The following is a 115,343-nucleotide window of genomic DNA, read 5'->3' on the forward strand; positions in this document are numbered from 1 at the left end:
GTCGTTCCGCCAGGCTCGACGCACGCTTGCAGCGTGCATGGGATGCCTATGCAGATACGTATCTGCTGAAAATCAACGCGGGCGAGGGGTCGCTTGATGTGCGAGGCGATCTGGTGTTCGATCGGGCGTATATCGCGGATGTGTGGGGCAATGTCAATCCTCTGATTGTGGAAATCGGTACCGGCCAGGGGGAAAACGTTGTTGCGGCCGCTGCTGAACACCCCGATATGAACTTCCTGGCGCTTGAGGTCTATGATCCGGGCGTGGCGCATACCATGCTGCTCGCAGGCAAGCAGGGCCTGACCAATCTGCGCATCGCGCAGGTCAACGCTCCTGAGCTCTTCAAAGCCGCGGCGGATGGATCGATCGCTGAAGTATGGACCTTCTTCCCTGATCCGTGGCCCAAGATGCGCCACCACAAGCGTCGTATCGTGCAGCCGGAGCTTGCCGGCGAGATTCATCGCACGTTGCGGGATGGGGGAGTGTGGCGTATCGCCACCGACATCGAAGACTATGCATTGCATGTGCATGAGGTGATGGATGGTCTTGAAGGATTCCATAATGACGGCATGCTTACGGTGAGTTTGCCGGTCGAGCATGTTGGCAAGGGAAATGCCGACGAAGCGGCCGGTCTGCGACACGCCGATTTCACCGAATCCGAGCGTTTTTCCGGACGAATTCTCACGAATTTTGAGAAAAAAGGACTTGCTGCCGGTCGTGTGATTCATGACCTCACCTATCGCTGCGTATAGTGCCGGTTGGTCTGTTGTTGAAGTGCTGAAATGGCTTGATTTCAACGATTTTCAGCACTTTGGCAACGGGTTGATGGCGATTTTGCGACGCTGCGACACGCCGAGATTTGCATGTTCTGAGGATTCGCGTATAGTTAAGCGAGTTGTCACGCGGAAACGCTGAAAGCGCCCCCTTCGTCTAACGGTTAGGACACCAGACTTTCAATCTGACAACGAGAGTTCGACTCTCTCAGGGGGTACTTACCTTGGTAACAAGGTGGCAATGGCCCCGTAGCTCAGTTGGTTAGAGCGCCGCCCTGTCACGGCGGAGGTCACCGGTTCAAGTCCGGCCGGGGTCGCTCGAACAGATTCCTGTTCATGGCTCTGTAGCTCAGTTGGTAGAGCGAACGACTGAAAATCGTTAGGTCAGCGGATCGATGCCGCTCGGAGCCACCATGGCTTTGAAACCTCGGAAACATCCGAGGTTTCTTTGTTTTTGCCCACACGTATGACGATTGCGGCCGTATGTCTAGCGCCAAGCCACTGATGCCGGCTGTTGGTTGAATACGCGCTCGCATTGCGGGTAATCCCCCTAAAATGGTCGACGCAAGTCATGTTGACTTGCGAGTTACTGAGAAATGACTAAGAAAACCTCCGTTAGAGGGGGAGTCTGTCTGCTGTTTGGCTACACTGGAACACCGTAAGGCAGTAACAATGGGGGTTTGTGGGCAGAGTTATGCCGTAACCCCGTTAAGGGAGTATTCGCTGGGGTGGCGGCATGGAAGTGCTTCTGGTCGGCAACACCGACTTCATTACCAAGCAGTGGATTCAGCATTCCTTTCCCCGAGACCATGTGGTGATAGCGGAACGAGAAGGCACCGTAGACGGCAATGACCGTCTCAGAATCGTCAACATGTCTGACGCCAACACCCTTGCCGAAACTCTTACCACATACGAATTCGATCGCATCGTATTCTTTTCCGAAGGCCTCACCCCGCGAAGTGAGCGTGACGGCGATCTCGGATATCTTCGCAGATTGCTGCACGCCATACGTAACAGATCCACGCAAATGCTGATGGTATGCGGACCGGAATCCGAATTCACCTATCCGGAAAACGCCGACGTACGTGATACCAGCAAAAGTCTGATGTCTCGAGCGTCGGAAGAACTCTGCCTGTATTACGCGCGCACCTACCGTCTGGAAGCGAAAATCATTCGCTGTCCATACTTGTATGCACCCGAGCGCAATGGAGCAACCGCATATTTCGGCAGACTGTTCGAACAGGCATCGGCAGGGTCGATCTCATTCTGCGAACGCAAACAGCAACAGACATGCTTTCTCTGCGCCGACGATCTTGCCGAACTGATCTACCGCATGTTCGACGATTGGACCGCCGAAAGCGAAATCTTCCATGTGCCCAACGTGTTCGACTTCACATACGGTGATTTGGCTGATGCGATCAGCGCGGCATTTCCCGGATTATCGGTGACTTTTGGCAAAGACAGACCCCAACATTACCCAGCAGACGATCATGTGCTGCGATTGCGCTATGGCTGGTCGCCGCGATATTCGCTCAAACAGGATCTTCCCCCTGTGCTTCAGCGCTGGAAAGAAGCGCGTGCTCAGGAACAATCCAAGAAGCACCCGGTCTGGGATTTTCTACGCAACCATTCAAAACCATGGATCGCAATCGAAATCTTCATCGCGTTCATATTGGAAGAACTGCTTCGCACCGCGGTACAAGGCAACAGCCAGTTGGGAACCGTGGATTTGCGCCTGTTTTTCGTGGTGATCGTCGGCACGATGCACGGACTGAACGCAGGCGTGTTCGCGGCCGCGCTCGCATGTGTCGGCATGGCGTTGTCGTATGCATCGAAGGGCGCTTCATTCGCTCCGCTGTTTTACGACACGTCGAACTGGCTTGCGTTTGTGGTGTATTTCGTTGCCGGCGCAGTATGCGGGTATGTGCAGCTGCGTAATCGCGAAAACCTGCGATTCATGCGTGACGAAAACAGTTTGCTGCGTGAACGACTTGCGTTCCTGCGTGACCTGTACCACGATGTGCTCGATGATCGTCGTATGCTGCGCGGGCAGATTATCGGCAGGCGTGACAGTTTCGGCAAAATGTATGCGATGACACGTGAATTGGACGAAGTGCAGCCGCAAAAGCTGTATCACACGACCATTCGCATTATGCAAGACACATTGGGCGGCGATAGTTTCGGTGTTTACCGCATTGACAGCGGCGGTCGATTCGCGCGTTTGATGGCTGCGAGTCCGCAAACCGAATCCCTGTTCAGCAAGTCGGCGCTGCTTGAGAATTATGCCAACATTATTACAGCTTTGGATCATGGTGGATTGTGGGTGAACCGCAATTTCGAACCGGACCTTCCGATGTATGCGGCAGGCGTGCATGCCGATGGCAAGCTGGCCGTGGTGATTGTGCTTGCCAAAGCGCAGCCCGACCAAATGAATCTGTACTTCCAGAACCTGTTCACCATCATGTGCGGCTTGGTGGAATCCGCGATGGTGCGTGCGTTCGACTATGAGAATGTGGCGCGTCAGGCGATGCTGGTGCCGGGCACCGAATTCCTGAACACTCGGGCGTTCCTGCCCAAAGTGCTTGCCGCCAACGAACTCAAGCACGACCATATGGGCGATCACCTGCTGCTGCGTGTGGATGATGCTTGGCAAGACAATGGCAGCCGTCTCATGGGGGCCATTCGTCAGACGGACGAGGCGGGTGTACTGCAAGACGGCAACGTGTATGTGTTGATGAACCAGGCCGGCAAGCATGAGCTGCCTATCATCAACAAGCGTTTGGCCCAAGCTGGATTGCATGTGACACGCGTTTCCGGGCAAGAGGAAGACGCGCTGCTGGATGAGGCTTCGGAACAAGTGGCCGCCGAATCGCACGAAGGCGGCACGGCATGAACACAACGGTAGTGACGATGCTGCTTATCGTCATACATGTGCTGGTATGCGTGCTGATGTGCGTATTGTCTCGTTTTGGCGTGCTTCGTGTGGAAGGGCGTCTGCTTCCTTTTATGCTGTTGGTGCCGCTGTGGGGGCCGTTATGCGTGCTCTTGCTGCATGTGCGTACGCTGATTCGTGCGGGCGAGCATACGGCTCCAGATCTCGAACAGATGCGCGTGGACGATGAGGAACGTCGAAGCATTCTCGTTGAGGAACGAGCCGATTTCGCCAATACCGTGCCGCTGGAAGAGGCGTTGATCGTCAACGATTCGAGTCAGCGTCGCAGTCTGGTGATGTCCATTCTCAACGACAATCCCAGCCATTATATCGATGTGCTGTCGCAGGCCCGACTGAATGAGGATGTGGAGGTCGTGCATTACGCGGCTACCGCCATGGCACAGATCAGTGCCAAGGAAGATCTTGCATTGCAGCGCTGCCGCAACGATTATCTGCAGCATCGAAATTCCGAAACGATGTTGGAACGCTATTGCGATGCGCTGGAACGATATATCAATTCCGGTATTGCGCAAGGATACGCATTGCAGTTGCAGAAGCAGCGATATGCCGAAGTATTGCAGGAACGACTTCGCCAACATGGCGATTATTACGTTGCGTGCCGTCTTGCGCAAATGCAAATCGATCTTGGACTCTTTGATGATGCCGCGCACACCATTGACGGCGCTATGGAACAGTGGCCGGATCAAGGCGATGTATGGCTGATGCGTCTACGACTCGATGCCGCACGCAATGATGGCGATGCGTTGCGCCACACTGTTCAGCAGATCGAAAGCAAGCATATTTATCTCGGTGGCCAAGGAAGACGTGTGCTGCGGTTCTGGACCGGAACCAAGGAGGCTGAACGCGCATGATCAGAGGATTCCTGTCAGACGTGTTGGCCAAGTGGAAACGATTCCGCTGGCAAGGTTTGGTCAAAGTGTGGGCCGTGTTCATGGCCATCGCATTGGTGTTGCTGGTGGAAAGCTTGGGCGTGCATTACGGTGTCACGCGGTTCGACATCACGTATTTGGATCGAAACAAAGCCATTCCTGCAGCCAATGCCATCGCTGGCGAAAAAGCTACGAATCTGTTGGTGGTCGACAGTTCGCAGGAGGGCGTCAGCGATGCCGAAGCCATGCTCGACCAGATTCTGCTTGATATGAAAGTCCCCACCACTACGGTTGACGTGGCTGACGAAAACGCTGAATTTCCAGCGTTGACTCACTACAGCACCATAGTGGTGGCCATGCCTAATCTCGACCGTCTGGGCGAGCATGTGCTGCAAATCATGCAATGGGCCAAAAAAGGCGGAGGAGTCATGTTTGCCATGACTCCCGAAAAAACCGGCTATTTGGATGTGATCGGCCCGCAGATCGGCATTGAATCGTCCGCATACGAATATGTGCTGACTAAGGGCATTACACCCTCCAAGGATTTCATGTTGGGCGGCGGCCAGACATACACGTTCAGCGATCCGTTTGAATCGTCGCTGAGTGTCGCATTGCATGATCGCGCACAGGTCAAGGCCGTCAGCAGTAATGGGCGCACACCGTTGATTTGGAGCACGTTCGTGAATTCAGGTTCGGCGGTGGTGTGCAATATCGGTATTTACGGCAAGGTGCTTCGAGGATTTTACGCTTCGGCGTTCAGCCTGCTCGGTTCTGCCACGGCCTATCCGGTGATCAACAGCGCGGCGTTCTACTTGGATGATTTTCCCTCTCCGGTACCGTCAGGCAATGGCAAATACATCAAACGTGACTACAACATGAGTATTGCTGAATTCTATTCTCAAGTATGGTGGCCGGATTTGGTGCGTCTTGCGGAACGGTACGGTATTCGTTTCACCGGTGTGATGATTGAGAATTACGGCGATGACACCAAGGATGATCCGGTACGGCAGACGGACGGCGCACAATTCGAGTATTACGGAGGATTGCTGCTGCGGCAAAACGGCGAAATCGGATATCACGGGTACAACCATCAGCCGTTGGTGTTGCCGAATACGGATTACGGTAAGGAATACGCGTATGTGCAGTGGCCGAATCGCAAAGCCATCGTCGATTCGTTGAACGAACTGATCGCATTCCAGAAAGACGTATTGCCTGCCGCAACATCGTCGGTATACGTGCCGCCGTCGAATATCCTCTCCCAAGAAGGACGGAAGATCATAGGCGAGGATGTGTCGCAGATTCGCGCCATCGCCAGTACGTATATGCCTTCCGACAGTTCCTTGACGTACGTGCAGGAGTTCGGTGTTGCGGCCGATGGCGTGGTGGAGGCTCCACGTATCGTGTCCGGCGGCATGGTGGGTGACATGTACATGCGTCTTGCCGCGGTTTCCGAACTGAACATGCACTATGTGAGCACGCACTTCATGCATCCCGACGATTTGCTTGATGAAGATCGTGGAGCGAAAGAAGGATGGAAGAAGTACTACCAGGGATTGGAAAACTATCTTGACTGGCTGGAATCGTCGGCACCGTCCATTCGTATGCGGACAGGCACGGAATGTGCCGCAGCCATCCAACGTTTTTCGGGATTGACCGTTTCGATGGAAACGTCCGACGATAGTTGGGATCTGAAACTTGGCAACCTCACCGATCAAGGGTGGCTCATGTTCCGTGCCAACAATGGCACGCCTGGCAGGGTTCGTGGCGGAAGCCTCACCAAGCTGACCGGCAACTTGTATCTGCTCAAAGCCACGAACGCCACGGTTCATATCGAACGCAAGACTGGGGGAGAGGCATGAGAATCTGCCTGGTTTTGGAAGGATGCTACCCGTACGTGCATGGTGGCGTGTCCACGTGGATGCACAGTTATATCGAAGCGATGAAAGAGCACGAGTTCGTATTGTGGGTGATCGGCGCCAAAGCCGAAGACCGCGGCAAATTCGTATATGACCTGCCCGACAATGTGGTGGAAGTGCATGAGGTGTTCCTCGACGACGCCTTGCGTCTGAGCGGTGAACGCGCGCAAGTGTCGTTCACCGAAGAGGAATTGCGGTCATTGCGCGAACTGGTGAATCTTGGCAGCCCGGATTGGGATGTGCTGTTCAACCTGTTCCACACCAGAGGCGTGCATCCGCTGTCGTTCCTGCAAAGCCGTGAATTCATCGACTTGTTTACGCAAATCTGCATGGAAGAATATCCGTATGTGGCCTATGCCGACGCTTTCCATACCGTGCGCTCCATGTTGCTGCCGGTGTTGTACTTGATGGGCTGCGAAGTGCCGGAAGCGCAGATCTACCATGCGATTTCCACTGGATATGGCGGATTGTTGGCTTGTTTTGGGGGGGGGGGTATCAACCATGCGCCGGTATTGCTTACGGAACATGGCATTTATACGCGTGAACGCGAAGAGGAAATCATTTCCGCCGAATGGGTGTCGCCAGCGTTCCGGCCGCGTTGGATCCGCTTCTTCTACATGCTTTCGGAACAGATCTACCATCGTGCGTGGCGCATCACCAGCTTGTTCGGTCGTGCCCGTCTTATCCAAATTGGCATGGGTGCGCCCGCCGATGCCTGCCAAGTGATTCCCAATGGCATTCAATACGAACGTTTCTGCGATATTCCCCTGAAGCCCGACGACGGTTGGGTTGATATCGGCGCGGTGGTGCGCATGGCGCCCATCAAAGATGTGAAAACCCTGATTCACGCGTTCCATGAGCTTTCCTCTCGCGTTGACAATGTGCGCTTGCATATTCTCGGCGGTGTTGACGATCAGGAGTATGCCGACGAATGCTATGAGCTTGTGGAACAGTTGGGTGTGCGCAATCTTGAGTTCACCGGCCGTGTGAACGTGGTCGAATACATGCGCAAGCTTGATTTCACCGTGTTGACCAGCATTTCCGAAGGCCAGCCGCTGTCGGTGCTGGAATCGTTCGCAGCCGCACGCCCCTGCGTGACCACTGACGTCGGCTGCTGCCGTGAGCTTTTGGAAGGCGAGGAAGGCGACGATTTCGGCACGGCAGGCTTCTACGTGCCCCCGATGTACCGCGAGGGCCTGAGCCGAGCCATGGAACGCATGTGTTCCAGTCGCACGCTGCGTGAGACCATGGGGCAGATTGGCCGTAACCGTGTGAACGCCTATTACCGGCATGAGCGCATGCTTGACGATTATCGCAAGCTGTATAGCGATACCGCGGATCAGTTCGGATTGAATCAGTTCGGATTGGAGCGCTGATATGGCCGGTATTGGATTTGAACTGAAGAAACTGTTCCACCGTAGAGGCTTGATGGCGATGCTGCGAGCCTACGGCTATGCCGGCGTGATTTGCGCTGGTCCGATGCTGTTGGGTGTACTCCTGCAGTTCGGCGTGCTGATCGTGAGCAGCTGGTGGCAGGTGGGCCGCCCCGACCGCGATCTGCTCGTATGCATGATCACCTACACGCTGCTTGCCTCGTTGGTGTTGACGAGTTTTCTGTCGATGCCGGTCACCCGTTTTCTGGCGGATATGTTGTTTGATCACGATGAGAAGATGATTCTGCCGTCGTTCTGGGGTTCTACTGGCATCATGCTGGTGGTGGGCGCGGTGTTGTACACGGTTTTCCTGCTGTTTTCCGGTGCCACGTTGATGCAGGGCGCGTTGTGTTTGTGGCTGTTTCTTGAAATGATCGTCAACTGGAATGCGATGAGCTATTTGACGGCCATCAAGGATTACAAAAGCATTCTGTATTCTTTCGTGGCTGCGGTGTTGGTGGCGTTCGTTACGTCATGCGTGTTGCTTGCGTTGGCCTGCCCTCCTGTGGAGTCGCTGTTGTTCGCAGTGGTGCTTGGCTATGGTGTGATGCTGGTGTGGGATGTGCTCTTGTTGCATCGTTATTTTCCGCAAAGTCGTAAGCATCCGTGGCTGTTTTTGCAGTGGGTCGATCAGTTTCTGCCGTTGGCGTTGACCGGATTGCTGACCACCATCGGCCTGTTCGCCCATTTGGTGATCACATGGTGCGGTCCGCTCGGCATCAAGGTGAAGGGCCTGTTTTATGGCGCGCCATATTACGATGTGCCCGCCATGCTGGCGTTTTTGACGATTCTGATCACCACGGTGAATTTTGTGGTGTCGGTGGAGGTCAATTTCTACCCAACATATCGGTCGTATTACAGTCTGTTGAATGATGGAGGCACGGTCAAAGACATTACCGTTGCCGAAAACGAAATGTTGGCTGTGCTCAATCGAGAATTGCATTACACGGCGTTGAAGCAATTGTTGGTGACCGCTGCCGTGATTTCATTGGAAAAAACAGTGCTGAACGCGCTTCCTTTAGGATTCAGCGATGTGATGCACGGATATTTCCGTGTGCTCTGCGTGGGGTATGCCCTTTATGCGGTCGGCAACACCGTGATGCTGATTCTGCTGTATTTTACCGATTATTCCGGTGCATTGACGGCGTCGGCATTGTTTGCGGGTTCGACGGTTGTGTTCACAGTAATCGGACAGTTCTTCACTACGTCGCTGTTCGGTTTCGGTTTTCTGATGGGGGCATCGCTGTTCGCCATATATGCGACATTCCGGCTCGCCTCATACACCGACAATCTGCCATACCGAGTGCTGGGGCAGCAGCCGATTGTGGCGCAAACGAAACGTGGACGTTTCACCGAACTGGGCATACTGCTTGAACATGGCGAACAGCGGGTCGACCAATCATTGCATCGCTCAGGGCATGCACGGTCTTCTGACAAGGCGAATATTGCAGAAACGGATGTCATAATCGGGAGGAATCGTAAATCATGACATGGTGGAACCGACGCAACACAAAAGCCATTACCATGCTTGTCAAGCAAATAGCGGCATTGACGGCAATGCTGACGGTGCTTTCCTGCGCCGGATGTGCGACTTCGTCACCCAACGATAATGAACAATCGCAATCATCGGATTCGTCACAGACGCATGAGCAAGTCAAGAAAAGCGCTGAACAAAGCATCGACGGCGCACACTTGCGCGACAACGAATCGTTATACAAGGTGTATGACGACAGCGGTGTCGAAACCATGTATTTGACGGTATCGCGCGGTAATTCGTCGGAAGGCACCGACCATAGCTGGAGCGAAATCAACCAGTATTCCGTTGATGACTATGCGGCCATGGGCGTTGACCGCTACAAGGTCAATGGTTTGCTGCAGGTCGGCGACGAACAAGGACCGGTTTCCGGGGAGCTTGGTTTTGGTGAAAGCGCGCCGAACGCCACCGTGCAGATACGTGGCCAGTCATCGAGTAAAAACGAGCAGAAGAACTACAAGATCGAGTTGAAAAGCGGCAAAGGCAAGTGGCGTGGGCAGCGTACCATCGCATTGAACAAGCATATGGGCGAAGGTCTGCGTTTCCGTAACAAAATGGCGTACGATCTCATCAAAGGCATCGACCAGATGATGGGACTGCGCACGCAATTCGTGCACTTGTACGTGAAAGACGAGACCAGCGGATCGGATTCCTTCGACGATTACGGTCTGTACACGCAAGTCGAACAGCTCAACAAAACCGCATTGCAGGTGCACGGACTCGATAAAAACGGACAGCTGTACAAAGTCAATTATTTCGAATTCTATCGAGACGAAGACGTGATCAAACTCGCCGATGATCCTGACTACGATCAAGCGAAATTCGAAGAAAAACTGGAAATCAAAGGCGACAACGACCATACCAAACTGATCGCCATGCTGAACGATCTCAATGATTATTCAGTGCCGATGGGCGAAATCCTCGGCAAATATTTCGATACCGAAAATCTCGCATATTGGATGGCATTCCAATTGCTGACCGGCAATATCGATACGCAAAGCCGCAATATGTACCTGTATAGTCCCACGAATTCGGATACGTTTTACCTGCTCGACTGGGATAACGATGGTATGCTCATGCGCAAGGAATACGAGATCAGGCAACGTTCCGAGGGCCAAAGCTGGGAGAACGGTGTCAGCAACTATTGGGGCAACATACTGTTCCGACGTTGTCTGCAAACCAAGTCGTTCCGAACCGCGCTCGGCAAGGCCGTGAAAGACGAATACAAGTATATGAGCGCCGATCGCATCAATTCCATGGTGCGGCGGTACCGTTCCATCGTTGAACCATACGTGCGGAAGATGCCCGACTGCATGCATGAGCCTCTGACGTCAAGCCAATACGACACGGTGGCAAACCAATTGCATAGCGAAATCGAACAGAACTACCAGACGTACCGAACCGGGTTCAATAAGCCCATGCCGTTCTATATCGGCAAGCCGACTCCTACCAACGGCAAGCTCAAACTCAGCTGGGATGTCTCCTATGATTTCAACGATGAGGATCTGCGCTATAGCGTTACCGTGGCCAAGGATTACGAAGGCAAAGACGTGGTGTTCACACAGAGCGACCTCGTATTGCCGGAAGCCGTGATGGATATGCCTGGTGAAGGCCAGTACTTCATCAAGGTGAGCGTGCGCAATGCATCAGGCGAGACGCAGGACGCGTTTGACTACTACGTCACCGACGGCAACAAGGTCTACGGCACCAAGTGTTTCTATGTGAAAGCCGACGGCAGCATTGTGGAGGATGCCAATGTGCAGTGATGGTGGCAATCGCGGAACGTCGCTGCTGCAACGTATCAAACATCGCGTCGGCGAGGAATTATCCGTTCCACCGCGCACAGCCAAGGAACGGTTCCGTCATGAGCTCAAATATCTGATCTCATACGCGCAAAAAGCCGACTTGAACGTGCGTATGGCGCCGCTGCTTGGCCTCGACAAGCATGCGAAAAACGGCGGCTATATGATTCGCAGCCTGTATTTCGACGATTATTGGAACACCGCATATCAGGAAAAAGTCGACGGTGTGCTGCTGCGTAGGAAATACCGTATTCGCATCTACGATTACAGCGATCGTGTGATCAAACTGGAACGCAAACGCAAAAGCGACAGTTGGATCTACAAGGAGGATGCACCGCTCACGCACGAGCAGTTCGACCGTATTCTTGCCGGCGATTATGAATTTCTGCGTGACAGCGAGTATCAGTTGTGCCGCGAGTTTTATGTGGAATGCATGTGCAATGTGATGCGCCCTCGCGTGATCGTCGATTATGAGCGCGAACCGTGGATTCTTGACGCCGGTACCGTGCGCGTCACCTTCGATATGAACGTGCGTGCGGCGGTTGGAGGATTCGATGTTTTCGACTCCACACTGCCGGTACTGCCCGTGCTTGAGCCGGGAAAACTGGTGATGGAGGTCAAATTCACCGAATTCCTGCCGCAAGTGGTGCGTGATCTGCTGCCCGGCAAGGCGCAGGAGTTGACATCGGCTTCGAAATACGTGCTCTGTTATGACAAAGCCTCGTATTTGCGGGGATTCGGCTACTGGCAGGAAGGTTGGAGCGTGCCGAGCCTGTAAAGCCAAGTCTGTAACCAGCTGGCATGTTGACTGGCATTCCAGCAAAAACAAACGTTACGAATCAAGGAAGCAGGAGAGAAAGAAACCATATGAGTGTCAATGACATGATCAAAAAGTCGGTGCTGAAATCCTTCGGCCAATACAATGTGCCCAAAATGGCGCTGGCGTTGCTGGTGGCGTTGATCGTCGGCATCGTCATTTACTGCGTGTACCGCCGTTTCTACACGGGTGTGGTGTATTCGCGCAGTTTTGCCGTTACGTTGGTGGGCATGTGCGTGCTCACCTGCATGGTCACGCTGGCCATCAGTACGAATATTGTGATTTCGCTTGGTATGGTCGGTGCATTATCGATTGTGCGCTACCGTACCGCGGTCAAGGATCCGATGGATCTGTTGTATTTGTTCTGGGCGATCACGTCTGGTATTGCGGCGGGCGCCGGCATGTATGTGCTGGTGATTGTTGCCGGATTGGTGATGATCGGCATGTTGGCGCTGTTCTACTCGCGTCAAGACAAGGGGCGCGTGTACATTGCGGTGATCCACTATGTGGGCGATGTAGTGGGAGATGAGATCACGCGCGCGTTCGGACGCACCAAATTCTTCGTCAAATCCAAAACCATGCGTGGCGAACGCACGGAAATGGCGGTTGAAGTATTCTGTGATGATAAGGACATGACGTTCGCGGAACGCGTTCGCGCCATTGAGGGTGTCGAAGACGTGACGCTGATACAGTACAACGGTGAGTATCATGGGTAATCAATTCGATGTTGCCGCAGGCGCGCGGCTGGAATCCACGGGCAGGGCGCCCAGCAACGACGAAATCGTACCCAGATTCTCTCTTGACGACATCAACCAGGCGTTTGACAACAACGAATTCTGCTTCTACCTGCAACCCAAATGCAATGCTGAAACCGGCGCAATCGTGGGTGCGGAGGCGTTGGTGCGTTGGAATCATCCGGAATATGGCTTGGTGTCTCCCGGCGAATTCATTCCTCTGCTTGAACGTGAGTCAATGGTCACGCGGTTCGATTTGTTCATCTGGCGTTCCGTGTGTGAAATGCTGTCGCGTTGGGATGGGGAGGGGCGCAATCTGGTGCCGGTGTCCGTCAACGTGTCGATGACGGATATCGAGGCGATCGATGTGGCGCGAGTGCTTGGCGACCTGCTCGATCGGTTCAGCATCGATGCTCGCCTGCTGCAGGTGGAGATCACAGAAAGTGCGATCGCACATAACATGGATGTGGTCGAAGAGACCATTCGGGACCTGCATGCGCGAGGCATTGCCGTGCTGATGGACGATTTTGGGTCGGCGTATTCGTCACTCAACATGTTGAAGGACATCAACGTCGATGCCATCAAACTCGACATGAAATTCGTTGACCTGAATGCTGACAATGCGGCGAAAGGTTTGAAAATCATCGAATCCGTGATCGACATGGCCTACCAGCTGAGACTGTCGATCATTGCGGAGGGTGCGCAGACCGCCGAACAGGTGAGCAAGCTGCGTGAGCTGGGATGCATGTACATCCAAGGATATTATTTCTACCGTCCGCTCACTGTGGGAAAGATGGAGGATTTGCTGGAACACCGCCCGGATGACCAGCATTTCTGGAATATCTCCAAAGATCTGATGCATCGCGACTACCGCATGTCGACGAACGGCCGCAGCATGCTCGAATCGTCGTCATTGTCGGCGCATATTTTTGAAATCCTTAACAAGGGCGTTGCGGAACTGTCCCGACTGAATCTCATCACGGGAGAATATCGCACCATCAAACGCGATCCGAAACTTCCGGACGTGTATGCGGATGATTTTCATGATTTCTGCCATGCATTGGTTTCAAAACGGATCATTCATCCAGATGATGCCGGAGAATTCCTGAAACACACGCGATTGTCTGATTTGCGCGACCAACTATTCAGTAAGAAAAAATCGGAATTCACGTATTTTAGAAGCGAGGTCGAGGCGAAAACCAGCGTGATCGCATTCGGTATGCTGGTACCCCCTGATTGCAGCGAGGCCAATCCGTGGGCCGTGGTGCTGATCGGATTCGACCTGTCGCTCGACCTAATCGCCAAGAACATGAAGGAAATCTATCGGCAGGACTCCTTGACGGGATTGCTCAACCGCAATGCATACGACAGCGATGTGGAGCAGCTGCGGAGCGCCGACATCGGGGCGGTGGTGTGCGTGTATGCGGATATGATCGGCCTGCACGAGGTGAACAACCATCTCGGGCATAAGCAGGGCAACCGCATGTTGTGTGAGTTCGCGGACGCGGCGCGCGCGTTCTTCGGCGATGACCGGTTGTATCGCATCGGCGGCGACGAATTCGTGATAATCAGTTCCGCGCATACGGAAGCGCAGACACGCAAGCAGCTGAACTACATGCGTGAGCGCTTGCATACGCAAGGCTGCGAGATATCAGTGGGCGTAGCGTCGAGCGAGTCGACTTCCGATCTGCCGAAAATCGTCGAACAGGCCGAAAACGAGATGCGCCGCGAAAAGAAGGAATACTACGTGCGAGGCGGCAGCAAACGCCAGCTGCGCGGGCTCAACAAAAAACTTGAGGACATTCTGGTGCGTAATCAGGATATGGAATCGTTGCTGCGGCATTTGAACGGACGCTATTCAATCGCATGCATGGTGAATCTGCGTACTGACTCACAGCGTGCGATCATGGTGCCCGACTATTTCCAGAAGATGCTTGACGCGCATGACGGTTCGTTCAAAAGCGCGCTGCATGACTATTGCGAACGATTGGTGGCGCCGTTCTGCAAAGACAGTTTCTCCCTGCTTATGGATTACGACTTCATTCATGCCCGCGTCGAGTCGGTCGGCGTGTTGCAGTACGGGTACACGCGAAACGACGGAGAGAAGTTCCTGCTTACGATTTTCGCCGATCGACGTTCCAAAGACGAGACCATGTGGGTGTTCTCCAAGGATGATCTGCCGCAGGTCGAGCTGGAATTATTCGAGTCATAAGGCCGTATTGTCTGGTTTTATGCGTTTTTGTGTGATGCGTTCGCATATTTTGTGAGAACGCTCACAGAAAAGGTTGTGTCGATTTCCAGCCGAATCGCAACATGGGGTCTATGATGAGAATCGTTGGTCATGGCAACGGTTGCTATGACACGGCGAACAAGCACAGTCGCTTAAAGGAGACATCTATGGTCTATCGCATGATTTTCAACCAGACTGCATACTTCGGTCGCGGCGCCATCAAGGAGATCCCGGGCGTTGCCAAGTCCCATGGCTTCACCAAGGCGTTCATCGTCACCGATCCGGTACTGCTGGAAACCGGCACCGTCAAGAAGGTCACCGATGTGCTTGATGAGGCAGGCATGCCGTACGAGGTCTTCGACAATGTCAAGCCGAACCCGCCGGTCGAATGCATTCAGGATGGCGTTGCCAAGTTCGCCGCATCCGGTGCTGATTTCCTGATCGGTCTGGGCGGCGGCTCCCCGCAAGACACCTGCAAGGGCATCGGCATCATCACCGCCAACCCGGAGTTTGCCGATGTGCTCTCCCTGGAAGGCGTTGCCGACACCAAGAACCCGTCCGTGCCGATCTTCGGCGTGCCGACCACCGCAGGCACCGCTTCGGAAACCACCATCAACTATGTGGTCACCGATACCGCCAACAAGCGTAAGTTCGTGGCCGTCGACCCGCACGACATTCCGATCGTCGCCTTCGTCGATCCTGATCTGACCGACTCCATGCCGCGCGGCCTCAAGGTCGCCACCGGTCTTGACGCCCTGACCCACGCCATTGAAGGCTACATCACTCCGGGCGCCTGGAGCCTGTCCGACTGCCTGAGCATGCAGACCATCCGCATGATTGCCAAGAACCTTGCCAAGAGCGCTGACGGCGACGTTCCTGCAGGCGAGCAGATGGCCTACGCCTCCTACATCACCGGCATGGCCTACTCCAACGTCGGCCTCGGTCTGGTGCATGGCATGGCCCACCCGCTGGGCGGCCGCCTCGGCGTTGCCCACGGCGTTGCCAACGGCATTCTGCTGGCACCGGTCATGGAATACAACAAGGACTTCACCGGCGAGAAGTATCGTGACATCGCCGACGCCTTCGGTGTCGAAGATGCCTACACCGGCGATCTCGAGACGGTTCGCGAAGAAGCCGTCCAGGCCGTGCACAAGCTCACCGTCGACCTGAAGAACCCGACCACCATCTCCGAAGTCGGCGCAACCGAAGCCGATCTGGAAGCACTGGCCCACGACGCCTTCAACGACGTGTGCACCCCGGGCAACCCGCGTCAGGCCACCGAAGAAGACATCCTCGCCATCTACAAGAGCCTGATGTAATGCGAAAACTCTCACGAATCGGCAATCGCATGCAGCGAATCTGCAGTGAAACCCGATTGTGAGAGAACATCGCTGAAAGCATTAAAAATCGTGGTGCGAAACTTCACAAAGCATTCGCACCACGATTTTTATATCTGCACATAAATTACGGATTAATCGAAATAATGTAAACAATAATCCGTGATTATCAATCGCAAGTATTGGAATTACTCGTGCTTTTCGCTCCACTCCTCATCGGTGGGAGTGTCATCGTACCATTCGCGGCCTTCCTGCTCGGCCAATTCCATCTGCTCGTTGATCCACGCCGCCTCCGCAGGATTGATATCGGCGGTGTCAAGCACCTTCTGCCATACCGGATACAGCAGATGCATCACCGGATATAGCGCGGTGAGCAGAATCTCCGGCTTATGCTTGCGCGAATGCTGTGGATGCGCGTCGAACGTGTTCTTGAAACGACGCATGTAATTGTTGAACGACGTGAGCGACGTGTCCATACGGCGGGCGCTGATGCCGGCGATCATACGCGGGCAGTACACGGTTTTCAGATCCTTGCCCAGCAGATGCAGCGAAATATCGATATCCTCATGCATCACATCGGCCTTGTCTCGGCACACTTCGTCAGAAATTTCGCGCCAAGCTGAAGCGCGGACCGCCATATTCGAGCCAAACAGCAACGGCTGGCCGCCATCGGCCTTGTAAATACGCTTGCGTGTGGAATTATCCCCACGCAAACCAAAATGGCGGCTCGGCAGATCGTAATACATCACCGGACCAGTGGCACCCATGGCCTCCGGGTCCTCAGTGAAAATGCCGGACACCACTTCGACCCAATCCGGGCGAATCATGCAATCGGCGTCGAAACGGCCCAGAATGTCGCCGGTGGCGTGGTTCAAACCATAATCGCGCGTCGGAATCAGCCCCTGCTCCTCATCCTGATGCAGCAGACGGATGGGTGCTTCCGGGTGGTCTTTGATGAACTGCTCCACCATGGCCACCGTCGAATCGGTGGAACGATTGTCGACAACGATCACTTCATGGGGCATCACGGTCTGCCTAGTGGCATTCAACAGGCAATCGTTGATACGCTCCTCTTCATTCCAAGCGGGGATGACAATTGAAACGTTCAGCATAACTACCACAATAGCTCAGCCTGTACACGACGCCTATCGCTACAATAGGGAGCCATGAGCGACAGCGAACAGCGAATGAACAATACGCAGAGCGAAAACGGTGCGAACACCAGCGAACAGCGATGGGACCTCGGCACCCTGTTTCCAGCCAAAGGAGATCCCCGAAAACCACCGGAATGGCTGGGACGTGCGCTGCTATACATCGCCATAGCCATTGTGGGGTTTACTTTCTGCTGGCGCAGCTGGGGCAAAATCGAATACCTGGTGATCGACATCATCGTCTCGCTGTTCATCGCGCTCGCGGTGGAGCCGGTGGTGGTGCCGCTGGTCAAGCATGGCTGGAAACGTTCGTTCGCGTCGCTGTTCTCGCTGCTGATGCTGGCCGTGATGCTCGGCGTGCTGTTCACACTGTTCGGCAACCTGTTCGTGCAGCAGATGATCGCCTTGGTGAACGGTCTGCCCGACCTGTATGAGCAGATGTGCCAGTTCGCCAGTCAGTACGCGAATTTCCAGCTTCCTGAGATCAATAATCTCGGCAATGAGATTCTGAAGAACATTCAGACGTCGTGGGTCACTGATTTCGCGGGTACCGCGCTGAATACGGTGTCGGGATTGTTTTCGTTCCTGATTAACCTCATGACGATAATCATGACCACGTATTACATTTCAGCGGCTGGTCCGAAACTGCGTCGTGCCGCATGCCAGTGGATGGCTCCGGCGGCTCAGCGGCGATTCCTGTTCGTATGGACGGTGAGCCAGAGCCAGATCTCGTCGTTCCTGTTCTCCCGCGCCATTCTCGCGTTGCTGAACGCGTTCTTCACAGGAATCTGTCTGATGCTGCTGCACGTGCCCTATTGGCTACCGTTGGCGCTGTTCTGCGGTGTGGTTTCGCAGTTCATTCCTATGTTGGGTACGTATATCGGCGGCGCGTTGCCAGTGCTGTTCGCATGGGGTAGCTGCGGATTGTGGCAGGCCGTGGCGGTGCTGGTGTTTATCTGCGTGTATCAGCAGATCGAGAATCTGATTTTCGCGCCGAAGATCTCCCAGCGCACCATGGATGTGAACGATGCCGTGGCGTTCCTCGCGGTGCTGGCGTTCACCTCGCTGTTCGGCGCGTTGGGCGCGTTCCTCGCATTGCCGGTGGTCGCATCCGTGCAGACGATCTTCCGCACCTATACAAAGCGGTACGAGCTGGTCGATTCCCCGCTGATGGACGATCCGGTGCCTGAAAAGAAGTCGAAGCTGGTGGAAGGTGCCGAAGTACTCAGCGAGCATCTGCACAATATGCCTCGCGCGGTGCAGGGATCCAGTGCGCATGTGCCTATTCCCGACGAAGTGCGGCAGTTGCAGGAGCAGGCGTACAATATCACCCGTTCCGAGGAATCGCTGGAATCGGACGAAACCGTCGCCATCCCGAAGCACGTGTTGGACAAAACGGAACGCAAGCCATTGCAGGGTCTTGAGAGTGAAAACACATCTCAGGAATCCAACGAAAATCCGGAATCCGGCAATGAACGGAAGAACGGCGAGTCGCGGGAAGCTGAAGGAAGTACGAAAAACGCGGATGACAATCCAAGAAGTAGGTGGCGTTAATGGTACTGCTGAGCGTACTTGACATTCTGCTGGTCATCGTCGGTGGCGCAGGGGTGGTCTATCAGGCGGTGTGCATTCTCATCTCCCTGTTCACCAAGCCGATCAAATTTCCCGACGCGCCGATGGACAAGCGTTACGCGGTGCTGATTTCCGCACGAAACGAGGCGAACGTCATCGGCAACCTCATTACCTGCATCCAAACGCAGACCTACCCGACCGAACTGGTCGACATTTGGCTTGTCGCCGACAATTGCACCGACAATACCGCCGAAGTGGCGCGCAATATGGGCTGCCATGTGATCGAACGCTTCAACAAGGAGCTTGTGGGCAAAGGCTACGCGCTGACGTATCTGCTCGATCAGATGAACGATTCCGGTGCATCCGACCCGTACGATGCGTTCTTCGTGTTCGACGCCGACAACAAGCTCGACAAGCATTACGTCGAAGAGATGAACAAGGCGTTCCAGTCGGGATTCAAGATTCTCACCAGCTACCGCAATTCCGTGAATTTGTCTGACAATTGGGTCTCTTCCGGTTCTGCATTGTGGTTCATTCGTGAATCTCGATTCCTGTCGGCCTCGCGCATGTGGCTCGGCAACAGCTGCCATGTAGGGGGTACTGGCTTCATGTTCTCGCGGGAGATCATGCGTCGCAATAATGGTTGGAAATTCCATTTGCTGACTGAGGATTTGGAATTCACCATGGATTCCTTGCTGCACGGTGACCGCATCGGCTACTGCGGTACTGCGGTTCTGTATGACGAGCAGCCTGTCACCTTCGCGCAGAGCTGGCGTCAGCGTTTGCGTTGGAGCAAGGGCTTCCTGCAAGTGTTCCGTTATTACGGGCCGGCTTTGATCAAACGTGCCATCAGGGAACGTGATTTCTCCGCCGTTGATTTCACGCTGTTGTTGTGTCCGTTCACGGTGATCGGTATTGTGCGCATTCTACTTGGTTTGCTGTTTGCCGCATGCGGATTCGTTACATGGCAGAGCCAGTTGAGCTCGTTGGCCGGTTGGACGTCCGGCATTGTGACGTCGGTGATCGGCATGATGGCGTTGGCCGCGTTGACGATCATTGTGGAACGCGATCAGATTGGTGCCACCAACAAGGAGCTGTTCGCGTACGTGCTGAGCTTCCCGATCTACATGTTCAGCTATGTGCCGATCTCGTTCCAGGCGATGTTCGCCAAGTCAGAATGGAAGCCAATCGAGCATAAAGGATGACGTTCTTTCGCTGGCTTTCGCGTTTCCTGCTTTTTCGTTTTCATTTCGATTTCTGCTTATGACTGGAGTGTTGCTGTTCCATGGATGATTCGGCTGAATACCGGCATGTGAAACGTCGTCGATACATCACGGTGGCGCTTTCCGTGGCGCTCACTACGGTATTGTGCGTTGGTTATGTCGTGGCCGACATTTTCGACAAGCTGCCGGGTGTTCTTACCCTGCAGGAGGTCGAACACATCACCGCCAAGACGCCGGGCAACGCCGTTCCTGCGGCAACGGTGATCGGAGGGCTTGACGCTTCAAAGACCGTGGACGCAGCTGCGGCGAAGGCGCTGATCAGCCAATTCGAAACGGCCGCCTCCGACTTCGGTGACGAATATGCCATCGCCATCGCCGATGCGGCCGGCAATGTGGTCGCCGAGCATGCTCTCGACAAGTCGTATACGCCGGCATCCACCATGAAAACGTTGACGGCATATGCGGTGGCGACCACGCTTGACATGGGCGAGACTCTGGACACGCAAACCTATCTGGAACAGCGCGAGGACGGCACTTCGCGATTGGTGCTCAAAGGCAATGGCGACATGCTGCTCGGTGCCGGTGCGTCCGATTCGTCGCATATCAATGGGCGTGCTGGATTGGGAACGCTTGCCGCGAACACGGCCCAAGCGTTACGTCAGCGGGGCATCACTTCCGTGACGCTTGTCTACGATGATTCCCTGTTCGGTAACGACCGTTGGCCAAGCGGCATCGCCGAACTCGATTCAAACCACGTGTACTACGCGCCGACCTCGTCCATGGCGGTGGACGGCGGGCGCAATTGGAACGGTGCCGATCCCGCCGATCCCGATATGTTCAGCACATATCCAGCTTTGAGCACGCAGCCAGCCCGCGAGGCCGCACAGGTGTTCGCGCAACGCTTGGCTGAACACGGCATTGCCGTGAACTCTTCCGTGGAACAGGGAACGGTCCCCGAGGGCACCAGTCCCATCGCGGCCGTGCGTTCCGCATCGCTGAATGAGATCATGGCGTTCATGCTTCGGCATTCCGACAATTCCTTGGCTGAGGAATTCGGCAGACTGCTGGCTTTGCATCTCGGCGCCGACAATTCGCCGACCGGGGCTGTGCGGTCAGTCGAACAGGTGCTGGTTCAGCAGGGAATCTCCACCGAAGGTCTCATCATGCTCAACTGTTCGGGTCTGTCCGAGGAGTCCAAACTCACCGCGCGTACCCTGCTTGAAGTGCAGCAACGCAACCTAACGAGCGGTGCCGGAGCTGCCGCTGCCGAAGGACTGTCGGTCGTGGGGTTCGTGGGCACTGCCGCGAATCGTTTGAACGATGACAACGAGGCTGGTCTCATCCGTGTCAAAACCGGCAGTTTGGGAGATGTGACCTCCATGACCGGCAATGTGTCGCGTCACAACGGAGGCGCGTTGAGCTTTGCCGTGATTGTCAATAATCCCGATGATTTCGAGGCCGCGAAATCCGCTATCGACACTTTTGTGGCCGCGCTGCCGAAGCTGTGATGCCATGGTGTATTCGTCTCGTTTGCGTAAGGGTGTCGGTGAGTTGCGGGCCGCGCTGAAATCGGCCGGATTTGGATTGCAGGATGCCCGATTCGCCCGCCATGGCGAGCACACGCCCGATGCGGACGCTCCTCTGATTATGGTGGCCTGTTCCGGTGGCCGCGATTCGATGGCGTTGGCTGCGGTTGCTGCGAAAACATGCGCTTCATTGGGATTGCGATGCGGGACGATTATCATCGACCATCAGTTGCAGCAAGGCTCTGCCGGGGTCGCGCAAACAACCGCCGATCGTTGTGTTGCGTTGGGTCTTGACCCAGTTCGTGTTCGTGCGATTGACGTACCCGACTCCCGCGGCATCGGTGTTGAGGCAGCGGCGCGTGAAGCACGCTACCATGCGATTGTCGACGCATGTTCCGACGCTTCGGCCGTGCTGCTGGCTCATACGAAAAACGATCAGGCGGAAACCGTGATCATCGGTTTGTTGCGTTCCTCGGGCCTCGATGCGGTTTGCGGTATGAACGGTTCCTTCATACGAGACGGGGTGCGTTTTCTACGCCCGTGGCTGAATATGACCCGCGAAGAAACCACCGGCATCTGCGAGGATCTGCGGCTTGCCTGGTGGGACGATCCCACAAATGGGCCGGATGTGGGGAATTCGGGCGGAAACGAGCCTCTTCCCGCGAACTATCCGCTGCGATCCCGAATACGGCACGATCTCATGCCATATCTTGAATCATTTGCGGGAAGCGACGTTGTGTCGAAACTTGCGCTTGGAGCGAGGCTTGCCGAAGACGATCGCGCATATCTTGACGGTGTGGCGCAACGCGTGTGCGAACAGGGCGTAACCGTGAACAACGGCGAGATAATCATCGACGCGCGTGCGTTGCAATCGCAAGACATTGCCATCAGAAGACGGGTGATTGTACGCTCGCTTGCAGAAGCAGGCATTTCGTGCATGGCACGGCAGGTTGAAGGAATCGACAGGCTGATCTGCGACTGGCACGGCCAGAAAGGTGTGAATCTTCCCAGCGGATATTCAGCATATCGCCAGAAACACGTCATTCGCGTGTGCCAAGATGGTGGGCATGCGAATCGCTGACGTACAAGAAGATATTGATCACGAGCTGATCAGCAAAGAAGAGATTGCCGACATCATCAACCATGCTGCTGCTCAGGCCAGTGAAGACTACCGTGGCAAGAACCCGCTGCTGGTTTGCGTGCTCAAGGGTGCAGTGAACACGCTTGCGGCGTTCTCACAGGCCATGAGCATCCAGGCGGAGATGGATTTCATGAGCTTGTCGAGCTACGGTTCCGGCACTCAATCGAGCGGCAAGATCACCGTGCGGCAGGATCTGTCCACCGATGTTCGCGGTCGTCACGTGCTTATTGTGGAAGACATTATCGATTCGGGCGTCACGTTGGCGTGGCTCGTCGATGAACTCAAGAGCCGCGGTGCCGCTTCCGTGGAGATTTTTGCGCTGTTGGAAAAGCCGGCGCGCCGTAAGGTGGATGTTCCTGTGAAATATAAGGGACGTGAGATTCCCGATGAATTCGTGGTCGGTTTCGGCTTGGATTATGACGAGCGATACCGCAACCTTGATTCGATCGCGGTGCTGAAGCCGGAAGTGTATGAAGGAGGTCAGGCATGAGTTTTCCTGGTCCGGGACAGTCGCCGAATAACAACGGCGGCGGCAATAACCCGTTCACCAATCCGTTTGGACGCAACAATAATGCCGGCAATGGCAAAGATTCCAACGGCAACGGCGATAAGTCCAACGGCAACGGATCCAATGGCGGTCCGCGTCCGTTCTGGCAGTCCCCATGGCTGTGGGTTGTGGTTGTGGCATTGCTTGCCGTGACCATGTTCCAGATTTTCGCCGGAACCGGTTCCCAGACCATCGACACCAAGGATGGTCTGCAGATCCTCAACGGCAACAATGTTGAATACGCGCAGATCGTAGACAACACCCAGCAGGTCAAGCTCAAGCTTAAGAGCGACTACTCCGCTACCAACCCTGATACCGGGCGTATGAAGAACTACGGCAAAAACGTGCAGTTCTACTACACGTACGCGCAGTCCGCGACCGTGGTCAAGGCCGTGCAGAAGGCTGATCCGGTCAAGGGCTGGACGGCGACCATGCAGCAGAGCAGCATTTGGACGTATCTGCTGACCTCGCTACTGCCGTTCCTCATTATCTTTGGTCTGTTCTGGTTCATGATGAGCCGTATGGGCGGTGCCGGCGGCATGTTCGGTATGGGCGGTAAGAAGAACAGCGGCAAGCTGCTCGAAGGCCAGACTCCGACCACCAAGTTCGCCGACGTGGCCGGCGAAGAGGCTGCCGTACAGGAAGTCGAAGAAATCAAGGACTTCCTGAAGGATCCGTCTCGTTACAAGGCTTTGGGCGCCCGTATTCCGCGTGGCGTGCTGTTGTATGGTCCTCCAGGTACCGGTAAGACGCTGCTGGCACGAGCCATCGCGGGCGAGGCCGGCGTGCCTTTCTATTCCATGGCAGGCTCCGACTTCGTGGAAATGTTCGTGGGCCTTGGCGCATCCCGTGTGCGCGACCTGTTCGATGAGGCCAAGAAGAACGCTCCGGCCATCATCTTCATCGATGAGATCGATGCCGTCGGTCGTAAGCGTGGCGGTTCCGGTATGAGCGGTGGCCACGACGAACGTGAGCAGACGCTGAACCAGCTGCTAGTTGAGATGGACGGCTTCAATAACGATACCAATCTGATCATCATCGCCGCGACCAACCGCCCCGACGTGCTTGATCCGGCACTGCTTCGTCCGGGCCGTTTCGACCGTCAGGTGGCCGTCGAAGCGCCTGATTTGGAAGGCCGCGAGGCTATTTTGAAGGTGCATGCCAAGGGCAAGCCGTTCGTGCCTGACGTCGATCTGCATATGATTGCCGTGCGTACGCCGGGCTTCACCGGCGCCGATCTGGCCAATGTGCTGAACGAAGCTGCATTGTTGTGCGCCCGCGCCGGTGCGCAGCTGATCGACAATCGTGCCATCGATGAGGCCATCGACCGCGTGCAGGCGGGCCCGAAGCGCCGTTCCAAGGGCATGGCGCTCGACGAACTGCGCAACACCGCATACCACGAGGGCGGTCACGCGCTGGTGGCAGCCGCCATGAACGATACCGATCCGGTCACCAAGGTCACCATTCTGCCGCGTGGCCGTGCGCTTGGCTACACCGCGGTAATGCCTACCGAAGATCGTTATTCCATGTCGCGCAACCAGCTGCTCGACCAGATGGCGTACGCTATGGGCGGTCGTACCGCGGAAGAGGTCGTGTTCCACGATCCGACCACCGGTGCTTCCAACGACATCGAAAAGGCGACGAACATCGCACGTCAGATGGTGCTTGACTACGGTTTCTCCGACAAACTGGGTGCCATCAAGTGGTCTGATGACGAGCAGAGCGACCTTGGATCGCTGAACCACAAGTATTCCGCACGCACCGCCGAAATCATCGACGAAGAAGTGCTCAAACTGGTGGAAACCGCGCATACCGAAGCGTGGAACGTCATCAACGAGAATCGTGAGATTCTTGACGAGCTTGTACGTCAGCTGCTCGTCAAGGAAACACTCAACGAAAAGGAGCTCGCGGAAATCTTCGCTAATGTCAAGAAGGCACCGAAGCGTGAAGTGTGGCTGAGTGACAGCAAGCGCCCGGATTCCGACATTCCGCCGGTTCCGATTCCCGAATCCCTGAAGAAAAGCGCAGGATTGACCAACTGATGAGTGATACCGAAGCATTCGATACCCTCTTCGATGACAAGGCCCGTGCCGCCCATACGGCCGGGCCTGTCGGCTATGACGAGGAAGGCGTGCGCCAGGCGGTACGTCTGTTTTTAAAATCCATTGGCGAAGATCCGGACCGTGAAGGCCTGCTCGACACCCCAGACCGTATCGGGCGTGCTTGCAAGGAGCTGTTCGCAGGCCTTGGCCACGGCCCCGAGGAAGTGCTCAAAACCAAGTTCAAAGTCGATACTGACGAAATGGTGCTGGTACGCGATATTGAACTCTTCTCGGTATGCGAACACCACCTGCTGCCGTTCCATGGCGTGGCCCATGTCGGCTATATTCCGTCAAACGGCCAAGTGGCGGGCTTAAGCAAGCTTGCCCGACTGGTGGAACTGTATGCCCGACGTCCGCAAGTGCAGGAACGCCTCACCCAACAGGTGGCCGACGCGCTGATGGAAGGCATCGAAGCACGTGGCGTGATCGTGGTCACCGAATGCGACCACATGTGCATGGCCATGCGTGGCGTAAAGAAGGCGCAATCGCGCACGGTCACGTCGGCGGTGCGCGGCTGCATGCGAGACGCGACGACGCGAGCCGAAGCCATGAGCCTGATCCTGTCGCAGCATTCGTGATCGACGCGGCCGCAGCAAGTCGAATCGTAAATAACAATAACCGGATATAGGAGGGGAAACCGGATGACCATTGATATGAAAGCGATTCATGATAGTGACCGTACTCTGGTGATGGGCGTGCTCAACATTACGGAGGATTCGTTCTCCGATGGAGGGCTGTGGCTCGATCCCGCGAATGCGAAAGCGCACGGCGAGGCGATGATGAAGGATGGGGCTGACATCATCGACATCGGTGCCGAATCCACTCGCCCCGGAGCCAAACGCGTCAGTGAGGAAGATGAGCAAACCCGCGTGCTAGGTGCCGTGGATACGTTGATTCCGGAAGGTACGGTGCTGTCAATCGACACCACACGCGCATCGGTGGCTCGCATGGCGTTGGAGCATGGTGCGCAAATCATCAACGATGTGTCCGGCGGTCGGCTGGACCGCGAAGTGCCCCATGTGGTGGCCGAGCATTCGGAAAGCCTTTACATTGTGCAGCATTGGCGCGGCTGGCTTGCCGGCTCCGCAGGCGACGTGCCTGACGCTGATACGTCCGTGTACGCCAATGGCGTGGTGGATGACGTGTATGACGAACTCATGAAGCAGGTCGACGACGTGCTTCAGGCAGGCGTCTCACCGTCACAAATCATCATCGATCCGGGTCTTGGATTCTCCAAACCGAGCGTCGAGCATAACTTCCCGCTGATGACGGCATTGGAGAGGTTCAATACTACCGGGTATCCGGTGCTGATTGGAGCCTCGCGCAAACGATTCGTCGGCGCGGCGCTTGCCGATGCTGGTATTGACAAGCCAAACATGGATAGCAAAGACAATGCGACCGCCGCCATCAGCGCCCTATGTGCCGAACATGGAGCGTGGGCCGTGCGCGTGCATGACGTGAAGAAAAGCCGCGATGCGGTGGCGATCGGCAACGCGTGGCGTGCCTTCGCTAACGACTGATGCACGGTGCTCGCATACGTCGTGCGTTCCCGACAGCGTAGGTGCGGCAACGCATTTCCACCATTAAACCTTGAGATATGCAAAGAAAGGCTGGCATGGATCAGATTCGATTGACTGGCGTTCGCGCGGTCGGCAAACACGGAGTGCTTGATTTCGAACATGAGCGTGCGCAAACGTTCGTTGTCGACGCCACGTTGTTTCTTGATCTTGCGCCAGCCGGGTATTCCGACGACCTGCGGGACACCGTCGATTACGGTGCCATCGCCAAAGGAATAGTCGCCATCATCGAAGGCGAACATGTCGATCTCATTGAAAAACTCGCTGATCGCATCGCCAGCATGATTCTTGAATATCCTGCCGTGGCACAGACGCAGGTGACCGTGCACAAGCCGAGCGCGCCAATCGTCGTACCATTCGACGACGTGAGCGTAACCGTGGAACGTTCCCGTGAAACAACTTCGGCTGCATCGCAAGTGCATCATGCCATTATTGCCATGGGTGGTAACCAAGGCGATGTGGCGGCCACCTTGCGTGACGCGGTGCGTTCGATCGACGGACTGGCATCCACTCAGGTTACGGGCGTTTCGCCGCTGTACCGTACTGATGCGTGGGGTATGCCCGATGGTACCCCCGATTTTTACAATGCGGTTGTTTCTGTGACCACTAAACTGTCGGCAATGGAACTGCTGCGAGGACTGCAGCGCATCGAAGTCGAACATGGTCGAGTGCGTACTGACCATTGGACTTCGCGCACACTTGATCTGGATATCATCGATTTTGACGGGCAGAGCAACGATGATCCGGATCTGACGCTGCCTCACCCCCGTGCATGGCAGCGTGCGTTTGTGCTGGGGCCGTGGCTGGCACTCGAGCCGGACGCTGAATTGTCGGGTGAACATGCCGGTTCCGTGGCCCAGCTATTGCACGAGGCATCCGACCGCGACCATATCGACGAAATCGCTGATGATTGGATGGTGGGAAGCCCGACCGGCTACGGTATCGACGACCTTGCCTGCGATGCCAATAATGCGGGCGATGCGGATGATATGGACGAAGCGTATGGTGCGATCGATTCCAGCGATCTGCCGGAAGGAACCGCCGCAGCCAAAGCGGCGGCACTTGCTTCTGCACAGCTAGAACCCGCATCGAAACGTGCGGTGATCTCACTCGATAGCCCAGCAACCGATGCCGAACAGCAGTTCCGCATGGCCATCGTCACGTTGGACGGCATTCCCGGCAACCAAGTCGAGGGCATCTCACCCCTCTACCATGTGAGCCAACTCGACGGACTCCCCGACAAAATGGCTGCGGTAATCCAGATTTCCACGCGCATGGGCGCCCATGATCTGATCGAAGCATTAGGCAATGTGGAAGCCTCCATTGGCGAAGACCTTGATCTCGACCTGATCGACATGGAAGGCGTGGAATGCGACGAACCCGACTGCAAGGTGCCGTGGCCCACCGCACGCAATCATGCCGCAGTGCTTGCGCCATGGCTCGACATGGATCCCGATGCACGACTGGGTAAGGATCCGGTATCATTCCTGCTAGCCATGGCCCCCGATGCCGCGCAGGTGGGACTGCTGACCGACAATTGGATTATCGGAGGTACGCTATGAAAGCGCGCAGAACCCCTTGGTGGTGCTACGTTCTCGCTGCCGCATTAGGATTGCTTGCCGGAATAGGATTGGCGAAATATGGCGAGATTTCAGGTTTTCCATTGGTCGGCGCTCCATGGATTGTGCCCGTGGTGTTGGCGATTCTGGGATTCGTCGTGCTTTATATGGCATTGCAGATCCACAAATACACCACCACAGATCCCGAAAAACGCGCGCAGCTGAAACCTTTGGACCCGCAGAAGGCGTTCGCCACACTGGTGTCGTGCAAAGCGTTGGGCGTGGCAGGAGCGTCGTTAGCCGGCTGGTATGGTGGGCAGCTCATCATGAGCCTGCCGCATGGTGAGGCAGCGTTCTACAGCCAAGCCATCCTCGAATGCGCGATCGCGGCAATCGTATGCATAATCGATATGATCATTGGCATTGTGGGGGAGTGGCTGTGCCAAATCCCACCAATCGACGGCCCGGAAAGTCCGAAAATGAAAACGGCCACGCAACGCAATCGTTACGCGGCCGCGGCTACCAAATCAGCGACACAATCGAAAGTCTGATTACCTCACTTCTTCAGATCCTCTTCGGGAACGCGAAGCATCACCTCCTGTGTCATGCAGGCAACAAGCTCACCATCCTGCGTATACACCTTCGCCTGACCCAAGCCACGGCCGTGAGCTGCAGTAGGCGTATCCTGCACATACAAATGCCACTGAGTGATATCAATATCGCGATACCACCACATCGAATGATCGATCGAAGCGAACGAAATACCAGGCGTGGCAATACTCAACCCAGCGCGACGTAACACCGGCTCCAACATCACCTGATCGCAGCCCATCGCCAACATCGCACGATGCATAACCTGCGGAACATCAACCGTGCCGTCAGCCTTCATCCACACCATCTGTTTACCGGAATCATTGCTGGCGCTCTTCTTATCGGCACCCAACATAATCGTGCGCGTCACATGACGAATGTCGAACGGCGACTTTTCCGCATAATATTTGGCAAACGAAGACTTCTCGGCAAATGGTTCCATAAGCTGCTTCGCGCTGGTCAACGCTTCCGGCTCCGGCACACCCTCCGGCATCGGATCAGCGAACTCAACACCCTCCTGACCCTGCTCCTGAAAACTGGCGATGGCGGTAAGAATCGAACCCTGAGCCTGCGTGACATTTACACGACGAGCTGAAAACGAGCGGCCATCACGCAGATTCTCCACATCAAACAGCAAATCCTGACGAATATCACCGGCAGAAATGAAATAGCCATGAATCGAATTCGGCAGGCGAGACGGCGACACCGTTTTGGATGCGGCCATCATAGCCTGCGCAATCACCTGACCGCCATACACGCGGCCAGTGGGGAAATACAGGCTTTCACCATTCACATACATATGATTGCGGTACATGGACGGCGTGCCCAGTTGAAGCACCTTTGCTAACCGTTGCAATGGTGTGATTGCCGTTTCTGTCATGACACTCCTCGATTCTTTTGAGTCGTATAGGTAACGCTTCGTTCCGGATTCGAGTCTACGCAAGGGCGGTAAATTTCGCCGGATTGTTTTGTAACGAATGCGTGAGAAGCGTGAACGGCAGGTAATCGTCAAACGATTCGCATACGGCAAAGCGCCGCACTTCGTAACGAAGCACGGCGCTTTACTGAAATATGGGGTTAACCGGCCCTGCAATTATGGCCTTGCTTTGCAAGGCTCATTGTTACCCTCGTTCGGTTCTCGCCTCACTCAGGTTGACCCTACGAACAGTCCACTGGACTGTTCGCTTAACAGGTCAGCCTGTGGCCCTGCAATTACGGTCTTGCTTCGCAAGGCTCATTGTTGCCTTCGTTCGGCTGTCGCCTCACTCAGACTAAGCCTACAGACAGTCCATAGGACTGTCTGCTTAACGGCTTAGCGGGTCAGCTTGCGATGGAGACGGTGGGGGCGAGCCGCGTCTTCGCCAAGACGAGCGATACGGTTCTCCTGATAGGCCTGGAAGTTGCCTTCGAACCAGTACCACTTGGCCGGATTCTCATCATCGCCTTCCCACGCGAGAATATGCGTGGCCACACGGTCGAGGAACCAACGGTCGTGAGAGATCACCACAGCGCAGCCCGGGAAGCCGAGCAGTGCGTTTTCAAGCGATTCAAGGGTTTCAACATCAAGATCGTTGGTCGGTTCGTCGAGCAGCAGCAGGTTGCCGCCCTGCTTCAGAGTCAAAGCAAGATTCAGACGATTGCGTTCACCACCGGACAGCACGCCGGTGAGCTTCTGCTGGTCGGAACCCTTGAAACCGAAGGACGCCACATACGCGCGGGTCGGCACTTCAACGCCGGCAACCTCGATGAAGTCAAGACCGTCAGACACGGCCTCCCACAGGTTTTTATTCGGGTCAAGACCAGCACGATTCTGATCGACATAGCTGATCTGCACGGTCTCACCGATCTTCAGTGAGCCAGACGTCAACGGTTCAAGGCCGACAATGGTCTTGAACAGGGTGGACTTACCCACGCCGTTCGGGCCGATCACGCCGACAATGCCGTTACGCGGCAGCGTGAAGCTCAAATCGTCGATGAGCACGCGGTCGCCGAACGCCTTGTGAATATGCTCGGCTTCCAGCACAGTAGAGCCCAGACGCGGACCAGCCGGAATCTGAATCTCGGAGAAGTCAAGCTTCTTATTGTTACGAGCCTCCTGCTCCATCTGGTCGTAACGTTCCAGACGAGCCTTGTTCTTAGCCTGACGGGCCTTCGGCGAAGAACGCACCCAATCAAGTTCGCTCTTCAAGCGCTTGGCGAGCTTGGCGTCCTTGGCGCCCTGGATCTCCATACGCTTGGCCTTCGTCTCCAAGTACGTGGTGTAGTTGCCCTTATACGGGTACAGCTGACCACGGTCGACCTCGCAGATCCACTCAGCCACGTTATCCATGAAGTAACGATCGTGGGTAACGGCGATGACGGCACCCTTGTACTGGTGCAGGAACTGCTCCAACCACAGAATCGACTCGGCATCAAGATGGTTGGTAGGCTCGTCAAGCAGCAGCAGATCAGGAGCTTCCAGCAGCAGCTTGCACAATGCCACACGACGGCGTTCGCCACCGGAGCACACCGTCACCGGAGTATCCGGATCCGGGCACTGCAGAGCATCCATAGCCTGCTCAAGCTGAGAATCAAGATCCCAACCGTTTGCGGCATCGATATCGTTCTGCAGCTTGCCCATCTCATCCATCAAAGCATCGAAATCGGCATCCGGATTGGCCATCTCTTCGCCAATCTGATTGAAACGAGCCACCTTTTCAGCGATCTCACCGAACGCCATCTTGATGTTCTCGCCAACAGTCTTGGTGTCATCCAGCGGCGGTTCCTGCTGCAGAATGCCGACGGTATAACCCGGAGTCAAAGAAGCTTCGCCATTAGACACGGTGTCGAGTCCGGCCATGATCTTCAGCAGCGTGGACTTACCCATGCCGTTCGGGCCAACAACGCCAATCTTCGCGCCTGGCAGGAAGCTCAAAGTCACGTCATCGAGAATCACACGGTCGCCGAAGGCCTTGCGGGCCTTGATCATCTGGTAAATGAATTCAGCCAATGTTGTGTTCCATCCTTAAGAAACGTTGGAATTCCAGCGTGTTGCATGAGCGGTCAACGGAAACTCAATCAAGGATTCCGGAACGCAACCCACGCACAATACCGTGCATAATTATCCCATACCCCATCTACACGGCGGTATGGGCGAAAGTCGTGCGCTCAGGCAGTAAGCGGAAGCAGCAGATGCTCATGCAAAGCAGGACGAACGATATTGTCGAAATCGCCAGATTCCGGGCATTGAATCGCAACAACCAAACCCTGCTTCGGCAAAACCGTAGTGATCTGACCGTACGCACCATCCGCACGATATGCCTCCTCATAAGGCGACATCCAGAACTGATAGCCATAACCGCACGTCCAAATATTGCTGTACGGAGTGTCGATCTGCTTGCCGGAAGCCTGCTTGACCCACGATTCGCTGACAATGCGCGTGCCATGCCAAGTGCCATCATTCAAATAGACCTGGCCAAGTTTCAACATATTTGCAAGCGACATGTAGATCCCGCCGCCTGCAATCGGATGACCTTGCGGGTCACATTCCCAAACAGGCCAACCCTGATCCAACTTGGAAAAAATCATGCCATACAAATACTCGCCAAGACGCATGCCGGCAGCCTGCTCCAACATGCGGCCCGCTAAATCAGAATCCGCAGACGAATAGCAGAACGTGCTGCCGGGCTCCGCCTCAACCCTGCGAGAGAACATGTACCGTAAATAATCAGGCGCACCAACACCACTGCGCCGGTCAGGGTTCATCAAATACGCATGATTGAAACCGCTCGACATAGTCAGCAAGTGCCTCAGCGTGATCTGACCCAACTCCAGTTGCGCATCGGAGGGAACATACTCGGGGAACGAGTCGACCAATCGCGAATCGAGCGACAGCAAGCCATCTTCAATCGCAATGCCGATAGCCGTCGAAACATAACTTTTCGTATGGGAATAAATATTACGATCCTGGTCGGGAACGAAATGACGTTCCGCGATAATGGCGTCGCCATCCGCAATCGCAACGGCTTCGACGGGCAGGGACTCGCTTTCAATGAGTTTGACGAAATCGTTGAACATATTGATGGCACCCATGAAATCTCCTTTGACACTGCCTTACGGTGCATTACGGAAACTGTAACGTAAGGCGGTTACGTACGATTGTTACATCAAACGATTTTTCCTAAGCCTGTCGCTAGATGGAGCGCCCGAAAAACCGCTAGGTGCCATGCCTGAAAAAGTCGTTAAATGATAATGCCTTCGCAATGATCGATCTCGTGCTGGATGATTTGCGCGGTGAAACCAGTGAATGTGGCATGACGCTCGCGGAACTTGCGATCCGCATACGAGACCTCAATGCGCTGGAAGCGGACCGTGCGGCGCTCGCCTTTGAGGGACAGACAGCCTTCGGAGGCGTCGTAGGCGCCGTCTTTCGCAGTGATCGTCGGGTTGAACATTACGAAGATGCGATCGCCGAAATCCTCGTCCACGAATGCAATGATGCGCTTCGAGACGCCGATCATGTTTGCGGCCATGCCGACGCAGCCGTTGCGGTGTGCATCGAGAGTGTCTTTGAGATCCTGCGCGACGGCAAGATCCTCGGGCGTATTGAGCGCCTCCGCCGACGGCTGGCTCAAAAACGGAATGGACGTCATGATTTCGCGCTGCATGTGATGTTTCCTCTCGCTGGTTCCTTTGCTGGTCTGCCAACATTGTATGGCGTTATTGTGCGACGCCGTACGGCGATGGGACGGATGGCCGGTTCGCGCCTATCCTTTTACGGAATGTCTCGTGGCGATTTTGAAATGTGGGACCGCAATCGACGCAATATGCTTGGAACCATGGATGACATGCCTCAATATCGGAAATACATGACGCAGGCGCTGGAACTGGCCCATAAGGGAGCCGGTTGGGTGAATCCGAATCCGTTGGTCGGCACGGTGGTGGTCCGCGACGGCGAGATTCTCGCAGCCGGATACCACGACCGCTACCGCGGACCGCATGCGGAACGCATGGCCTTCGACTACGCCGACGAGCATGGTGCCGACATGCATGGAGCCACGGTCATCGACACTCTCGAACCTTGCTGCCATGTCGGATCGCAGCCGGCATGCACCGATCTAATTCTTTCGCACGGCATAACGCGCGTCGTGGTCGGTTCGATCGATCCGAATCCCATCGTGGCCGGCAAAGGACTTCGCATTCTTGAGGAAAACGGTGTGGAAGTGGTATATGACGTGATGCGGGCTGAATGCGACGCCATCAATCGCCATTTCTTCCACTACATCACCACAGGAATGGGGGTGCGGACGAAATGTTGATAAATCAACGTTTTTTAGACCCTTTTTCCTATTTGACAAATGATTTAACTATAGCTATTATGTGCTTCGTAAACAGAAGACATAAATTTCGAAAGGAGGATGATTCGTCAAGTGCAGTGGTTCCGCAGGACGGAACCCAGGTTTTCTGTTTGTGGGCAACAACGATGTGCCGTTTATTTCTCGCATCGGCATTCGTCGGTGCGGGAGTTCACCGATGAAAGGGAATGATCAATGAAGATGAAAAGATTCGTGGCCGCGGCCATTGCTGCAGTCTCGTGCCTGAGCTTTGCCGCATGTGGTTCTGACACCGCCAGCAAGGACGAGAATGTGATTCACATCATGTCCTCGGGCGATTCCTCCGCGAATATGGAGCGGGCGCTGGTCGACGAATACAACAAGACCGCCGATGTCAAGGCTGTCCTTGATCTGGTGACAAGCGCGGATTATCAGAACAAGCTGCAGACGGTCATGTCGAACCCGAAGTCCGATTCGGCTCCCGACATTTTCTTCAATTGGGCGGATGCTTTGATGATCCAGTACGCTCGCGCCGATGTGAGCGCCCCGCTTGATGAGTATATGGAGAAGGATCCGGAACTCAAGGACAACTTCCTGCCGTCCATTCTTGACGCCGCCAAGGTCGATGGCAAGTATTACGGCATTCCGGTGCGCGGAGTCCAGCCCATTGTGTTGTTCTACAACAAGAAGGTGCTCTCTGACAACGGCATCGAAGCCCCGACCACCTTCGACGAGTTCTGCGATGCATGCGAGAAGCTGAAGTCCGCAGGCCTGACGCCGATCGCGCTGGGCGGCGGCGACCAGTGGCCGACGCTGAACTGGTATTCGGTCATCTATCAGCAGGTGATGGGCAATGACGACGTCCAGAAGATGATGGACGGCGGCGTGGACGAGTGGAGCTCGCCCAAGAGCAAGAAGGCGCTGGAGATTATCCGCGACATGGTCGAAAAGGGATACTTCGGCACTACGTACGATTCGGTCAAGCACACCGATGGTGCCGCCCCGGCTCTGCTGGAGCAGGGGAAGGCCGGCTTCGAGCTGATGGGCTCGTTCGGCTATTCGGGCCACAAGGCCGCGGCCCCTGAATTCACCAATGATGATCTCGGCTATATGGTCTTCCCGCCCATCGATGGGGTGAAGGGCGACGCCAAGGATCTCGTCGGCAACCCGTGCAACTACTTCAGCATGAACAAGTACACCAAGCATCCTGAAGCCTGCGTCGAGTTCCTCAAGATGCTGTATTCCGATAAGTGCGTGGAGGATCAGCTGAAGGCCGGCAACCTGCCCGCAACGACCAACGCCAGCGAGATGGTGGAGAAGGTCGTGGACAATGCCTCCGACGGGGCTTTCCTCGAGTGGGAGTCTCAGGCGCTGACCGATGCTCCTCACTTCATGATCACTTGGACTCCGAACCATGTGTCCTCGTCGTCTCAGCCGATGCTCGACGGCATGCAGCAGTATTTCAATGGCTCCATCGACATGGGCACCTTCATCGACGAGATGAAGGCCCTGCCGACCGAGTGATTTCACGATAGGACAGACCATGGCAAAGCGTAACTCATCTGAGATGCAGACGGGGAACGCCGAGGGTCAGGTTCGTCGCCCAAAGAAGGGCGCCTCCTTTGTCGGAGGCGCCCGGCCTTCGGGCCTCTGGGCCGTGCCTGCGGCGGTGTTCTTCTTTATCTTCGGCATCCTGCCGCTGTTTATTGTGGTGGGGTTGTCATTCTTCAAATGGAATGGCTTGGGCACGCCCCAGTTCGCTGGAGGGCAGTACTGGGCCCAGTTCATTCATGATCCCAAAGTCATGAAAAGCGTCGGCGTCACGCTTACGCTGACGATTCTGGGCATCGTGACGCAAACGCCGCTCTCACTGTTGCTTGGCGCCTGGGCGGCGGGCCGGCAGCGGTATCGTGCGGTGTATACCGCCATCTACTTCATTCCATATCTGTTGTCCGGCACGGCCATTGCCGTTGCCTGGCGCGCCATGCTCGATCCGAACTTCGGCATGCCGTCGAAGATGCGTTGGCTGTTCGGGGACGGCAATATCTTCGGCAACGCCTCCTCGGCCATCGCGGTGCTGGTGTTCGTCAGCCTGTGGCAGTTCACTCCCTTCCATGCACTGCTGTATCAGGGGGCTGTCCGTGCCATTCCGAAGACTTTGTATGAGGCCGCTTCCATCGATGGCGCCGGTAGGATTCGTCAGTTCTTCTGTATCACCATCCCCCAAGTCAGGAACACGCTGATTACCTCGCTGCTGTTCCAGGTCGTGGGCGGCTTGACCGCATTTGACGCGATTCTGGTGTTGACCAAGGGCGGTCCCGGCACTGATACGCAGAATACCGCGTATTACATGTATTCGACGGCGTTCAAGGCGTACAACTATGGCTATTCGAGTGTCATCGCCGTGGTGCTGATCGTGATAGCGACCATCCTGTCCCTGGTGATGGTGAAGGTGTCCGGATATGACAAGATGCGTAGCGAATTGGAGGGTATCTGATGGCCACGAAACATGAAACGGGCGCGGTGAAAATTCCGAAGCGCCGTTCGCTCGAACGTCCAAACTGGGCTGCCGGTGTTTTGTCAACCCTATGGCTGCTGGTGGTCGTCGTACCGCTGTACATCATGGTCAAGGCGTCGATTGAGGACAAGCCTCATTATTCCGAAGAGGGGCCATTGTCGTTGCCGACGATGTTCACCTTAGACAACTACACCAATGCGTTGGATCAGGGATTCCTGCAGGCATTCATCAACACGGCGATCGTCACCGTTTCGGTTGTGGCCATCGTGCTGATCGTGGTGCCGCCGTTGGCCTTCGCCATCGTCCGCAGCCGAAGCAAATTCGTGAATGGCGTGTTCCAGATCATGCTGCTGGGCATTGCGATCCCCGTGCAGGCCATCATCGTTCCGCTGTTCTTTATGATTCGCTCCGTTGGCTTGTACGACAACCTGATCAGCGTGATTGTGGCGTCTGCCGCATTCTCGATTCCGATGTGCACCATCGTTCTGACGGCGTCGATGCGTCAGATCACCAATGAGTTGTATGAGGCCATGTCGGTCGACGGCGCGTCGGTGGTGAGGATTTTCTTCCAGCTGACCCTTCCCATGTCGAAATCGGGACTGGCGACCGTGATCATCTACTCCGCGATGGGCGCATGGAACAACTTCATGTTCCCGCTTATCTTGACGCAGTCCGATTCCAACCGCGTGCTGACGCTGAACCTGTACCAGTATCAGAGCCAGTTCGGTATCGACATCCCCGGCATGATGGCCGCGGTCATCCTGTCCGTGCTGCCGATCTTGGTGGTGTACTTCATCGGACGTCGCTCGCTCGTCGACGGCATGATGGGCATGGGCGGCAAGTGAGTATGGTGCCGGGGACGCCATAATGAGGGGTGTCCCCGGCATCGTCTCCGTCCAAATCAACGTCTTCGATCCGCACATGGAGGTGCGGACGAATGGTGAAAGGGTAAATTGTAATGCAGTACCATGTTTCTCCCGAAGGTTCTGATACCGCCCAGGGTGGGCCGGATAATCCGTTCCGGACGATAGGGCATGCCGCGCAGGTCGCGATGCCCGGCGATATCGTCATCGTTCATGACGGCGTGTATCGGGAATGGGTCGATCCGAGACGCGGCGGGACCTGCGAGGCCGATAGAATCGTCTACCGCGCCGCCGACGGGGAAAAGCCCGTGATCAAGGGGTCCGAGATCATCTGCGGGTGGAGCCGATACAAGGATGACGTCTGGCGCGTGACGTTGGACGACGCCATGTTCGGCGATTACAATCCGTACAGGCAGCCGCTGTTCGGCGATTGGCTCGCGATGCCGTCGCGTGGCGAGGACCCCGACAAACATCCGGGCATGGTGTTCCTCAACGGCAGGGCGTTGTATGAGGTGACCTCGCTCGAGGATACTTTTGCGCCGCGGTACCGTGACCATGTCAAGGACTATGTCACGGATGTCGCATGTGCGATCGACGATCCCGAGATGACCCAATGCGTATGGTACGCCCGGGTCGAGGACGACCGTACGGTGCTGTACGCGAATTTCCATGGCGCCGATCCCAATGAGGAATGCGTGGAAATTGCGGTGCGTCGGTCCTGTTTCTTCCCCAGACGCCATCACGTGAACTACATCACGGTCAGCGGGTTCGAACTGTGTCAGGCCGCCACGCAATGGGCGCCGCCCACCTCGCATCAGGTTGGCGCCATCGGACCGAACTGGGCCACCGGATGGATTATCGAGCGCAACCTCGTCCATGACGTCAAATGCTCGGGCATCAGCCTGGGCACCAGCGAGGAAACAGGCGACAACGAATGGTATCGGACCGAGCGCAAGACCGGTCACCAGTACCAGCTCGAAGCGGTGTTCAAGGGGCTGCGTATCGGATGGAAGAAGGGATTCGTCGGCTCGCATATCGTGCGCGACAACGTGATTCATGATTGCGGGCAGAACGCGATCGTCGGCCATATGGGCGGAGCGTTCAGCACCATCGAACATAACCATATCTACCGCATTGGTGCCCGGCGCGAGTTCTTCGGCTGGGAGGTGGCCGGCATCAAGCTTCACGCGGCGCTCGACGCCCGCATCCTGGACAACTGCGTGCATGACTGTTCATTGGGGATGTGGCTTGACTGGCAGGCCCAAGGGGTGCGTATCAGCCGCAACGTGTTCTACGACAATGCCTGCGATCTGGAGATCGAGGTCACGCATGGTCCGTGTCTGATCGACAACAATGCGTTCTGTTCGGCGATGACATACGACAACTATGCTCAGGGGACGGCGTTCGTCAACAATCTGATCGGCGGCACCATCTCAAACAACAGCGTGTTGGATCGTTTCACTCCGTATCATTACCCGCATTCCACGGAGGTGGCCGGCAACGCATTCGTCTATGGTGGCGACGACCGATACGCGTCCAACATCTTCCTCGACGGCGCCGGGACCTTCGGGTCCACGGGACTATCCGCATACCGCGGATACCCGTCCACGATGGCGGAGTATCTGCAAAGCGTCCACGACATCTTCGCGTCCGGGGTCACGAATGGGCACGATCCGCAGCCCGTGCAGATGCTGTACAGCTGGGACAACGCCTACGTCGGCGAGGCCGAAGGCCCCGAAGGGGAGCAGGGGACCACGCATGTGGCGTCGCCCGTCAACGTCCGTTGCGAGTTCAAGGGGGATGACCTGTACCTGCTGTTCGATTGCCCGACGGAGCTTGCGGACAAGAAGGCGGCCGTCGTGGGCACGGCTGATCTGGGCGTGCCGCGCATCGTGGATGAACGGTATGAGGAGACGGATGGATCCGATATCGTGATCGACACCGACATCGTTGGGCGCCGGCGCGCGGAACTGAGTTCCGTGGGGCCATTCGCTGAGCTTCATCCGGGATCCAACCGTCAGCTGGCCTGGTGTGGCGCGGTCCGGACGACGCACGACGCCTGCCCCTCCTGCGGCGTCAAGGAATGGTGAGACCATGAAGATCACCAATCCGGTGCTCACCGGCTTCCATGCGGATCCTTCGATGATTCGCGTCAGAGACACCTATTACATCGCGAACTCCACATTCGAGTGGTTCCCCGGCATCCGCCTGCACGAGTCCAAAGACATGGTGCATTGGAACACGTTGCCGTACCCCTTGGGCGCCGAACAGCTTGACATGCGCGGCGATCCGGCGTCCGGCGGCGTATGGGCGCCCGACTTGTCCTATGCGGACGGAAGGTTCTGGATCGTCTATTCCGATGTTCATATCGTCAACGGCGCGTTCAAGGACGTCGTCAACTACCTGACGACCGCCGAGGACATCCGCGGGCCGTGGTCGAAGCCGCTTCGTCTGAACGGCGTCGGATTCGACGCCAGCCTGTTCCACGACGACGACGGCCGCAAATATCTGGTGCAGCAGACGTGGGACCATCGTGAATACAAGCATCAGTTCCACGGCATCACGCTGACCGAGTTCGACACGGCGACGATGCGGCTGAAGCCGGAGACGGCCCGCACGATCTGGATGGGCGACGATGTCAAGCTCGTCGAGGGGCCGCATCTGTATAAGATCAACGGCTGGTACTATCTGTTCTGCGCCGAGGGCGGAACGGTATGGACTCATCAGGAATCCGTGGCCCGCTCCCGCACGCTCGACGAGCTGTCGTTCGAGGCCTCGCCCACGAACCCGTTCATCACGAACTTCGACATCCCAGGCAGCTACCTGCAGAAGCAGGGCCACGGCGCGCTGGTGGACACCCCGTCCGGCGAATGGTACTACGCGTCGCTGTGCGGCCGCCCGTGGCATCACGAGACAGAGTCGTTCACCGACCCGCGCGGCTGGTGCACGCTGGGTCGTGAGACCTCAATCCAGAAGGTCGAGTGGGCTGAGGATGGTTGGCCGTACATCGTCGGCGGTCATGGCGGCGAACGTTATGTGGAGGCGCCGAAGGACGCGATCGAGACAGTCGCGCCCGCAAGCCGCGATCAGCACGACGAGTTCGACGCCGACGTGCTCGGTCTCGACTGGAACACGTTGCGTGTGCCGTTCGACGAGAAGATGGGCTCGGTCGGCGGCGGCAGCCTGAAGCTGATCGGCCAGGGCTCGCTGTGCAACACGTTCGACCTGTCGCTGGTGGCCCGCCGCTGGCAGGCGTTCGATTTCGACGCCGAGACCTGCGTGGCGTTCGATCCGAAGACCTACCAGGCGATGGCCGGTCTGACGAACTACTACAACGACCAGCATTGGTCGTGGGCGTTTGTCACGTACGACGAGGACCGCAAGTGCCGCGTGATCGAGGTGGCGCAGAACGACCGCAACAATTACACCTCGTTCTTGCGCGAGAACGCCGTAGTGGTGCCCGAGGGCGTCGATCGCGTATGGCTGCGTGCCAAGGTGCGCACCCAGTGGTACGCCTACGAATACTCGTTCGACGGTGAGACCTGGACCGAATTGCCGGTCAGGCTCGACGCGAGGATCCTCTCCGACGACTACGTGAACCAGACGTACGGCGGCTTCTTCACCGGTGCCTTCGTGGGTCTGGCCGCGGTCGACTATTCCGGCTACGGCGAAGTGGCCACCTTTGACCACTTCGACTACCGGGAAATTTCTGGGATGGAAGACTGATAGATGGTCGTTTCGCGGGATGTCTTCCCGCGAAACGACCATATCAATAATCAGTATTGTTTTGGCGCATGATGGCAACGTTTTGCGAAGATATGAGAACGATATGAGCAGTGAAGTATGCAATGAGGTAGGAATGGCTCTGGAATGTTCCGCCCGACGAGCCGACGGCGCGGGACGGTATGTGCGTCTTGATGAATGCGGTCTTGCCGTCGAAGTCGACTGGCACGGAGGAAACGGGTCCCCCGCCGATCCGTGGCGTTGCACGGTAACGGTGCGCAATGACGGCTCCGTTGCGTTCGAAGGGGTCGTTCGCATCGATATCCCGATTCGGGCTGACGGTGAACCGCGGTTCTTCCTGCCAGGGTTCATGTATGGGCGTAATCGTGGAGAGGCGCCGCTGCGAACCGCGACGAAATTTCCCCGGCTTCGTGAACGGAGCGAACTGCCAGCCTCATCATGGTGGATGATTCGAGGAGACAGGCTGTCCAATCCATGTGCATTGGCCGTGACCCGTTCCCGTGTCGTCGGTGTGGTGTCCAGCCCCTATCTGGTTGACCGCGGTGATGGGATGTTGGTCGGACATGAGGCATGTGATGAACTGCCTTTCGTCCAGTATGCGGGATTCAGCTGCATGTTGCCGACGCCTGGAATCGTGCCCTGCGACGACCACGCCTCGGTGGGCGTGACTATCGGCTATGAGAACGCGCCCTGGTTGTTCGTCAGCTCGACGGATATCCGCGAACGTCCTGACTCGGCGGAAGGGCCGATTACACTGGCGCCTGGAGGCGCGGCGATTATGCGCTTGGACGTCGTCGACGCTCCCGCCCGGGATGAACGGGCTATCATACCGGTGCTGGAAACCGTATACCGTCGTTTTCATGAACCGCCGCGTCAGGTCGGCGCTCCCGCTCGGGCTATACGCGACATTGCAGTCGCCGTTGATAGAGACGCGTGGCTGGAGGACGAACACATGTACGCGGGGTTTGTCTTCGACCATCATAGTCCGGGAGATGAGATCATCGAAGGTAAGCCGTATATGTACCGCCGGTTGGGATCGAGTAGTTGGACCAACGGCATGGCCTCCGCGGTACCGATGTTGGCGTCGGCTTGGCGGTTGGGGGACGATGCTATGCGTCGTCACGCCCTCGACGGCATCGAGCATATCATCCAACATTGCATCAACCCGACGAACGGATTGCCCTACACGGCGGTGGAACATGAGCGGTGGAGCAACCGCGGTTGGTGGTTCGACGGACTGTCCAATCCCGGACACAGCGGGTACCTTGTCGGGCAGACGATGTACTCGGCGTTGCGGGCGTGGCAGATCGAACGGCGGTTCGGCGGAATCGATCACTCGGACTGGCTGAAGATCATCGGGAACGTCATTCCCCGATTGGCGGCAGGGCGCAATGCGGTTGGCGAATACCCATTCGTGTTCGATGAGATGGACGGCTCAGGAGCCGAGTACGAATCGTTCGGCGGTGTGTGGTGTCTGGCCGCATCCGCGTATTGGGCTTTGCTGACCGGCGACCACTCGGATCTGGATGGGATGCTCCTATCCGAACGTCATTATCATAACCGGTACGTGGCGCATATGGAATGCTATGGTGCGCCGCTGGATACATCGAAAGCCGTGGATTCCGAAGGTATATTGGGGTATATCAAGGCGGTCGGATGCCTATACGCCATTACCGGAGACGCTATGTATCTTGACCGGATGCGAGAGGCGTTCGCCTATGAATGCAGTTTCCGTTTTTGCTGGAATTCGCCCGTTGGCGTACCGCCTCTGAACGAAGTCGGCTGGTCGAGTTGCGGAGGCAGCGTCACTTCGACCAGTAACGCCCATATCCATCCGATGTCAAGTGTGGCCATCGAGGATATGGTTTATTACCTCCGATATCGGAACGACACATATATCGCGTCGCGTTTGTGCGATGCGGTCGGCTGGAGCTGCCAGACATATAACCTCAAGGATGGTGAGTACGGATATGGGCGGGTCGGCTGGATGTCGGAACGGTTTTGTCACTGCCAGGGGTTTTTGGACGAGAGGTACCCGGATGGAAGCCTGTGCAGCACGTGGCGTTGTCTGATGCCTTGGGCGGCGGGAGCGATCTTGGACGGTCTGACGGGTCTGTACTGGGACGTCATGCCGCATGATGAGTTGCCAACCGTCACCATGGTATCGCGGGCGATGGGTTGCGTCCATGATGAGAAAGGATGAAACAATGGGTGCGGGAGCCATGGGTCATATGGAGACCAGCATGTTCGAACAGTGCGGGTACGGCCGCGAGGCCATCCAGGCCCGGCTGGAACGCAACTGGACCGAGATGTTCGAAGGTCCGGACAAGATCTACTGGGAGAACGACGAGGGCCTTGGCTACGTGATGGACACCGGCAACCACGACGTGCGCACCGAAGGCATGAGCTATGCGATGATGATCGCCGTGCAGTACGACCGCAAGGACGTGTTCGACAAGCTGTGGGGCTGGGTCATGAAGTACATGTTCATGACCGAGGGCTTGCACAAGGGCTACTTCGCCTGGTCCGTGGACCTCAGCGGCGTGCCGAACGCCGACGGCCCGGCCCCCGACGGCGAGGAGTACTTCGCGATGGCGCTGTTCCTGGCCTCCGGGCGCTGGGGCGATGGCGAGGGCGTGTACGAGTACTCCCGCCACGCCCGCTCGATCCTGCATACCTGCGTGCACCGGGGCGAGGATGGCGAGGGCTACCCGATGTGGAATCCGGAGAACCATCTGATCAAGTTCATCCCGGAAACCGAATGGACCGACCCGTCCTACCATTTGCCGCACTTCTATGAGGTATTCGCACAGCGTGCCGACGAGGCCGACCGCCCGTTCTGGCGCGAGGCCGCTGCCGCCAGCCGTCGGTATCTGGTCACCGCCTGCCATCCGGAAACCGGTATGAACCCCGAATACTCAAACTATGATGGCACGCCGCATGTCGACGAGCGCGACCACTGGCACTTCTATTCCGACGCCTACCGCACCGCCGGCAACATCGGGCTGGACTGCCTGTGGAACGGCGTCGTGCCCGAGCTGTGCGATGCGAATGCGCGTCTGCAGCGTTTCTTCCTCGAACACGACCGCACCTGCGTCTACGCGGTCGACGGCACGCCGGTGGACGAGACCGTGCTGCACCCGGTCGGCTTCATCGCCGCCACCGCCGAGGGCTCGCTCGCCGCGATGCACTCGCAGGAGCCGGACGCGCTCGATAATGCGATCCGCTGGGTGCGCCTGCTGTGGGACACGCCGATCCGCACCGGCACGCGCCGCTACTACGACAACTTCCTCTACGCGTTCGCGTTCCTCGCGCTCGCGGGCGAATACCGCGTGTGGTGAATATGGCTGAAACAAGGAGTTGGACACAATGAAATCGACATTGCATATCAATCCGTTGTTCGGTGAAGGATGCGTGCTGCAATCTGGCATGCCGGTGAGGATCTGGGGTGGTGGCCGCCCCGGTTCCACGATCGAGGTCTCGGTCGCGGAACGGCGTGCCGATGCCATCGTCGACGCCGATGGCGCGTGGACGGTCACGCTCGAACCGTTGGACGCTGGTGGTCCCTATCGCATGACGGTCAGTGAAACGTCGGAAGCGGCGACGCGGGAATCATTGAGCCATGACGTTTATGCGGGCGAGGTGTTCATTTGCGCCGGACAGTCGAATATGGAATATCAGATGGAATTTCTGCACTGGCGTTATCCGTCCGAATTCACGCGTGAAGCCGACTCGCTGCTGCGACATTGCAAAGTGCCGGTCAGATTCGATTTCCACGGGCCGCGTCATGAATTCGATGAACCGGTACAATGGGTTGGCGCTGCATCGGATACCCTTGATGAGTTCACTGGAATCGGCTACTTTTTTGGACGTATGATTCGGGAATCGTTCGGTGTGCCGGTCGGTCTGCTTAATATCACGCTCGGCGGCTCACCGATCGAATCATGGATGGATGAGGAGACACTCGCTGCATGGCCGAGGATGCTCACTGATCTGGCACCATACCGGAATGATGATGAAGCCCGTGTGCGCAATGAGTCTAGCATTGAGGCCCGCACCCGGTGGCATGAAGATCTGCGTGTGCGAGAAGTCAACCGATGGAATGAGGATGCGGAAACCGGAACCGTGAACCTGCCCGCATTCCTGTCGGATGCCGATCCTCGTCTAGCTGGGTTCCGCGGTGTGATCCGCTTGCGGCGTACGGTTATGTTGCCGACGTATGCGGTTGGACGGCCTGCTGTGCTGCACTTGGGGGCGATGGTTGATTCGGACATCACCTATGTGAATGGTGTTGAAGTGGGGCGGTCCGAGCACCAGTATTTCTCCCGTGACTACGTTGTCCCGGAGAATGTGCTGAAGGCCGGCCCCAACGATGTAGAAGTACGGCTGGTGTGCGAACGCGGCACGGGCCGGTTCACTCCCGGTAAGCGCATGCATCTGGATGTGGGCGATGACTCGTTCGATCTGAGCGGAGCTTGGCGGTACATGATCGGTGCCGAAATCGATGAGGATTGTCCGACGGAAGATTCCCTGCAGTGGAAGCCATTAGGCCTGTACAACGGCATGACCGCGACCTGCGCCGGGTACGGCGCCCGTGCGGTGCTCTGGTATCAGGGTGAATCCAATACTGGTGATGTGGCCGATGAGTATGGGCATATGCTTACGGCGATGATCGGCTGCTGGCGACATGCTTGGGATCAAGAACGATTGCCGTTCCTGATTGTGCAGTTGCCGGTATTTTCAATCGACAATGTCGAGGATGGTGGATGGGCCTTGGTGCGGCAGCATGAATGGCAGGTGTCGAAGACCGTTGATGATGGGGCAACAGTGGTTGCGCTCGACGCCGGTGAATGGAACGACCTGCATCCGTGGAACAAGCGTGTGGTCGCCGAGCGGTTGTTCCATGCGGCCTGCGGTCTTGTCTATGGTAAAAATGACGCACCGAAATCACCTGAGCCGAAGTCCGCGGTGTTGACAGACGGTGAGCTCGTCATCGACTTTGCAGGTGGTCCGTTATACACCTTGGACGGGGACGAACCGCGCGAATTCGAGCTTGTTTGGGAGGACGGCTCCGTGCATGCCGTCTCCGGGCGCGTTGAAGGCGACAAGGTCGTCATTCGTGTGCCCTGGCGTAAGCCGACATCCATCCGATATGCGTGGAGTAATGCGCCCGGTCGTGGTCTACTGTGTTCGGGGAAGGGTATGCCTGTGCCACCGTTCGCCATGCCGATTGAGTAGAGAAGACGCGCCGAAACCGGATGTTCGCCGTTCGACCAAGTCGGGACGTGGCCGAACGACGAACTTGCTATCGGATGTCTTGAGCAATTCCAAGAGGTAGCGGAGCGTATAGAAGTCTGTTGGGCAGAATGATCGGTTCGACGATTTCGCCGTTCGCCGAATCCATTGCGTAACCGAGCCGTTCATGAAAGGAATGAACATATGAGAAACTTCATCTTCCACAATCCCGTCAAGATCTATTTCGGAGAAGGTCAGGTCTCGCATGTGGCCGAGGAGGCCAGGTCTCGCCCCGGTGCCGCGTGCTGCTGGTCTACGGCGGCGGCTCGATCAAGCGCAACGGTGCCTATGACGATGTGACGGCCGCGCTGCGCGAGGCCGGCAACGAGGTCATCGAACTCTCCGGCGTGACCCCGAACCCGCGACTCGACAAGGTCTTCGAAGGCGTGAACCTGGTTCGGGAGCACGGGGTGAACCTGATCCTGGCTGTCGGCGGCGGCTCGGTCATCGACTGCGCCAAGTTCATCTCGCTGGGTTCCGGCCTGGGCGAGGACGAGGACCTCTGGTACGACTACGTCGAAACCGGCAAGCCCGCCCCCGAAAACCTTGTGCCGCTCGGCGTGGTGCTGACCACCGCCGTCACCGGCTCCGAGATGGGCGGCGTGGCTGTGCTCACCAACTGGGCCCGCAACCGCAAGCTCGGCTACACATCCTTCCCGCTGACGCCGAAGTTCTCGGTACTCGACCCGACCTATCTGCTCACCCTGCCGGCTGAACAGACCACCTACGGATTCGTGGACATGTTCTGCCACACCTGCGAACAATATTTCTCGCTACCCAGCGACGACAATCTCTCCGACGAGATGGCCGAGGCCATCCAACGGCATATCCTGCGCTCCTGGCGCGCCTGCCGTCGCCATCCGCGCAGTTATGAGGCCCGTAGCAACGCGATGTGGGATTCCACGTTCGCGCTCAACCGCGTCATCTCGCGTGGCAAGGAGGAGGATTGGGTCACGCACGGCATCGAGCATGCGCTCTCCGCCTACTTCGACATCTCGCACGGCGCCGGCCTGGCCGTGGTCCATCCGCACTGGATGAAGTACGTCTACACCTCACGCCCCGAAGCCACCGCACGCTTCGCCCGCTGGGCGGTGAACGTGTGGGGCGTGGACTCGACCGGCAAATCCGAGCGCGAGGTGGCCGAGGAGGGCATCGAGCACTACGTCGACTTTCTGCGTCTGGTCGGTGCCCCGCTCACCCTGTCCGAGGTCGGCATTCCAGCCGATCCGGCCACGCTGGACAAGCTCGCCGACCATGCCGGCGACGTCGGCGGCTCCTACCGCCGCATCACCCGCGACGATGCGCGCGCCATCCTCGCCTTGTGCGTGACACCGGTCGTGTTCTGAGGATGTATCAAGGTGTATCGAGGGATGGAGGCGCCGAAGACTTGATATCCACACCTGCCGTATACACGTCTATGACCACACATTTTGCCCTCCACCTGTACATCGATACGCAGCCGCCACGGTGTACGGGGAGGGCAAGCCGTACATGGATGTGCGATGAAAGGCGGCATCTCCGCTTCGGTGGCGGGGCAGGCTTTCATCGCCACCGAAGCCGTTGCCGGTCACATGATTCGGCATATGCCAATGTCGAGCGGCCTTATTACCCCGCTCTCGGCGGGGTGCGGAAGTCCTTGAAGCGTTGGATTGCGCTTCCATACCATTCCGCGGCGGAATCGGACTTGGCATAACGGTTTGGTTTCGCCGTTTTGCTATGGTATCTCGGCTGTGGCATGGTACGGGGCACCGTTATCAGGTGCTATGGTGTTCCGTATCGGGATCGGGTGGTACGGAACACCAATCGCCGAGTGTTGCAGAACCTGTACCGCAAAGGGGCGGCCTTCCGGTTGTGATTTCGATCGTGAACAGCCTTGTCGCCCCGATGGGAGGCGTCACCGTTGGTGGCCGCATATTATCGGGGCGTCAACCGCGTGCGAACAGCGTCAACTTGGCGAAGAGGTCCTCGAGAATGAATCGACTGTCAATGCTGTCGTAGATGCGTATCGTTGGGCGAGACGGTATGAAAGCAGTGGAGCTGTCCGGCTTGACCAATGGTGCCGGCGCGTAATGGAATTCGCCGCAATCATGCTTCATCGCCAAGCCGACGGCGGGCGAATCTCCCAATGACCAGCTTTCTCCCGAAGTCCAGAACGCGAAATCACTGTCATTGTATTTCACGAGATTGTCGAACAGGAACTCGCCGATAGCGCCCGCATCGGCAAGCTTACATTGTAGTTCGGCAATGCTCACATTCATCGTACGGTAGACCTGATAAGGCACCAGCCAGAGATTCGCACCACTGGTCAGCACCAGATTGGCGCCTTCCACGTCGTTGCCGGAGTTGAATTCGCGAATGGCTTCCTCATCGTTGCCGGGAAGCTGCGTGCCGATCCAGATGATGGTCATCCGGCTGACGATTTCCGGGTGCAGCTTGATGGCGGCGGCCACGTTGGTGATGGCGCCGAGGCACAGTACGAACAGCGGATGGGTATCAGCGCTCAGAGCTTCGTCGAGAATCGCACGCGAAGCGGGGGAGAGGTCCTCATCAGAGGCGAGGTGCAGCCCCGCCAGCGGCGTGCGGGCGCCTTCGAGTACCGGTACATCGGAGTTCAGCAGTTGAACAACCGTGGACGCGGTGCGGAAGCTGCGTTCCATACTGCCCGCTTCGTTGAAATGCTCGGCGCAAATCGCCTTGACCATGAACTTCGGTGTCAGCAACGCCTGAGCGATAGCGAACGGGTCGTCGGCCTCGCAATCGGCGTCGGTGTCGATGATGACACGAATCTGCTTATCATCACGGACTGTGAAATGAAAAGTCATCAATGTTCCTTTCCTGATGGTGATATGCGATGAGGCTGCTGGCCCTCGTCGTTCCGACAACCTCATCGTGTGACTTCATCAACCGCGCCAGCGCACGTACTGCTCGTACACCTGCGGGGTTGGTTCGCCGGTCAGTGTGGTCTCGACTTTGACCGGCCACGTCGGCGGTTCGGTCTCGCCGGACAGCACCCAGGCGGCCTGACGGGCCGCGCCGATCGCCACGTACTCGTCGGTTTCTGGCAGTTCGACGTCCATGCCGAGGATCGCGGGGGCCAGCGCGCGCACGGCCGCGAACTTGGTTCCGCCGCCGATCAGCAGGATGCGCTTGACGTCCACGCCCAGACCCTTGACCAGTTCAAGGCAGTCGCGCTGCGAGCACAGCAGACCCTCCACGAACGCGCGGGCGATGTTCTCTCGCCTGGTGTTCGCCAACGTCATGCCGTACAGCGCCGCCGTGGCGTCCGGACGGTTCGGGGTGCGCTCGCCGTCGAAGTGCGGCACCAGCGTGATGCCGCCGGCACCCGGTTCCGCGGCCGCGGCCAGTTCGGCCAGTTCGTCGTAGTCCACGCCGAGTGCGGCGCGTCCGGCATCGGAGATGCGCGAACCGTTGATCGTGCAGGCCAGCGGCAGCCAATGTCCGGTGCAGTCGGCGAATCCGGTCACCGAAGCGGTCATGTCGTAGGCGGGCACGGGGGAGATGGCCGCGGCCACGCCCGAGGTGCCCAGCGAGATGCTCACGTCGCCCACACCCATGCTCAGGCCCAGCGACGCCATGGCGTTGTCGCCGCCGCCGGGGCCGATCGGGCAGCCGCCCTCCACGTCCTTGCCGGCGATGGCCGGATCGGCCACGTCGCCGGTCTCGGTCGGGCCGAGCACGCGCGGCAGCACGATGCCGGCGATATCCTCTTCGCCGCGTCCCAGCGCCATCGCGAGCAGGTCACGGCGGTATTCGTTGGCGGTCGCATCGAAGTACGCGGTGCCGGAGGCGTCGGAACGGTCGGTGAACAGCGCATCCAGGTTCGCCTTCATCTCCTCGGCGGTCGCGTCCTCGCCCAGAGGGCCGTGGCCGGCGATGCGCCAGCTCAGCCAGTCGTGCGGCAGGCAGATCGCGGCGATGCGTGCGGCGTTCTCCGGTTCATTCGCGGCGACCCACGCCACCTTGGTGATCGTCAACGAGGCGACCAGCGAGGAGCCGACGGCCTTGACCCAGCGCTGGCGGCCGCGCATCGCCGGATCGTCGGACAGGTCGTCCTCGCTGCCGTCGGCGGCCTTCTCGGCCTCGCCCAGACAGGCGATGAGCACGTCGGCGTTCGTGGCGGAACGGGTGTCGTTCCACAGCAGTGCGTCACGGATCACGCGGCCATGGTCGTCGAGCAGTACCATGCCGTGTTGCTGGCCGCCGACCGCCAGCGCGGCCACGTCGTCGAGCCCGCCGGCCTGTTCCGCGGCCTCCTGGAACGCCTGCCACCAGGCATCGGGGTTCACGCTGGTGCCGTCGGGGTGCTTGGCCTGCCCGAAACGGACCATCTCGCCGGTCTCGGCGTCGGTGACGCGCACCTTGGTCGACTGGGTGGACGTGTCCACGCCGGCCACCAGAACTCTGCTCATTGTGCCTCCTTGCAACATGCCGCCAAAAACGTCGGGCTGATGGCGTTTGGCCGAATACGGTCGCCATTATACGCAAATAGTTTGACGAATGAACTATACTGGTGTGTGTACCATTTTCACAATGTTGTGGGAGGCACGCCGGAGGCGATGAAGCACCAGAACACATAGAGGAGAGCTACGTCATGACTACGCTGCGCAGAATCAATCAGGACGATCTACGCAACCACAATCTTTCGGTGGTCATCAGCACACTGCTGCGCGCCGCCGAACCGATGAGCCGCGCCGAACTGGCCAAACAGACGGGACTGACCAAGGCGACCATGTCCCTGCTGGTTTCCATGCTTGTCGACAACGGCGTCGTGCGCGAGGGGACGCCGAGCGTACAATCCTCCTATGGGCGCCCCAGCACGCCGCTGCTCATCGTCGGAGGCCGATACTGCGGCATCGGTCTGCAGGTGAATACGGACGGCTACGGCACCATCGTGCTCGACTTGGACGGCACGGTGGTCGCGGAACGCTGGGTCGATGCGGATATGTCCGACGTGGACGCCGACGACATCTTCTCCGAACTGAACGCCCTGTCACTTGAGCAGGAACGGCTGCTGGCTGACCGCGGATACACCGTGACGGGTACCGGACTGGCATTGCCCGGTCTGGTCACGGATGACATGAGGCTCCTCATGGCCCGCAACCTGGGATGGGAACAGTTGGATCTCAAGCGGTTCGACGTGGTGCGGCGGCTGGATGCGACTGCGGGCAACGAGGCGAATATGGCGGCGCTCGCGCAGATTCCCGGATACGCTATGCACCGTGAGGACGACGGCATCGTGGAACCCAACGCCTCATTCATCTACCTGTCCACGGACGTCGGCATCGGCGGCGCGGTGGTCCGTGGCGGACATGTGGAGATCGGCGACCATGGATTCGGCGGGGAACTCGGCCACGTGTCGGTGGAGCTGCGGGGGCCGGTGTGCCGGTGTGGGCGGCGGGGGTGCCTGGAGACCTATGCCGGCCGCAGGGCGATGGTGGAGTCCGCAGGCATCGCCAGCGGGTCGGCGGCCGCGCGGCGCGAGTCGATCAACGAGCTGATCGAACGGTGGCGTGACGGGGACGTCAAGGCCGCGGCGGTGGTGGACAAGGCCATCGAGGCCATGGTCTCCGCCATCGCGTCGGCGATCAACATCTGCGACGTCGATACGGTGATGCTGGGCGGCGTATGGTCGCAGTTCGGGCCGGAGATCGCCTCGCATATGCAGGGCATGATGCGGCGCCAGGTGCTTGGATACCCCGAGGTGCGCGCCAAGGTGCTGATGGCCGACGTGACGTCCAAACCGGCGTTGATCGGTTCGGCCGCCATCGGTCTGCGCCGCTTCATCGACAATCCGATGCGGTTCGTCTCGACCGACTGACGGTCCGCACACGGATGCACGCGTGTTCCAACCTAGGCCTATAACGTCGGGGGCGCGGCAAGAGGAGCTGCCTGATACAGTGGCACGTGGCGATTCCGCCCGGGCTGCGCAGGTCAAGGATCGTCCGCGGGTCTCCCCGTGTTCATGCCGTGCGCAGTCAACAGGGAACAGGAGCATCCCATAGCCGAACATCCTCAACAACCGAATCATCATACCATGCCCGCCGTAGGGAAAACGTCGGACATGGCCGACATGTCGGCACGGAGGGATGCCTCCGGTCCCGCCGGATTGTCGTCCCCATCCTCCGGCGGCCGGGCCGCGGACCGTCGTTGGCGCTGGAGGATGGGGACGACATCGCCGTGGGCGCCGCGTTGGGCGTGGCCTGCGGACTGGTGTTCTGGCTGTTCAACTTCGCCTACGCATGACTGTCCCCGATCATCGGCGGCATCCTGCCCGGACTGGCCAGCATCCTGTACCCGCTGTGGTATTTCTCCGGCACGTTGGCCGTCATCATCCTGCGTAAGCCCGGAGCCGCGGTCTATGTGAACCTGGTGGGCAGCGCGGCCGAGATGCTGCTGGGCAACCAGTTCTCGTTCGGGTTCGCGTCCGCGGCGCTGCAGGGCGTGTTCGCCGAACTGCCGTTCGCACTCACCCGGTACCGCGTGTTCAACCTGCCGATCTCCATGACGTCCGGCGCCTTGGTGGCCTTGGAATACGGCGTGTACCTGATGCTGTTCCGGTATCAGGGCGTATCGTTCCTCAGCCCCCGCGGCGTCATCCATATGATCAGTGAATTGGTCGGCGGCGTGCTGATCGCCGGCGTGATGAGCTGGTATCTGTACAGGGCCATCGCCGCCACCGGGGCGTTGGATCGTTTCGCTTCCGGACGGGCGCGGCGCGACGATGCCGACCGTCGCGGGTGACCGCTGTCTCCGGTCGGCGGTTGTCAGGATGCCGCCCGTTGACGAGCATCCGGGCAAACGCCCAGCGGTTTGCTAGACTATAGGGCCGGCCACGAACCGGCGTGGGGCTGTAGCTCAGTCGGTTAGAGCATCGGACTCATAATCCGCCGGTCACTTGTCCGATCAGCACCACCAGCACCACCAGCACCGTCAGCCCGGTGCCGAGTTGCGGCGACAGCCAGGAGGTCATCAGCACCACAACGGCGCCGAGCAGGCCCCCGATCCACATCCACGGCGGATTATGCCCGCGGATCGTCTTACCGAGATCGAGGCCATGGTCACGGAACACGACCACGGCGCACAGCAGCACAAATCCCAGGATGAACGAGACGACCGACGCCTTGATCGGCGATCCGAGCGCCGTACCCAGTCGTCCCAGCATGGCGGCTTGCACCGCCAACGACATGCCGCAGAGTATGCCCAGTCCACGCCATAGCCAGATGCTTGGCGAGCGGGTTCGGTTCGTGGAGCGGCCGTCCGCAGGGGGTCGCAACGTGTCCGCGGACAGCATTGCGGGGGGTGCGCGCCGCTCCGTGCCGCGAGCCGAACGGGTTCGGACCGCCGAACAGCGTCTTGGCGTCGGCGGCGGCGACCGCCAGCAGCACGCCGAGGACTGCCAGCACCAGTCCGGCTGCGCGTGCCATGGTCATCGGATGACGAGGGTTGCCCAGCCAGCCGAACTGGTCGATGAGCAGTCCCATCGTGATTTGCCCCAGCACCGGCATGAGCACGGTCTGCAGACTGCCGAGCCTGGGCAGCAGCAGGATGTTCCCGGTCATGAAGATCACGCCGAAGAGCCCGGCGAACCACATCCACCAGGGGCCGTGGAGCGCCGACTCAGGTACCAGCGGGTACGGTCCGAGCAGCAGTGCCGCAATCGTTGTGGCTGCCAATCCCACGGTGAATGACACCAGCGACGCGCGGAACGGTGTGCCCAACGTTCCGCGCAGTCGCGCGTTGACGACGGTCTGCAACGGCGTGACGATTCCGGTGAGCACTCCCAGCGCGGCAAGCAGCATATGATCCCCTTTCGTCTCGGCGACATTGTACTCACGACGCCGATTTCGGGGGTCCAGCTGTGCGCTGGGACGCGGCGGTTCGGATTGGGAGGGAAGGCATGCATGGCTTCGCGGGTGATGCGGGAAGATGCAGGAAGATGCAGGAAGATGCGGGAAAAGCGGGGGATACGAGCAAATATTAAGCAATTGATGTCCGGGTGTCCGGTTTGTCGAGACGTCTGTTTTTCATAGGTTCCCGGCCTGGCCCCGCCTGGGGGTGGACAGTGCCGCAAAACGCAGGCACCAAGATACGGAAGAGGAGGAGTCGTACCATATGAACAACATGCCGCAGCGTTTGGTGTTCTTCGCCCTGGGCGTCGTCATCAACTCGTTCGGTGTGGCACTGATCACGTTGGGCAATCTGGGCACCTCGGCCATCTCCAGCGTGCCGTACGTGTGCAGCCTGCAGTTCCCCATGTTCAGCTTCGGCGTGACCACATTCATCTGGAACATCCTGCTGATTCTGGTTCAGGTCGTGCTGCTGCGCCGCGACTTCAATCCCTCCCAGTTCCTGCAGATCATGGTCAACGTGCTGTTCAGCGCCATGATCGACGTAAGCATGGCCATCCTCGGTGTTCTGCACCCCACCATGCTGTGGGGGCAGTTCCTGTGCATCGGCTTAGGCTGCGTGGCGTTGGCCTTCGGCATCGTCATCGAGCTGGCGCCGAACGTGGTGGTGGTGCCCGGCGAAGGCGTGGTCCGTGCCATCGCCAAGGTCAGCGGCGTGCGCGTGGGCACGGTGAAGGCCGTATTCGACATCACGCTGATCATCATCGCCGCGGTGCTGTCATTGATCTTCTTCCACGGGTTGCGCGGCGTCGGCATCGGCACGGTGATTTCCGCGGTGTTGGTTGGGCCAATCATCAACATCGTCAATCGCGTCTTCACCTTCCAGCACCGCATCCAGGCGCTGGCCTTGTCCCGCAACGGGCGTTGACGCCTGACCGTCCGGTCGCCACAGGGCCGGGAATGGTGACGCGGAACCGATCGAGCGAATTGTCGATGCGCACCGGTTCGCGCGCCTCGTTCCTTAGCGCGGCGCCGATGCGCAGGTATCCGGTGCCGTCGTCGCGCAGCACGGTGCCGCCGTCCGGATACGGGGTGGACCGCAGCAGCGAGAACAGGAATGCGTTGCGCGTGGACGTTGACGCCTCATGGGTGAGCCGCTGTTTGGAGACCGCGCCGAACAGGCCGCCCAGGTTCGAGACCTCGATTCGGTCGGTGAACACGTCCACATGCACGGGCGTGCCGAGCGCGTCCGGGGAGTAGTCGCGGTGGGTCAACGCGTTGGCGATGGCCTCGCGCAGCACCAGTTGCGGATACATCGGCGGCTGTGGCGACTGTGATGGTTGCGCGCCGGAATCGGCGCCGCCTGGGCCGGACGTCCATGCCATCAGCGAGGCGACCGCGTCATCGATCATGATCGGGATCGGGCCGGTGATGGTTTCGGAGGCGACGAGCCGTGCGTCGCCGGTGAACACGTCGTCGCGTGAGGTACCGGGGTAGACGGCGATGGTGACGTTGAGCCGGGGAAAGAACTTCTGCGGATACCGGCCGACGGCCAACAGTCCCGCAAGCGTGGGGCGCGGCACGGATGCGATCCGGGTCTCCTCGTCCGTGTCGGTGTCCGCGCCGATATCCGTGTCGTCTTCCCTGGACGCGGTTCCCGCCGGGTCGCAATCCGCGGCATGTTTCACGGTGTCGTCCGCGGGGTGGCCGGTTGGCATGCGTCTCAGGATGCGCAGGTCCAGCATCATGTCCATGTCGGAACGCTCCGCAAAGACATGCGGATGGCGGTCGCGCTCGCATTCGAGCAGCGCGTGGACGAGCGTGGGATTCAAGTCGTCGAGCGTGGCCTCTGGCACGACCGCGATGTCGTGCTCCGGCTGGCGTTGCTCATCAAGCAGACGATCGACCTCGTAGGCGGTCATCTTGCGGTCGCCGTCGCCGGTGCGGATGTAGGAGCCGCCGTGCGGGCCGACCGAGGAGACGAAGCAGGGCTTCTCCCGCGGCAGCATCTCGTCGATGACGGCGAACACCAAATTCGCGCCCTCGAACGGGCAGGTCACGATCACGGGCCGGACCACGGGCGTGAGCTTCTCGCAGGCCTGGCTCAACGCCTCCTGCATGGCGCGGGCGTCGAAGCCCTCGACCGGCGTGAACCCCGCCTTCTCGCTCAGCCCCAGGATGATGTACCCGCCGTTGCCGTTGGAGAACGCGGACAGCGTCTCGGTGATGGTCGAGCTGATTCTGCGTTTGCACTCCTTAACCTCGCATTGCTGCGTGTCGTTGCCAATGACGCGCAGCAGTTCGATGAGCTCGGTCATCTTGGCCGTGTAGTCGTCGTTGTCCATCGCGCCTCCGGGAGTGTGCCGTTGCCACCTGGTGACGTCTGTACTCCGGCCGCCGCGGGCTCCTGCCACTATCCTATGCCGGCGGCGGCATATGCGTGGCGATGACTTGCACGGGATCGGTGCCGTCCGCGAGTCGGATATGGTGGGGCCCGCGACGGGATCGTTCCCCGTCGCGGGCCCCACCGTTACCGTATGGTCGCGTGGTTCGCGGGAATCAGAGCACCGCGTCCATCGCCTGCTTGAGATCGGCGATGATGTCGTCGGCGTTCTCGATGCCGCAGCTCAGACGCACCAGATCGATGCCGACGCCGGCCTCCTCCAGCTGCTCCTCGGTCAGCTGGCGGTGTGTGGTACCGGCCGGGTATAGCGCGCAGCTGCGGGCGTCGGCCACATGCGTGGCGATCGAGATCATCCGGAAATGATCGAGCAGCGCGGAGACCTTGTCGCGTCCACCGGACACGCCGAAGGAGATCACGCCGCAGGTGCCGTTCGGCATGTACTTCCTGGCGGTCTCGTAGTACTTGTCTCCGGGTAGATCGGGGAACTGCACCCAGCTGACGCGCGGGTCGGCGCTCAGCCACTGCGCCACCTTGAGCGCGTTCGCGCAATGGCGCTCCATACGCACGGCCAGCGATTCCAGATGCATGCCCATGATCCAGGAGTTCATCGGCGCCGGCGTGGAGCCGAAGTCGCGCATCAGCTGCGCGGTGGCCTTGGTGATGAACGCGCCCTTGCCGAAGTCCTTCGCGTAGGTCACCCCGTGGTAGGAGTCGTCCGGCGTGGTCAGGCCGGGGAACTTGTCCGCCTGGGCCATCCAGTCGAAGTTGCCGGAATCCACGATCGCGCCGCCCACGCAGGAGCCGTGGCCGTCCATGTACTTGGTGGTTGCGTGCGTGACGATGTCCACGCCATACTGGAACGGCTTGCAGTTGACTGGTGTGGGGAACGTGTTATCGACGATCAGCGGCACGCCGTGACGATGCGCCGCGTTCGCGAACTTTTCGAAATCAAGCACGATGAGCGCCGGATTGGAGATGGATTCGCCGAAGACCGCCTTGGTGTTCGGCTGGAATGCCGCTTCGAGTTCTTCCTCGGTGCAGTCCGGGCTTACGAACGTGCATTCGATGCCCATTTTGCGCATGGTCACGTTGATGAGGTTGAACGTGCCGCCGTAGATTGCGGAGGATGCAACGATGTGGTCACCGTTGTTGCAGATGTTGAAGAGCGCGAAAAAGTTCGCCGCCTGGCCGGATGAGGTCAGCATTGCGGCCGCGCCGCCTTCCATTTCACAGATTTTCGCTGCGATGGTGTCGTTGGTTGGGTTCTGCAGTCGGGTGTAGAAGTATCCGGATTCGGATAGGTCGAACAGTCGGCTCATCTGTTCGCTTGACTTGTATTTGAAGGTTGTCGCCTGAATGATCGGGGGTGTGCGGGATTCACCGTTTCCGGGCTGGTAACCTCCCTGCACGCAGGTGGTGTCGACGTTTTCGCTCATGGATTTCCTTCTTTCGATTGGGCGCTGCGGTGCAACAAACATGCTCACCTTATCACTGAGTTGACAATTGACTATTTTTCAATGGAAACGCCGAATAGTTCACTGAATTGACAAACTTAGGAAGTTGATTTTATTATGTACATCAAGACAGGCGGGAATCCGCTTGACGGGAAAACAATGTCTTACGAAAGTAAAATCAATAGCAAAGGAGCAACCCATGGGTCTGTGGGATATTGAAAAGATTCCGTATGTCGGTCGTGAAAAGGGACCGCAGGAGGGTCTGGCTTTCCATTACTACGATGCCGACAAGGTTGTTGCCGGCAAGAAGATGAAGGATTGGCTGCGTTTTGGCGTCGCTTGGTGGCACACGTTCGATCAGGAGCTGGTCGATCCGTTCGGCACCGGCACCGCCCAGCGTCCGTGGTACGGCAAGTACTCCAATGCTGAGGATGAGGCTCTGGCCAAGGTCGACTATGCCTTCGAGTTCTTCCAGAAGCTCGGCGTCGAGTACTTCTGCTTCCATGATCGTGATATCGCTCCGGAAGGCGATACCCTGCGCGAGACCGACAAGAACCTGGACAAGGTCGTCGACAAGATCGAAGAGAACATGAAGTCCACCGGCATCAAGCTGCTGTGGAACACCTCCTCCCTGTTCACCAACCCGCGCTTCGTGTCCGGTGCTTCCACCTCCCCGTTCGCCGACATCTACGCTTACGCCGGTGGCCAGCTGAAGCATTCCCTGGAGATTGCCAAGCGCCTGGGAGCCGAGAACTACGTGTTCTGGGGTGGACGTGAAGGCTACGAGAACCTGTGGAACACGCAGATGAAGCGCGAACAGGCGCACATGGCCAAGTTCTTCCACATGTGCCACGAGTATGCTCAGGAGATCGGCCTGGACGCTCAGTTCCTGATCGAGCCGAAGGCCAAGGAGCCGACGATGCACCAGTATGACTTCGATGCATCCACAGCCATCGCCTTCCTTAAGACCTACGACATCGACTTCATGAAGCTGAACCTCGAAGGCAACCACGCCAACCTGGCCGGTCATACCTATCAGCACGAGATCCGCACCGCCCGCGAGGCCGGTGTGCTCGGCTCCCTCGATGCCAACCAGGGCGACAAGCTCATCGGCTGGGATATGGATGAGTTCCCGACCGACCTGTACGAGACTTCCACCGTCATGTGGGAGGTCCTCGCCGAGGGTCAGATCGGCCCTCACGGCGGCCTGAACTTCGATGCCAAGCCGCGCCGCACCTCCTTCGCCGCCGAGGATCTGTTCCGCTCCCACATCGCAGGTATGGATGCATTCGCTGCAGGTCTCTTGGTCGCTGCCAAGATGCACGAGGACAAGGTCATCGAGAACCTGCAGGCCGAGCGCTACAGCTCCTTCGATTCCGGCATCGGCGCGACCGTCGAGAACGGCACCGCCTCCCTGGCTTCCCTCGAAGAGTATGCTCTGGATATTCCGCAGTCCAAGCTCATCGAAGCCACCAAGTCCGATCACCTCGAGTCCGTCAAGGCCACGATCAACAACTACATGATCGACGCCCTGGCCGAGGCGTGAGCCGAATAGGGAGTTTCCGTTAGGGCTCCTGATTCATCGCTGGATCAAGCAGTGAGGCTCGGCTGTGACAGAGCCGGATGTGGTGTGCCGAAGCGTCGGCGTTCCGGCACACCACTCATCTTTCCTTCCTTCTTCCTAGAATTTCCTTCGCAGGCAAGTCGTCTGCCGGTTATGTCGCCGGTGTACGGCTTGTTTGCGTTTTTGGGCCAAACGAAAGTTTCGATTGTTCGCAATGATGCGATGCTCACGAACGTTTCTGAATAAGGTGTATTTATGACCGCGACTATTACCATTACCAATCCCATTCTTCGTGGAATGAATCCTGATCCGAGTTGGATTTGGGATGATGAGTTCCAGCGAATTGTGTTGGTGACTTCTACTTTTGAGCTTGTCCCAGGTCTTCCCATTTACGTTTCCGAGGATATGACGTGCTGGAAGCATGTGTCGAATGTGGTAGATGCTGACCTGGCAAGGCGCCTGCTTATTCCTTTCGTGGATGATTCGGGCGGTGTCTATGCGCCGACGCTGCGCAGGATTCATGGCAAATATGTGATTGCATGCACCATTGCCCGTCTTGATGATCGCCGTGCTATGGAAGGTGGTTGCACAGAAAGCGAGCTGATGCGGTTCCACGCCGCGGAGGGCAATTTTATCCTTGAAGCGGAGTCTATCGAAGGGCCATGGCATGGCCCGTTCTGGATTGAGGGCGCTGAAGGCATCGATCCAGACATATTCGAGGACGGGGATGGCAACGTGTACTGGACTCAGACCCGTCCTGCGGTCAATCCGCAATGGGAAGGCCAGACCGAGGTCTGGACCCAACGCATTAATCCGGAGACTTGGACTTTTGTCGATGACGGTCTTCCTGCGGGATCGGGCAAGACGGTAATATGGCGCGGATACGGTATGGAATCGGTGTGGGCTGAGGCGCCGCATCTCTATCGCGTGGGTGATTATGTGTATCTGATGACCGCTGAGGGGGGCACCAGTTTCGAACATAGCGAAATGGCCATGCGCATCTATGCGCCGCATGGACTGCTTCGGGCGTTCGAAGCTTACGAACGGGAAGTATCCGAATTGGGTGAGTGCATTCCGCAGGTTCGTGACGGGGAACGCTGCTATCTTGGCGCCGCAATCCGTGCCTTCCACGCGGATAAGAAGAATCCGATTCTCACCCACCGACATCTGGGTTTGTCGGAACCGCTGCAATGCGTGGGACATGCGGACCTGTTGCTTCATCCGAAACTGGGATGGTGGCTGGTGTGTCTCGGCGTGAGGGAGACACGGGGAAAGCGTGACGGCGAATTATTGAGCTACTTGGGAAGGGAGAGCTTTGTCGCTCCGGTATCCTGGGAACATAATCCGGCCGATTGGAAGCTGGACGGCAACGGTGCACCATATACGCATGAGGGTGACCCCGGATGGCCGGTGACTTGCGCTGGTCTTGGCCGCTTGGCCGACGAGATCACGGTTACTACTGAAGACGATGGAATCGCCATCGAGCCTAGGGTGAAATCCTCGCTCGCCGGTGACGTGGAACCCGCGCTGGTGGATGTGGCTGATGGCTCGACGAACGATGTGGTGGTGCGCGATGAGCGTGATGTCAGCTACCGCAGAATAGCGAAACTGCCGACGCTCATGCCGATTCCCATGTCCGGTTCTTTAGTGATCCGGCAGAATTCCACACATTACGCGGTGTTTTCGATGCATGGCACGGATGTGCGTTACGAGATGGTGAATGGAGACGATTCGCAAGCTGGGTCTGTTGTCGTACAGGCTGACGGAGTGCGTCCGGCGGTACTTTTCGACGACAACCGCTTGTCGGTCATCGTGACTGGCATGCATGGTCTGGTTGATTCTGCGACGTTCGTGCGTCAGGGGCAGGTCCTGCTGAGTGTCGATGCTCGTTTCCTCAGCACCGAATGGGCCGGTGGGTTCGTCGGTTGCATGGCCGGCTTCATGGCATAGTTTCTACGGAATTTCAGGATGGTTCACTGCTGGTGTTCCGACGGGCCGTCTTAGAACGAGTTGAAAACGGGTCGAAAGGCTAGGAGCGCTGTGTTCTCCCCCCGGTTGTGCCTGTGAGGTTTGCCCCGCTGATTAACCTTCGAGTTGCTGTGTGCTGTTGCGTACCACTAGCGATGTCGGCATGATGATGTGCGGTTGGATCACGTCGGTGGACAGCGCTTCGACCAGCATGCGTACGGCGGCCCTTGCCATGTCTTGGAGCGGCTGTCGTACGGTGGTCAGCGCCGGGCCAAGGAATGCGGCAGTCTGCACATCGTCGAATCCGACCACGGATAAATCCTCGGGAATACGTAATCCCAGCTGCCTTGCCGCCTCGTAGACGCCCATGGCCTGCAGATCGCTGCCGGCGAAGATTGCGGTCGGACGATTCGGTCGTTTCAACAGGGAGATGGACTGTGCGTAACCGCCGGAAGTGGTGAAATCGCCTTCGGTGATAAGTTCGGGATCGGCTTCGATTCCATGTTCCGCGAGCGCTGATGTATATCCGTCCAGACGTGCTTTGGAACACATCATCTCCTCCGGTCCGGTGATGATGCCTATGCGGGTATGTCCGAGTGCGAGTAGATGCCTGGTGGCGATTACGCCTCCGGTCCAGTTGTCCGCTTGCACCGACAGCGTGTCTGGATCTGGATTACCGAATGGATCGAACAAGACGAAGGGAATACCTCTGGAATGCAGTTTGTTCCGCTCGATACGTGTCAGACTGGAGAAGACAAGAATGGCGCCATCCGTCTGCCGACGCAGCATGTTGTCAATCCAGGATGAGTCCGGGTGCTGGCGATTGCCGCCTTCGGTGGTGATGACGTTCAAATCATGCAACTTGGCTTCGCGAATGGCGCCACGGAGTACTTCAAGGGCCCAAACATTATCGAAATCTTGGAACACGATTTCGATAATTCGTTGGCTTTTTGCACCCGTCGCTTTACGGGAATACCCATACCGTTTCAACACCGCGTTGATGGTTTGCCGCGTCTCTTCGGAAACGTCGGCTCTGCCGTTGAGCGCCTTGGATACGGTGGAAAGGGAATAACCGGTCTCTTTAGCTATGTCAGAGAGTCGTACCGTAGCTTTCTTTGTCGTATTGCGCATGAGTCACTCCTTCTTCTTTTCATCATATCCGAAAATGCGAACGAAAGTTTCGGTTTACGTTTTTCGAAACTTTCGATATGTTGGCAATGCTTAAAAACGTTGTAAAATCAACGAAAAATAGTTAGTTTTCTGATTTTACAAAAAACTTGACTTTGTGTGATTTGTTTCGGTAGTCTGTAGGTACAACGAAAACGAAATGGAGACTTTCGAAGGGAGTCAAAGGCTGATTCTCTGTCTGCTAGGGGAGCTGCAGCAGCATTCGTTGCGGTCATGCTTCCCGATTCGACCCACTCGAGAGAAGTCGTTCCTGTCGTTGCCATCATTTTGTCGATGATGATTTGGTCAATAAGGAGAAGACAATGAAGTTCAAAACCATTGCAGCTGCCACTCTTGCGGTGGCGACCATGTTGGGCATGGGTGCCTGCGGCTCCAGCGCTGGCGCCAAAGACGATAAGACCATTACGTTCTGGCATAACGCCACAGCTGGTGACGGCAAGCAGTATTGGGAGGATCTGGCCAAAGCGTTTGAGAAGAAGACCGGTGTCAAGGTTCAGATTCAGGCCATCCAGAACGAGGATTTCGAAGGCAAGCTGACCACCGCTATGCAGGATCCCGCCTCCGGCCCGGATGTGTACATGACCCTTGGTGGTGCCAAGACCAAGGACATGGTTGATGCCGGTCAGGTAATGGATATTACTGATAAGATTAGCGATACCGTCAAAAAGCAAATGTCTTCCTCATTGGATTCCATGTCTTATGATGGCAAGGTCTATGGTGTTCCGGTCGCTGCCCAGCCTGGTGGCATCTGGTATTCCAAGGATTTGTTCAAGCAGGCTGGCATCGATGCCGAGCCGACCACTTTCAGCGAGCTGAAGACCGATGTGCAGAAGCTTCGCAGCGCTGGCATCGATCCGATCGCACTCGGCGGCAAGGATGCTTGGCCGGTCGGTCACTGGTACTACTGGTTGTCCATGCGCGAATGCTCTCCGAAGGCCTACGCCAAGGGCGTTAATGACAAGGACTTCTCCGACTCTTGCTGGGTCAAAGCCGGAGATGATCTGAAGGATTTGTTGGATGCGAATGCTTTTAACGAAGGATTCCTCACCACGACGGCCCAGCAGGGCGCCAGCTCGTCCGCAGGTCTGCTGGCCAATCATAAGGCTGCGATGGAGCTCATGGGCACATGGGAGCCTGGAGTTCTCAAGGACCTGACTCCGGACAAGAAGCCAATGGCTGACCTTGGCTTCTTCGCCTTCCCGACCGTGGACGGAGGAAAAGGCGAGGAAGGTGCTTTGATGGGCGCTGTGACCGGTTTCGCTGTCAATCCCGAGGCTCCGGACGCTGCTGTTGATTTCGTCAATTTCATGGCTGAGAAATCAAATCAGGAGAAATACGCCACTGCGTTCAGCACCATTCCGGCTTCCGCCGAAGCTTACGATGCGGTTACCGATGAAAATCTTAAGGCTATCCTCGAAGCTATGAAAAAGTCTGATGGCATGCAGCTGTGGATGGATACCGCTCTCGGCGGAAATATTGGCAACGCTCTTAATTCCGGAGTGGTGAATCTGCTTTCCGGACAGGGGACTTCGGCTGACATCGTCAAGGCGATGAAGGACGCAGCGTCCAAGGGCTGATAGTGAACATGGCTGGTTGACGGCCAAAGGAGGGTGGATAGACAGATCTTCATCTGCCCTCCTTCCTATTCGAGAAACGTATCTGGTAGTGGAGAAAACCATGTCAAGTACAAGCAAAGACGCGGTGACGCTGCGCGCTAAGCGGTCCAAGAAACCGTCCGATGGCAAAATGCGTCGTAATGTTGAGATTTTCGTACTGTCCGCACCTGCGATTCTTCTGTTCGTCTGCTTTGTGATTCTGCCTATCGTCTTGGGTGCTTATTACGGCTTCTATCAGTGGAAGGGCTACGGGCTTCCCTCCAAGACAGGTAAATTCGTTGGTCTCCAGAACTACATCACAGCGCTTAAGGATCCCGCGTTCCAGGCGGCGATTCTGCATACCTTCGAGGTCGTGATCGGCTCGTTGGTCATCCAGGCTCCGCTCGCCATCCTGTTCGCATTGCTGCTGAACCAGAAGTTCAAGGGGCGTGGTCTCATCCGCACCCTCATCTTCGTGCCGTATGTCGTTTCCGAGGTCATCGTCGGCACAGGATGGAGCCTGTTGCTACAGAAGAAGGGCGCCATCAATGAGATTCTGGCCAACTTCGGCATCAATGGTCCTGATTGGCTGGCCGACCCGAAAATCGCTATTTGGACGCTGCTGTTGCTGATCAGCTGGAAATACGTCGGTTTCGCCGTAATTCTGATGCTCGCCGGCATGCAATCCATTCCCGATGAACTGTATGAAGCAGCCAAAGTGGATGGGGCGAGTTTTTGGCAGATGCAGAAAAGCATCACGTTGCCGTTGCTTGCTCCGACGTTGCGGATCTGGGTGTTCCTTTCCATGATTGGCTCTCTGCAGCTTTTCGATCTGGTCTATATCGTGTGGGGCAAGTATGTGTCGACCACCGCTGGTGTGTCCACCATGGCCACCTACATGGTGCGTGAAGGTCGTGGAGCCGGCAACTATGGCTATGGTTCCGCCGTTGCTCTGATCATCTTCGTGATCTCTTTGATCATCGCACTCGTCTATCAGAAGTTCGTGCTGAACCGTGACTTGGACGGTGCTGTTACTGAGCAGAAAGAAGCCGAGAAGCGTGCCAGGAAGCGCGCAAAGGAAGTGCAGCATCGTGAGGTTGCTGCCCTGGCAAGTGAGGTGAAGTGATGACTGCCGCAACAATCGCAGGACATTCCAACAAAAGCGAGTACAGCAAGAAGAATGGTTACCGTAAGTCATCCAAGACGCCATGGGGCAACCCAATCGTCTACTTCTTCTCCCTGGTGCTTGTGGCCATCTGTATCACTCCGGTGTTGTACATTATCTTCGGCGGTTTCCGTACCAATTCGCAGATCACCAACCATCCGTCCGGGATGCCGAACCCATGGATCCCCGACAACTACAAGACGGTCGTCGAAAGTGATATTTTCTGGACGGAACTGAAGAATTCTACCATCGTGGGTATCGCCACCATGGTAGGCGTCGTGGTGCTTAGCATCATGGTGAGCTTTGTCATCGCCCGATACAAATTCCGCTATGCGCCGCTTATGTACGCGTTGTTCTCTGCTGGTCTCATGTTCCCGATGACCGTTGGCATTACACCTTTGTATCTGCTGATTCGCAATCTGGGTCTGGCCAACTCCCTGTGGGGTCTGATCCTTCCGCAAATTGCCTTCGGACTTCCTCAGACCATCATCATCTTGGTGCCGTTCCTACAGTCGATTCCTAATGAGCTTGAGGAGGCCTGTCTTCTCGATGGATGCTCCCGCCTTGGCTTCTTCTGGCGCATGGTCATTCCGCTGTCCATGCCTGGCGTGGCCACCACTGGAATCCTTACCTTCGTGGGAAGCTGGAATGCCTACATGCTGCCGCTGTTCGTGCTCAGTGATGCCAGCAAGTACACATTGCCACTTGGCGTACAGATGTTCAGCTCCGAACACTCCGTTGACACCGCACAGGTGTTGGCCTTCACCTCTCTGGCTATGATTCCGGCCCTGATCTGTTTCACCATCTTCCAGAAGAAGATCGTCGGCGGCCTGACAGGTGCGGTCAAGGGCTGACGGAATGTGACAACCCACGCCCGGAAGATGTTCCTTTCCGTCTTCCGGGCTTCATCTCTTATGCAAGAGGTACATTATGAAGATTTCCAACCCGGTGCTCACCGGTTTTCATGCCGATCCTTCAATGATTCGCGTCGGTGACACTTATTACATTGCCAATTCCACGTTCGAATGGTTCCCAGGCGTTCGCCTGCATGAGTCCAAGGACCTGGTGCATTGGAACATTCTTCCAAGCCCGTTGAGCCGGTCCAGCCAGCTTGATATGAGAGGAAACCCCTCTTCGGGAGGCATCTGGGCTCCTGACCTAAGCTATGCGGATGGCAGATTCTGGTTGATCTACACTGATGTCAAGGTGGTCAATGGTGCATTCAAGGATTGCACTAATTATTTGGTCACCGCCGAGGACATCCACGGGCCATGGAGCGAGCCGATTCGCATCAACGGGGTCGGTTTTGACGCCAGCCTGTTCCATGACGACGACGGCCGCAAATACTTGGTGCAGCAGACATGGGATTTCCGTGAATACCACCACCAGTTCGACGGTATCACATTGACGGAATTCGACGTCGACACCATGAAGCTCAAGCCAGAAACGGCCCGCACCATCTGGGATGGCACTGCGGTGAAGATCACCGAAGGTCCCCACCTATACAAGAAGGATGGTTGGTACTACCTGTTTGCCGCAGAAGGCGGCACGGTGTATGAACATCAGGAATCTGTGGCGCGTTCCCATACCCTTGACGAGTACTCCTTCGAAGTTATGCCGAATGGCCCGTTCATCGGTAACTTCGACACTCCTGACACCTATTTGCAGAAGCAGGGCCATGGAGCGTTGGTGGACACCCCGTCCGGCGAGTGGTATTACGCCTCCCTATGTGGTCGTCCGTGGCGTCATGATACCGAACCGGCCCATGGCACCCGCGGATGGTGCACACTCGGACGCGAGACCTCCATCCAGAAAGTCGAATGGGATGAGGACGGTTGGCCGCGCGTGATCGGAGGTCACGGCGGACAGCGTTACGTTGATGCTCCGAAAGATGCCATCGAGACTTTGGCCCCAACGACGCGTGACGAACATGATGAGTTCGATTCCGGCGAGCTCGGTCCGAATTGGAACACGCTACGCGTCCCGTTCACCGACGCCATGGGCACGGTGGGTGGTGGCAAACTGGCATTGCGTGGTCAGGGCTCGCTGTGCAACCTGTTTGACTTGTCTCTTGTGGCTCGTCGCTGGCAGGCATTTGATTTCGACGCCGAAACCAAGGTGCGTTTCGATCCGAAGAATTACATGCAGATGGCAGGCCTGACCAACTATTACGATGACCTATGCTGGTCATGGGCGTTTATCACTTGGGATGAGAAACGTCACGCAAGGGTCATCGAAGTGGCTCAGAACGATTTCAACCAATATACGTCGTTCCTCAAGGATGACGCCATCGTAGTGCCCGAAGAGGCTGAGGCGGTATGGCTGCGCACCAAGGTCCGCACGGAATACTATTCCTACGAATATTCCTTTGACGGAGAACATTTCACCGAGATTCCGGTCAGGCTCGATGCGAAGATCCTGTCCGACGATTACGTGAACCAACGTTACGGCGGCTTCTTCACCGGCGCGTTCGTGGGACTTGCCTGCGTCGATCTGTCCGGCTACGACGCGCAGGCCGAATTCGACTACTTCGACTATCGGGAGCTTTCCGATAACCAGTAGACAGTGCCGGCTGGCGACAGAGCGTCCGCCGTCAGCCGGCATACTCGACGGGATTGAATTCTATGGGCAATGAGGAGCGGACGAGCATGGTTTTGCAATTGCCGAAACTGCTTGACGACGGTTGCGTGCTGCAGGCCGGTGCGACCATACATATCTGGGGCGCCGGCGACCCTGGACGCGGCGTGCTGGTACGCCTCGATGGCAAGGACCGGACTACGCGGGTGGGGGACGACGGCTCATGGAGCGTGCCGTACGGTCCGATCAAAGCAGGCGGACCGTACGATTTGACGGTGCGTTATGAGGACGGAACCGAATGCATCTCGCGCCAATGCTATGCGGGAGAAGTGTTCCTGTGTTCGGGACAGTCGAACATGGAACTGCCCATGGCTTGGGTGCGTGCGGACTATCCGCTGGAGTGGGATCGTGAGCCTGACCCATTGCTGCGGCAATACAAAGCGATTCCCGATTGTGACTTCAACGGTCCTCGCAGCGATCATGACCATGCGTTCTGGCAGGGGTGCGATGCGGAAACCCTTGGAGATTTCTCCGCGCTCGCCTATTTCTTCGGACGCAGAATCCGTCAGTGGCTGAATGTGCCCGTCGGCCTGTTGAACGTTTCATTGGGCGGATCTCCGATTGAATCCTGGATGGATGCCGACGCATTGCGGGCGTTCCCCGAAGCGCTCGCTGACCTTGAGCCATATCTTGGCGATGGCGTGGCGTCGAAGAAAAGCCGCGATTCCGTTGCCGAGCGGGACCGGTGGTACCAGGCGCTTGGATACGAGGCTGTGGCCGATGCCCACCATGAATGGCTGCCATTGATCGCGTGGGACTGTCCGGAATCCAAGAACATCGAGCCGCGCGACGTGGCATGGCATGACATACGCCTGCCTGGATGGTATAAGGATCGCGGACTTGCCGGTTTCCGCGGCGAGATTACCATGAGAAAAACCGTGTTCCTGCCTCCGTCGGATGCGGGGAAGCCCGCCCTACTGCGTCTGGGCACCATGAATGATGCCGACCATACGTGGGTCAATGGTGTGTTGGTTGGTGGGCGAAGCAATGTGTATGAGCCGCGGGACTATCCGGTCGCAGCCGGCGTGTTGCGCGCCGGCGCGAACGAAATCCGCATGCGTCTGGTCGTTGAACGGCCCGGCGGCCGTGTGACGCCCGGCAAACGGATGACACTGACCATCGGAGACGATATCTTCGACCTGTCCGGCATTTGGCAGTATGCCGTGACCGCCGAAGCTGACCGCGATTGCCCATTCGAGGATTTCGTCAGATGGAAGCCGACCGGCCTGTACAACGCCATGCTCGCCCCGTGTTTTCCATATGCGGTGCGGGCTGTGCTGTGGTATCAGGGCGAATCGAATACCGGCGATCGCGCTATGCAATATGGTGACGAGCTGAAGGCCATGATTCAATTGTGGCGCGTCAAATGGCATCAGCCGGATATGCCGTTTCTGATCGTCCAGCTTCCAAAATTCGACATCGACGCCATTGAGGATGGAGGCTGGCCACTCGTCCGCGAACAGGAGTGGAACGTCGCAAACGAACTTGAAAACGTTGCGACGGTGGTGACGCTTGACGCAGGCGAGGGCAACGATCTGCATCCGTATGACAAGAAGCTCGTCGCGGATCGAGTGTTCAATGCCGCGATGGATTTGGTATACGGTCGCCAGGCTCAGCCTCAACCGGCCGTGGAAACCATCGAGGTCTGCGGAGATCTGTTGCGGATGCACTGTGTGTGGCGGAGTCGCTCGGACGAGCGGATCCGATCGGAGAGCCGCCGGCTGATGACGTTGGACGGTGACGCTCCCCAGGAAATCGAATTTCTATGGCGCGACTGCGCCACATCCGCGCGGGCCGAGGCATGGTTGGACGGCTGTGATATCGTGGTGCGCATGACGGCGCGCAGGCCAGATGAGGTGCGGTACGCGTGGAGCAACAATCCGGAATCCGGACTCATCTGCGACGGCGACGGCATGCTGATTCCGCCGTTCCGCCTGACATTGCCCACGGACGATGATAAGGGGATTCATGCGTAGACAGGTCGCGCTTCGACAAGGACTCGTCGATGGATTCTCCGATACGGACTCTGTAATTACCGTGTTTCGTGGCATCCCCTATGCCAAGCCTTCCCGTTGGCGCATTACGATTTGTCTCGTGTCATGATTCGGTATTGGACGAATTTCGCGGCGACGGGCGATCCGAACGGTTCCGGATTGCCCGAATGTCCGGCGTGCGGACCCAATGGCCAACGATACATGCTGCTCGGCGGATGCCACGATACATCGGATAGTATGTCGTATGCCAGGTCAAGTAGATGAATATAGTATAGTGTGAGCGTTCACTATAGCGTGGTGGAAATCGTGACGAAGGAGACGGGCATGACGAAGGAGACGGAGACGCAGATCGCGTCCGACGAGGATCTGACTAGGCTGTTCGCCGGCAAGCCGACGCAATACCGCAAATCGAAGTCGCTGCCGAAGTTTACTGGCGAGGCCATGCGTACCTGCGCCACGATCAACCGCATCTTCTTCGATGATCCCGACGAGGCCTACCGCCTGTTCCACGAGCTCGTTCCCGACGCGGGGGAAGGCGTACAATTCACGCCGCCGTTCAATGTGGATTATGGCATCGGCCTGACCATTGGCCGCGGCACGTTCTTGAACAAGGATTTCATGGTGTGCGGCGGCGGATATGTAACGCTTGGCGAGGATTGCCTGATCGGCCCGCGTTGTACCATTGCCACGCCGAATCATGCCTTGGATGCGGCAACGCGACTGGCTGGCTGGGAACATGCTTCGCCGGTGACGATTGGTGACAACGTGTGGTTTGGTGCGAACGTTACGGTCACGCCTGGCGTCACGATTGGCTCGAATTCCATTATCGGCGCGGGTTCTGTGGTTACACGAGACATTCCCGCCAATTCGATCGCAGTCGGCAATCCGGCGCATGTAATCCGCGAGATACCCGAACGCGATCCCGCCTTCGCCGATGTCGAGGGTATCGTCTGACGTTGGGTTACGGTGTTCCCTCAGAGCGAATTCGCGTGTTGCCCTACTGCTAGACGTGTTGTCGCACGATTTCAGTTTTGACCTCACGATTTGATCGGAATATCGCACGATTTTGTTTGAGACGAAAATGGGTGCCGTTGCGGTTGGTTGTGACGGCACCCATTTTGCGTTGTTTTAGTGCGATTTATGCTGATTGATCAGCCGCGGGCCTTTGCATAGGCCTCGTACACGGCTTCAGTCGGTTCGCCGGTTTCCACGCCGTCGATGGTGAGCGGCCATGCGGGCGGTTCCGTTTCGCCGGACAGCACCCAGGCGGCCTGACGGGCGGCGCCGATGGCAACATACTCGTCGGTGGTCGGGCGGGTCACGTCCATGCCGAACACGCTCGGCGCGAGCGTGCGGATTGCCTTGGACTTCGCGCCGCCGCCGATAAGCAGAATGCGGGAAATCTCAGCGCCAAGCGAACGGATAAGCTCTAGGCAGTCGCGCTGGGAGCACAGCAAGCCCTCGACGAACGCGCGGGCCATGTTCTCGCGTGTGGTGTTGGCCAGCGTCATGCCGGAAAGGGTTGCGGTCGCGTCCGGACGGTTCGGCGTGCGTTCGCCGTCGAAATACGGCACCAGCGTAATACCGCCGGCGCCCGGTTCGGAAGCGAATGCCAGGGATGCGAGTTCGTCGTAGTCGACGCCGAGGGCTGCACGGCCGGCGTCAAGAATGCGCGATCCGTTGATGGTGCAGGCCAGTGGCAGGTAGTGGCCGGTGCAGTCGGCGAAGCCGGAAACGGCACCGGTCAAATCGTAGGTCGGATTTTCGGAAATGGCTGCTGCCACGCCGGAAGTGCCCAATGAAACGGAAACGTCACCCACGCTCATGCCAAGTCCGAGGGACGCCATGGCGTTGTCGCCGCCGCCCGGTGCGATGATGCAACCACCCTCAACGTTCTTGCCGGCGATTTCCGGGCTTGCCTTGACTGCGGCGGCATCGTGCGGTCCAAGCACGGTCGGCAGCATGATTGCGTCGGCATGCTCGCGTGCCGCTTCGGCACCTTCCGCTGGCTCAAGCACCATGGCGATCAGATCGCGGCGGTATTCGTTGGAAGCGGCATCGTAATAGATGGTGCCGGAAGCGTCGGAACGGTCGGTGAACAGCGCTTCCAAGTGTGCGTCCTCGCCTTCTGCGACCGGGCCGTAGCCGGCGATACGCCAGCTCAGCCAATCGTGCGGCAGGCAGATCGCGGCGATCTTCTTGGCGTTTTCCGGTTCGTTTTCAGCCACCCACGCCACCTTGGTTAGCGTGAAGGAAGCAACGGGGGAGGAGCCAACGGCCTTGACCCAACGCTGCTTACCACGTGCAATCACATCTTCCGGTTCGCCTTCTTCGGCGGGAGCCTCGCCCATCTTTTCGATGAGGGCCGCGGCCTGCGGCGCCGAGCTTATATCGTTCCACAGCATGGCGTCGCGAATCACGTTGCCTTGCTGGTCGAGAATCACCATGCCGTGCTGCTGACCGCCAACGGCCAGTGCCTCAACGTCGTCAAGTCCGCCGGCCTGCTGGGCTGCCTCGAGGAACGCGTCCCACCAGAATTTCGGGTCAATAGACGTGCCATTGGGGTGTTTGGCCTGGCCAAAGCGCACCATTTCACCGGTTTCGGCGTCGGTCACGCGCACTTTGCAGGACTGGGTCGAGGTGTCGACGCCGGCCACGAGAGTTCGAGTCATTGTGTCTCCTTGCAGTGAGCTGGCGCAACAAAGTGCAAGGAATTCGCACGGTCCGCCACCTCATTTAGTTAGATGAATGAACTATAATGTCTAGTGTACCATCATAAAGTGATTTGACTATAGAGACGGTGCGCTTTTTCGGCAAAGACGCGTCAAAGAGGAGGGAACCATGGCTTCACTGCGGAGTATCAATCAAGACGATTTGCGAAACCATAATCTTTCCGTGGTGCTCGACTCGCTGTTGCGTGCCACCGAACCAATGAGTCGCGCCGATCTTGCCAAGAAAACCGGATTGACCAAAGCGGCCATGTCGGTATTGGTGTCGTTGATGCTCGACAATGAGATTCTGGTGGAAGGCGCGCCTTCCGGCCAATCGCTGTATGGGCGCCCCAGCATTCCGCTTGAAATCAAAGGTGGACGCCTGTGCGGCATGGGATTGCAGGCCAACACCGACGGTTATGGCGTGGTGGTGCTCGATCTTGACGGTTCCGTTGTGGGGGAGCAGTGGGTCGACGCCGACATGGCCAACGCCGACGAGCGGGCGATTTTCGCCCGTCTCGACGAACTGGCTTTGCAGCAGGAAGAAGCGCTTGCCAAGAAAGGTTATGTGCTTGCCGGTACCGGTTTGGCATTGCCGGGTCTCGTCACCGATGATATGCGATTGCTTGGCGCGCGCAATCTCGGTTGGGAACGTTTGGATCTCAAGCAGTTCGATGTGGTCAAGCGACTTGATCCTGTTGCCTGCAACGAGGCCAATGCCGCCGCGTTGGCACAGGTTCCCGGCTATGCCACGCAGCGTAAGGATTCTGGGCGGATCAAGCCGACGGATTCGTTTCTTTACATGTCGACCGACGTGGGTATCGGCGGTGCAGTGATCCGCGAAGGGCGTGTGGTGAGCGGTGATCACGGTTTCGGTGGCGAATTGGGCCATGTTTCCGTCGACATGCGCGGTCCCGTCTGCCGTTGCGGCCGTCGCGGCTGCCTTGAAGTGTATGCGGGCAGGCGTTCCATGGTGAGCGCGGCCGGAATCGCCAGCAGCGATGCCGCCGCGACCCGCAGCGCCATCGACGAATTGATCGACCGCTGGCACCAGCGCGATGCGCAGACCGTGGCCGTTGTGGAAAAAGCATTGGAGGCCATGGCTTCCGTAATCGCATCGACCATCAATGTCTGTGACGTCGACGTGGTGATGCTCGGCGGCTTGTGGGCGCGTTTCGAACCTGAACTGATTCGCAGAATCGAACGCATGGTACGCCCGCAAGTGCTGGCGTATCCGGAAGTCGAGGCAAGCGTGCTTGTGGCGGATATCGTCGATCGTCCGGCCTTGATGGGCGCTGCGGAAATCGGTTTGCGACGCTTTATCGACAATCCGCTGCGTTTCATGAAGCAAAACTAGTCCACCCATTTGCTAAACTTGCCAAGTTGGCATGTTCGCATGTTGCAACGTGGGGCGTTAGCTCAGTCGGTTAGAGCATCGGACTCATAATCCGCCGGTCCACGGTTCAAGCCCGTGACGCCCCACTCTTTCACAAAGTCAAGGCTTCTGATATACTCTGCAAGGTTATCCGGTTCACGCTCTGCCATAGGGGCTCAGCGACCCGGGTCCCCCGAATCTCTAGGAGACAAACTATGAAGCAGGGTATCCATCCTGATTACCACGCAGTGCAGGTCACCTGCTCTTGCGGCAACACCTTCGTCACCCGTTCCACCTACAGCGGCGATCACATGACCGTCGACGTGTGCTCCAGCTGCCACCCGTTCTACACCGGCAAGCAGAAGATCCTCGACACCGGTGGTCGCGTGGCACGCTTCGAGAAGCGTTACGGCAAGAAGGCCAAGTGAGTCTTATTGCTTAGGCAATGAAAAACGCCAGTCCGATTATGGGCTGGCGTTTTTCATTATGCGACGGATGCGCATGCGCCGGCGTGCATGCGATCGGGATATTCGTAAGATGCGTGGGATGCCTGCGAAATACCGCGCTTCGGCAGCGTTTCCAAGGCACCTTATATGATGGACAGGTTGAGTGGAGTTCAGCGAAGCGTTCACGCTGAAGCGCAGATTTATAAGCAGATAGAAAAGGCGTACATTGGCAGACGAGCAGTTCCCCGCGGCAGTTACCGCACTTGAGGAATATCATAATATCGAACAGCAGATGGCCGAGCCGGAAGTCGCGTCGGATCCGGATAAGATGCGTAAGCTGGGACGTCGTCACGCCGAGTTGGGCGTTATCGTTTCCGCATACACCGCATACAAGCAGGTGAAAGACGATCTGGAGGCAGCCAAGGAAATGGCTTCCGAAGATCCGGATTTCGCGGAAGAAGCGAAACGTTTGGAGAGCGAGCTTCCGGCAGTTGAGGAGAAACTGCGCACCGCGTTGATTCCGCGCGATCCCGATGATGCGCGCGATACGATCATGGAAATCAAGGCGGGCACCGGCGGCGAGGAAGCCGCGTTGTTCGCCGGCGATCTGCTACGCATGTACATGCGATATGCGGAAAAGCGCGGTTGGACCGTCACCCTGCAAAGCGAAAACACCACCGAACTGGGCGGCGTCAAAGACGTGCAGCTCGCCATCCGAGCCAAGGGCACTCCCGCTCCGGAAGACGGCGTATGGGCATCCCTCAAATACGAGGGTGGCGTGCATCGCGTGCAGCGTATCCCCGTCACCGAATCACAGGGCCGTATTCAGACGTCCGCAGCGGGCGTCATTGTATTCCCGGAAGCCGATGAAGATGACGATGAGATCGAAATCGATCAGAAAGATCTGAAAATCGACATCTTCATGAGCTCTGGCCCGGGCGGCCAGTCCGTGAATACCACATATTCCGCAGTTCGTATGACCCACATTCCGACTGGCATCGTGGTGAGCATGCAGGATGAGAAGAGCCAGATCCAGAATCGTGCGGCCGCACTGCGCGTGTTGAAGAGCCGCCTGCTCGCCATGAAGCACGAGGAGGAAGCCGCACAGGCCGCAGACATGCGTCACTCCCAGGTGCGTTCGCTGGATCGTTCCGAACGAATCCGCACCTACAATTTCCCGGAGAACCGTATCGTCGATCATCGCACGAACTACAAGGCGTACAACCTTGACGCCGTGCTTGACGGCGATCTGCAGGCTGTGATCGACAGCGACATTCAGGCTGACGAAGCCGATCGCTTGGCCCATCAGAAGTAAAGGCGGCCGATGGCTACCGTATTCGAACTCGTGCGATCCGCTTCGGCCATGTTGCGTGCGTCCGGTGTTGACACTCCGGAGCACGATGCCAAATTATTGGCCGCCGAAGTATTCGGCGTCGACCTGCAGACCGTCGACAAGGCCATGCTGATGGGAAGCGAAACATCCGAACTGGCGAAGCAAGGCGCGAAGCAGAGCGGTGAAGACGCTGCGTTGAAGCGATTCCACACCATGGTGGATCGCAGGTCCAAGCGTGAACCGCTGCAACATATCACCGGCCACGCGCCCTTCCGCTACCTCGATCTGAAGGTTGGTCCGGGCGTGTTCATTCCGCGTCAGGAAACCGAACTCGTGGTGCAGGAAGGTGTCGACTGGATCACCAAGCACGGCATGTATTCGGCGAAAGTGGTCGATCTGTGCGCGGGAAGCGGCGCAATCGGCCTGTCATTCGTGACGGAAGTGCCCGGCAGCGAGGTGTGGGCGGTCGAAAAAAGCGAGCAAACCGCGCAATGGACCCGCGTCAATCTCAACGAAACCGCAAAAAAGTACCCCAGCATCGCCAGCAACTATCATCTGGAAATCGCTGATGCCACGCAAACGCCGACGCTGAACCAGCTGGACGGCACGATCGATATCGTGCTCACCAATCCTCCGTATGTGCCTCTTGCGGATATTCCGCAGCAACCGGAAGTACGCGACTACGATCCCGATCTTGCGCTATACGGCGGTTCCGCAGATGGCACGCTTATTCCGGAACGCATTATCGCCCGTGCCGCAAAACTGCTGAAAAACGGCGGTTTGCTGGTAATGGAACACGATATTACGCAAGGTGAACGATTGTCTGCATTCGCGCTGTCATATGGATTCAGCAATGTGATGGTGCATAACGATTACACAGGTCGCCCGCGATACATGACCGCGAAAAAGCAGTGATGCAACGCGTCTCAGAATAAGAGATTTTTCCAGGGGAACGTGGTTTTTCTGTTGCAATAGAGTTCCAGTTGGAAGTCCGACCATTGCATTAGACCAGTTCAGCGGTAAGCATACCGGTTGCGGAAGCATCCACAAGATGAGGCGTCCGGTTGCGCTGACAGGAAGAGAAGGAACGGCAGTGAAAATCAAGAATGCCGAAAAACTGGCCGCACTCTGTCTTGCGGCGGTTATGGGAGTGAGTGTTACAGCCTGTTCGGGCGGCAACATGTACGCCACCAGTAATGAGAGCGCCACCATCGCGGATAACGATGTGATCACCATCGGCTCGGTCACCACCAATTCCGGTGCAGCCGCAGCCTATGGCGAAGCCGAAGTGAACGGGTTCAAACTGGCGGTCAAGGAAATCAACGCCGATGGGGGAATCTTCGGCAAACAGATCAAACTGGAATCCATGGACGACAAGGGTGATGTGATCGAGGCGTCCAACGCCTTTAACCGTCTGGCCGGCGACAAGAACGTGATCGCCGTGCTCGGACCGACCATTTCGTCAACCTCCGGTGCCGTCGCGCCGCTCGCCGACCAGAACCAGATGCCGACCATCGCTCCGGCCGCAACCGCCGATTCCGTGGAAACGGGCGGATACCTGTTCCGCACCTGCTTCAAGGACTCCTACCAGGGCGAGATCGCCGCCAAGTATGCGGCCGAAACATTGAAGGTCAAGAAAGTGGCCGTGCTGTATGGCACGGGCGATCCGTATTCGTCTGGTGTGGGCAAGGCTTTTGTTGCGGCGGCGAAGAAGAACGGACTCGACGTGGTGGCGGAAGAGAATTCCTCTAGCGCCGACGATACCGAATACTCGTCGCAGCTGCAGAAAATCGAAGCTTCTGGTGCGGAATTCCTATATGCGCCGTACTACTATTCCACGGTTGGCCCGTACATTGTGCCACAGGCGCGAGCGGTCGGCTATGAGGGCTACATCATGGGCCCCGACGGCTACGACGGCCTCAAAACCACGGGAAACAAAGCGAACTACAACAAGGTGCTGTACACCACGCATTATTCGCCGGATGACAAGTCCAACACGAAGGTGCAGCAGTTCATCACCTCATACAAGAAGGCCAATAACGGCGAATCGCCGAACACCTTCACCGCGCTCGGTTACGATTCCGTCTACATGTTCAAGCGGGCCATCGAACAAGCCGGTGAAAACGCCACTCGTGCCGATATTCGCAACGCCATCGCAGGTATGAGCTTCTCCGGCGTGACCGGCGCATTCACGCTCGACAAGCATGGTTCTCCGAAGAAATCGGTGATTGTGCTGGAAATGAGCGACGGCGAACCGACATACAAAGACACCATCCAGCCGGCGAAATAGCGAAAAAACGCGAGGAATCAAGAAAAACAAGACTTCAACTGACGAAACAACAAGAAAGGAGGGATGATGAGCGATTCGGTCATTATGTTCATCGGTCAGATCTTCAACGGTCTGAAAATCGGCAGCGTGTATTCGCTTGTGGCCCTCGGCTACACCATGGTGTACGGCATCATCCGACTGATCAATTTCGCGCACGGCGACTTCATCATGGTCGGCTCCTACGCGCTGATGCTTACCATTCCGTTCATTATCGCCTGCGGTCTGCCCGCATGGTTCGCCGTGATTCCGGCGGTGCTTGTGTGCGTGGCGGTGGGTATTATCGTGGAAAGGGCCGCGTACAAGCCGGTGCGTGAAAAAGGCAATAATATGACGGCGCTGATCACTGCGATCGCCATGAGCCTGCTGCTTGAAAACGGCTCCCAGGCGCTGTTCGGCGCTGATTATCAGACCGTGCCAACCATCGTTGAAATTCCAACGCTGGTGCTTGGCAAACTCAAAATCGACGGAGCGACCATCATAACGGTGCTGCTCGGCATCGCCATCATGGTCGCGTTGCAGCTGTTCGTCTCCCTCACCAAGCAGGGCAAGGCCATGCGTGCGGTGTCCGAAGACAAGGAAGCGTCGATTCTGATGGGCATCAACGTGAACTCCACCATCACGTTGACCTTCGCCATCGGCTCCGGCCTGGCTGCGGTGGCGGCGCTTATGTACTGCATTTCCTACCCGCAGGTCTCTCCGATGATGGGTGCCATGCTGGGCTTGAAAGCGTTCGTCGCCGCGGTGCTTGGCGGCATCGGTTCCATTCCGGGCGCTATGGTCGGTGGCTTGCTGATCGGCGTGGCCGAGAGTCTTACCAAGGCGTATATCGGTACGATTACGGCCGGTGTGATCACGTCGGCGTTCTCCGACGCCATTGTGTTCGGCATTCTCATCATCGTGCTGCTGGTCAAGCCGTCCGGTCTGATGGGCGAGCCGGAAAGCGAGAAGGTGTGATTATGAAGAAATCAATGCTTTCCACGAAGCAATCGTATGCATTGTGTGCCATTGGCGTGCTTGTGCTGTTCGGCATTCTTGTTGCGGTATGTGAAACGGGCGCTATTTCCCTGTATGTCAAGGGTATTCTCATGACTTGCTGCATTGCGGTGATCATGACCACGTCGTTGAATCTGACGATCGGTGTGCTCGGACAGCTTACGCTCGGCTGCTGCGGTTTCGAGGCGATCGGCGCATATTCCGCCGCGTTGATGAGCAAGCTGCTGGTTGCCAACGGCGTTCAGATGGATGATACGGTGCGTTTCCTGCTGGTCACGTTCGTCGGCGGTGTGGTGGCATGTGTGTTCGGTGTGCTTGTCGGCATTCCGGCATTGCGTTTGCACGGCGATTATCTTGCGATTATCACGCTTGGTTTCGGTGAGATCATTCGTGTGATCATCCAGAATCTGAAAGTGGCCGGCGGCAAGGGACTTGCGGACGGCCAGCAGGGGCAGGCACTGATCGGCATCGACCGTCTCGCCAATCTGTATGTGGTGTTCTGTATCACCGTCGTGACCGTGGTGCTGTTGTTCATGTTCGCGCGTTCCCGTTATGGTCGTGCGGTCAAGGCGATTCGTGATGATGAGATCGCGGCTGGCGCTTCCGGCATCAACATCACCTATATGAAAGTGCTCGTTTTTGCGATTTCCGCGTTCTTCGCGGGTATTGCGGGTGGTATTTTCGCGCAATATATCGGTGCGCTCACGCCAAGCATGGCCGGTTGGCTGCAGTCGATCAATTACGTGATCATGGTGGTGTTCGGCGGTATGGGTTCGCTGACGGGTTCCATTGTCGCCGCGGTTGGTCTGACGATTTTGCCGGAATTGCTGCGTGCGTTCTCCGCATACCGCATGCTCGTGTATTCGGTGGTGCTGGTGATCATCATGGTGTTCCGTCCGCAGGGATTGTTCGGCAATTGGGAGTTCTCGCTGCCGAAATTCGTCAACACGTGGTTCTATCCGGTACGCGTGAAGATGCACGGCAAATCGGGTGCGTCTCAATCGGCATCTAAGAAAACCAAGGAAACCGGCGAGACTACCGCATCTAGCGAAATCAACACATCCAGCGAAGACAAGGAGGTGCAGGCATGAGCGAGCCGATTCTGAAGGCCGAGCATCTCGGCATCACCTTCGGAGGCCTCAAAGCCGTATCCGACTTCAACATGACCATCAATGCGGGCGAGCTTGTCGGTCTGATCGGGCCGAACGGCGCAGGCAAGACCACTGTGTTCAACCTGCTGACCGGCGTTTACCAGCCCACGGAAGGTGAGTTCTTCCTCGACGGCAAACGCATGAACGGCAAGAAAACGTATCAGGTCGTGCGTGCGGGAATCGCAAGAACCTTCCAAAACATTCGACTGTTCGATCAAATGACGGTCGAAGAGAACGTGCTTGTGGCGTTCAACGAATCCTTCACCTACCGGCTGGGCGGTGCGATCTTCCGCACGCCGACCTTCTGGAAGCAGGAACGCGACATGCATGCCAAAGCCATAGACCTGCTGCGTATTTTCGGACTGGAAGGATTGGCCGAAACCGAAGCCGCGAATCTGCCGTATGGAGCGCAACGTAAGCTGGAAATCGCACGAGCGTTGGCGACCGGCATGAAACTGCTGTTGCTTGACGAGCCTGCGGCAGGCATGAATCCTACGGAAACCGAGGATCTGCTGAACTGCATCAACACGATCCGCGACCGTTTCGGCATCGCCATTCTGCTGATCGAACATGATATGAGCCTGGTGATGAACGTGTGCCAGCGTATTCAAGTGCTTGATTACGGGCGTACCATCGCCTCCGGAACGCCAGAGGAAATCGCCAACAATCCGCAGGTCATCTCCGCATATCTTGGTACGGACGATGCTGAAAACAATGCCGTCGAAACGTCTGAAACGACCGAAAGGAAGGACGCCTGATGCTGCAGATCAAGAATCTTTCCGTTTCCTACGGTGCCATCGAAGCGGTCAAAAACATCAGTCTGACGGTGAACGACGGCGAGATCGTGTCGCTGATCGGTGCGAACGGTGCTGGCAAAACCACGACATTGCATACCATCACAGGTCTTACTCCGGCGGTTTCCGGCGAGGTGCTGTTCAACGGCGTGGACCTGCTGAAAACGCCGAACAATAAGATCATGACCCTCGGCATGGCGCATATTCCCGAAGGACGCCACGTGTTCACGCGCATGAGCGTGCAGGAAAACCTTGAAATGGGCGCGTTCAGTCTCAAAGACCGGTCTCACATGGCGGACGATCTTGCCATGGTGTTCGACATGTTCCCACGCCTGAAGGAACGCCGCAACCAGAAGGCGGGCACGCTTTCCGGAGGCGAACAGCAGATGCTGGCAATGGGCCGCGCCCTGATGAGCCACCCGAACACGATTCTTATGGACGAGCCGTCGATGGGTCTGTCTCCGAAACTCGTCAAAGAGATCTTCGCCATTATTCGCAAGCTGCATGATCAGGGCATTACCGTACTGCTGGTCGAACAGAACGCGAATATGGCCCTGTCGATCGCCGATCGTGCGTATGTGCTCGAAACCGGGCGCATCACCATGGAAGGCGACGCCAAGGAGCTGATGGACAACGAGCAGGTGCGCAAGGCGTATCTGGGCGCATAAGGTCAGTTTCAACGCAGTTGAAGAATCCTGCCTTACAATGGTGGGGTCAGCAAGCCGAAAAGGGAGGTGTCATGAGCGAGATTCGCACTATTTCAGACGAATCCCTTGCCCAGGCTGTCGAAATCGTACGTGACGGCGGATTGATTGTGATTCCTACGGACACGGTCTACGGCGTTGCGTGCGATCCGCGCAACATTGAGGCGATCCGCAAGGTGTTCGCGGCGAAGCAACGCCCGAAATACAAGTCGTTGCAAGTGCTATTGCCGTCTATTGAAAGCATGGAGAAGCTGCATTTGGATCTGCCGGTGCCGCTGAACCGCCTGTCCGCCATGTTCATGCCGGGCGCGTTCTCTCCGATCGCCGTGGCCGATGACGATTGCACGCTCGCCACGGTACGTACCGATCCCGCCACCGGCAAGGTCACGCAGGGCGTGCGCATTCCGAATTCCACGGCCGCCTTGCGTGTGCTGCGCGCTACCGGACCGTTGGCCGCCACCAGTGCCAACCGTTCCGGCGATGAAAGCGCGCAAACCGTTGACGAGGCCGTGCAGGCGCTTGGCGATGCGGTTGATTTGTATTTGGACGGGGGAGCGACTCCCGGTCATGTGGCTTCCACGGTTGTGGCGGCTGACCCTCATGGGCGTGATGGCATTGCGATTCTTCGAGAGGGAGTGATTCACGAGCCGGTTATCCGAAAGGCCTTGACGTTGAATGGCGGTGCTTTGGGCGTATGAGAATCTATCTGTTCATTGCTGCGATTGCTGGCGGCGTCACCTATTTGATCACGCCGTTGATTCGCCATATCGCCATTGAGATCGGCGCCGTCGGCGAAGTGCGTGCGCGAGACGTGCATACCATTCCGACACCGCGACTGGGTGGTTTGGGCATGCTGATCGGTTTCACCGTGTCGATGCTGTTCGCATCCCGCATTCCGTTCATTCAAGGATTGTTCGCGCAATCGCAACAGGCGTGGGTGATTCTCGCCGGCGCCATTATGATCAGTCTGCTTGGCATGGCCGACGACTTGTGGGATCTTGATTGGATGCTCAAGCTTGCCGGTCAGCTGTTGATTTCCGTGTTCGTGGCATGGGGCGGTCTGCAGATCATTTCGCTTCCGCTTGGCTCGTTGGTGACGGCGTCGCCGAGCCTGTCGATGGCCATCACCGCGTTTTTGATCGTCGCGTCCATCAATGCGGTCAATTTCGTGGATGGGTTGGACGGTCTGTCGTCGGGCATTGTGGCGATCGGCGGCATCGCATTCGCCATTTATTCATACATCATCGCCCGCAACTCGCCTTCGTACGCTTCGATGGCGACATTGATCGACATTGCCATGGTCGGCATGTGCGTGGGCTTTTTGATGCACAACTGGCATCCGGCGAAGCTGTTCATGGGAGACTCCGGTTCCATGCTGCTCGGCTATTTGATCACGTGCGCGTCGATTGTGATGACGGGCCGCCTTGACCCGGCCAGTATTCATGCCAGCATTTACTTGCCGGTGTTCATGCCGATTCTGCTGCCGATTCTGGTATTGTTCCTGCCGATTCTCGACATGTGTCTTGCGATTGTGCGCCGCTTGCGCAAGGGACAGTCTCCGATGCATCCGGACCGCATGCACTTGCATCATCGCATGCTGCGCATCGGCCATTCCGTGCAGGGGGCTGTGCTGATTCTGTGGGGTTGGGCGGCACTGATCGCCTTCGGCTCGATTATGACGCTGTTTTTCAAGGCCCAATACGTGCTTGTTGGATTCCTGATTGCGGCCGTGGTGCTGACCGTCGCCACCATGTATCCGTATGTGAAGCATAGGATTCCCGAGATGCTGGAGGAGGACGCTGCGGATGGCGGCAGACATGCGTCGGTGCGGTCGTCGAAGCGTCGGAAAAACTGATTAAACGCTTTGCCTAGCGGTATCAGTTAACTTTCGTAACACCCTTGTTTGCCGCTTGTTCTGCCGTGTCGCGGTAAGTCAGCCCGCGTTCATATAGTGGGTCTATGGCTACAATTCCTGATATGAATGCAGATTCCACGTACGCTCCGCTTCCTCCGATTTTCGCACAGCTTGGCCTCGCCTATGACGATGTGCTGCTGCTGCCGAACGAGACGGATGTCATTCCGTCCGAAGTGGACACCACCACCCATCTGACCCGCAACATCACGATGAAGGTCCCGGCGATCTCCGCCGCAATGGACACCGTCACCGAGTCCGACATGGCCATTGCCATGGCTCGTAATGGCGGCATCGGCGTGCTGCACCGCAATCTTTCCATCGATGACCAAGCCGCTCAGGTTGACATCGTCAAGCGCTCCGAATCCGGTATGATCAACGATCCGTTGACCGTCAGCCCGGATGTGACGCTGGCTGATCTCGACAAGCTGTGCGGCCGTTTCCATATCTCCGGCCTGCCGGTCGTTGACAACGACAACAAGCTCGTCGGCATCATCACCAACCGCGACATGCGTTTCATCGCCTCCGAGGATTACGACCGGCTCAAGGTTTCCGAGGTCATGACCCGCGAGAACCTCATCACCGGCCCGTCCAACATCTCCAAGGAAGACGCCCACGACCTGCTGGCCAAGCACAAGGTCGAGAAGCTGCCGCTGGTTGACGATGAAGGCCACCTCACCGGCTTGATCACCGTGAAGGACTTCGTGAAGACCGAGCAGTATCCGGACGCCACCAAGGACGAACAGGGTCGTCTGCGCGTTGCCGCCGGCATCGGCTTCCTGGGTGACGCCTACAACCGTGCTTCCGCTCTGATGGAAGCCGGCGTGGACGTGCTCGTGGTCGACACCGCCAACGGTGAGGCCAAGCTGGCTCTCGACATGATTCGCCGCCTGAAGTCCGATTCCGCGTTCAAGGGCGTTGACATCATCGGCGGTAACGTGGCCACCCGTCAGGGCGCTCAGGCCATGATCGACGCCGGTGTTGACGCAGTCAAGGTTGGCGTGGGCCCAGGCTCCATCTGCACCACCCGCGTGGTGGCCGGTGTCGGTGTGCCGCAGCTCACCGCAGTGTACGAGGCCGCTCAGGCCTGCCGTGCCGCTGGCGTGCCGTGCATCGCCGACGGTGGCATTCACTACTCCGGCGACATCGCCAAGGCTCTGGTTGCCGGTGCCTCCACCGTCATGCTCGGCGGCACCCTCGCAGGCTGCGAGGAAGCTCCGGGTGAGAAGGTGCTGCTGCACGGCAAGCAGTACAAGCTGTACCGTGGCATGGGCTCCCTCGGCGCCATGGCTCCGCGTGGCAAGAAGTCCTACTCCAAGGATCGCTACTTCCAGGCCGACGTCACCTCTAACGACAAGGTCGTTCCGGAAGGCGTTGAAGGCGAAGTGCCGTACCGCGGACCGCTGAACGCAGTGCTGTACCAGATGATCGGTGGCCTGCACCAGTCCATGTTCTACATCGGCGCTCACAACATCGCCGAAATGCCGGAACGTGGCCGTTTCATCCGTATCACCGACGCTGGCTTGCGCGAATCCCATCCGCATGACATCGTCATGACCGCCGAAGCTCCGAACTACTCCGGCCGCCAGTGATTGCTGAATTCCAGTAATCAAAATCGGTAAAAGCCTCTTACTTCTCGGAAAAGACCGAAAGTAAGAGGCTTTACTCGTATCTGCAACGTGAATATTTATAACCGAACGTCGCCCTATCGCCAAGTAGCGGTATTGATTACGAAGCAAATCGCGAAAAACAAACGTGACTTCCCAGTGCGTGGGCCTTCCAATCTCCCTACCTCGCGGTATCTTCGAATGTTCAGCTGAAGCGTGCCAAGCGGCACGCGCACACGCAAAGGAAACGAGGCAAGATGGTTGACGCACATGACGGCGAAACGTATACAGCGAAAGATTCGCGACTGATTTGGATCGATTGCGAAATGACCGGCTTGGATATTTTCCACGATGAACTGTGCGAGATCTCCGTGGTACCGACGGACTTCGACCTCAACGTGCTTGACGAGGGTATTGATTTCGTGATCAAGCCGTCTAATGCGGCCGTTGCCAATATGAACGATTTCGTGCGTGCCATGCACACCCGTTCCGGACTCATCAACGAATGGGAGAACGGCCTGAGCGTCGAAGAGGCCGAACGGAAAGTCACCGAATACGTGGCCCGCTTCACCCCGGACGGCGTCAAGCCGCTGCTCGCAGGCAACTCCATCGGATCAGACAAAAAATTCCTCGACCGTTACATGCCGAATCTCATGGAACACCTGCACTACCGTGTAATCGACGTGAGCACGTTCAAAGAGCTTGCCCGCCGCTGGTATCCTGCCGTATACAACAACCGGCCGCCGAAGAACGGCGGACATCGCGCGCTCGCCGACATCATCGAATCCCTGGACGAACTGCGCTACTACCGTAAGGCGTTCATGGCAGCGGCGCCCGGTCCTGACGCAGCCGAAGCCAAGGCGATCGCCGATCAGATCGTGGCAACCAGCATTTTGAACAACAACTGATTCCGCATATCGCACAATCGTTGGAAAATCTGATATTCCAACGAAAACATGGAAAGGACTCCAGTGAGCGCAGCCGATTGGACCAGCATCGAAATCCCGCAAGACATTCGCTTGGTGGTTGCCGATATGGACGGCACCCTGCTTGATGAGCATAGCGAGATTCCGCAAGGTTTCTGGCCGATGCTTGCCCGGTTGCGCTCACGAGGCGTTGAATTCGTGCCGGCGTCCGGACGCCAGTACGCTACCTTGCGTGCCATGTTCGCCGATAAGGCGGCGCAGGTGCTTGACGGCGGCGAACTTTCGTATATCGCGGAAAACGGCAATGTCGTGGCCATTGACGGTAATATCGCCGAAGTGCACGGCGTCGATACCGATGTGACCCGCTGGACCATCGACACGGTGAACGCTTCTGCCGCGGCTGGCGAATACGATATGGGATTGGTGCTTTGTGGCCTGCGCACGGCATACGTGCAGCGCACGGACAAGCCGTTCCTTGACGAAGTCGGCAAATATTATGCGGCACTGGAGATTGTGGACGATCTGCATAGCGTGCTTGAAGATGTGATCGCATCAAACGGCGAAAGCGACACCATGCTCAAACTGGCGATTCTCGATTTCGACGATGCCGAAGCGATGGCCGCGGAAAAGCTGACGCCACTGAAGAACGATTATCAGGTGGTGGTTTCCGGCAAACTGTGGGTCGACATCATGAATGCTACAACCAATAAGAAACAGGGCGTCGAAGCGTTGCAGCGCGTGCTTGGCGTCACTGCGGCCCAAACGGCGGTATTTGGCGATTATCTCAACGATTTGCAGATGCTTTCGGCAGGGCAGTGGTCGTTCGCCATGGGCAATGCGCACCCCGCGTTGAAACAAGCCGCGCATTTTGTGGCTCCATCCAATGCCGATCACGGGGTGCTTCAGGTTGTCGACAAGCTGATTGCGTAAGGAAGCCGTTTCTTCGAAATTGATGGTCGATTGAACAGGAAAGGCGGTGCGGCATGCGGCAGGCTGAGGCATTGGCGATTCTGCAAAGTGGCGCGAGCGTCTTCCTGACGGGTGCGCCGGGTGCTGGCAAGACCTACGTGCTCAATGAGTTCGTGCGTCAGGCCCGTGCCGAAGGTGCGGCGGTGTCGGTGACGGCGTCCACCGGTATCGCGGCCACGCATATCAACGGGCAGACCATTCATTCATGGAGCGGTGTCGGACTTGCCAACGCGCTCACCGACAATCTGATCAAAACCATACGTACCCGACGCAAACGTAAGCTGCAGGGCGCTGACATTCTCATCATCGACGAGGTTTCCATGTTGCATGCGTGGCTGTTCGACATGGTCGATCAGGTGTGCCGCATCATTCGACGTGACCAACGCCCGTTCGGAGGGCTTCAAGTGGTGCTGTCCGGCGATTTCTTCCAGCTTCCGCCAGTGAGTGTGGGTGGGCGCAACCACGATTTGGTCACACCAAGCCCGGAATTCGTGGCTTCCCGCGAACGATATGCGAAAGCGGGACTCAATCCAGATGGTTTCGTCACCGAATCATTGGTATGGCGGGAATTGAATCCCGCAATCTGTTACCTGACCGAACAGCATCGTCAGGATGACGGCAGTCTGCTCACCGTATTGACCGATATTCGCAACGGTTGCGTGAACGACGACGATCGCAATGTGCTCCTCACCAGACTGGGCACAATCCCCGAACCTGGTCAACAGGCCGTCAATCTGTTTCCCGTCAACAAGCAGGCGGACACGCTCAACGACATGCGCCTGTTCGAAATCAACGAGGAGCCGCACGAATATTTCGCCGAAGCCGCAGGACCAGTCAATCTGGTGGAACGTTTGAAGAAAAACATGCTTGCCCCCGAACGTTTGCAGCTCAAAACCGGGGCTGCGGTGATGGCCGTACGCAACGACACCGACCACCAATTCGTGAACGGATCATTGGGTACCGTGCGCGGATTTGCCGCCGAAAACAAGGGCGGATGGCCGATCGTTGAATTTGAAAACGGCAATATCGTTACCATGAAGCCGAATTGCTGGGAAATGATGGACGGCGACACAGTGCTCGCCAGCGTCAACCAAGTGCCGTTGCGCTGCGCGTGGGCGATCACCATCCACAAATCGCAAGGTATGACGCTCGAGCGTGCGGTGATGGATTTGCGGCGCACCTTCGCGCCTGGCATGGGGTATGTGGCGCTGTCTCGCGTGGAAGGCCTGCAAGGCCTGTATTTGAACGGTGTGAACGAACGCATGTTCTTGGTTTCGCCCGATGCGGTGCGATTGGATGGTGAGTTGCGTCTCGCCTCGGCGCAGGCATCCGATATGTTGGCTCATGATGGCATCGCCGCGTTCCGGCAGAACATTGCCGTTCCCGACGGTGACGAGTTCGCGCAGGACGCGCTGTTCTAGTATGGCGATTGCCTTGTTTGACATGTATGATGATTTTTGGGATTCGACGGATATGACTGTTGTGTTCCGTCCGTGCGTTGCCATACGTCGGTGAACGGGTGGTTGGATTGGGCTTACGTCCCCTTGCCTGAGTAGTTTTGGGCATATGACTAAAGCACTTCGTATGTCCACCATGTTCCTGCGCACTCTGCGTGAGGATCCCGCCGATGCCGATGTCGTATCGGATAAGCTTCTGCAGCGCGCCTGCTACCTGCGCAAGGCCGCTCCGGGTATTTGGACCTGGCTGCCGCTGGGCCTGAATGTTCTGAACAAGATCGAAAACATCATCCGTGAGGAAATGGCTTCGATCGACGCCCAGGAAGTTCACTTCTCCGGTCTGCTGCCGCGTGAACCGTATGAGGCCACCCATCGTTGGGAAGAGTATGGCGACAACATCTTCCGTTTGAAGGATCGCCATGAGGCCGACTACCTGCTGGCGCCGACCCATGAGGAAATGTTCACCCTGCTGGTCAAGGACCTGTACTCCTCCTACAAGGATCTGCCGGTTACCCTCTACCAGATTCAGACCAAGTATCGTGACGAATTCCGTCCGCGTGCAGGCCTGATTCGTGGCCGTGAATTCATCATGAAGGATGCCTACTCCTTCACGCTTGACAAGGAAGGCCTTGTCAAGGCATATATGGACGAGCGTGGCGCCTACGAGCGTATTTTCAACCGTCTCGATTTGAAGTATGTGCCGGTGCACGCCATGGCAGGTCCGATGGGCGGTTTCGAATCCGAAGAGTTCCTTGCCCCGATGGAAATCGGTGAAGATACCTTCGCACAGTCGCCGAGCGGCAAGGCTTGGAATGTTGAGGCGCTGACCACTCCGGAACCGGAAGCCATCGACTTCAGCAACACTCCGGCCGCTGAAAAGCGTCCGACGCCGAATGCTGAAACCATCGATCAGATGGTTGAATTTGCCAACGCCAACCATCCGCGTTCCGATGGCCGCGCGTGGGAGGCCTCCGACATTCTGAAGAACGTGGTGATCGCCGTGATGCATCCGCAGGATGACGAGCATGACGAGCCGTGGCGCGAACTGGTGGTCGTCGGCGTGCCTGGCGATCGTACCGTTGACATGAAGCGTCTTGAAGCGCAGTTCACTCCGGCTGAAATCGAAGAGGCCACCGACGAGGATCTGAAGAAGCATCCGGAACTCGTCAAGGGCTATATTGGCCCGATGGCGTTTGGCCCGCAGGCTCGCGGCGGTGAAAAGGCTGAAAACGCCAACGAAACCGGCGAAGCGTTGCGTTACCTCATTGACGCGCATATCGCCCGCGGTTCCGCATGGTTCACCGGTGCCGATGAAGCCGGAGTCGACTACTACGATCTCGTGTACGGTCGTGACTTCGAAGCCGACGGCGTGGTGGAAGCCGTGCAGGTTCGCCACGGAGACATGAGCCCGGACGGTTCCGGCCCGCTGAGCTTCGAACGCGGTGTGGAAATCGGCCAGGTGTTCCAGCTTGGCTTGAAGTATTCCAACGCGCTCGGCCTGAAGGTGCTCGACCAGAACGGCAAGACCGTGCCGGTGTGGATGGGCTCCTACGGCATTGGCGTGTCTCGTGTGATGGCTTGTATCGCTGAAACCCACCATGACGAGAAGGGCTTGGCATGGCCGGCCATCATCGCTCCCGCCCAGGTGCATGTGGTAGCCACCGGCAAGGATGCGGCTGCATTCGAAGCCGCCGAGCAACTGATCGCCGATCTGGAAGCCAAGGGCATCGAAGTGATCTTCGATGACCGTAAGAAGGTTTCCCCGGGCGTCAAGTTCAAGGATGCCGAGCTTATCGGCGTGCCGCTGATCGCCGTCGCAGGCCGCGACACTGTCAACAATGGCACCATTGAAGTGCGTGACCGCAATGGCGAGAACGCCGAAGCCGTGCCTGTCGCCGACGCAGCCCGGGTGATTGCCGATCGTGTCGCCGCGCTGCTGAAGTAATAATCGTAAACCATTTCGATTATTCCAAGGATTACACGGAAGATTATGGATGCACCATAGTCTTCCGTTTTTTTTTTAAAAAAAAAGTGATCGAAGAATTGCAGAAAATATTCATTGGGAAATCAGACGAAATCCTACACACCTATCGACGGTGCATTGCTGTGGATAAGTGAAAAGATATCCACCTACTATCCACGACTCGCCCGAAATGACGTCCTCTATCCACATTCGTCAGTCGAGCTGGTGCAAGCAAAGCCGATTCGGCGATAGTGATGGTACCGCGGAAACGCAAGGAAGCGGAAAGGCGTGCAGAACCCCTCTCTCGCAACCCATTTCTCCGACTGCGCGTTGCTTTCGCACCTTCATCGGTGCTTTCCGCGGCCCCTTTATTACCAATGCGACAGAAAGGGCCGATCATGGCACAACAGCAAGCTCTCATCACCATCACCGGATATGTGGGCGCCAATCCCACGCAATTCAACAAGGATGGCATGCCCCATGCCAGTTCGTTCAGAATGGCGAGCACCAGACGGTATTTCGACAATCGCACACAGCAATGGAAGGATCTTCCCACCACATGGATCACGGTGAAAGCGTACCGGAACCTATCCGAGAACATCTGCCAATCTCTGAAGAAAGGCGAGCCGGTTATCGTGATGGGCGCGCTCGCCACGGAAACGTGGGCCGATCAGAACGGCAAACCGCAGTCACGCATAGTGCTGGAAGCCAGCGCCGCAGGGCACGACCTTAACCGGGGAGTCACCACGTTGCGTAAGTTCGTCAAGCCGAACGACCAGCACCAGCCGGAAGCGAAAGGAACGGAACCGCGTGTGGGAGCCGATCCGTTCGTCAGGCAGGGCAGTGTGGCGCCGGTCGAAATCGTGGTTCCCGAAGATGACGAAGCCGCCGAATTCTCGGGAGATACCGGGGAATTCGACGGCGACATATATTAGGCGGCACCGATGCCTTGCATGCTTGGCTCCGATTGCCAGCCGATGATGTGGTTTGTTACCAGATGCGCACGCGCTGATCGGGATCGAGCCACATGCCGTCCTCCGGCTTCACGTCGAACGCCTTGTAGAACAGATCCACGTTGCGTGCGATGCCGTTCGTGCGGCATTCGGCGGGGGAGTGCGGGTCGATCTGCAGATACTGCTCCGCCAGCTCGTCACGATTCTTGGTGCGCCAGATGGACGCGTAGCTGAGGAAGAAACGCTGCAAACCGGTGAAACCATCGATTTCCGGCGCTTCAGACAGCGAAGCTTCAATGGACTCCGTGGAACCGTTCTTCTCACGGCCTGCCGCCTCGTCAAGAGCGAACGCATATGCTTTGAGCGCAATGTTCACGCCACTCAGGTCGCCGATGTTCTCGCCGATGGTCAAAGCGCCGTTCACATGTGGAGCCTGAGCTGGATCGTCGGCGTATTTTTCGGCAAGCTGCGTTGGCACGAACGCGTTGTACTGGTCGATGAGTTTCTGCGTGAGCTGCTCGAAATTGGCCTTGTCTTCTTCGGTCCACCAGTCGTTGAGCTTGCCGTCGCCGTCGTACTGGGCACCCTGATCGTCGAAGCCGTGGCCGATCTCATGGCCGATCACCGCTCCGATACCGCCATAGTTCGCGGCGTCTTCGGCGTTCGGATCGAAGAACGGCGGCTGCAGAATGGCGGCCGGGAACACGATCACGTTCATGGTCGGCTCATAATAGGCGTTCACCGTCTGCGGATTCATCAGCCATTCGTCCTTGTCGACGCTCTTGCCGACTTTGGCCAGCTGATAGCCGGTCTCATACAAGTTGGCGGCACGCATGTTCTCGGCAAAACCGGCATTCTCATGTACGTCAAGCGCGGAATAGTCACGCCAATGGTTCGTATAGCCGATCTTCGGCACGAACTTGGAGAGCTTCTCCAACGCCTTCTGCTTGGTTTCTTCGCCAAGCCAGGCGGAGTTGGAAATGGACACGCGGTAGGCGTCGATCAGATTGCCGACCAGCTGTTCCATACGCTGCTTCGACGACTCGGGGAAGTGCCTCTTCACATATTCGCGGCCCACATCCTCGCCGCAAATGCCGTTGACCAGCGAAACGCCGCGCTTCCAACGCACGCGCTGCTGCTTCTGACCAGACAACGTCTTGCCATAGAACTCGAAATTCGTCTCATCGAATTCGTGCGGCAACTCCAAGGTGGAGCCGATGATCACATGCACGCGTGCCCACAGCTTGAGATCGTCGAGATCCGCGGCCTTCCAGAATGCGTTAAGACCGGTGAGGAAGCTGGGCTCATGCACCACCACATGGTTGAAAATGCCTCGGAAATCAAGCGGCTGCACCTGAGCGGCGGAAGTCTGATCATATGCGGACTGCCAGGATTCGATCCATGTGTCGAGATCATAATCGGCGAGCATTCCGCTCAATTCCGCATAATCGGTGGGATTATAGGTCTTCACCGAATCACGGGTTGCCACATTGTCCCAATGGTTCGCGGCGATACGTGTCTCCACGTCGAGGAAACGCTGGGCTTGAGCTTCGGCCTGCTCGTCATCGGCGGCGAGCTTCGCGTTCTTCAACTGCTTGGCCACCATATCGACGTATGCTTCACGAATCGGCGCATAATGGTCTTCACGGTAATACGCCTCATCGGGCAGTCCCAAGCCAGACTGTTCAATATGGATGATGTTGGTTTCGGGAGCGCCCGGATCGCCATACACGGCAATGCCGATCAGGTCAGGGCCGCCAGCCGGGTTCATCGCGCCCAAAGAGCGGGTGAGTTCAGCCTTGTCGGCAGCGACGTCAATAGCCTTCAACTGGTCTTCAATGGCCGCGAGTCCGGAAGCGTTGATGGCGTCGACGTCAAGGAAACTCGCATACAGGGCGTGGGACTTCTCGGCAGGGCAGTCGTCGTCTTCGAGAATCTCACGAATCTGGTTTTCGGCATCTTCAGCGAGCTTATCGAACGAACCATAACGGGAACGATCATCAGGAAGACGATACATGTCGATCCATGGGCCGTTGACATAGCGGAACAGATCTTGCGCAGGGCCGGTCACGGCGGAGAACGATGCCGGATCGATACCCGAATTCAAAGTGGTACTCATGGCTTCACACTATCCATCTTTGGTGACAAAACAGTGTATCTGAAACGAATAATCATCATTCCGCAACGGCATGCATAAGGTGAGATTTGCATAATCGTAAGAAAAGCCAGGGAGAGCCGAGCACTGTAGGGCGTACGAAGTAGGGTTAGAGGCATGATTGAACTGAAAACACCGAAAGAGATCGAAGAGATGAAGCCTGCCGGCCGTTTTGTCGGCGGCATTCTGCGCGATCTCAAGGAATTTACCAAAGTTGGTACCAATCTGCTGGAAATCGATGAATTCGTGCACAAGCGCATCGTCGATCGCAAGGGTGCCGAATCCTGCTATGTCGACTATGCTCCGGATTTCGGTACCGGCCCGTTCGCGCACTATATTTGCGTTTCCGTGAACGATGCCGTACTGCACGGCGTTCCGTTCGATTACAACCTGAAGGACGGCGATTTGGTCAGCCTCGATCTGGCGATCAACGTCGATGGCTGGGTTGCCGATTCCGCCATCAGCTTCGTGGTCGGCGAGCATAAGGATCCTGAGGATCTGCGCCTGATCAAGTGCACCGAAGAGGCGCTCGCGGCCGGTATTGCCGCTGCGCAGCCGGGCAACCGTTTGGGTGATGTTTCCGCGGCAGTCGGCGATGTGGCCCGCGAATACGGCTATCCGATCAATCTTGAATTCGGCGGCCATGGCGTCGGACGTATTATGCACGGCGATCCGCATGTGCCGAACGATGGCCGCGCGCACCACGGCTACAAGCTGCGTCCGGGCCTGGTCATCGCCATCGAACCGTGGTTCCTCAAGACCACCGACGAAATCTACCAGGATCCGAAAGATGGTTGGACGCTGAAGAGCTCCGACGGTTCCCGTGGCGCGCATAGCGAACACACCATCGCCATCACCGACAACGGTCCGGTGATCCTCACCGTTCGCGACAAGTGATCAGACGGTAGCGTAAAACGCGGCAAAGCTCCAATACGACGGAGCGAAGCGTACGAAAAGAAGGCCGATGCCCACGATTATTCAGGCATCGGCCTTTTATATGCGTAATTTCGCGCGGAAATAGTCGAATTATTTGCCTTGCAGGAATGAAGTATCGGATGTCAATCGATTGATTTTGAGACGAAACCATGCTTGGAAACGCGCATGCCATATAGTGTTCGATACTTTCGAACGGTTAAGGAGCGTGCAAGTATGGCCACAGCCAATCTGAGTGTGGAATCCAAAGACTTCACCCTGCCGGTGGTCGAAGCCACGGCGGGTGCGGACGGCATCGTGGTGTCCACGCTGCGCAACGACGGCTGGGTCACACTCGACCCTGGTTTCCTGACGACTGCGCAATGCGAATCGAAAATCACGTACATCGACGGCAAGAACTCGATCCTGCGCTACCGCGGGTACCCGATCGAGCAGTTGTGTGAGCAATCCGATTTCCTTGAGGTCGCCTGGTTGCTGCGTCATGGCGAACTGCCGAATCAGGAGCAGTACGACCGGTTCATTTCCGACATCAACCATCGCACGATGGTGGGTGAGGATTTCCGTACCTTCATGGGTTCTTTCCCACGCACCGCGCATCCGATGAGCGTGATGGCATCCGCGGTCAACGCGCTCGCCACCTTCTATCCGGACACTACTGATATCAATGATTCCGACCAGCTTGACGAGGCTGCGACCATCATTATGGCAAAGGCACGAACCATCGTCAGCTACATTTTCCGCCGTCGCCGCGATGAGCCGATGCTGTATCCGGATTATTCGCGCGGCTATGTCGACGATTTCCTGCGCATGTGCTTTGCGGTGCCGTACGAGCCGTTCGATTCCGACCCGCTGTACGTGCATGCGCTCGGACGCCTGCTGATCATTCATGCCGATCATGAGCAGAACTGCTCCACTTCCGTGGTACGTATCGCCGGTTCCGCCCACGCCAACCTGTATTCCGCGGTTGCGGCGGGCATCAACGCGCTGTCGGGCCCATTGCATGGTGGTGCGAATGAAGCGGTGCTCCGTCAGCTCAAAGCCATTCGCGATTCAGGCAAAACCGTCAAGGAATTCGTGGAAGACGCCAAAACCAGCGGTCAGCGTATTTCCGGACTCGGCCACCGCGTGTACAAGTCGTACGATCCGCGTGCCGCGATCGCCAAGAAGTATCTGCAGAAGATCATGGAACGCGCGGACACGTTGAAATTGCCTGCCGACGAGCGTGCGCTGTTCGACGTCGCCACGGAATTGGAGAAAATCGCGCTGAACGACGAGTATTTCGTGTCGCGTCACCTGTATCCGAATGTCGACTTCTACACGGGATTGATCTATCGCGCAATCGGGTTCGATCCGTCCATGTTCACCACATTGTTTGCATTGGGGCGTATTCCCGGTTGGATCGCGCAGTATCGTGAGATGCTTGCCGATCCGAACACCAAGATCGGTCGTCCGCGTCAGGTGTACACCGGTTATACCGAACGTGATTACACTCCGATCGACCGTCGATAGTTGCTTTTTCGCTGTTTCATGGACTTGTGATGCTGTTCGCCAAGCCCTGCGGCTAAAGTATTGCACGGAAACATGCAAGTAATGCAATCACTGTTGTGAAGGAGCGAAGAATGACCGATCAGCGCACTGCGTGGGGTTGGGGTCTGTCCAGCGTGGATGCGGCCGGCAACACTTTGGACGTATGGTACCCGGAACTGAAGCTTGGCGAGGCTCCGGAGGAGGTGGCACGCCCGAACCATAATTTTGGCAATCTCGCCCATGAGGGCGTCGATGCGCGTGGCGTGCGCCGCATTCCGGTGTTCACGGTGTCGAAGCTTGACGAACCGATCGAAGACGCAGCCGACGCATACCTGCGTCTGCATCTGCTGAGCATGCGTCTCGCCAAGCCGAACACCCTGAATCTGGACGGCATTTTCGCAGCCCTCAACAATGTGGTATGGACCAATTATGGCCCGTTCGCGGTCGAGGATTTCGCGCTGCGCAAGCTTGATGTGATGGCCGCGGCCAACCAGTGCGTTCCGGGACTGCCGAAGGTTGACGTGAACGTGCTGTCGATCGACAAGTTCCCGTGCATGGTCGACTATGTGGTGCCGACCGGCGTGCGTATCGGCGACGCCGACCGCGTGCGTTTGGGTGCCCACCTTTCCGAAGGCACCACCGTCATGCATGCCGGCTTCGTGAACTTCAACGCCGGCACGCTCGGCGTTTCCATGGTGGAAGGCCGTGTTTCCCAGGGTGTTGTGGTCGGCAACGGTTCCGATATCGGCGGCGGCGCATCCATCATGGGCACCCTGTCCGGTGGCGGCAAGCTTAAGAACTCCATCGGCGAGCACTCCCTGCTTGGCGCGAACGCGGGCATCGGCATCTCCCTCGGCGACAACTGCGTGGTTGAAGCCGGTCTGTATGTGACCGCCGGCACCAAGGTGACCATCTACGACAAGGCCAAGGTCGCGGCGGGCGAACCGCTCGAAACCGTCAAGGGCGCCGATCTTTCCGGCAAAGACAACATCCTGTTCATCCGTAATTCCGTGTCCGGCCGTATCGAAGCGCGCTATCGCAAGACCGGCATCGAACTGAACGAAAAACTGCACAAGAACTAAATATCAAATATGAAAATCTCCCTCATTACCGTCGGCAAAGTCAAGGAACAATATCTGCGCGACGCCATCGCCGAATATTCGAAACGACTCAGCCGATACTGCAAGCTTGACATCGTCGAAGTGGCCGACGAGAAAACACCCGAGCATGCCAGTGAGGGAGTGGAACGGCAAATCAAAGCCAAGGAAGGCGAACGCATCGCCAAGCATATTCGCGACGATGCGTTCGTCATCGCGCTCGCCATCGAAGGCCAGCAGCTGACCAGTGAAGAACTTGCGCAGAAAATCGACGGTCTTGGAGTGCATGGCACCAGCCATATCCAACTCATCATCGGCGGATCGCTCGGACTTGACCCAACGATTGTGAAACGGGCCGACTACCTGCTGAGTTTTTCCAAAATGACTTTTCCTCATCAATTAATGCGCGTTATTCTGCTTGAACAGCTGTATCGTGCATGCAAAATCAATGCCGGCGAACCGTATCATAAATGACGTGCAATCAATGTCGCGTAATGCGTACACAGGTTCGCGAGTATGATATGGCAGGATTGCGATGCGGCAAAATATGGTGAGATCGCCGAAAGATAATAAGTAGAAGGCCTTGCCTATACTAGTACCCCGTGAGTGACTACAGAAGCGAACGCGAGCAGCGAGAACGCCGTCGCCGCACCATGGTGCGGGCGGTGTGCATCGTCATCGCTGCGGCGATGCTGCTGAGTCTGGTTATTCCTGCTATCTACGCAGGTCTTTGACGCCTTTGGTCCGGTATGATCCTCCCCGGACCTGCAATCCCATACGTAACGAGACTGGTTCGCGGCTCGGCAGGATGGGAACGAGTATGTGGGTACGTGGAAGAAGCTGAGGATTGTGCGAAAGCCGTATGAGGCTCCATGACAGAATATAAAGAACGCATAAAGAAATGTATGGTGTAAACGATGGCAGAATTTGATTTTTCCCAGGCAATCGGCGAGGCGCGCGCCAAATACGAGTCGATTTCCAAGGCGCTTGACGTCGACCGACTGACCGCGCAGGCCAAAGATCTTGAAGTTCAGGCGGCCGAACCGGGATTGTGGGACAATCCCGAAAACGCGCAGAAAGTGACCAGCAAACTGTCGGCAGTGCAGTCCCAGCTGAAGCGTCTCGCTTCCGCAAGCCAGCGCATCGACGACGTCGAAACGTTGGTGGAATTGGGTCAGGAGGAAGAAGACGCCGACACGTTGGCGGAAGCGCAGTCCGAAGTCGAAAGCATTCAGAACGATCTGGCCGACATGGAAATCCAGACCCTGCTCGACGGCGAATATGACGAACGTTCCGCAGTGGTGACCATCCGCTCCGGCGCGGGCGGTGTGGATGCCGCCGACTTCGCTCAGATGCTGCTGCGCATGTACCTGCGTTGGGCGGAGCGCAATGGGTATAAGGCCAAGGTCATGGACACCTCCTACGCCGAAGAGGCGGGCATCAAGTCCGCCACCTTCCAGGTGGATGCCCCTTATGCGTATGGTCGCATGAGCGTGGAAGGCGGCACACACCGTTTGGTGCGTATCTCCCCGTTCGACAACCAAGGCCGTCGCCAAACTAGCTTCGCGGCAGTGGAAGTGGTGCCGCTCGTTGAGGCGACCGATCACATCGACGTGCCCGATTCCGAAATCCGCGTTGACACCTACTGCTCCTCCGGCCCTGGCGGTCAGGGCGTGAACACCACGTATTCCGCGGTGCGTATCACCCACATTCCGACCGGCATCGTGGTGACCATGCAGGACGAGCGCTCGCAGATCCAGAACCGTGCCGCTGCCATGGCCGTGCTGCAGTCCCGACTGTTGGTGCTGCGCCACGAAGAGGAAGCCAAGAAGAAGAAGGAGCTCGCCGGCGATATCAAGGCCAGCTGGGGTGACCAGATGCGTTCCTACGTGCTGCATCCGTACCAGATGGTCAAGGATCTGCGCACCGGCTATGAGACTTCGCAGACCCAGGCCGTGTTCGACGGCGATATCGACGCGTTCATTGAGGCCGGCATCCGTTGGCGTCATGAGCAGCGTCGCGCGGCGGCCGAAGAGGCGGACGCCTAAAAACCACGATTACCGTAATCAGAACAGCACATAGTGGAGGGGTACGACGATGGCGCTGATTTCGCTTGAACATGTGAGCAAGGTGTATCCGAAAGGCACCAGGCCTGCCTTGGATGACATCAATCTCGACATTGATCGAGGGGATTTCGTGTTCCTCGTGGGCGCTTCAGGTTCCGGCAAAACCACATTGCTGAGCCTGTTGCTGCGCGAGGAGGAGGTCACGGATGGCGAGATTCGCGTCGCAGGTAATGATTTGAGGCGCCTGTCGTCAAGGCAGGTGCCGCATTACCGTCGTTCCATCGGTTTTATCTTCCAGGATTACAAACTCCTCAACAACAAAACGGTATGGGAGAATGTGGCGTTCGCGCTTGAAGTGATTGGCACAAGCCGTTCCACCGTCAAATCGTTAGTGCCGAAAGTGCTGCAGACTGTCGGTCTCACCGGTAAGGAAAACAACTATCCGCACGAGCTTTCCGGCGGTGAGGCACAGCGTGTGGCCATTGCGCGAGCGTATGTGAACCATCCGCAGATTCTGCTGGCCGACGAGCCTACTGGAAATCTCGATCCGACCACATCGCTGGGCATTATGGAAGTGCTGGACGCCATCAACCGCACTGGCACCACCATCGTCATGGCAACGCATAACGAGGAAATCGTCAACTCCATGCGCAAGCGTGTGGTCGAACTGCATACCGGCAAAATCGTGCGTGACGAGCAGCAGGGATCCTACGATTCCGCACTGTACTTCCCGGATGCCGAAGTCGAATCCAAATCGCATCAGGCGTTGAACGGCGGCGACGTCGACTCGAAATATCGTGCGCCGGGCGCGCTTGAAATGTCTGATTTTTCCGATGAGGCGGTGGACGTGGAAGGCGCGACGCGAGCCGAAACCGCGGCGAACGCGGTTGATGCCGTAGCTGCGGCCATCCACAGCGGCAATGGTGATGCGGGCATCGCGCGTCTCGCCAATTCCGTGCATTCCGGTCGCACCGGTCGTTATGGCGAGGCGTTCGCTCCGGTGGAGACTACGCTGACCTGGGGCAAGGGACTGAAACTTGAGGATCTTGCCGAACAGGAGCATGCCGATTCGGCTGCACGTTCGCAGACCGAAGCCAATGCCGACGCGACTGGCTCTTCGCCTGATACAGGCATGGAATCAAGCAAAGCGGCTGAAAACGAGCAATCCGCGGAGCCAACGGTTCCCGCTCCTCCGGCACTGCCGATGCCTCCCGCTCCGCCCGCGCCTCCGGCTCCTCCGGCAGCGCCCGCCGCGACTGCCGGTGGCGAGGCGAAATCCGTCGAACAATCCGATGAACAGCATGAAACGTCCGAAAGCAAGGAGAACGACTGATGCGTTTGCGTTTCATTCTTTCCGAAACCTGGAGCAGCCTCAAGCGCAACGTGCCCATGTTGCTTTCAGTGATGCTCGTTACATTCATCTCGTTTCTGTTTATCGGCGCATCGGTGCTCACTCAGGCGCAGATCACCAAAGCCAAAGGCGATTGGTATTCCAAGGTTGAAGTGGTGGTGTGGATGTGTCCCGATGGCACCAGCCAATCCGTGAACTGCACCGCGGGAACCGCGGCAACGCAGACTCAGATCAATGACTTGCAGAAAACCATTCGCAACGAGCTTGCCGATGATGTATCGCAAATCACTTTTGTAAGCAAGGAAGATTTCTACAACGACACTTTCCTCAAACAATATCCGAACGGTGAATATCAGGGGCGTACGCTCACTGCCGACGATATGCAGGATTCATTGTGGCTGAAACTGAAGAATCCTGAGAAATATCAAGTCGTTTCCGAAGTGCTTTCTGGCAAGGAGGGCGTCGATACTGTCAGTGATCAACGGCAGATTTTTGAGCCGGTGTTCGCAGTGCTGAATCGTGCGACCATTGCAACCGCCGCATTGGCCGCGGTGATGGTGGTCGTCGCCATTATGCTGACCGGTACCACAATTCGCATGTCTGCTGCGTCACGTCGAACCGAAACGGAGATCATGCGTTTGGTGGGTGCTTCGAATTGGACCATTCGGCTGCCATTCATTCTTGAAGGGGTGATCGCATCAATGGTCGGCTCCTTGCTTTCCTGCGTCACTTTATCGGCATTGGTGAAGGTATTTATCACTGATTGGCTTGCAGCCTCCGTGAAATGGATTCCATATGTGAATCAGATGACGGTATTGTGGATTTCGCCGATTTTGGTTGCAGGAGCGGTGCTGTTGTCGGTGATTGCATCCACAGTGTCGTTGCATAGGTATTTGAAAGCCTGAGAACATTCCGTTTTGTACGGATTGGATACGTTTATCTGTGTCGCGTTTTAAGCATGGGATGCTATGGTATGGAACCAATGATGGGAGGCAAGTGACCGAATGACAAGCAAGAAAGCTCTAAAACCGGCCGTCGCGGTGTTTGCAACGGGGGCTTTGTGCGCCACGATGGCGATTGCCCCGTTCTCGTCTGCGGTTCCGCAGGCGCAAGCCAATACATACAGCAATCTGGTGAATGCCCAGAATAAGAAGGCTGCCAGCTCTCAGCGTGAAGCCCAGTTGCGTTCACAGCTTTCCGGTGTGAAGTCTGATTTGGCCGACAAGATCGTCGAGCTGGATGAATTGACAAATACGAAAATTCCTGCAGCTCAAGCTGCAGTCGATGAGGCAAATGCTACTGCCGCTTCGGCACAGAGTGAAGCTGATGCTGCGGCTTCCCGTTTGGAGGCCGCGCAAAAAGATAAGGAAAACCTCGAAGCGCAGATCGAACAGACCGGCAAGGATTATGATGACGCGCATGCGGCCGTGGCACAGATGGCTCGTGAAGACCTGCATGGTTCCGATGCATCCACTGTGATGAGCGTGGTGACAGGTTCCACGAGCACTCAGGAATTCATTAATTCCATGCAGTCTCGTGATGCGTTGAGCCGTACCGAAGCCAATGCGGCAAGTGATGCGGCGAATACGTTGAACACGTCGATGAACCGTAGCGAGCGTCTTTCTGCAATCGAGAAGCAGATCGCCAATCTGAAAACCGCAGCTGACGAAAAAGCCGCTTCCGCACAGCAGGCTGCTGCTTCCGCACAGACCCAGCGCGACTCGCTTGACCAGTTGCGTGCAGAAGGCGAAACCCGCCGTGCCGAATTGGAAAGCCAACAGTCGCAGCTGAACGGCAGCGTGGCCAAACAGGCGGCGCAAACGGTTATGTTGCAGTCACAGGTCGATTCCTTCAACCGCCAGTATGCAGCCGAGCAGGCCGCAGCAGCTAATCAAAACAATGGTGGCAATCAAGGGCAGACCCGGCCAGGCAACAACAATACCAATAGTGGCGGCAACAATGTGACGCCTGCTCCCACGCCTACGCCTACTCCTACGCCTGCTCCCGCGCCGAGTACCAATAACAATTCCGGTCAGGGAACCTCCAATGGCGATTACGGCAATGGCTACGTGGCCGGCCAGTGCACGTGGTGGGCGTACGAACGTCGTAGACAGATGGGTATCGGAACCCCCTCGTACTTGGGTAACGGTGGCCAGTGGTACGCTACCGCACCGTCGTATGGTCTTCGCGTGGATCATAGCCCGCAGGTCGGTGCGGCAATCTCCTTCCTGCCCGGTCAGGCTGGTGCCGATGGCTTCTACGGTCATGTGGGTGTGGTGGAAGCGGTGAATGGCAACACCATCACCATTTCCGAAATGAACGCGGCTGGTGGCCCATATGTGGTGTCGTACCGCACACTGTACAACGCGTCCCAGTTCTGGTATGTGCACTGATTCATCAAGGGGCGTTTGAGCTTTCCTTGAGCGTTGTGTCGCGGGAGCGCGCCGCCTGAATCGTTGGGCGGCGCGCTCCCATGATATTGTCGATTGTTGCGTTGCAGAACACTTCTTTGAAGAACCGGAAAGGAGGTCCGACATGGCCAAGGAGCAAGGCGTGAAGCCGATTGCGCAAAACAAGAAGGCACGCCACGACTATGCCATTGAAGACAAGTATGAAGCCGGTCTGGTGTTGACCGGCACTGAGGTGAAGTCGCTTCGAGAAGGCCGCGCATCGCTGGCCGAATCGTTCATTACCATCGACCGTCGCGGTGAAATGTGGCTTGAGGGAGCCAATATTCCCGAATATCTCAACGGAACGTGGAACAATCATGCCCCTAAGCGCAAGCGTAAGCTGTTGCTTCACGCGGCGCAGATCGACAAGCTGGCTCGTCAAAGCCAAGCCAAGGGTTTCACCATCATTCCGCTGAGCCTGTATTTCAAAGACGGTCGAGTCAAGGCGGAAATCGCATTGGCACGAGGCAAGAAGGAATTCGACAAGCGTCAGGCATTGCGCGAGGAGCAAGACAAGCGTGAGGCCTTGCGTGCCATGCGATATGCCAACAAGCAGGTGCGATAAGTGGTAACCGGAAAATTTCCGGTTTCACATACTGATATACAGCGGTGGCCGTAATCTTTTTGTAGCTTGCCCTCTCTAGTGTATGGTTCAGATTCGGTCGAATAGACCGAGCGAGACATAGGAGAAGGATATGGAAGCGAAGAAAAGTCTGAAGGCGGTTGCCGCGTGTGCGCTGAGCGTTGCGATGCTGTTTGCTGGAGCGGCATGCGGCACCAGTGATGGAAGCGACGATGCGGCTTCGTCCGATAGCGGTTCGAAAGCGAGCGAACTGACGGGTTATGACGTTTCGTCGGTGCAGAAAGACGATGACATCGCCAAACTGTTGCCCGATTATGTGACGAAGGACGGCAAGCTCACCATCGGCATGGACACGTCGTACGCTCCCGCCGAATTCCTTGCGGAGGACGGCAAGACCCCGGTCGGCTTCGATGTCGATATCGCCAAGGCTTTGGCGCAGGTGTTCGGCCTTGAAGCGGATCCGGAAACCGCGAATTTCGATTCGATCATTCCATCGGTCGGATCCAAGTACGATATCGGCATTTCGTCGTTCACCGTGACCAAGGAACGTTTGGAAGCGGTTGATTTCGTAAGCCATTTTGATGCCGGATCGGCATGGGCCGTGAAGAAGGGCAATCCGAACAAGATCGACACGTCCGATCTGTGCGGCAAGAAGGTGGCCGTGCAGACCGCCACCATGCAGGAGACCGAAGCGAACAAGATAGCCAAGCAATGCGAGGCCGACGGCAAGGATAAGCTTGAAGTGATCTCCAGCAAGCTGCAGACCGATGTGACCACGAACGTTGTCACCGGCAAGGCCGACGTGTTCTATGCCGATTCGCCGGTTGCGGGCTATGCCATCGCGCAAACCGATGGACAGCTGGAAATGCTGGGCAAGGTCGAAGGCGTCGCTCCGGAAGGCATCGTCATCAAAAAAGGCGACAGCCAGATGGATGAGGCCGTACAGAAGGCCGTGCAGAAGCTCATCGACGACGGTACGTATCTGAAGATCCTTAAGTATTGGGGTGTCGAGGACGGTGCCATCGAAACGTCGGAAATCAATACGCCGGGCGCCGAATAATTCCATGATTGAACCGTCCACGGATCAGACGGTTCAATGATCGCATGACTGGCGACGTGCTGGGAACAAAGCGGGTTTTGATCATATTGTGATATGGCAAAACCCGCTTTTTCGTAAGGAAAAACGGCATATCGAATAGAGTTTGCGTACTATTAACGTGGCCGTAGCAATCGTTTTCTATGGTGCCTGCAGGACTTCGGTTCGGCCGTATTCATACGGTTGGGAATGAAGAGAGGATCCGCGATGGCTTTCAATAATCTGAGGAAACTCGCTGTTTTTGCACTAAGCGCCGCCATGATCGTTTCGTTGGGTGCGTGCGGCACATCGGAAAAGTCCGATTCCGCGGCTTCCAGTGATTCTGAGTCGTCGTCGAACACCACCGGTTATGACGTTTCCGGCGTGACGAAGGATGACGATATAGCCGCGATGCTGCCGGAATCAGTCACCAAGGACGGCAAGCTCACCGTCGGCATGGACACGTCGTACGCTCCCGCCGAATTCCTTGCGGAGGATGGCAAGACCCCGGTCGGCTTCGATGTTGATATCGCGAAGGCGCTCGCCAATATGTTCGGTCTTGAGGTCGTGCCGCAAACGTCGAATTTCGATTCGATCATTCCGTCGATCGGCACCAAGTACGATATCGGCATTTCGTCGTTCACCATCACGCCCGAGCGTATGGAAGCCGTCGATTTCGTGAGCATGTTCAAGGCCGGTTCCACGTGGGTGGTGAAGAAGGGCAATCCGAACAAGGTCGCCACTTCCGACCTGTGCGGCTTGAAGATCGCGGTGCAGACGGGCACCACGCAGGAAGAGGAAGTCAACGCGGCCGCCAAACAATGCAAGGCCGACGGCAAGTCCGAAGTGCAGATTCTGTCGAATAAGCTGCAGACCGATGTGACCACGAACGTGGCGACGGGCAAGGCCGACGTATTCTATGCTGATTCGCCGGTCGCCGGCTATGCCATCGCGCAAACCGAAGATACGCTAGAAGCCCTCGGCGAGGATGTCGGCGTGACCAAGGAGGCCGTGGCAATCAAAAAGGGCGATTCCGATACCGCCAAGGCGGTGCAGGCCGCACTGCAGAAGCTCATGGATGATGGCACGTATATGAAGATCCTCAAGCATTGGGGCGTGGAGAACGGAGCGATCGACAAAGCCGAAATCAATCCGACTGACCTCGACTGAACGATCAAACGTAAGGCAGACATCGCACACGGCGATACTGTGACGCCGATATGACGGAAGGCATGCGGGTCAAATCCGCGTGTCTTCCGTTTTCGTATATGGATCTTCCGTGATTCGACGGAGCTACATTGCGCGATTCTTGGCTGATACGTAAGGTTTGCGCAATGTAACGTACATGTAGCATTGCGCTCTTATCGTGCCTATTTGAGATACTGAGGTTCTCTGCAACCGAATGGCGTTGAGATTTTCGGTATGGCAATGAAGAGATAAGAAGAAGGATATGCATACCATGTCTTTGAAGATCAAGTCCGTTGTGGCGCTTGCGCTGAGTGCGGCGATGTTGTTTTCCACTGCCGCTTGCGGCACCTCCGAGGCGTCCAATTCCGGCGATTCGTCGGATTCGTCGAACGCTACCACCGGTTACGATGTCAGCACCATTAAAAAAGATGACGAGCTGGCCAAGCTGGTTCCGTCCGGCGATCTGGTGAAGGACGGCGAGCTTTCCGCCGGTATGGAGCTTTCGTACGCTCCGGCTGAATTCTATGCCGAAGACGGCAAGACTCCGGTCGGCTATGATATCGACATGACCAAGGCCATCGCCAAGACGCTTGGTTTGAAGCCAAACATCGTGTCTTCCATGTTCGACACCATCATTCCTTCCATTGGCTCCAAGTATGATCTGGGCATCACCGCCATGACCATCACTGAAGAGCGTCTGCAGTCCGTGGATTTCGTGAGCTACTACCGTGCAGGTTCCACGTGGGCCGTGAAGAAGGGCAATCCGAAGAAGCTTGACACTTCCGGCATGTGCGGCGCGAAGATCGCGGTGCAGACCGGCACCGTGCAGGAAGAGGAAGCCAACACCATCGCCAAAGGATGCGAGGCCGATAACAAGGCCGAAGTGATGTCGTACAAGCGTCAGGCCGAAGCGGCCACCGCAGTGGCGACGGGCAAGGCCGATGCGTTCTATGCCGATTCTCCGGTCGCCGGCTATGCCATCTCCCAGACCGACGGACAGCTTGAAGCCTTGGGCGACGTCGAAGGTGTGGCCAAGCAGGGCATCGCTGTCAAGAAGGGCAACACCCAGCTTGCTGAAGCCGTGCAGAAGGCCGTACAGAAGCTGATGGACGATGGTACGTATATGAAGATCCTCAAGCATTGGGGTGTGGAATCCGGCGCTCTCGACAAGGCTGAGATCAACCCGACCGATCTCGACTGATTTCATCCCCACTATTTACATCAACAACGGAGGAACTGAAGCATCATGGCGAAGAAACAAATCGACGGCGACGGCCTCGATATTCCGAATCGCATCAAGGCGCTGCCGGTTAAGCGTACGGGCCCGATTGTGGCGGCGGTCGTCGTCGCTCTGCTCGCCGCCATGCTGCTGCAGGGCCTGATTACCAATCCGCGTTTCGAATGGAATGTGGTCTGGAAGTACCTGTTCAACGAGAATGTGCTCGAAGGCATCAAATACACGCTGCTGCTGACGGTCATCTCCATGGGCATCGCCATTATTCTGGCAGTGATTCTGGCCGTAATGCGCAAGTCCATCAATCCGGTGCTGCGTGGCGTGAGCTGGTTCTACATTTGGTTCTTCCGTGGCACCCCTGTGTATACGCAGCTGGTGTTCTGGGGTCTGTTCGCCGTGTTGGTGCCTCGCATCGGCGTGGGTATTCCGTTCACTTCCATTGAATTCTGGAGCATTGACTCGCAGTCCGTCATTACCGCGTTTAACGCGGCATGGCTGGGTCTCGCATTGAACGAAGCGGCATATCTGGCTGAAATCGTGCGTGCGGGTCTTGAAGCCGTCGATCCGGGCCAGACCGAAGCGGCCAAGGCACTGGGCATGAAGCGTTCCATGATCATGCGTCGTGTGGTGCTTCCTCAGGCCATGCGCATCATCATTCCGCCGACCGGCAACGAGTTCATCGGCATGTTGAAGACCACTTCGCTGGTCAACGCCGTGCCGTTCACGCTGGAACTGCAGTTCGCCACCACCGCAATCGCAACCCGACTGTACAAGCCGATTCCGCTGCTGATCGTGGCCTGCATCTGGTACTTGGTGATCACCTCCATTCTGATGGTGCTGCAATCTCGCCTGGAGAAGCATTTCGGCAAGGGCTTCGATGCGCGACCGGCCGGCGCGCGCGGCAAGCAGCCGCCGCTGCCGGGCAAAACCGAAGGCGAGCCGAAAGACGATATCGCCAAGCAGAACGAGGCAACGTTCGCGGGCATGACCGCGTGAGGGGAGTGAGCAATGACTGAACCAACCACCAACGGTGTTGTTCCCGCAGTGAAGGCCACGCAGGTGCATAAGGCTTTCGGTAGCCTGCACGTGCTCAAGGGCGTCGATATGACGGTTATGCCCGGCTCGGTGACGGTGATTCTGGGACCTTCCGGTTCCGGAAAATCCACGTTCCTGCGTTTGATCAACCAGTTGGAAACGCTGACCGGCGGCGAAATCGACGTCGACGGCGAAATGATCGGCTACAAGTACGTCGACAAGGACGGCAAGCAGGTGCTGCAGACCCTGAACGACAAGGAAGTGGCCGAGCAGCGTTCCAAACTGGGCATGGTATTCCAGAGGTTCAACCTGTTCCCGCACATGACGGCGCTCGAAAATGTGATGGAAGCGCCAGTCCACGTCAAGCACATGGATAAAAAGGAAGCCCGCAAGCTTGCCATCGAAGAGCTGAATCGCGTGGGCATGGGCGATCGCCTCGATCACTATCCGGCACAGCTTTCCGGTGGCCAGCAGCAGCGCGTGGCCATCGCCCGTGCGCTTGCCATGAAGCCGGAAATCATGCTGTTCGACGAGCCGACTTCCGCACTCGATCCGGAATTGGTGGGCGAAGTGCTGAACGTCATGCTGTCTTTGGCGAAAGAAGGCATGACCATGGTGGTTGTCACCCACGAAATAGGCTTCGCGCGCGAAGTCGCCGATCAGATCGTATTCATGGACGGCGGTGTTGTTGTGGAACAGGGCGGTCCTGAAATCATCGACAATCCGCAGGAACCACGATTCAAGGACTTCCTGCAGCACGTGCTGTAAATCGCCGCAAGCATAATCGTAAGAATCAGACACCTCTTCGTCGTAAGGATTGCGATCAAGGGAATGGCTGAGAAAATCCCCATGTTGAAAACTGTCAGCATGGGGATTTTTGTGTTCATATATCAAAGGTTCAGCGCGATGAGACGGTTTCGTTTCGAAAATGACACCATTACCCGATAAGCTGAGGTGTTATGTGTGGAATCGTAGGATATGCAGGAAATGTGGAAACCGCGTGCGGCAAGCCGTTGGAAGTGTGCCTCCAAGGCCTCCAGCGTTTGGAATACCGTGGATATGATTCGGCCGGTGTGGCGCTGACCGCGCCCGGCATGGATCATGTGGAAGTGCGTAAGAAGGCGGGGCGTCTCGCCAATCTAATCGAAGACGTGGAACGCAATCCAATGCCGATGGCCACCGTGGGCATCGGCCACACCCGTTGGGCCACCAACGGCGTGCCGAATGACATCAACGCGCATCCGCATACTTCGCGTGACGGCAAGGTCGCCATCATTCATAATGGCATCATCGAAAACGCCTCTCAGCTGCGTCTTGATCTGCAGACGGAAGGTTACCGTTTCTCATCGGAAACCGATACGGAGGTCGCGGCGAAACTGCTAGGCAAAATCAGCGAGAAAATCGTTGAGGAAACCGGCAAGCCTGATCTGTTCAAGGCCGTGCGACGCTTGGCGCGCATGCTGGAAGGCGCGTTCACGATTCTCGCCACCGACTGCCGTCAGCCGGGTATCGTGGTCGGTGCTCGCCATGATTCGCCGCTGGTGGTTGGTCTTGGCGAAGGTGAGAATTTTCTCGGTTCCGATGTGGCCGCGTTCGTCGCCTACACGAAGCGTGCCATGGAAATCGACCAGGATCAGGCCGTGATGGTGTCCGCCGATAAGGTTGTGGTGTCTGATTTCATGGGCAACATCGTGGCCGATCCGAAGACCTATACCGTGGATTGGGATGCTTCCGCGGCCGAAAAGGGCGGTTGGGACTCCTTCATGGACAAGGAGATCCACGAAGGGCCGGCGGCGGTGCAGCGCACGCTGTTGGGACGTCTTGGCAAGGACGGCAATCTCAATCTTGACGAGGTTCGCATCGACGAGCATGATTTCAAGGCGATCGACAAGATTATCGTCATCGCCTGCGGTACCGCCGCCTACGCGGGCATGGTGGCCAAATACGCCATCGAGCATTGGGTGCGTATTCCGGTGGAAGTGGAGCTTGCCCACGAATTCCGTTATCGTGATCCGATTCTCACCCCGCGCACGTTGGTGGTGGCCATTTCGCAGTCCGGTGAAACCATGGACACGCTGATGGCATTGCGTCACGCGCGTGAGCAGGGTTCGAAGGTGCTGGCCATCTGCAACACGCAGGGCGCGTCCATTCCGCGTGAATCCGACGCGGTGCTGTACACGCACGCTGGTCCGGAAGTGGCGGTCGCCTCCACCAAGGCGTTCGTGGCGCAGATTACTGCCGCCTACGTGCTTGGCTTGTATTTGGCGCAGGTCAAGGGCGCGATGTTCCGCGACGAGATCGCGCAGGCGTTGGATTCCCTCAAAGACATGCCTCGCAAGATCCAGTGGGTTCTTGATACGCAGACCAAGACCGTGCATGATGCTGCCGCGCAGATGGTCGATGCGAAGTCCTTCCTGTTCCTGGGCCGTCATGTCGGCTACCCGGTCGCGATGGAAGGCGCGTTGAAATTGAAGGAAATCGCCTACACCTTCACCGAAGGTTTTGCGGCCGGCGAGCTCAAGCACGGTCCGATCGCATTGGTGGACGAAGGCGAACCGGTAGTGTTCATCGTGCCGCCGGCACGTGGCCGCAATGTGCTGCACGCCAAGGTTATTTCCGGTATCGAAGAGGTCAAGGCCCGTGGCGCGTACATTATCGCCGTGGCCGAAGAGAACGACCCCGATGTTGAACGCTATGCGGACGTGGTGTTCTGGCGTCCGGCCTGCCCGACGCTGATGAGCCCGTTGGTGGACGTGGTGCCGCTGCAGCTATTCGCCATGGACATGGCCAAGCTGAAGAATTACGACGTTGACAAGCCTCGTAATCTCGCCAAGTCCGTCACCGTGGAGTAATCGTTCATACGATGCGTCAACAGCGTCAGCAGAAGAGGCATCGTTACGTTCTTGAAGAACCTCATATTCCGTTCGAATGTGAGGTTCTTTACGAGAACGATGCGATTATCGTGGTTGACAAACCGCATTTTCTCGCCACCACACCGCGTGGCATGTGGTATCGCGAAACCGCGTTGATTCGACTTCGGGAACAGTATGGCGAACCTGATATTGTTCCCGCGCACCGTTTGGACCGACTTACCGCAGGCATCATCGTATTTGTGCGCAAACCGGAATTGCGCGGCGCTTACCAAATGCTGTTCCAGAATCGCAAAACCATCAAAACCTATGAATGTTTGGCGCCACTTGCCCCCGAACAGCATCCGCAGTACGGAACAATCGTAAGAATCGACAGGCATCAACCCTTTCCGGCAATCCGAGCATCGCATATTTGCAAGGATCGCGGGCGACTTCAGGCGTACGAAATTCCGGAAACCATCAATGCGCAAACGTTGATTGAGCGGGGAAGTACGGTACGTTGCCTCGACGGCAAAGCATATGTGAATTACGTGCTGCACCCGAAAACCGGCAAAACGCACCAGTTGCGTGTGCATATGAATTCGTTGGGATTGCCGATTTTGGGCGATGATTTCTACCCGAATATTGTGCAGCGTTCTTACGATGATTTCTCGCAGCCGTTGGAATTGGTGGCTCGTGAGTTACGTTTCGACGATCCGGTGACGGGAGAGCCTCGTACATTCGTTTCGAAAGTGCCGCTTGGCTGATTAACGGTCTGATCAGCAGGTATTGCTCGCTGAATCAAGATATATAAAAACTGTCCATCGCTGTACTCATATTTGCTCGCATCGCTATGGCGTGTTGAAGTTGCGCGTCCCTATAATCGGACATTTTACATTTCGTGTTATCGAGCGTGATTAGGATGTGCTCTTGTTGTGCTGGCTGGCAAAGGCAAGCCGGCTGGAAAGAACGAGAGAGAATATGAACCATATTTCAAAAGCGCTTCGTGGCGTTGCCGACAAATATAACGGCGTATCACTGATTATCCGCATTATCGTCGGTCTTATCGCGGGTACCGCACTGGCATTGGTTGTTCCGCATATGACGTGGATCAGCGAATTCGGCACCCTGTTCGTAAGCGCATTGAAGGCCGTCGCTCCGATTCTGGTGTTTGTGCTGGTGGCAAGCGCTTTGGCTCAAGGCAATTCCAAGCTTGACGGCCGTTTCGGCACGGTGCTTTTCCTGTATCTGTTCACCACGTTCCTGTCCGCCGTCGTGGCGGTGTTGACGTCTCGCATGTTCCCGCAGACCATATCGTTGGGCGATGCCGCTGACGCTGATGTGGTGCCGCAGGGCTTGAGCGAGGTTGTGCAGACGTTGTTGACCAATATCGTGGCCAATCCGATTCAGGCCATGATCGACGGCAACTACATCTGCATTCTGATGTGGGCTTGCCTGTTCGGTCTTGCCATGAAGGGTATTGCCAATGAAAGCTCCAAGGCGTTCCTTGCCAATGTGGCCGATGGCGTGTCTCAGGTGATTCGTTGGGTCATCAATCTCGCCCCGTTTGGCATTATGGGCTTGGTGTTCACCAGCGTTTCCGAAAACGGCTTGGCGGCCTTCACCGAGTACGGTAGCCTCCTGCTCCTGCTCGTCGGCACCATGCTGCTGATGGTGCTCGTGTTCGGTCCGCTGGTCATTTTCCTGTACCTGCATCGCAACCCGTATCCGCTGGTGTACCGCTGCTTCAAGGAATCCGGCCTGACCGCATTCTTCACTCGTTCCTCCGCGGCGAACATTCCGGTCAACATGCAGCTGTGCGAGAAGCTTGGTCTTGATAAAGACATGTATTCCGTGTCCATTCCGTTGGGCGCAACCATCAACATGAACGGTGCCGCCATCACCATCACCATCATGGCCATGGCCGCCGCTAATACGATGGGCATTCAGATTTCGTTGCCGGCCGCCATTCTGCTGTCTGTGGTGTCGGCGCTCGGCGCATGCGGCGCTTCCGGTGTGGCCGGTGGCTCGCTGCTGCTTATTCCAATGGCCTGCTCGCTGTTCGGCATCAGCAATGACATCGCCATGCAGGTGGTGGGCGTTGGCTTCATCATCGGCGTCATCCAGGATTCCGTGGAGACCTGTCTGAATTCCGCTTCCGACGTGGAGTTTGCGGCAACCGCCGAATATCATGCTTGGCTCAAGCAGGGCCGTCAGCTTCCGGCGTTCATGTATTCCAAGAAGGAACGTCAGCAGCTCGGCATCGAAGCCTGATTTCACCCGATTTCAGCTTTTCGTTCAATCTAGAAGGCGTCTCTCCCACGTGGTTCACCCACGCTGGAGAGGCGCTTTTCGTATTGGCTGATTTGATTGATTGCGTTGATTAAAGTCGCGAGATATTGCGATTAGTCGAGTTCCGCCACGGATCCGCGGTCGATGAATTCGGGGGTGATAAGTTTCTTGATTCCAGAAGGCACTTTTTTGCCATTGCATTGTTGCTCGATCATGGAAAAAGCCTCTTTTCCCACAGTTCTGAGCTTGAGCCGTATGGTGGTCAGTTCAAGACGGGGCACAACGCCGCGGAGTGAATCGTCCACACCGATGATGCTGACATCTTCGGGAACGCGCTTTCCTGCTGTCCTCAGTCCAAGCATGGCACCGTATGCCATTTGATCGTTGCCTGCGAAAATTGCGGTGCAATCCTTTTCGTGAGCCAAGGCCAATCCGGCTTGGTAGCCGCTATCTGCTTCCCAGTCGCCGTAATACATGGGTGGTGTGGGAATGCCGACTTGCGCTAATGCGTCGCGCCACCCTCTGATGCGGCTCTGTGCTGCGCGTGAAACGGTGGGGCCTGCGATGTGGTACACAGTTTTATGCCCCTTCGACAGGAAAAAGTCCACGGCTGCAGTGGCGCAACCATACGAGTCCGAATCGATGGTGGGGCAGTGGTTTGCCGGTTCCTCGCAAATAAGCACTACAGGTAGGTTGTCGGATGGCTTGAACTGGTTGAAGTCGGTGAAATCGCGTTCCATAATCACGATTGCACCATCGAGGGGGAGGCCTTCCACAAGTTTCAGTGCGCCGGCGAGTGACTGATCCTGCAGGTTATCCAAGGGGCGAATGGTGATGGAATAGCCGCTATTCGCGGCCGCTGTAGTGATGCCTTCGAGGATACGTGAGTTCCCGTAGGCCGACATATGCGAAAGCAGTACACCAACATT

The 115,343-nt window shown here is 57.2% G+C and carries 92 protein-coding genes, 4 tRNA genes and 1 pseudogene (2 of these 97 cut by a window edge); 82 read left to right on the forward strand and 15 right to left on the reverse strand.

Translation table 11 applies throughout. The features are described from left to right. The 14 genes from trmB to fucO all read left to right on the forward strand — a co-directional run. On the forward strand, positions 1-752 hold the 3' portion of the coding sequence (gene trmB / locus BBPC_RS02130) for a tRNA (guanosine(46)-N7)-methyltransferase TrmB (RefSeq protein WP_004219895.1). Its footprint begins 142 nt before the window's first position; the window shows 752 of its 894 coding nt (coding positions 143-894); its start codon lies beyond the left edge, outside the window; its stop codon occupies positions 750-752. 167 nt (positions 753-919) lie between these two features. Next, a tRNA-Glu gene (locus tag BBPC_RS02135) sits at positions 920-991 on the forward strand. 25 nt (positions 992-1,016) lie between these two features. Then, positions 1,017-1,090, forward strand: a tRNA-Asp gene (locus BBPC_RS02140). A gap of 21 nt (positions 1,091-1,111) precedes the next feature. Then, positions 1,112-1,187, forward strand: a tRNA-Phe gene (locus BBPC_RS02145). A 322-nt stretch (positions 1,188-1,509) separates the two neighbouring features. Further along, a complete protein-coding gene (locus BBPC_RS02150; protein ID WP_004219892.1) occupies positions 1,510-3,666 on the forward strand; it encodes an NAD-dependent epimerase/dehydratase family protein in 2,157 nt (718 codons plus the stop codon). After that, positions 3,663-4,577, forward strand: a complete 915-nt coding sequence (locus BBPC_RS02155; RefSeq protein ID WP_004219890.1) for a hypothetical protein — start codon at positions 3,663-3,665, stop codon at positions 4,575-4,577. Before BBPC_RS02150 ends, BBPC_RS02155 begins: the two co-directional genes overlap by 4 nt. Then, positions 4,574-6,454: a DUF2194 domain-containing protein gene (locus BBPC_RS02160; RefSeq protein WP_004219887.1), complete on the forward strand. Its 1,881-nt coding sequence runs from the start codon at positions 4,574-4,576 to the stop codon at positions 6,452-6,454. The genes BBPC_RS02155 and BBPC_RS02160 overlap by 4 nt, the downstream gene beginning before the upstream one ends. After that, entirely contained in the window at positions 6,451-7,887 is a 1,437-nt protein-coding gene (gene pelF, locus BBPC_RS02165; RefSeq protein ID WP_004219885.1) for a GT4 family glycosyltransferase PelF, read from the forward strand. The genes BBPC_RS02160 and pelF overlap by 4 nt, the downstream gene beginning before the upstream one ends. Position 7,888: 1 nt before the next feature. Beyond that, positions 7,889-9,433, forward strand: a complete 1,545-nt coding sequence (pelG, locus tag BBPC_RS02170) for an exopolysaccharide Pel transporter PelG (protein ID WP_004219882.1) — start codon at positions 7,889-7,891, stop codon at positions 9,431-9,433. Continuing rightward, positions 9,430-11,244: a CotH kinase family protein gene (locus tag BBPC_RS02175; protein WP_004219879.1), complete on the forward strand. Its 1,815-nt coding sequence runs from the start codon at positions 9,430-9,432 to the stop codon at positions 11,242-11,244. Before pelG ends, BBPC_RS02175 begins: the two co-directional genes overlap by 4 nt. Further along, a complete protein-coding gene (locus BBPC_RS02180; RefSeq protein WP_004219877.1) occupies positions 11,234-12,058 on the forward strand; it encodes a polyphosphate polymerase domain-containing protein in 825 nt (274 codons plus the stop codon). Before BBPC_RS02175 ends, BBPC_RS02180 begins: the two co-directional genes overlap by 11 nt. A gap of 89 nt (positions 12,059-12,147) precedes the next feature. Then, positions 12,148-12,813: a DUF4956 domain-containing protein gene (locus tag BBPC_RS02185; RefSeq protein WP_004219873.1), complete on the forward strand. Its 666-nt coding sequence runs from the start codon at positions 12,148-12,150 to the stop codon at positions 12,811-12,813. Next, the gene (locus BBPC_RS02190; RefSeq protein WP_004219871.1) at positions 12,806-15,043 is read left to right on the forward strand and encodes a GGDEF domain-containing protein; all 2,238 of its coding nucleotides are present in this window, start codon (positions 12,806-12,808) and stop codon (positions 15,041-15,043) included. The genes BBPC_RS02185 and BBPC_RS02190 overlap by 8 nt, the downstream gene beginning before the upstream one ends. A gap of 185 nt (positions 15,044-15,228) precedes the next feature. Next, positions 15,229-16,380 (forward strand): lactaldehyde reductase, encoded by a 1,152-nt coding sequence (gene fucO / locus BBPC_RS02195; protein WP_022245249.1) that lies wholly within the window; start codon positions 15,229-15,231, stop codon positions 16,378-16,380. Between the two features lie 206 nt (positions 16,381-16,586). Here the strand turns inward: fucO and BBPC_RS02200 are convergent, their stop codons facing one another. Further along, positions 16,587-17,510 carry a glycosyltransferase gene (locus BBPC_RS02200; protein WP_004219864.1) on the reverse strand — a complete coding sequence of 308 codons (924 nt, stop codon included), beginning with the start codon at positions 17,508-17,510 and terminating at the stop codon, positions 16,587-16,589. A 54-nt stretch (positions 17,511-17,564) separates the two neighbouring features. On the opposite strand from BBPC_RS02200, the gene BBPC_RS02205 reads away from it, so the two are divergent. The 10 genes from BBPC_RS02205 (at position 17,565) to BBPC_RS02250 (ending at position 29,347) form a co-directional block, all read left to right on the forward strand. Beyond that, positions 17,565-19,103, forward strand: coding sequence for an AI-2E family transporter (locus tag BBPC_RS02205; protein ID WP_004219863.1), 1,539 nt, complete (start codon positions 17,565-17,567; stop codon positions 19,101-19,103). After that, on the forward strand, positions 19,103-20,326 hold the full coding sequence (locus tag BBPC_RS02210) for a glycosyltransferase family 2 protein (RefSeq protein WP_004219862.1): 1,224 nt from the start codon (positions 19,103-19,105) through the stop codon (positions 20,324-20,326). The genes BBPC_RS02205 and BBPC_RS02210 overlap by 1 nt, the downstream gene beginning before the upstream one ends. Before the next feature lie 80 nt (positions 20,327-20,406). Beyond that, on the forward strand, positions 20,407-21,852 hold the full coding sequence (locus BBPC_RS02215) for a D-alanyl-D-alanine carboxypeptidase/D-alanyl-D-alanine-endopeptidase (RefSeq protein WP_004219861.1): 1,446 nt from the start codon (positions 20,407-20,409) through the stop codon (positions 21,850-21,852). 4 nt (positions 21,853-21,856) lie between these two features. After that, positions 21,857-22,951, forward strand: a complete 1,095-nt coding sequence (gene tilS, locus BBPC_RS02220; RefSeq protein ID WP_004219859.1) for a tRNA lysidine(34) synthetase TilS — start codon at positions 21,857-21,859, stop codon at positions 22,949-22,951. Beyond that, positions 22,938-23,501 carry a hypoxanthine phosphoribosyltransferase gene (hpt, locus tag BBPC_RS02225; RefSeq protein WP_172620094.1) on the forward strand — a complete coding sequence of 188 codons (564 nt, stop codon included), beginning with the start codon at positions 22,938-22,940 and terminating at the stop codon, positions 23,499-23,501. Before tilS ends, hpt begins: the two co-directional genes overlap by 14 nt. Beyond that, the gene (ftsH, locus tag BBPC_RS02230; RefSeq protein ID WP_003835622.1) at positions 23,498-25,600 is read left to right on the forward strand and encodes an ATP-dependent zinc metalloprotease FtsH; all 2,103 of its coding nucleotides are present in this window, start codon (positions 23,498-23,500) and stop codon (positions 25,598-25,600) included. Before hpt ends, ftsH begins: the two co-directional genes overlap by 4 nt. Continuing rightward, positions 25,600-26,238: a GTP cyclohydrolase I FolE gene (gene folE / locus BBPC_RS02235; protein WP_003835624.1), complete on the forward strand. Its 639-nt coding sequence runs from the start codon at positions 25,600-25,602 to the stop codon at positions 26,236-26,238. Before ftsH ends, folE begins: the two co-directional genes overlap by 1 nt. A 63-nt stretch (positions 26,239-26,301) precedes the next feature. Then, positions 26,302-27,180 carry a dihydropteroate synthase gene (gene folP / locus BBPC_RS02240; RefSeq protein WP_004219858.1) on the forward strand — a complete coding sequence of 293 codons (879 nt, stop codon included), beginning with the start codon at positions 26,302-26,304 and terminating at the stop codon, positions 27,178-27,180. A gap of 95 nt (positions 27,181-27,275) precedes the next feature. After that, entirely contained in the window at positions 27,276-28,799 is a 1,524-nt protein-coding gene (gene folK / locus BBPC_RS02245; protein WP_033524217.1) for a 2-amino-4-hydroxy-6-hydroxymethyldihydropteridine diphosphokinase, read from the forward strand. After that, complete coding sequence (locus BBPC_RS02250; protein ID WP_003835630.1) at positions 28,796-29,347, forward strand: DUF3180 domain-containing protein; 552 nt, start codon at positions 28,796-28,798, stop codon at positions 29,345-29,347. Before folK ends, BBPC_RS02250 begins: the two co-directional genes overlap by 4 nt. Before the next feature lie 5 nt (positions 29,348-29,352). Here BBPC_RS02250 and BBPC_RS02255 read toward each other — a convergent pair whose 3' ends face one another. The 4 genes from BBPC_RS02255 to BBPC_RS02270 all read right to left on the reverse strand — a co-directional run bounded on the left by BBPC_RS02255 (position 29,353) and on the right by BBPC_RS02270 (position 34,033). Beyond that, positions 29,353-30,267: an acyl-CoA thioesterase gene (locus tag BBPC_RS02255; RefSeq protein ID WP_003835632.1), complete on the reverse strand. Its 915-nt coding sequence runs from the start codon at positions 30,265-30,267 to the stop codon at positions 29,353-29,355. A gap of 432 nt (positions 30,268-30,699) precedes the next feature. Further along, complete coding sequence (gene ettA / locus BBPC_RS02260; RefSeq protein ID WP_033524218.1) at positions 30,700-32,376, reverse strand: energy-dependent translational throttle protein EttA; 1,677 nt, start codon at positions 32,374-32,376, stop codon at positions 30,700-30,702. A gap of 158 nt (positions 32,377-32,534) precedes the next feature. Continuing rightward, a complete protein-coding gene (locus BBPC_RS02265) occupies positions 32,535-33,458 on the reverse strand; it encodes a serine hydrolase domain-containing protein (RefSeq protein WP_004219846.1) in 924 nt (307 codons plus the stop codon). Between the two features lie 149 nt (positions 33,459-33,607). After that, positions 33,608-34,033, reverse strand: coding sequence for a peptide deformylase (locus BBPC_RS02270; RefSeq protein WP_004219841.1), 426 nt, complete (start codon positions 34,031-34,033; stop codon positions 33,608-33,610). A 180-nt stretch (positions 34,034-34,213) separates the two neighbouring features. Between BBPC_RS02270 and BBPC_RS02275 the strand changes: the two genes are divergently transcribed. The 10 genes from BBPC_RS02275 to BBPC_RS02320 all read left to right on the forward strand — a co-directional run bounded on the left by BBPC_RS02275 (position 34,214) and on the right by BBPC_RS02320 (position 48,465). Beyond that, positions 34,214-34,684 carry a bifunctional diaminohydroxyphosphoribosylaminopyrimidine deaminase/5-amino-6-(5-phosphoribosylamino)uracil reductase RibD gene (locus BBPC_RS02275; RefSeq protein ID WP_231857843.1) on the forward strand — a complete coding sequence of 157 codons (471 nt, stop codon included), beginning with the start codon at positions 34,214-34,216 and terminating at the stop codon, positions 34,682-34,684. A 231-nt stretch (positions 34,685-34,915) separates the two neighbouring features. Continuing rightward, on the forward strand, positions 34,916-36,223 hold the full coding sequence (locus tag BBPC_RS02280) for an ABC transporter substrate-binding protein (protein ID WP_004219837.1): 1,308 nt from the start codon (positions 34,916-34,918) through the stop codon (positions 36,221-36,223). A 19-nt stretch (positions 36,224-36,242) separates the two neighbouring features. After that, entirely contained in the window at positions 36,243-37,196 is a 954-nt protein-coding gene (locus tag BBPC_RS02285) for a carbohydrate ABC transporter permease (protein WP_004219835.1), read from the forward strand. Further along, the gene (locus tag BBPC_RS02290) at positions 37,196-38,062 is read left to right on the forward strand and encodes a carbohydrate ABC transporter permease (protein WP_004219834.1); all 867 of its coding nucleotides are present in this window, start codon (positions 37,196-37,198) and stop codon (positions 38,060-38,062) included. The genes BBPC_RS02285 and BBPC_RS02290 overlap by 1 nt, the downstream gene beginning before the upstream one ends. 113 nt (positions 38,063-38,175) lie before the next feature. Further along, a complete protein-coding gene (locus tag BBPC_RS02295; protein ID WP_004219832.1) occupies positions 38,176-40,170 on the forward strand; it encodes a right-handed parallel beta-helix repeat-containing protein in 1,995 nt (664 codons plus the stop codon). Positions 40,171-40,174: 4 nt separating this feature from the next. Next, positions 40,175-41,806, forward strand: coding sequence for a glycoside hydrolase family 43 protein (locus BBPC_RS02300; RefSeq protein ID WP_004219830.1), 1,632 nt, complete (start codon positions 40,175-40,177; stop codon positions 41,804-41,806). A 133-nt stretch (positions 41,807-41,939) separates the two neighbouring features. Beyond that, a complete protein-coding gene (locus BBPC_RS02305; RefSeq protein WP_050775080.1) occupies positions 41,940-44,027 on the forward strand; it encodes a hypothetical protein in 2,088 nt (695 codons plus the stop codon). Between the two features lie 40 nt (positions 44,028-44,067). Continuing rightward, entirely contained in the window at positions 44,068-45,165 is a 1,098-nt protein-coding gene (locus BBPC_RS02310) for a glycosyl hydrolase family 8 (protein ID WP_226586489.1), read from the forward strand. Between the two features lie 28 nt (positions 45,166-45,193). Further along, complete coding sequence (locus tag BBPC_RS02315) at positions 45,194-47,062, forward strand: sialate O-acetylesterase (protein ID WP_004219822.1); 1,869 nt, start codon at positions 45,194-45,196, stop codon at positions 47,060-47,062. Between the two features lie 299 nt (positions 47,063-47,361). Next, complete coding sequence (locus BBPC_RS02320; RefSeq protein WP_004219821.1) at positions 47,362-48,465, forward strand: iron-containing alcohol dehydrogenase; 1,104 nt, start codon at positions 47,362-47,364, stop codon at positions 48,463-48,465. Between the two features lie 579 nt (positions 48,466-49,044). Here the strand turns inward: BBPC_RS02320 and BBPC_RS02325 are convergent. Together BBPC_RS02325 and BBPC_RS02330 are read right to left on the reverse strand one after the other, a co-directional pair. After that, positions 49,045-49,941 carry a nucleoside hydrolase gene (locus BBPC_RS02325; protein WP_004219814.1) on the reverse strand — a complete coding sequence of 299 codons (897 nt, stop codon included), beginning with the start codon at positions 49,939-49,941 and terminating at the stop codon, positions 49,045-49,047. A 78-nt stretch (positions 49,942-50,019) separates the two neighbouring features. Then, positions 50,020-51,549, reverse strand: coding sequence for an FGGY family carbohydrate kinase (locus BBPC_RS02330; protein WP_022245084.1), 1,530 nt, complete (start codon positions 51,547-51,549; stop codon positions 50,020-50,022). 182 nt (positions 51,550-51,731) lie between these two features. Between BBPC_RS02330 and BBPC_RS02335 the strand changes: the two genes are divergently transcribed. After that, on the forward strand, positions 51,732-52,958 hold the full coding sequence (locus tag BBPC_RS02335) for an ROK family transcriptional regulator (protein WP_004219807.1): 1,227 nt from the start codon (positions 51,732-51,734) through the stop codon (positions 52,956-52,958). Positions 52,959-53,257: 299 nt separating this feature from the next. Beyond that, positions 53,258-53,881, forward strand: a pseudogene (locus tag BBPC_RS02340) (ECF transporter S component). Positions 53,882-54,017: 136 nt separating this feature from the next. On the opposite strand, the gene BBPC_RS09505 reads toward BBPC_RS02340, so the two are convergent. Both BBPC_RS09505 and BBPC_RS10015 read right to left on the reverse strand, forming a co-directional pair. Continuing rightward, entirely contained in the window at positions 54,018-54,302 is a 285-nt protein-coding gene (locus tag BBPC_RS09505) for a DMT family transporter (protein ID WP_231857844.1), read from the reverse strand. Further along, the gene (locus BBPC_RS10015; RefSeq protein WP_004219799.1) at positions 54,199-54,939 is read right to left on the reverse strand and encodes a DMT family transporter; all 741 of its coding nucleotides are present in this window, start codon (positions 54,937-54,939) and stop codon (positions 54,199-54,201) included. Before BBPC_RS10015 ends, BBPC_RS09505 begins: the two co-directional genes overlap by 104 nt. Positions 54,940-55,252: 313 nt before the next feature. Between BBPC_RS10015 and BBPC_RS02355 the strand changes: the two genes are divergently transcribed. Further along, complete coding sequence (locus tag BBPC_RS02355; protein WP_033524222.1) at positions 55,253-55,915, forward strand: YczE/YyaS/YitT family protein; 663 nt, start codon at positions 55,253-55,255, stop codon at positions 55,913-55,915. Here BBPC_RS02355 and BBPC_RS02360 read toward each other — a convergent pair. Then, on the reverse strand, positions 55,863-57,332 hold the full coding sequence (locus BBPC_RS02360; protein ID WP_004219794.1) for an ATP-binding protein: 1,470 nt from the start codon (positions 57,330-57,332) through the stop codon (positions 55,863-55,865). The two genes, BBPC_RS02355 and BBPC_RS02360, sit on opposite strands and share 53 nt — an antisense overlap. Before the next feature lie 214 nt (positions 57,333-57,546). After that, complete coding sequence (locus tag BBPC_RS02365; RefSeq protein WP_033524223.1) at positions 57,547-58,827, reverse strand: O-acetylhomoserine aminocarboxypropyltransferase/cysteine synthase family protein; 1,281 nt, start codon at positions 58,825-58,827, stop codon at positions 57,547-57,549. Between the two features lie 217 nt (positions 58,828-59,044). Between BBPC_RS02365 and xylA the strand changes: the two genes are divergently transcribed. Both xylA and BBPC_RS02375 read left to right on the forward strand, forming a co-directional pair. Next, a complete protein-coding gene (xylA, locus tag BBPC_RS02370) occupies positions 59,045-60,391 on the forward strand; it encodes a xylose isomerase (protein ID WP_003835647.1) in 1,347 nt (448 codons plus the stop codon). A 273-nt stretch (positions 60,392-60,664) separates the two neighbouring features. Further along, positions 60,665-62,359, forward strand: coding sequence for a glycoside hydrolase family 43 protein (locus BBPC_RS02375; protein WP_004219788.1), 1,695 nt, complete (start codon positions 60,665-60,667; stop codon positions 62,357-62,359). A gap of 132 nt (positions 62,360-62,491) precedes the next feature. Here the strand turns inward: BBPC_RS02375 and BBPC_RS02380 are convergent, their stop codons facing one another. Then, complete coding sequence (locus tag BBPC_RS02380) at positions 62,492-63,508, reverse strand: LacI family DNA-binding transcriptional regulator (protein ID WP_004219786.1); 1,017 nt, start codon at positions 63,506-63,508, stop codon at positions 62,492-62,494. Positions 63,509-63,867: 359 nt separating this feature from the next. Here BBPC_RS02380 and BBPC_RS02385 point away from each other — a divergent pair, with 359 nt between their 5' ends. From BBPC_RS02385 to BBPC_RS02410, 7 genes are all read left to right on the forward strand, one after another. Next, positions 63,868-65,142: an ABC transporter substrate-binding protein gene (locus BBPC_RS02385; protein WP_004219784.1), complete on the forward strand. Its 1,275-nt coding sequence runs from the start codon at positions 63,868-63,870 to the stop codon at positions 65,140-65,142. Positions 65,143-65,242: 100 nt separating this feature from the next. Beyond that, on the forward strand, positions 65,243-66,286 hold the full coding sequence (locus BBPC_RS02390; protein ID WP_004219782.1) for a carbohydrate ABC transporter permease: 1,044 nt from the start codon (positions 65,243-65,245) through the stop codon (positions 66,284-66,286). After that, a complete protein-coding gene (locus BBPC_RS02395; RefSeq protein WP_004219780.1) occupies positions 66,286-67,179 on the forward strand; it encodes a carbohydrate ABC transporter permease in 894 nt (297 codons plus the stop codon). Before BBPC_RS02390 ends, BBPC_RS02395 begins: the two co-directional genes overlap by 1 nt. A gap of 76 nt (positions 67,180-67,255) precedes the next feature. Then, complete coding sequence (locus BBPC_RS02400; RefSeq protein WP_004219778.1) at positions 67,256-68,887, forward strand: glycoside hydrolase family 43 protein; 1,632 nt, start codon at positions 67,256-67,258, stop codon at positions 68,885-68,887. 86 nt (positions 68,888-68,973) lie between these two features. After that, on the forward strand, positions 68,974-70,938 hold the full coding sequence (locus tag BBPC_RS02405; protein ID WP_229038176.1) for a sialate O-acetylesterase: 1,965 nt from the start codon (positions 68,974-68,976) through the stop codon (positions 70,936-70,938). A gap of 123 nt (positions 70,939-71,061) precedes the next feature. Continuing rightward, on the forward strand, positions 71,062-71,220 hold the full coding sequence (locus BBPC_RS09525; RefSeq protein ID WP_229030109.1) for a carboxylesterase family protein: 159 nt from the start codon (positions 71,062-71,064) through the stop codon (positions 71,218-71,220). Between the two features lie 60 nt (positions 71,221-71,280). Beyond that, entirely contained in the window at positions 71,281-71,910 is a 630-nt protein-coding gene (locus tag BBPC_RS02410) for a sugar O-acetyltransferase (RefSeq protein WP_033524224.1), read from the forward strand. Positions 71,911-72,107: 197 nt separating this feature from the next. Here the strand turns inward: BBPC_RS02410 and BBPC_RS02415 are convergent, their stop codons facing one another. Then, a complete protein-coding gene (locus BBPC_RS02415) occupies positions 72,108-73,628 on the reverse strand; it encodes a xylulokinase (RefSeq protein WP_004219768.1) in 1,521 nt (506 codons plus the stop codon). Between the two features lie 169 nt (positions 73,629-73,797). Here BBPC_RS02415 and BBPC_RS02420 point away from each other — a divergent pair, with 169 nt between their 5' ends. The 18 genes from BBPC_RS02420 (at position 73,798) to BBPC_RS02505 (ending at position 92,561) form a co-directional block, all read left to right on the forward strand. Beyond that, complete coding sequence (locus BBPC_RS02420) at positions 73,798-75,024, forward strand: ROK family protein (protein WP_004219767.1); 1,227 nt, start codon at positions 73,798-73,800, stop codon at positions 75,022-75,024. A 51-nt stretch (positions 75,025-75,075) separates the two neighbouring features. Then, positions 75,076-75,149 (forward strand) — tRNA-Ile (locus tag BBPC_RS02425). 108 nt (positions 75,150-75,257) lie between these two features. After that, on the forward strand, positions 75,258-75,470 hold the full coding sequence (rpmE, locus tag BBPC_RS02430; RefSeq protein ID WP_004219766.1) for a 50S ribosomal protein L31: 213 nt from the start codon (positions 75,258-75,260) through the stop codon (positions 75,468-75,470). A gap of 244 nt (positions 75,471-75,714) precedes the next feature. Beyond that, positions 75,715-76,803, forward strand: coding sequence for a peptide chain release factor 1 (gene prfA, locus BBPC_RS02435; protein ID WP_004219762.1), 1,089 nt, complete (start codon positions 75,715-75,717; stop codon positions 76,801-76,803). Between the two features lie 9 nt (positions 76,804-76,812). Then, positions 76,813-77,736: a peptide chain release factor N(5)-glutamine methyltransferase gene (gene prmC / locus BBPC_RS02440; RefSeq protein ID WP_004219760.1), complete on the forward strand. Its 924-nt coding sequence runs from the start codon at positions 76,813-76,815 to the stop codon at positions 77,734-77,736. A 229-nt stretch (positions 77,737-77,965) separates the two neighbouring features. Next, positions 77,966-79,111 (forward strand): ABC transporter substrate-binding protein, encoded by a 1,146-nt coding sequence (locus BBPC_RS02445; protein WP_171842688.1) that lies wholly within the window; start codon positions 77,966-77,968, stop codon positions 79,109-79,111. 66 nt (positions 79,112-79,177) lie between these two features. Then, on the forward strand, positions 79,178-80,104 hold the full coding sequence (locus tag BBPC_RS02450; protein WP_022245068.1) for a branched-chain amino acid ABC transporter permease: 927 nt from the start codon (positions 79,178-79,180) through the stop codon (positions 80,102-80,104). A 2-nt stretch (positions 80,105-80,106) separates the two neighbouring features. Next, positions 80,107-81,234 carry a branched-chain amino acid ABC transporter permease gene (locus BBPC_RS02455; protein WP_022245067.1) on the forward strand — a complete coding sequence of 376 codons (1,128 nt, stop codon included), beginning with the start codon at positions 80,107-80,109 and terminating at the stop codon, positions 81,232-81,234. Continuing rightward, positions 81,231-82,052 (forward strand): ABC transporter ATP-binding protein, encoded by an 822-nt coding sequence (locus BBPC_RS02460; RefSeq protein ID WP_004219751.1) that lies wholly within the window; start codon positions 81,231-81,233, stop codon positions 82,050-82,052. The genes BBPC_RS02455 and BBPC_RS02460 overlap by 4 nt, the downstream gene beginning before the upstream one ends. Beyond that, positions 82,052-82,756, forward strand: a complete 705-nt coding sequence (locus tag BBPC_RS02465; RefSeq protein WP_004219748.1) for an ABC transporter ATP-binding protein — start codon at positions 82,052-82,054, stop codon at positions 82,754-82,756. Before BBPC_RS02460 ends, BBPC_RS02465 begins: the two co-directional genes overlap by 1 nt. A 71-nt stretch (positions 82,757-82,827) precedes the next feature. Continuing rightward, positions 82,828-83,490 carry an L-threonylcarbamoyladenylate synthase gene (locus tag BBPC_RS02470; protein ID WP_033524226.1) on the forward strand — a complete coding sequence of 221 codons (663 nt, stop codon included), beginning with the start codon at positions 82,828-82,830 and terminating at the stop codon, positions 83,488-83,490. After that, the gene (locus BBPC_RS02475) at positions 83,487-84,647 is read left to right on the forward strand and encodes an MraY family glycosyltransferase (RefSeq protein ID WP_004219742.1); all 1,161 of its coding nucleotides are present in this window, start codon (positions 83,487-83,489) and stop codon (positions 84,645-84,647) included. The genes BBPC_RS02470 and BBPC_RS02475 overlap by 4 nt, the downstream gene beginning before the upstream one ends. Positions 84,648-84,751: 104 nt before the next feature. After that, positions 84,752-86,296, forward strand: coding sequence for an IMP dehydrogenase (gene guaB / locus BBPC_RS02480; RefSeq protein ID WP_004219739.1), 1,545 nt, complete (start codon positions 84,752-84,754; stop codon positions 86,294-86,296). A 272-nt stretch (positions 86,297-86,568) separates the two neighbouring features. Next, positions 86,569-87,219 carry an oligoribonuclease gene (orn, locus tag BBPC_RS02485; protein WP_004219738.1) on the forward strand — a complete coding sequence of 217 codons (651 nt, stop codon included), beginning with the start codon at positions 86,569-86,571 and terminating at the stop codon, positions 87,217-87,219. A 63-nt stretch (positions 87,220-87,282) separates the two neighbouring features. Then, on the forward strand, positions 87,283-88,167 hold the full coding sequence (locus tag BBPC_RS02490) for a Cof-type HAD-IIB family hydrolase (protein WP_022245062.1): 885 nt from the start codon (positions 87,283-87,285) through the stop codon (positions 88,165-88,167). 53 nt (positions 88,168-88,220) lie between these two features. Beyond that, positions 88,221-89,627 (forward strand): PIF1 family DEAD/DEAH box helicase, encoded by a 1,407-nt coding sequence (locus BBPC_RS02495; RefSeq protein ID WP_004219734.1) that lies wholly within the window; start codon positions 88,221-88,223, stop codon positions 89,625-89,627. A 145-nt stretch (positions 89,628-89,772) separates the two neighbouring features. After that, the gene (locus tag BBPC_RS02500; RefSeq protein WP_004219731.1) at positions 89,773-91,608 is read left to right on the forward strand and encodes a proline--tRNA ligase; all 1,836 of its coding nucleotides are present in this window, start codon (positions 89,773-89,775) and stop codon (positions 91,606-91,608) included. 416 nt (positions 91,609-92,024) lie between these two features. Further along, positions 92,025-92,561 (forward strand): single-stranded DNA-binding protein, encoded by a 537-nt coding sequence (locus tag BBPC_RS02505; RefSeq protein ID WP_022245059.1) that lies wholly within the window; start codon positions 92,025-92,027, stop codon positions 92,559-92,561. 55 nt (positions 92,562-92,616) lie between these two features. On the opposite strand, the gene BBPC_RS02510 is transcribed toward BBPC_RS02505, so the two are convergent. Beyond that, a complete protein-coding gene (locus tag BBPC_RS02510) occupies positions 92,617-94,698 on the reverse strand; it encodes a M13 family metallopeptidase (RefSeq protein ID WP_004219724.1) in 2,082 nt (693 codons plus the stop codon). Positions 94,699-94,851: 153 nt separating this feature from the next. Here BBPC_RS02510 and map point away from each other — a divergent pair, with 153 nt between their 5' ends. The 18 genes from map to sstT all read left to right on the forward strand — a co-directional run bounded on the left by map (position 94,852) and on the right by sstT (position 114,396). Beyond that, a complete protein-coding gene (gene map, locus BBPC_RS02515) occupies positions 94,852-95,631 on the forward strand; it encodes a type I methionyl aminopeptidase (protein ID WP_004219722.1) in 780 nt (259 codons plus the stop codon). 252 nt (positions 95,632-95,883) lie between these two features. Beyond that, positions 95,884-97,176: a citrate synthase gene (locus tag BBPC_RS02520; protein WP_004219718.1), complete on the forward strand. Its 1,293-nt coding sequence runs from the start codon at positions 95,884-95,886 to the stop codon at positions 97,174-97,176. Positions 97,177-97,286: 110 nt separating this feature from the next. Then, complete coding sequence (gene dapD / locus BBPC_RS02525) at positions 97,287-98,276, forward strand: 2,3,4,5-tetrahydropyridine-2,6-dicarboxylate N-succinyltransferase (RefSeq protein WP_004219716.1); 990 nt, start codon at positions 97,287-97,289, stop codon at positions 98,274-98,276. A 9-nt stretch (positions 98,277-98,285) separates the two neighbouring features. Then, entirely contained in the window at positions 98,286-98,765 is a 480-nt protein-coding gene (gene rlmH / locus BBPC_RS02530) for a 23S rRNA (pseudouridine(1915)-N(3))-methyltransferase RlmH (RefSeq protein ID WP_004219713.1), read from the forward strand. 128 nt (positions 98,766-98,893) lie between these two features. Beyond that, positions 98,894-99,025, forward strand: coding sequence for a hypothetical protein (locus BBPC_RS10165; RefSeq protein ID WP_004219712.1), 132 nt, complete (start codon positions 98,894-98,896; stop codon positions 99,023-99,025). A gap of 183 nt (positions 99,026-99,208) precedes the next feature. Then, on the forward strand, positions 99,209-100,339 hold the full coding sequence (gene prfB / locus BBPC_RS02535) for a peptide chain release factor 2 (RefSeq protein ID WP_004219711.1): 1,131 nt from the start codon (positions 99,209-99,211) through the stop codon (positions 100,337-100,339). Positions 100,340-100,388: 49 nt separating this feature from the next. Next, positions 100,389-101,690: a cell division ATP-binding protein FtsE gene (gene ftsE / locus BBPC_RS02540; RefSeq protein ID WP_004219709.1), complete on the forward strand. Its 1,302-nt coding sequence runs from the start codon at positions 100,389-100,391 to the stop codon at positions 101,688-101,690. Next, positions 101,690-102,613, forward strand: coding sequence for a permease-like cell division protein FtsX (ftsX, locus tag BBPC_RS02545; protein WP_004219707.1), 924 nt, complete (start codon positions 101,690-101,692; stop codon positions 102,611-102,613). The genes ftsE and ftsX overlap by 1 nt, the downstream gene beginning before the upstream one ends. Positions 102,614-102,712: 99 nt before the next feature. Further along, positions 102,713-104,101: a CHAP domain-containing protein gene (locus tag BBPC_RS02550; protein WP_004219705.1), complete on the forward strand. Its 1,389-nt coding sequence runs from the start codon at positions 102,713-102,715 to the stop codon at positions 104,099-104,101. A gap of 142 nt (positions 104,102-104,243) precedes the next feature. Beyond that, on the forward strand, positions 104,244-104,723 hold the full coding sequence (gene smpB, locus BBPC_RS02555; RefSeq protein WP_004219704.1) for an SsrA-binding protein SmpB: 480 nt from the start codon (positions 104,244-104,246) through the stop codon (positions 104,721-104,723). Between the two features lie 130 nt (positions 104,724-104,853). Further along, positions 104,854-105,801 (forward strand): ABC transporter substrate-binding protein, encoded by a 948-nt coding sequence (locus BBPC_RS02560; RefSeq protein WP_004219699.1) that lies wholly within the window; start codon positions 104,854-104,856, stop codon positions 105,799-105,801. A gap of 243 nt (positions 105,802-106,044) precedes the next feature. Further along, positions 106,045-106,986, forward strand: a complete 942-nt coding sequence (locus tag BBPC_RS02565) for an ABC transporter substrate-binding protein (RefSeq protein ID WP_033524227.1) — start codon at positions 106,045-106,047, stop codon at positions 106,984-106,986. Between the two features lie 289 nt (positions 106,987-107,275). Then, positions 107,276-108,205 (forward strand): ABC transporter substrate-binding protein, encoded by a 930-nt coding sequence (locus tag BBPC_RS02570; RefSeq protein WP_033524261.1) that lies wholly within the window; start codon positions 107,276-107,278, stop codon positions 108,203-108,205. Between the two features lie 45 nt (positions 108,206-108,250). Next, positions 108,251-109,234 (forward strand): amino acid ABC transporter permease, encoded by a 984-nt coding sequence (locus tag BBPC_RS02575; protein WP_004219689.1) that lies wholly within the window; start codon positions 108,251-108,253, stop codon positions 109,232-109,234. Positions 109,235-109,246: 12 nt separating this feature from the next. Next, on the forward strand, positions 109,247-110,041 hold the full coding sequence (locus tag BBPC_RS02580; protein WP_004219687.1) for an amino acid ABC transporter ATP-binding protein: 795 nt from the start codon (positions 109,247-109,249) through the stop codon (positions 110,039-110,041). 191 nt (positions 110,042-110,232) lie between these two features. Next, entirely contained in the window at positions 110,233-112,125 is a 1,893-nt protein-coding gene (glmS, locus tag BBPC_RS02585; protein WP_004219686.1) for a glutamine--fructose-6-phosphate transaminase (isomerizing), read from the forward strand. A gap of 11 nt (positions 112,126-112,136) precedes the next feature. Beyond that, positions 112,137-112,889: a pseudouridine synthase gene (locus tag BBPC_RS02590; RefSeq protein ID WP_004219684.1), complete on the forward strand. Its 753-nt coding sequence runs from the start codon at positions 112,137-112,139 to the stop codon at positions 112,887-112,889. A 214-nt stretch (positions 112,890-113,103) separates the two neighbouring features. After that, positions 113,104-114,396, forward strand: a complete 1,293-nt coding sequence (gene sstT, locus BBPC_RS02595) for a serine/threonine transporter SstT (RefSeq protein WP_004219683.1) — start codon at positions 113,104-113,106, stop codon at positions 114,394-114,396. Between the two features lie 131 nt (positions 114,397-114,527). Here the strand turns inward: sstT and BBPC_RS02600 are convergent, their stop codons facing one another. Further along, a protein-coding gene (locus tag BBPC_RS02600) for a LacI family DNA-binding transcriptional regulator (protein WP_004219681.1) crosses the window boundary here: on the reverse strand, positions 114,528-115,343 show its 3' portion. The gene runs 192 nt beyond the window's last position; only the last 816 of its 1,008 coding nucleotides appear in the window; the start codon falls outside the window, past its right edge; it ends in the stop codon at positions 114,528-114,530.

Origin of the sequence: Bifidobacterium pseudocatenulatum DSM 20438 = JCM 1200 = LMG 10505, from assembly GCF_001025215.1 — a bacterium.
Lineage (GTDB): Bacteria > Actinomycetota > Actinomycetes > Actinomycetales > Bifidobacteriaceae > Bifidobacterium > Bifidobacterium pseudocatenulatum.

Excerpts from the sequence above, each read along its gene's own strand:
- BBPC_RS02150 (WP_004219892.1), top strand. The coding sequence starts at position 1,510 with ATGGAAGTGCTTCTGGTCGGCAACACCGACTTCATTACCAAGCAGTGG.
- BBPC_RS02155 (WP_004219890.1), top strand. The coding sequence starts at position 3,663 with ATGAACACAACGGTAGTGACGATGCTGCTTATCGTCATACATGTGCTG.
- BBPC_RS02160 (WP_004219887.1), top strand. The coding sequence starts at position 4,574 with ATGATCAGAGGATTCCTGTCAGACGTGTTGGCCAAGTGGAAACGATTC.
- pelF (WP_004219885.1), top strand. The coding sequence starts at position 6,451 with ATGAGAATCTGCCTGGTTTTGGAAGGATGCTACCCGTACGTGCATGGT.
- pelG (WP_004219882.1), top strand. The coding sequence starts at position 7,889 with ATGGCCGGTATTGGATTTGAACTGAAGAAACTGTTCCACCGTAGAGGC.
- BBPC_RS02175 (WP_004219879.1), top strand. The coding sequence starts at position 9,430 with ATGACATGGTGGAACCGACGCAACACAAAAGCCATTACCATGCTTGTC.
- BBPC_RS02180 (WP_004219877.1), top strand. The coding sequence starts at position 11,234 with ATGTGCAGTGATGGTGGCAATCGCGGAACGTCGCTGCTGCAACGTATC.
- BBPC_RS02185 (WP_004219873.1), top strand. The coding sequence starts at position 12,148 with ATGAGTGTCAATGACATGATCAAAAAGTCGGTGCTGAAATCCTTCGGC.
- BBPC_RS02190 (WP_004219871.1), top strand. The coding sequence starts at position 12,806 with ATGGGTAATCAATTCGATGTTGCCGCAGGCGCGCGGCTGGAATCCACG.
- fucO (WP_022245249.1), top strand. The coding sequence starts at position 15,229 with ATGGTCTATCGCATGATTTTCAACCAGACTGCATACTTCGGTCGCGGC.
- BBPC_RS02200 (WP_004219864.1), bottom strand. The coding sequence starts at position 17,510 with ATGCTGAACGTTTCAATTGTCATCCCCGCTTGGAATGAAGAGGAGCGT.
- BBPC_RS02205 (WP_004219863.1), top strand. The coding sequence starts at position 17,565 with ATGAGCGACAGCGAACAGCGAATGAACAATACGCAGAGCGAAAACGGT.
- BBPC_RS02210 (WP_004219862.1), top strand. The coding sequence starts at position 19,103 with ATGGTACTGCTGAGCGTACTTGACATTCTGCTGGTCATCGTCGGTGGC.
- BBPC_RS02215 (WP_004219861.1), top strand. The coding sequence starts at position 20,407 with ATGGATGATTCGGCTGAATACCGGCATGTGAAACGTCGTCGATACATC.
- tilS (WP_004219859.1), top strand. The coding sequence starts at position 21,857 with ATGGTGTATTCGTCTCGTTTGCGTAAGGGTGTCGGTGAGTTGCGGGCC.
- hpt (WP_172620094.1), top strand. The coding sequence starts at position 22,938 with ATGCGAATCGCTGACGTACAAGAAGATATTGATCACGAGCTGATCAGC.
- ftsH (WP_003835622.1), top strand. The coding sequence starts at position 23,498 with ATGAGTTTTCCTGGTCCGGGACAGTCGCCGAATAACAACGGCGGCGGC.
- folE (WP_003835624.1), top strand. The coding sequence starts at position 25,600 with ATGAGTGATACCGAAGCATTCGATACCCTCTTCGATGACAAGGCCCGT.
- folP (WP_004219858.1), top strand. The coding sequence starts at position 26,302 with ATGACCATTGATATGAAAGCGATTCATGATAGTGACCGTACTCTGGTG.
- folK (WP_033524217.1), top strand. The coding sequence starts at position 27,276 with ATGGATCAGATTCGATTGACTGGCGTTCGCGCGGTCGGCAAACACGGA.
- BBPC_RS02250 (WP_003835630.1), top strand. The coding sequence starts at position 28,796 with ATGAAAGCGCGCAGAACCCCTTGGTGGTGCTACGTTCTCGCTGCCGCA.
- BBPC_RS02255 (WP_003835632.1), bottom strand. The coding sequence starts at position 30,267 with ATGACAGAAACGGCAATCACACCATTGCAACGGTTAGCAAAGGTGCTT.
- BBPC_RS02265 (WP_004219846.1), bottom strand. The coding sequence starts at position 33,458 with ATGGGTGCCATCAATATGTTCAACGATTTCGTCAAACTCATTGAAAGC.
- BBPC_RS02270 (WP_004219841.1), bottom strand. The coding sequence starts at position 34,033 with ATGCAGCGCGAAATCATGACGTCCATTCCGTTTTTGAGCCAGCCGTCG.
- BBPC_RS02275 (WP_231857843.1), top strand. The coding sequence starts at position 34,214 with ATGCCTCAATATCGGAAATACATGACGCAGGCGCTGGAACTGGCCCAT.
- BBPC_RS02280 (WP_004219837.1), top strand. The coding sequence starts at position 34,916 with ATGAAGATGAAAAGATTCGTGGCCGCGGCCATTGCTGCAGTCTCGTGC.
- BBPC_RS02285 (WP_004219835.1), top strand. The coding sequence starts at position 36,243 with ATGGCAAAGCGTAACTCATCTGAGATGCAGACGGGGAACGCCGAGGGT.
- BBPC_RS02290 (WP_004219834.1), top strand. The coding sequence starts at position 37,196 with ATGGCCACGAAACATGAAACGGGCGCGGTGAAAATTCCGAAGCGCCGT.
- BBPC_RS02295 (WP_004219832.1), top strand. The coding sequence starts at position 38,176 with ATGCAGTACCATGTTTCTCCCGAAGGTTCTGATACCGCCCAGGGTGGG.
- BBPC_RS02300 (WP_004219830.1), top strand. The coding sequence starts at position 40,175 with ATGAAGATCACCAATCCGGTGCTCACCGGCTTCCATGCGGATCCTTCG.
- BBPC_RS02305 (WP_050775080.1), top strand. The coding sequence starts at position 41,940 with ATGGCTCTGGAATGTTCCGCCCGACGAGCCGACGGCGCGGGACGGTAT.
- BBPC_RS02310 (WP_226586489.1), top strand. The coding sequence starts at position 44,068 with ATGTTCGAACAGTGCGGGTACGGCCGCGAGGCCATCCAGGCCCGGCTG.
- BBPC_RS02315 (WP_004219822.1), top strand. The coding sequence starts at position 45,194 with ATGAAATCGACATTGCATATCAATCCGTTGTTCGGTGAAGGATGCGTG.
- BBPC_RS02325 (WP_004219814.1), bottom strand. The coding sequence starts at position 49,941 with ATGACTTTTCATTTCACAGTCCGTGATGATAAGCAGATTCGTGTCATC.
- BBPC_RS02330 (WP_022245084.1), bottom strand. The coding sequence starts at position 51,549 with ATGAGCAGAGTTCTGGTGGCCGGCGTGGACACGTCCACCCAGTCGACC.
- BBPC_RS02335 (WP_004219807.1), top strand. The coding sequence starts at position 51,732 with ATGACTACGCTGCGCAGAATCAATCAGGACGATCTACGCAACCACAAT.
- BBPC_RS09505 (WP_231857844.1), bottom strand. The coding sequence starts at position 54,302 with ATGCTGGGACGACTGGGTACGGCGCTCGGATCGCCGATCAAGGCGTCG.
- BBPC_RS10015 (WP_004219799.1), bottom strand. The coding sequence starts at position 54,939 with ATGCTGCTTGCCGCGCTGGGAGTGCTCACCGGAATCGTCACGCCGTTG.
- BBPC_RS02355 (WP_033524222.1), top strand. The coding sequence starts at position 55,253 with ATGAACAACATGCCGCAGCGTTTGGTGTTCTTCGCCCTGGGCGTCGTC.
- BBPC_RS02360 (WP_004219794.1), bottom strand. The coding sequence starts at position 57,332 with ATGGACAACGACGACTACACGGCCAAGATGACCGAGCTCATCGAACTG.
- BBPC_RS02365 (WP_033524223.1), bottom strand. The coding sequence starts at position 58,827 with ATGAGCGAAAACGTCGACACCACCTGCGTGCAGGGAGGTTACCAGCCC.
- xylA (WP_003835647.1), top strand. The coding sequence starts at position 59,045 with ATGGGTCTGTGGGATATTGAAAAGATTCCGTATGTCGGTCGTGAAAAG.
- BBPC_RS02375 (WP_004219788.1), top strand. The coding sequence starts at position 60,665 with ATGACCGCGACTATTACCATTACCAATCCCATTCTTCGTGGAATGAAT.
- BBPC_RS02380 (WP_004219786.1), bottom strand. The coding sequence starts at position 63,508 with ATGCGCAATACGACAAAGAAAGCTACGGTACGACTCTCTGACATAGCT.
- BBPC_RS02385 (WP_004219784.1), top strand. The coding sequence starts at position 63,868 with ATGAAGTTCAAAACCATTGCAGCTGCCACTCTTGCGGTGGCGACCATG.
- BBPC_RS02390 (WP_004219782.1), top strand. The coding sequence starts at position 65,243 with ATGTCAAGTACAAGCAAAGACGCGGTGACGCTGCGCGCTAAGCGGTCC.
- BBPC_RS02395 (WP_004219780.1), top strand. The coding sequence starts at position 66,286 with ATGACTGCCGCAACAATCGCAGGACATTCCAACAAAAGCGAGTACAGC.
- BBPC_RS02400 (WP_004219778.1), top strand. The coding sequence starts at position 67,256 with ATGAAGATTTCCAACCCGGTGCTCACCGGTTTTCATGCCGATCCTTCA.
- BBPC_RS02405 (WP_229038176.1), top strand. The coding sequence starts at position 68,974 with ATGGTTTTGCAATTGCCGAAACTGCTTGACGACGGTTGCGTGCTGCAG.
- BBPC_RS09525 (WP_229030109.1), top strand. The coding sequence starts at position 71,062 with ATGATTCGGTATTGGACGAATTTCGCGGCGACGGGCGATCCGAACGGT.
- BBPC_RS02410 (WP_033524224.1), top strand. The coding sequence starts at position 71,281 with ATGACGAAGGAGACGGAGACGCAGATCGCGTCCGACGAGGATCTGACT.
- BBPC_RS02415 (WP_004219768.1), bottom strand. The coding sequence starts at position 73,628 with ATGACTCGAACTCTCGTGGCCGGCGTCGACACCTCGACCCAGTCCTGC.
- BBPC_RS02420 (WP_004219767.1), top strand. The coding sequence starts at position 73,798 with ATGGCTTCACTGCGGAGTATCAATCAAGACGATTTGCGAAACCATAAT.
- rpmE (WP_004219766.1), top strand. The coding sequence starts at position 75,258 with ATGAAGCAGGGTATCCATCCTGATTACCACGCAGTGCAGGTCACCTGC.
- prmC (WP_004219760.1), top strand. The coding sequence starts at position 76,813 with ATGGCTACCGTATTCGAACTCGTGCGATCCGCTTCGGCCATGTTGCGT.
- BBPC_RS02445 (WP_171842688.1), top strand. The coding sequence starts at position 77,966 with ATGGGAGTGAGTGTTACAGCCTGTTCGGGCGGCAACATGTACGCCACC.
- BBPC_RS02450 (WP_022245068.1), top strand. The coding sequence starts at position 79,178 with ATGAGCGATTCGGTCATTATGTTCATCGGTCAGATCTTCAACGGTCTG.
- BBPC_RS02455 (WP_022245067.1), top strand. The coding sequence starts at position 80,107 with ATGAAGAAATCAATGCTTTCCACGAAGCAATCGTATGCATTGTGTGCC.
- BBPC_RS02460 (WP_004219751.1), top strand. The coding sequence starts at position 81,231 with ATGAGCGAGCCGATTCTGAAGGCCGAGCATCTCGGCATCACCTTCGGA.
- BBPC_RS02465 (WP_004219748.1), top strand. The coding sequence starts at position 82,052 with ATGCTGCAGATCAAGAATCTTTCCGTTTCCTACGGTGCCATCGAAGCG.
- BBPC_RS02470 (WP_033524226.1), top strand. The coding sequence starts at position 82,828 with ATGAGCGAGATTCGCACTATTTCAGACGAATCCCTTGCCCAGGCTGTC.
- BBPC_RS02475 (WP_004219742.1), top strand. The coding sequence starts at position 83,487 with ATGAGAATCTATCTGTTCATTGCTGCGATTGCTGGCGGCGTCACCTAT.
- guaB (WP_004219739.1), top strand. The coding sequence starts at position 84,752 with ATGGCTACAATTCCTGATATGAATGCAGATTCCACGTACGCTCCGCTT.
- orn (WP_004219738.1), top strand. The coding sequence starts at position 86,569 with ATGGTTGACGCACATGACGGCGAAACGTATACAGCGAAAGATTCGCGA.
- BBPC_RS02495 (WP_004219734.1), top strand. The coding sequence starts at position 88,221 with ATGCGGCAGGCTGAGGCATTGGCGATTCTGCAAAGTGGCGCGAGCGTC.
- BBPC_RS02500 (WP_004219731.1), top strand. The coding sequence starts at position 89,773 with ATGACTAAAGCACTTCGTATGTCCACCATGTTCCTGCGCACTCTGCGT.
- BBPC_RS02505 (WP_022245059.1), top strand. The coding sequence starts at position 92,025 with ATGGCACAACAGCAAGCTCTCATCACCATCACCGGATATGTGGGCGCC.
- BBPC_RS02510 (WP_004219724.1), bottom strand. The coding sequence starts at position 94,698 with ATGAGTACCACTTTGAATTCGGGTATCGATCCGGCATCGTTCTCCGCC.
- map (WP_004219722.1), top strand. The coding sequence starts at position 94,852 with ATGATTGAACTGAAAACACCGAAAGAGATCGAAGAGATGAAGCCTGCC.
- BBPC_RS02520 (WP_004219718.1), top strand. The coding sequence starts at position 95,884 with ATGGCCACAGCCAATCTGAGTGTGGAATCCAAAGACTTCACCCTGCCG.
- dapD (WP_004219716.1), top strand. The coding sequence starts at position 97,287 with ATGACCGATCAGCGCACTGCGTGGGGTTGGGGTCTGTCCAGCGTGGAT.
- rlmH (WP_004219713.1), top strand. The coding sequence starts at position 98,286 with ATGAAAATCTCCCTCATTACCGTCGGCAAAGTCAAGGAACAATATCTG.
- prfB (WP_004219711.1), top strand. The coding sequence starts at position 99,209 with ATGGCAGAATTTGATTTTTCCCAGGCAATCGGCGAGGCGCGCGCCAAA.
- ftsE (WP_004219709.1), top strand. The coding sequence starts at position 100,389 with ATGGCGCTGATTTCGCTTGAACATGTGAGCAAGGTGTATCCGAAAGGC.
- ftsX (WP_004219707.1), top strand. The coding sequence starts at position 101,690 with ATGCGTTTGCGTTTCATTCTTTCCGAAACCTGGAGCAGCCTCAAGCGC.
- BBPC_RS02550 (WP_004219705.1), top strand. The coding sequence starts at position 102,713 with ATGACAAGCAAGAAAGCTCTAAAACCGGCCGTCGCGGTGTTTGCAACG.
- smpB (WP_004219704.1), top strand. The coding sequence starts at position 104,244 with ATGGCCAAGGAGCAAGGCGTGAAGCCGATTGCGCAAAACAAGAAGGCA.
- BBPC_RS02560 (WP_004219699.1), top strand. The coding sequence starts at position 104,854 with ATGGAAGCGAAGAAAAGTCTGAAGGCGGTTGCCGCGTGTGCGCTGAGC.
- BBPC_RS02565 (WP_033524227.1), top strand. The coding sequence starts at position 106,045 with ATGGCTTTCAATAATCTGAGGAAACTCGCTGTTTTTGCACTAAGCGCC.
- BBPC_RS02570 (WP_033524261.1), top strand. The coding sequence starts at position 107,276 with ATGTCTTTGAAGATCAAGTCCGTTGTGGCGCTTGCGCTGAGTGCGGCG.
- BBPC_RS02575 (WP_004219689.1), top strand. The coding sequence starts at position 108,251 with ATGGCGAAGAAACAAATCGACGGCGACGGCCTCGATATTCCGAATCGC.
- BBPC_RS02580 (WP_004219687.1), top strand. The coding sequence starts at position 109,247 with ATGACTGAACCAACCACCAACGGTGTTGTTCCCGCAGTGAAGGCCACG.
- glmS (WP_004219686.1), top strand. The coding sequence starts at position 110,233 with ATGTGTGGAATCGTAGGATATGCAGGAAATGTGGAAACCGCGTGCGGC.
- BBPC_RS02590 (WP_004219684.1), top strand. The coding sequence starts at position 112,137 with ATGCGTCAACAGCGTCAGCAGAAGAGGCATCGTTACGTTCTTGAAGAA.
- sstT (WP_004219683.1), top strand. The coding sequence starts at position 113,104 with ATGAACCATATTTCAAAAGCGCTTCGTGGCGTTGCCGACAAATATAAC.